Source organism: Staphylococcus coagulans (assembly GCF_022557135.1).
Taxonomy (GTDB): Bacteria; Bacillota; Bacilli; order Staphylococcales; family Staphylococcaceae; genus Staphylococcus; species Staphylococcus coagulans.
Genome location: NZ_CP092966.1, coordinates 1 through 115,343, shown reverse-complemented (window position 1 = coordinate 115,343; position 115,343 = coordinate 1). Strand labels below are relative to the sequence as shown.

Sequence of the window (115,343 nt, the reverse complement as noted above, 5' to 3'; positions counted from 1 at the left end):
AATGCCATGCATCTGCCATCTTTTCCGGATTTGTTTTACCTTGTGCTTTACGAACATGGTCCCCGTACTCTCTTTCACCAAAATCTGCCTCGTTATCTATATCTGTAAGTCCAAGATGGTCTGCCCAATATGCACCTGCCCCGCGAAAACCTCTTTTTTTAGCTTTATCAGGATGAGTTTCGATTTCTTTTAATACTTCTTTTTTTACAAGTGGATTACCTTTTTTATCCAAAGTGTAATCGCGCCCTTCAATTCCATATTGGCCTAACAATTTCCCTTCACGACTGGCTAAAAAGTCAGCTAATTTGACGACGTCTTCTGGGTGTTGCGTACTTTTAGGAATGGACCACCCTCCGTAACCCGACTTATACGGTAAATTCATTTGATAAGGTCCTCTCACTGTATTCAAAGGCCCAAGTGGCACGTATTTCATATTTTGATTTTCAGCGACATAATTGTGTAAGTCAGAGACAATACCCCAAGATCCGTTAACAAGCCCTTCTTTCGCTTTGTTTTCAGGCATCGTATAAAATTCTTTTGTCATCAATCCTTGGTGCATTAGCGATTTAACATATTTGACACGTTGCATACCATAATGCGTATCAGCTTCATGTTTTACCTGCCCATGATCAAGTTGGAACTTTTCATCCGCTCCCCCTGTCCATACCAAATCACTATAAAAAGCTGTTCGATCACTACCACCCCAAGCCGTTGGACCAATAGGGGTAATAGCTTTACCGTTCTCATCTTTAAAATGATGTGCTTTGATTTTTTCTGCTAATGCTTTCATCTCTTCCGATGTTTTAATTGAACTTGGATCTATATGAAGTTGTTCTGCAATATCTTTACGTATGTAAGGACCTCCTACCAGCTTTCTGCCCGGATCTCCTGGTTTTCGATTAATATTCATGTGAACGAAATAAGTCCCGTTTAAATCTTTTGGAAACATAATATTTTCACGCGTATCTTTAGGCAAGTAATCTTTCTGTAAATATTTTTTATAAACTTTTGTATCTTTTAAAAGTGGTTTTAGATCTGTTAATTGACCTTGTTTCGCGGCTTTATTCAACACTTTCATCTCTGGACGCCCACTATTATCCAAATAGTAAACGATGAAATCTGGTAAGTCTCCAGAAGCCAGTCCAGAAGTTAAAGCTTCTGTCGCATCGTCACCTGATGCCGTTTGAAGTTCTAAAGTAATACCTGTCTTTTCTTTTAATTCTTTTGCAATGGCTTTATTCATTTCAGGAGATGCATCATTTTTGCTTTGAAAAACAAGCCCTGTAAGTTTACGATCTGCAATCCAAGTATCAGGTTTGTCCTTTGCATCTGCTTTTCGTTTTTCTTCATCTTGGTCCTTGCCACAAGCTGTTACAAATACAATGAGAAAGGTCAACAATACAATACTTATTTTTTTAATATGTTTCATCATTTTCTCCTTAATATAATGATGTATTTAATTTCTTATTGGCAAAACGATTTACAACTACTACGAGCAATAATCCTATCAAACCTTGTAACAAACCAATTGCAATCGAATAACTGAAATCTCCTTGTTGAATCCCTGTACGAATCACGAAAGTATCAAGGATCTCTGAGTATTTTGCATTACCGGGTGTTTTTAATAAGTAAATTTGATCAAACCCTGCTTTCAAAATATCTCCCAAAGATAAAATGAACAAAATGACAATTGTAGGGGATAACATTGGAAGTGTAATATGAATGATTTGTTGCCATTGATTTGCACCATCGATTTTGGCAGCTGCATATATTTCTGGATTAATCCCCATTATTGCAGCAAAGTAAATAATGGAGTCCCAACCGACATTTTTCCATAAGTAACTTGAAAACATAATCGTATGAAAATATTCAGGATTCATCATAAAATAAGTTGACCCGTCTCCTCCAAATTGCTGCATTAATTGATTAATCAAACCACTATCTGGAGCTAGTATTTTTTGAAAAATACCAACGACAACCACCCAAGATAAGAAATGAGGAATGTACATGATTCCTTGAAAAACCCCTCGAAAACGTCCTAATTGGGTCTGCGCAATTTCATTAAACATAATTGCCATAATGATCGGAAACGGTAGCGCTAATACGAGTTTCATTCCGCTAATCACTAATGTATTAATAATAATTTGATAACTTTGTCCATCAGAAAAGAAACGATTGAAATATTTAAGTCCTTCCCATTGTCCACCGAAAATTATCGTATCAAAACGAAATGATTTGAATGCTAAAATTAAACCCGCCATCGGAACATAGTTGAAGATAATAAAAAAAAGTAAACATGGTAATAACATAAAATATAGCCCTTTATGTTGCCAAAATCGACGTAATAAAGACGTTTGTGTAATAGCATCCTTTCTCTTTCCGGGGCGTAAAATCTTTTTCATAGTACTTACTCCAATCCATTGATCTTATTAAATAACAATTTCTTCAGAAGCGGTGTTTTGTTTCTGTAACAATACTTCACCCGTTTCACTATGAAAACAGTGACAATCTTTTCTTTGCATCCCTAGGTGAATGCATTGTCCTATCTCTACATCGGTTTGGTTATCTGCGGATATAACAATTTCTGTTTCTCCTTGCTTACAGTGGATACGTTTTGTTGCACCGATTAATTCTACTAATACTACTCGCCAATCTGGCATTTGAATCTCACTTTCCTTTAAGTCTTTTATATCTGAAGCAAAATGAATATACTCTGAACGCACCCCAAGATTGAAATGTTGCTGTGTCATTCCATTGAAAATATGTACAGACGCAATAAGGTGCTGATGAAAATACCAGCCCTGTTCATTTTGAACAACCGGTATGATATTCATAGCTGGATGACCTATAAAAGTGGCTACAAATTGATTTTTAGGGTAATGATAGATTGCTTCGGGTGTTCCCACTTGTTGAATCACACCTTCTTTTAGCAAAACAATTTTAGTTGCCATCGTCATCGCTTCAATCTGATCATGAGTGACATAAAGGGTAGTTGCTCCCATTTCTTTATGTAATTTGACAATTTCCGTGCGCATATGCGTTCGTAATTTAGCATCTAAATTAGAAAGCGGCTCATCCATCAGAAAAATTTTGGCATCGCGTACAATAGCTCGTCCAAGGGCTACACGTTGTCTCTGTCCACCAGAAAGTGCTTTCGGTTTTCTATCTAACAGGTGGGTGATTTCTAAAATATTTGCAGCCTCTCGAATACGTTGATCGTAATGTTTTTTCTTTACACCACGCATTTTCAAACCAAAAGCTAAATTATTATATACCGTCATATGTGGATATAGTGCATAGTTTTGAAACACCATGGCGATACCACGGTCTTTAGGCGGGACTTGGTTTAAACGTACGCCATCCACATAAATCTCACCCTGGCTCACCTCTTCCAACCCTGCAATCATGCGTAATGTCGTAGATTTCCCACAACCAGAAGGTCCGACAAGAACAACAAATTCTTGATCTTCAATTTCTAAGTTAAAATCTTTAACCGCATAATTATGGTCATCATAAATTTTGTTCAAATTTTTGAGTGTAATCATACCTTCACTCCCTTCAATAGGTTTTACAATTCAATTTTAGTTCTGATATGTTAAGTTAATATATTGTTTCAATAAAAAAAGATTAAAGTCCAAATTTTTGTTTATTATTTTTCAAAAGTTTTTCTCTTTAAACGTATCAAAACTACAGCAATATCATTGAAGTTCAAAGCAAAGATATTTCAAAAACTTTTACATTGAAATCATAAAATTCATATGTGCAACATAAAATAAAAGTGAGTAAAAATGATGGCATCAACTAAAAAACAAGTTGACATCCGTAGCAATTGTTTTACTTAAACGCATCAAAAGCGTGCGACAGAAACTGATTTAGTTTACCTTAAAGCTCAAACCCCTTAATCTTTCTCACATAAAAAAACTACTCACATTTAACCAATAATGTGAGTAGGCGATTCTAGTCGATTAAATTGTAATCATCACTATCAATCTTTGGGAAATTTTTAATGATACTCGATTCTTTGATATACTGTACGTCATAAATCATTGCCATACAATAAAGAAAAAGAATGAGCGTTCTTTCGTCAACTTGACCTGATAAATAATGTGTTTTTAACGATTCGTATAGATGTTTTTCTGAAGGTCTACACACTTTTTTGAAATAGCCCCACATATGGCTCAATGCATTGATAACAGACCCTTTCGTCGGCTCAATCGCCAAGGCTTGATCAATCAACGCTTTTACTTCGTCATAATTGCAGTCGCCTTTTAACGTGGTTCTAATACGGTTGTAACTATTTTGATGATGCCACATGACCTCATACTTATACGTTTTCCACAGCACTTCAATTTCATGTCGACGTGAAATGACAACCCCTCCTCATTTGTTCTTATCTCGTTTATCCTATTGTAGCGATTTCGTACTGATTGATACACTTTCACGCTTGTTTCAATCGATACGGTGACCTCTGTGGCTCAATTTTTATATAAAAAAAGCGTGAGGCAGAAATTCAATTTCTCTCATTTCCGCCTCACTGCTCTGTATATAGTGTGTAAATATGTCTTAATATTTTATATAAAACCGTTAAATATTCGCATTATTTATACTGTGTCTTAACTTCTGCAATCGCATCATCCATACTCATGTTTGATTTAATTGCGACACTTGCGATAAAACTACCTTCTACAATAGGTGCTTCAATTTTTTCAATTCGATGTGGACCTTCATACATTTCTAAAACTGTATCAAGGTTCATACCTGCTGAACCAATATCATAGAAACATAACGCATCATCTTTTAAATTGTTAATTGCTGAAAAAATACGATTAAAGTCTGTTCCTATTTCTTGATTTTCTAAGCCACCTACTGCGACGATGTTGACGCTGTTGTCTGTCATTTGGCCATTTAATTCTTTTACACCTTCTGCAATTTTGTAACTATGACTGACAATGACGATAGATGTCATAATGATTCGCCCCCTATAATTGCGTTTAAGATATAAACGCTACTTTGAGCGCCAGGATCAATGTAGCCTTTTGATGCTTCATTGAAATAAGAAGCGCGTCCTTTGGTTGCTATCATGTCTTTTGTTTCATTTGCATAAGATTGTAACTTTTCAAAATCAACGTTTTCGTTATTTTCTAATGCTTGTCTTGTGCGTTCAATGACATCATACATTGTTTTTTCATTTAATTTAACTTTACCACGTTGTTGGATGCCCTCAGCGAATGCAGTAATGACTTGTTTTAAATTTTCACTGTCCATTTCATCTTGCACTTCATTCGCCATTTTAATAAAACCAAATCCGTATAAAGGTCCAGACGCACCACCGATATTAGACATTAATGTCATTCCTGTAGATTTAAATAATGATTTCATGTCTTTATCATCGATTTTATCTTTTAAATGTTCAAAACCTCTTAGCATGTTCACGCCGTGATCACCATCACCGATCGCTCTATCTAAATCAGTTAATTCTTCTTCTTTTTCTTTAAACTGATCTGCTAAATCCAGTAATCTTACTTTCATTTCTTGCACATTCATTTAAGTCACCTCAAAAATTTAAAACAATGATTATTCGCTTAAAAGTATCGACTTGCTGTAGGTGCAACTAAAGCTTCACCTAAATCTTCACTATATGGAACAATTGTAATTGAGAAGCCTTGCATATCTAAAGAAGTCATGTAATCGCCTACGAACCATTGTTTAACGTCAAAGTTGTGGTCTTTCAATTGTGCATCTAAATATTTAGCCACAATATTCAATTCTGATAACGGTGTACCACCCATACCATTGACCATTACAATGATATCTTTCTCTTTGACTTCTTTTAGTAATGTATCTAATAATCGTTCAATAATAATATCTATCGGTTGAACTGCTTCTCGATGTAATCCTTTTTCACCATGAATACCAATACCGATTTCCATTTCTTGATCGTCGATATCAAAGCTGTATTTACCAGTTGTTGGTACCATAGGTGAAGTTAAAGCCATACCAATACTTTTAATTTTCGGAATGACTGTTTCAACTTTTGCTTTAATGTCAGCTAACGAAAAACCATTTTCAGCTAAATAACCTGCATATTTATGAACCCAAACTGTACCAGCGACACCACGGCGTTTTTCTGTGTCAGAGACCGCAACATCATCACGAATAATGACACTTTCAACTTGAATGTCTTCCATTTGTGCCATTTCTTGAGCCATTTCAAAGTTCATTACGTCGCCAGCATAGTTTTTGATGATGAGTAAAACACCATCTCCTGTGTCTACGGCTTTAATGGCATCAAGAATTTTATCTGGTGTTGGAGAAGTAAAGATTTCACCGCAAACTGCAGCGTCTAACATTCCTCGTGCAACAAAGCCTGCATGTGCAGGTTCGTGACCACTACCACCGCCAGATACGAGGGCCACACCTGATTGCTTTTTATCTTTTCTCACAACAACCGTATCTGATATTAATTCCACCTCCGGATTCGTTGTGATAAGTCCATCTAGCATATCAGCTAAGATTTGGTTTTTGTCTTTGATTAATTTTTTCATACTCAAATTACTCCTTTGAATAGAAATGACTTCTAGACAGTTCATCGACTGTTAAAATGGCATCTGCAATTTCATCTGCTGTAATTTTATCGCTAAGGTTAGCAAATGTATCATCTGGTGACAATGCACGTTCACCTACACTTACTAAATCTTCATAGCTTTTATCGTCGATGTGAAGGCCTTCTAAAGTTGTTGGCATGTTAATGCTACTTAGGAATCTTTGATATTTTAAGAATTTTTCTGTTGGTGCATTTTCTAATACTAATTGGACTAAAATACCATATGCGACTTTTTCACCATGTGTTAAGTGATGGATGTTACCTTGAAGCGCCGTAAAACCGTTATGGATCGCGTGTGCCGCAGCAAGACCCCCATTTTCAAAACCTAAACCTGAAAGTAAAGTGTTCGCTTCAATCACTGCATCAACTTGAGGTGATACAACATGTTTTTCAACCGCTGTATATGCACTGAGGCCATATTCAAAAATAGTTTCTTCACATTTTTGAGCAATTGCTAAGCTTGCCAATGAAGGGCGACCATGAAACATATTCTTACCTTGACGACGTAATGTAGATTCAACTTCTAACAATGTCGCTAAACCATCACTCATCCCTGAAGCAAATAGTCTTACTGGGGCTTGTGCAACAATTTCAGAGTCGACCATAACTGTGTCAGGGTTTTTTGGATAAAATTGGTAACCGCTGAACACACCGTCTTCTCTGTAGATAACTGAAACGGCAGCAGTAGGTGCATCCATTGAAGCTGTTGAAGCGAAGTCAATGACACTTGCTTTTAATGCGTAACCTACAGCTTTACCTGTATCTAATGCTTTACCGCCACCTAAACCGATGACAACGTCAACACCTGATTTTTTATAAGATTCGACAATACGATTAATTTCATCTTCTGAAGATTCACCTTTGAATACTTCATAATCATATTTCACATTTTTGTTGTTGGAAAAACTTTGCTCAATTTGATTTTTCGTAATATCCCAAACAAGACTATCTGAAATAATCAATGCGTGTGTACCTAAACGTTGTGTCTCTTCAGCAATTGAATTAATAACGCCTTTCCCTTGTACATATCTTCCTGGTGATTGAAAAATTAATTTTGACATACGAATCCCTCCAAAATAGTTATAATTAATAATCTGATTTGAAACCAAATTATCACTAACAACAGATAGAATGAGTGTGAATGGAATCATACCCCTTTTTTTCGCCCTAATATGTTTACCCGTTTTTTCGTAAGAATACATTAATTTTTTAATTTAATTGTTAACATTTTGTTAACGAATCACAAGATATTGGTGTTTATTATTTAAAATGTACTTTACATAAACAGTTCAAAATAAAGATTTTCTTTTTTTGAATAAACGCGCACTAACTTTAGCTTTCAAGGGCAAATAATACAGACGAAAAAATAATTCTCATCATTAATTTGCTTTCAAAATAACATTATCTATTATATGAAAGCGTTTTAAATCGAATAACAAGTATATTATCTCACTTTAATAATAAATTTCACTACCATTTATTGACAAATTTCAAAACTTTTTAAAAAATATAACATGATTAAGATAAATATATATTTTATAATATGGGGAAAGGGCTTGGTTCCGCTATATTGTCGGAAACAAACTCTTATATTAATACGTGGCAAACAAAAATTGATTCTGTTCCACTTCATATAAAACTGCTTGATTGTCTAATTTGAAAAATATTTATTAATCAAGTTTTTCTAAAAACTCACTGAAATGTTTTAAATCCGTTAACTGAAAATTACATTTTTCGCTATTATGACAAATATAATTGCCTCTTGCCGTGTAACGTCCGTCACTAGAACTATGTGTCTTTTTCATAAATAGAGACACGTTGGACTCGGTATTACAAATCGAACAAAATACTTGTTGTTTTAATTGTGTTAATCCGATGTTAATCTAAAGTAAAATTAATTAAGAATTTATATTATAATAAAAACAAAATCTAATATTTGATAAGATGTTTACACATAGGAAATGGTAAGGGAAGTGCAAAAATGGACGGACAATTTTTACAAATTGAGAAGAGATTTCGAACAGAAATTGAAGGATTACGTTTTATTGCTGCATTATTAGTGGCAATTTATCATATCTGGTTAGGCAGAGTGTCAGGCGGTGTCGATGTATTTTTTATTATTTCAGGTTACTTAATCACTGCATCGATCATTTCTAAAATCAACAAACAAGGTTACCTTTCTTTTTCCAAGTATTTCGGTGGATTACTGAAGAGATTACTTCCTAACGTACTTGTTATCTTAACTGTTGTTGCTATCGCTACCTTTTGGATTATTCCAAGTTCAATCCACGGTAAAACGATAAAAGAATTAATCGCATCATTGTTTTATTATCAAAACTTACAGCTTGGATTTTCACATACGGACTACTTAAATTCCGAACAAGCGAAAACACCTTTAGAACATTTTTGGGCAATGTCTATTCAAGGTCAATTTTATGTTATATGGTTTATATTATTTTCATTTATCGTTTTATTATGGAAGAAGCTTAAAACGATACATATTCACACAACAATCAACATCATACTTATTATCCTTTTTTTAGGTTCACTCACATTTTCTATATTTCAAACGAGTACAAATCAACAGTTTGCTTATTTTAATCCAGTCGCACGTGTTTGGCAATTTGCATTAGGGGGTTTAGTCTACCTTAACCTTTTCAAAATAAAAATTCCTGTCATGTTCTCGAATATACTGGGTTGGATAGGTTTAGTGGGCTTAATACTCACCGGTATCATTTTTGATGTCTCAACGATGTTTCCTGGTTATGTTGCATTGTGGCCAATGACATGTGCAATACTCATCTTATTATCTGGCAATGATCCATCACATTTTGGGGTTGAAGCTTTATTAAGTCGCCCAATCCTCATGAAGCTAGGTGGCATTTCTTTCGGAATTTATTTATGGCATTGGGTGTTATTATCGTTTTATAAATATACCATTGATACACATATTTCTACCCTTATCGGTATAGGTATCATTTTATTAAGTATAGCACTGAGTATTATCACAACAAATTTAGTTGAAAAGCCTATACGACATAGTTTCGGTAAGCCTGTGTTTATGAGGTTAGGTGCTTTTTTTACTGTTGTATTATGCTTGATTGGAACCCTTGGATTTAACTACAAATTGAATAATCCTACTTATGTAAAAGACGTTCCACCAAATCATGCTTTTCCAGGTGCAACAGCCAAAGCAGATTACCAAAATAAAAAGAACATCTTGCCTCGTATTAAATATATTACTAATGATAAATCTGATGCTTATGATGATGGAGGCATGATTTACCAAGGTGCAAAGGTCAAACCATTAACATATGGTCAAAAAGACGGTTATCAATATCATATATTGCTTGTCGGCGGTTCCCATTCGAGTCATTGGCTGGGAGCACTTCAACAAATTGCTGAAAAAGATAAAATCAAAATCACGCACCTTTGCAAAGCGAATGCTCGTTTTACAATGGGTGAACAAGATGCATTGTCCCAAAAATGGATGGAAAACACGAAAGACTACATAAAAAAACATAAAGATGACTATGATTTAGTATTTACTACAGCTGATGTCGGAAATGACGAAGAAACCGATGTCCCACAAGGCTTCATTGATGCATTTCGTTATTTAGAATCACTTGATTTACCTGTCTTTGCAGTACGTGATACACCAAGATTAGATATCAATGCAATCGAAGCTTATGAAAAAAATAAAAATGTGACCATTGATGTTTCTAAACAACTTCCGGACAAAAACTTTCAACCAATGGAAGATACAGGTGCAAAAGTCTATGATTATAACAATTATATTGCGCCTAATCACACTTTCAAGCCTGTAAGAGGAAATATATTTGTTTTCTTTGACTCCAGTCATATGACGAATACATTTTCAAGAACGCTCGGCCCAGTTATTAAAGATGACCTTATGCGTGAACTTCAAAGTGCTTAGTATTTTTTCAGAACAGAAGCCTTACCTTAACTGTAAAAAATCATGGGAACGGTACATCATCATATTCATGCAATGCTTAGACACGCTTGCCTAGACGCCTCGTCTCAACTCACCAACGCTTGATTGTACGCTTACACATTTGAAGTGTTGGGGTATTTTCGACTTCGGCTGATTTCACTGCCTTCTCGCTTAAATTGACAATTATGAGACTAAGCCTATGTCGCTTGAGTAGTTGATAGTCATTGAATACGATATCAATCCCATTTTTATAAATGATTAAAAGTCATAGTCACTGATTTTTTTACCGATTTTCAGGCGATTTCAAACTATATCACAATGGATTAAGGTGGTAGACTTCAATGTCCTGTCTCCTTATTTTAATAAGTTATAAACCAATGTCCGTTCCCCATAATTGATGGGATAATAATAAAGCTCTATGTTACAGTATAATGTTTTACATTCTAAATTTTTTATTCGTGTCCTTCGCCTTTATTTCCAATTAATGCACCGCTTCATTTCCTTTGAAATAACAAATATAATAATAAAGGGACAATAATAAAATCAGGTACTCATCTTATCACTCTCAACCCAAAGAGATGTGTTTATCCTTAATATGGAGGCTTCATTTTGGCAGAAATTTTGAATACTTTTTATCACAATTATCAATACAAAGGAAAAATGGAGAGAACCTTAGTTCACAAAAATTCGGAATGGCACGAAACGTTTCAATGCATTTTTACGTCAAAAGATTCTATATTATTTCAACAAAGGAATGTCGCCTTACATGACTATCCTGGGCTGATCGACGTCACTGTCGGTGGCCATATCAAATGTGATGAGAAGATGTCAGATGGTATTCGAGAAATAAAAGAAGAGATGGGATTAGATATTTCTTTTGAAAGACTTCGGTTTTTATGTACACTTCCCGAAAGTCTTGAAGGGCTCTTCACCGATAAAGAATTCATCCATATTTACACGGTAGAAATCACGGATGATGAAATCGACGCGATTGCGTTTCAAGATGATGAGGTACAATCATTATACCGAATTAATAAAGATGAATTTAGCAAATTTTCGAAAGGTCAAATTGAGACGATCAATGGCGTCTCACTGGATAATCAAACATCTCGATTTTTCACTCAATCTGACTTTCTCCCATACTCTTCAGCATATTTCACTTGTGTCTCGGCTTTAATTGAACGTAATTTGTAATAAGATTAAAGGAAACTAGAAATCAAAACATAAGAATAGATAAAAAGAGGGGCAGCGATCGTATAGATTGCTGTCCCTCTTTTTATGTTGCTAAATATCATACATTATATTCCGTTACTTGGTCCTATATTTTTAAATTGCTGCATGACATAATCCCTACTTTTTTTATGATCTACAATTACTTCGGGATAGTCTTTACCAATTTCAATGTGATGATTTTCTTTTAATTGCGCTTTGTATCGCGTTGGATGGTGAAGATATTGAGGACGTACATCATCGAAAACCTCTAATTCGGACTTTATAAAATAACCATTCGGGTCAAAACGTTCACTTTGACGTATGGGATTAAACATTCTGAAATAAGGCACGGCGTCTGTACCCGTTGACGCTGACCATTGCCAACCGTGTACATTCGAAGCATTATCATAGTCTAAGAGATATTGTCTAAAGTATGCTTCACCCCAAGTCCAATCAATAAATAAATGTTTCGTTAAAAATTGAGAAACAACCATTCTCAAACGATTGTGCATCAGGCCTGTACGGTTGAGCTTCTTCATTGCAGCGTCTACAATCGGATAGCCCGTTTGTCCACTTTTCCACGATTCAAAGTGAGATGGATTGTTCGACCACTGCATCCCTCGATATTTTTCAGAAAAAGATTGAGTCGCCGTTTGTGGATATTTTGTCATTAATACATAATAAAATTCACGAAACATCACTTCTCTTATAAACGCTTCGTAATTAATCTCATCACTATCATAACCCGCTAATAAATCATTCATAACCTCACGAATATCGAGTAAGCCATACGCTAAAAATCGACTTAAACCACTTACATAATCTTGTGAAATGTCATCTGTGCGCCTTTTATAATCAGATATATCTGTATTTAAAAATGTTGCCCAATCTTGACGTGCGCTTTTTTCCATATCTTCACTATCATTTATCTGCAAATGCGCCTGATTTGTGCCTTTTTCTGCAATTTTGGCGACCTGCTTGTATGCATCCGCTTTATAATGCCTATGTACTAAATTTTTACGATTCGCTTTATAAAAACTCGTAAACACTTTATACGGTTGCTGTTGCTGATTCAACGTTTGTGAGGGTTGAAAATAGTGATTAACACGTTGCCCGATAACTTTAACTTGATGATTCTCAAAAGCACGTTTCATATGAGGATAGTCATAAATCGATTGATGATAGCTCATGATATCTTGTGGCATTAATACATGAGATAACGCTAAATCATCGACGAGCACACCTAATTGGTCATAGTTAAGCATGTGGGGGTATATCTCATGTTGATTTAAAGTATGTACAAAACCTTTAACCACTTTTTCATAATCATCACGCTTCACATTTGCTGCATCAGATAAATCTTCTATCGTTAAAATTAAATAAAGCTGATCTATCTCATTTTGATGCTGAATCACATATTCAAATAATGGATTGTGTTGCATTCTAAAAACTCTGTTAAGTATCACACCTAGACGCATACAAAGCCCCCTTTATTGTTGTGAATACGACATATACTTTCCTGCTGATTCATCTTTAAAAACATTTCCTGGGAAAAGGTCCAACTCAGGCATCGCTTTCAGATTAACCATCTTTGTCAAAGATTAATCTTGTATATCGTATCATAAATCCTCTCTATTCTCAGACAGACAATCCCTGTAAGGCAACCCATCCTGTTCGGTCATCTCAGCACAATTTCTTATTGCCGTTACCATCATGCTATTAAAAATTTTCACCATCAAAAAAGAGTAGAACAACGAAATCACATCGATTTCAGTTGTTCTACTCCCTAATCGTTTAATGACACGCTTTATGTCGTAACTCAATTATGCAAGTTTCCCACTGTTTTGTTATAACGCTTTGTCTTATTAGTCATTTGCATTTTTAAAAAATTCTCTATATGTCGGATTAGGATATTTATAGAAACCTTCACCTGTTAAAGCCCTAATTTTCCTACGTCCATATAATTTTTAAGAAATCAGCTCTAAAAATAGCCACAAATATAATAATTAAAGGCAAAAAAGAGGAAGCGATATCTTATCGATACTTCTCCCTCTTCTGTTTTTATTAAATTATCTTAAAATATGTTTCTTACTGTATCGATCTACTTATAACTCATATTGTTAAGCAAATATATCTCTTCATCTGTAGAAAGTCTAAATTTATGATAGCGTTTTGGCTTCTTTAATTTCTTCTGCCATTTTATCACTGTATCCGAAGAACCAAGTTAGTATGAACCCAACCGAAAATGAGACAATAAGTACTAAAATATATAAAGGCAATTGTCCGATGTCTTTAATGAACAACAACATGCCCGGGAGTACTGTAATTGCCATTCCAGAAGCTTTGAGATGGAATAATGATGCCAAGAATCCGCCAGCAGCACCTCCAACTAATCCACAAACAAACGGTTTAAAATATCTTAAATTCACACCGAATATCGCAGGTTCTGTAATACCTAAGAAAGCTGAAAACGCTGAAGGTAAAGCTAAAGCTTTCAATTTCTTTTGACGTGTTTTAAGTCCCACTGCAACTGTTGCAGCACCTTGTGCAGTCATCGCTGCTGAAATAATCGGATTAAATTCATTATATTTGAATTCTTCTAACAATTGAATTTCCATAAAGTTAAAGATATGATGCACACCCGTTACAACAATAATTTGTTGGAAGAAACCTATAAGCAATCCAGCAATTCCAAACGGTAAGTCGAGAACCCATTTCGTACCTGCTAAAATAACTGTTTCTAATCCATGGAACACAGGCCCGATAGCAAAAAGACCTAATGTAATCATAACGAGCAATGTTAAGAAAGGCGTAACGATTAAGTCGATAGCATCTGGTATGCGTTTACGTAAAAACTTCTCAAATTTTGCGCCAATTAGACCAACAAAAAATGCCGGTAGTACAGAGCCTTGATACCCTACAACAGGAATGAGACCAAAAAATTTAAGCGGTGCCGCGGAACCTTCACCAACTGCATAAGCATTCGGTAACGCTGGGTTTACAAGCATGAGCCCTAATACGATACCGAGTACGGGACTGCCGCCAAACACTTTAAAAGCACTCCATGCGACCAGTGCCGGTAAAAATGCAAAAGCTGTATCTGTTAATACTTGTGTAAACAGAATAAAATTCGGCGAGATATCTTTAGGTGTCATCCCCATCCAAGATAAGATTTGCTCATTGACGAGCACACCACGCAATCCCATAAATAAGCCTGTCGCCACAAGCACAGGGATGATTGGAACAAATACATCTCCGAAAGTTCTAATCGCCCGTTGGAACATATTGCCTTGTTGACCGCCCTCTTGCTTCACTTCACTAGCTGAATGGCCTTCTATCCCCAAGCTTTCAACCGCATGATAAATTTTATTTACCGTCCCTGTACCAAAGATCACTTGGTATTGTCCTGAGTTATAGAAAGCCCCTTTCACTTTATCTGTTTGCTCAATTTTGTCTTGATTGATTTTTTCTTTGTCATGAAGTACGATGCGTAGTCGTGTCGCACAATGTGCAATCGACTTGATATTTTCTTGCCCTCCAACAGCCTCTATGACTTGTCTTGCAATTTGTTTATCTGACATGGCCATGATACAACGCCTCCTAGATTTTTATTTATAATTCCATGAATTCGTTAACTTCTGCGAGCGTAGGTAGACTTCCGATAGCGCCTTCCTTTGTCGTTGATAATGAAGCGACAGCATTACTAAATGTCAACATGGACTGTGCGTTTTGTTGAATATAGTCAAATGACTGATTATGGGCTTGCCCTGTCAATAACTGATAAATGATTGCGCCGATAAATGCATCTCCTGCACCCGTCGTATCTTGTACTTTCGATTTATATCCTTCATGTTGGGCAATCTTGCCTTGTTGCGTATAAATGGATGCGCCCTTTGCTCCTTCTGTATAAATGATGACTTGCGTATTCCCTTTAAATAATTGTTGAATCGATGCTTCATCCTTACTTCCTATTAAATAAACCAGTTCTTCGTCTGCGATTTTAACGATATGAGCTTTTGGCATAAAGGCTAAGACTGTCTTTTTCAATTCATCGACAGAAGGCCATAGAGGAAATCTTAAATTCGGGTCAAAAATAATCGTGCCATTGGCTTTTTCCATTTGTTCAATCGCTTCGATATGCGCTTTTTTCATTGGCGAAGGGATAAGATCAACAGAACAAAAATGAAGAATATCATCTGATTTAAAATTCAACTTAAGTGATGACGACTCAAGCAACATATCAGCTGATGGTTTACGATAAAATGCAAAATCACGCTCTCCTGACGCTGTTAAACTTACAAATGCGAGCCCTGTATTCGCTTCATCTGTTCGACTGATTGAAGTTGTATCTACACCTTGCTTTTGTAGTGTTTCTTCAATTAAGTCTCCGAATGCATCTTGACCTAATTGCGTAATCAGCGCCGATTCCCCTCCAAGTCGCGCAACACAACTGGCTACATTTGCAGGTGCCCCGCCCACTTGAGGCTCAAATCCTTTCACATCTTTCAGTTCAACGTCTCGTGTTTGTGGAATAAAATCAATAAGTGCTTCTCCAATTGCATATAATTTTGCCATTATTGCCCTTCTTTCAAATCATATTTTGTAATATCAAGCGTCACATGGCCACCTTCAGAATGGATACGTATCCCATCTGATGAGACTTTCGGGAAAATTCTAGACGTCATTACCGCCTGGCCATCATTAAGAAAAATTTCTACACTCGATGTATCGACATAAATTTGTAAACGATAAAGTGCATCCGACAATGTAACTGAACGGGTTGTACCGTCAACCTGACCTGGTAATTGTCCACTCAATGTTCGATCAAGCGTAAAACGTTGCATATCGGATTCATACGATAACCGCGTATATTCTTCTTCTGATTGCCTAATATCCATATAGAACCCTTTTGATGCATTTTCTAAAACATCAATATTTAACTCATAGTGTGTTCCAGTAAATTGTTGTAACATTAAAGATTGATCTGATATATCAAAAGTAGCTTGTAATTTCGACTGTCTTAATTGTTGAAGCGCTTTAATCGGCTGCTGAATGAGACGATGATTTTGCACAGACAAGACTCTTGGGATTGTTAAGCAATGCGCCCAGTCATCTTGATCTGTCGGGTATGTCGTATCGGGTAATCCCATCCAACCGATTAAAATTCTTTCATCATCCGCACCTATCATCGTTTGAGGTGCATAAAAATCAAATCCATGGTCTAATTCATTAAAGTCATCATGCGTCAATTCAAGTGTGTCAAAATTTAAAGTTCCCATTACATAACCGGATTGATAAATATTTCGAAAGCGATCGCCGTGTTGTGCTACACCTTGTGGACAAAATAGAACGATGTCATGCCCGTCTATATTGAAATAATCTGGACACTCCCACATATAACCGAACGATGGATATTTTGTCTTTAACTCACCTTTTTGATGCCAATTGTTGAAGTCCTGAGACGCATAAACGACAATCGCACCTGTCATATTTTCACGTTGTGCACCGATAACGATGTAATAACTTTTACGCTTATCGTCATACCAAACTTTTGGGTCTCTAAAGTGTTCTGTATACCCTGTTGGTGGTCCTTCTATCATAGCTTGCTTATCAACGGCTTCTTGTCCCTTTAACGTGGAGACCACTTGATATGGAACTCTTGTCCATGATTGCGTTCTATGATTGCCTGTATAAACCAACCTCACTTCATTATCCACAATTACGGCTGATCCGCTGTATGCGCCATGTGAATCATACACGGTATCAGGTTTCACAGCAGGACCAATTTGTGTAAAATTCACTAAATCAGGGGATGTCACATGATACCAGTACTTCATTCCATGAACCGCACCAAAAGGATGCCACTGGTAAAAAATGTGGTATAGCCCTTCATGATAGACAAGCCCATTGGGATCATTTAATAAACCTGAAATAGGTTGAATATGAAAAGATTGGCGCCACTTCGCATGTTTGACCTTCTCTGTCAGTCGTTCCATCTCTTCAGTTGGCACATCTTCCAATGTTCTATACTTTAATGCTCTCGTCCACTCCATCTCTTCCCTCCTTTTTGGAACCGGTACCAAAATATCTCAAAAAAAAGTAAAATGCTTTACACTGCGAATTTTACTTTTTATAACGAGAAATGTCAACGCTTTCTTTTTCATCAATATAGAAATCCATGCGCTGAACTAATGGTACTTCTTCACCTTCTAACAATTTCATCATAGACAATGCTGCAATACGACCTGTCTCTTCGTAAGGAAAAACAATCGTTGTAATCATAGGTGTAACAATCGATGTTGTTTCATAACCACCGAATCCAGAAATTGACAATGACTTAGGCACATCCAGTTTTAGATCTAGTGCAGCTTTTAACACACCTAATGCGATATTGTCTGTCGCACAAATCACCGCTTCATATTCATGAATCACTGATTTTGCCAACGTCTGTGCATCGCTCAATTTAAACGACGTTGTATGAATATCTGCCTGTTGATCCGACTCTGCTAGCCCATCTAAGACACCCCGACGTCTATGAATCCCAACCGCTTTATCCGATGCATCCACACCAAAGTAGGCAATACGTTTAAAATGACCCGTCCCAAAGTAACGCCCTATCAACCGGCCTGCTTCATAATCATTTTGGACAATCGAAGGAATCCCCTCATAAGACTGCCCCACTAATATTACTGGCACATTAACCGTATGAATCGCCTTCACATGTGCATCTGTAAGTGTCGTAGCAAATAAAATAATGCCATCCACCTTGTTTTTCGCAAGTGTGTATATCGCATTAATCTCAAGTTGTTGATCCAAATCGGTATTGACGATCATGGTTTGATATTTTTTAGTTCTCAAATACGTCTCAATCCCGTACAATGTTTGGTTCGAAGCATAAGAACTCAAACGAGGTACAATCACGCCCATCATCTGTGTACGCTTTGCCTTTAAACTTTGTGCAAATTGATTCGGACTATACCCCGTCTCCTTCACAACACGCTCAATCTTCTGACGCGTCTTTTCACTAATTGAACCACCATTTAAATATCGAGACACCGTACTCTTCGACACCTGCGCAAGTCTTGCGATATCACTAATATTCATCACGTTCACCTCAATGTCTATCATAGCATAAGTGGTGATAGTCACAATAAGATTATAAAGGTTTACTACACTAGTTTTACTGATGTAGTATGGTCTATTTGTATCTAAGCAATAATATTTAAAGTAAGTACAATCGCGTTTATTTTAATCTAGAATGATAGCAATATAAAATTTAAGTTAAAACAGCAAATTTAATCAAATAGTCCTGTTTGATTCATACTCAAAAATTTACAATACTTTTTATACAGTTCTTTATACATAAAGCTGGAAAAACTAGTATCATTTTTATCGCCTGCGTGAAATAAAATTAAAATTTCTTCATTAGTCAAACACCCTTTATGCTTTTCAATAAATTTGTTTACTAAGTTTGAGCTAATGCTAACTGTTAATAAATCTTCCAAAGAATCTAAAATTAAATTATTTGACACGCAAAAGCTATATTTAAGCTGAAATGGTCCCAAAGAAAAATCTTTATTTGTACTGTAACTATGAAAATATTTTACCAATAAATATTCTACTAATTTCAATGTATTCGAACCTCTATGCATATTTTCTACACAATAAATATAACTTAAGCAAGCAAAATTTTCCTCATAATTTATTTTTAAGTATTTCATCACGTCTTTATTTTTTTCAAATATACCTACGATTTTATTTGAATAAAATTCAATCATCTTTAGAAATCCTATCCCTTGAAATATTTATTGCCTTAATTTAATGGAACTAACTAATTCGCTTTATATGAATAATTAGTCATCTTCTTGTCTATTATTACTATGACTTTCATTGTAATCATTGATAGTTATTTTCATTTTCTTTTCAAATTTTACAGGATTTATAAAAAGGCTTAATGGGAGTGACAAGAAGTATAATATTATTGCGGTTTTTTGCTCTTTCCATACTTTTTCCAAATTTATGTCATCAAATAGTATAACTAAAACAATCATAGTAGTTATAGATATAACAAATGACACAAAAACAAAACCAGCATATATAATATTTAAATACTTTCTCATACTATAATTGGGCAATGTATCTTTATTTCTATAAGCTGGATAAACTATTAAAATTGAACCTAATAACGTACTTAGCATACAAACAGTACACACTATTTCTGTTTTGTAAAAATTATTTATAACTAGAAAAACAATTAAATTGTAACTTATGATTAACAAAATCCTAATTAATATGTTCTTTGATTCTATACCTACTACAAAAAATTCTGATAAAGAAAAATACTCTTCTGGTGTTAAATTTTTTTGAATATCAAAAATAAACACTAAAAAGTAGGCGAAGAGAATCACCAAAAAACCAACTATCATATTATTTAAAACTATATCAAATTTCATGTTTGTCTCCCTTATGCTTGTCTATTTATTCTTCTACAGTACGATTCTAAAAGTCAGTTATGTTGTACTTTCTAATCCTCATTAAAGACTTTAATAAATTCTTACGTAGTAGAAAGCGTTGCTAAACAAGCACTTGCTATTATCACACGTTTTTCCTAATACTTTGTATAAGTTCTTAAATGATTCATTAATTATTCCACAAATCAGAACACACGTTCCCGGACAACACTACTTTACTTTATCGTATATTTACTTTAATGTAAACATACTTTGCACTACATATTGAAGTGCACTTAATTAAAAGGTCTAGCTAAAAACTCAATCATAAATTAACTTATTTCTATATAAATTCCTAAAGCCTATGCCCATGTGTAAAGATAAGTGAGATACATAATTAGAATTTCGCTCTTATAGAATTTACTGAAACGTAAAGCAAAAATAAAAACAAATATTCTAGTACAAAATCACTCCAAGCCATCATAGATTTAAGTTGCTGATAAGACCCCATCTTCCATATGGAAAACTTTATCGCAATATGTCGTAAGCCGTTCGTCATGCGTCACGACAATGCATGTTTTATTTTTTTCTTGTGTCTGCTCTTTTAAAATTTTCATCACTTCCATAGCGTTTTGCGTATCGAGAGAGGCTGTTGGTTCATCGGCTAATATAATTGAGGGCTTCGTATACAACGCTTTGGCTATTGCGACACGCTGTTTTTGACCTCCAGATATTTCACTAGGCAATTGATTTTCAATGTCTTCAAGGTTTAATTGAGCCATCAATTGTTGATATTCTTGCGTGCTTAACACGTCTTTTTTCTGTTTCTTTAATAATTGAAATTGTTGCTTCACTGTTAAAAATGGCACAAGATTTGTCGCTTGCAAAATGAAACCAATCTCCTGCATCCGTGTATGCGCCAAGGCTTTTTGAGACATCCCTGAGACTTCCTTACCATTAATAAGAATCTCTCCAGAAGAGGGCGTTTGGAGTGCGCCTGCCATCGTTAAAAATGTGCTTTTCCCAGAGCCTGAGGGTCCAACAATCGCAATAAGTTCATTTTGTTCGAACTTAAGAGATGTCGGTTTGACAGCTTCTATTTTTTTATTACCATCTTGAAAGTATTTCGTCACATTTTTGAATTCTAACATTTCCTACACACTCCTTTAGCCAATAGCTTTTAGTGGATCCACTTTTCTAATCGTAAAGATTGAAAATAAACTTCCTAATAACGATACAATGATAAGCACAACACCGTATATCAGTAGTGTGACCATATTAAATTTTATAGGCACAACACTTGGTAGGAATGCACTTGTGATTAAAGTTAAAATAAGCCCTATCACTGTTCCAATCACTGCAATAATCAAGGTTTGTGATAATACCACTTTGGCTAAGTAACCATTTGTAAATCCTTGTGCCTTTAAAACACCGAACAAGTTTGTTTTTTGTAAAGTGATGACATATAAAAATATACCTATTACAGTTGCTGAAATCATAAATAAAAATGAAATCATAAAGTTTAACGTCAAATTCTGAGCTGTATAGCCGGGTAAGTTTTTAATAAAATCATCAATCCCAATCGCTTCTAAATGCGCATTTAAATCTTTTTGATGCCAGTTTTGATCACGCACTACAACTGCATTAACTTTAGATTCATCTAAAGTCGGATTAATCTTCTGTATCGTTTTTTGATTAGAAAATAGCACTGGAGAAGCATTATATTTCGCACTCTCACTAAATCCCACTATTTTTAACTTCTCGTCAGATTTTGAAAGTGATAATTGATCGCCTACTTTAAATCCTTTTTCTTTTAAAGTTTGATCAGCAACGACTTCATCATTAGATTTAAACTTTTTACCCTCAATGATTTTGGGTATTAAAAAAGAATTTTCAGCCACACCAAACAACAACGCACTTTCTTTATGACTACCATTTGAAATAATGACACCTGACTGTTTTAAGGTTGCTTGTTGTTTGTACGTTTCTGGAATATCCTTTTTATTATACACAGATTGTTCCACAGTTTGGTTTGCATCTTTATTTAAAATAATCGCATCTGCATGCCACTTATCGATACCTTCTCTATTCATATTCATTAAGCCACTCGCTAAACCTGACAGTAAAAAAAGCAAATAACTAATCATCATTAACACACCAATAATCAAGCTGAATTTCAGCTTATTTCGTTTAATTTCATTCCATGCCAGAAACATAAGTGCCCCCCTTTCGATTCGTACCAGCCTATGTATTTTAAGTACATGAAGGAAATGGCTTAAAATCATTTGTATCAAATTATACCCTTCAACATTGAAAAATATCTATATGTACCTTTTTCATTAAAAGAAAACACTGCATTAGGGATTCCTAGTCTTTCAAATAGATTCTGTTTTGACTATAAAGAAAGCCCTAAGACGATTGTTAAAAATCATCTTAGAGCTATTATTTTTCCATCTTTAACAATGACTATGGAGACTAATTTGTGATTTTCAGAATAATATCTTTATTTTTTGAGACATCAATCTGGTCACGAATTTGAGACTTAATTTGATTGCGCCTGGCTTGCTTTAAGATACTGCTCGAAGCGTTATTAGGTTGATACTGGTCCCAATATTCTAATTCTGCATATAGTTCACGACATGTTTTCATCATATAACCACCTTTAAATTAATATACAATAAAATAGCTCTTCAAATTAAGAAGAGCTTTACACATCTTCTCATCTTTCAGTATTAGATACTGTTGGAATTAGCACATCGCATTTTAGCTGTTGCTGGAGTTTCTAAGGGCCAAATCCCTCCACTCACTCTTAATAAGAGAACTATTTTATTAACCTTATTATAACATAAAACAATTTGAACATCGGCGTTTAAAAATCTACAAATTTAATATAGATTGAAAAATAAGTAGTAAATCTAAATAATTAGAATTGTACCTAGTTATTTGACACATTCATTTTGTATATATTTACGCTCTATGGTAATATCATTATGCGTAAAAATGCGAGATACTAATAAAGAAGAAGGTTTAAATATATTATGAAGGAAAATTTTTGGCGTGAATTGCCACGGCCATTTTTTATTTTGGCACCTATGGAGGATGTGACGGATATCGTCTTTCGTCACGTTGTGAGTGAAGCAGCAAGACCTGATGTATTTTTTACTGAATTTACGAATACCGCAAGTTTTTGTCACCCAGAGGGCATCCACAGCGTTCGTGGTCGCTTAACTTTTAGCGAAGATGAACAGCCAATGGTCGCACATATTTGGGGTGATCAACCTGAACAATTCCGCGAAATGAGTATCGGCTTAGCTGAAATGGGTTTTAAAGGTATTGATTTAAATATGGGCTGTCCTGTAGCAAACGTTGCTCAAAAAGGGAAGGGCTCTGGACTTATTCTAAGACCTCAAGTTGCTGCTGAAATTATTCAAGCCACTAAAGCAGGTGGGCTACCGGTAAGTGTTAAAACACGCCTAGGCTATTACGAAATAGATGAGTGGAAAGATTGGTTAAAGCATGTTTTGAAACAAGACATCGCAAATTTATCCATCCACCTTCGTACACGTAAAGAGATGAGTAAGGTTGATGCCCATTGGGAATTAATTGAAGCCATTAAGAACTTACGTGATGAGATTGCGCCAGATACATTATTAACGATTAACGGCGATATTCCAGATCGACAAACCGGGCTTGAACTTGTCGAAAAATATGGTGTCGATGGCATTATGATTGGTAGAGGCGTATTCCATAATCCCTTTGCTTTTGAAAAAGAGTCCCGTGAACACACTAGTAAAGAGCTATTAGATTTATTGAGATTACATTTATCATTATTTCAAAAATATAATAAAGATGAAGACCGCCAATTTAAAAGTTTACGTAGATTCTTTAAAATATACGTGCGTGATATTAAAGGGGCGAGTCAACTTCGCCATCAATTGATGAATACTGAATCTATCGCTGAAGCACGCGAATTACTCGATGCATTCGAAGCACAAATGGAAAATCGTACGCTAACTTAATCATTGTAATTATTAAAACTGAAGTTTAGACATAACCTTAAGCTTAAATAAAGAATCGACAAAGTAAAACCACATTTACTTCGTCGATTTTTTGTATTATTAAGAAAATAATAGCTCCACACACGCTCATGAAAACACAATGCTCCCCAGATGCTTTAATAGATTAATAACAACTAAAAAAGTGGTAAACAGAGAGGTAATAGCAATCAAATTATAGAGGTTAGGATAACTTCTCTCATTATCCCAACGAGAAATGAGTTGGCTTGGTACATAGATCTTTTCTAGAATACCTAATCTAATAGCATACATCCTCTTATAACAGCTTCTTTATAATCAAAAAACCATTTAAGAGTACTTCAGTATCTAATGATTTTGCAATATATATTAAAAAAAGCTATGCAAAATTTGTAGATCTTATTTAACAGGTATTTTATGTTTCCATAATTGAAATAAAAGATTTCTAGAGATAAAAATTTATATCATTAAGTACTTTCCTCATCAGAATACTATAAACCAATAATAAAAAACATCTAAATCAAATCTCAATGAAGCATAACAAATATGTATTATTTGAAGAAAGCGGGAGGTAATTATATTCTTTTCTATTACATATTTCTAAGTAGTTGCTTTACTTTTCAAAATGTCACAAAAATCAATAATGCCTACACAACTGCTCATTCTATAGAAAACGCTTACAACGTATAATTTCCTTAATAATAACGAGGTGATTATATGGCAAAACAAGTAAGCACTAAAGAAAAGTATTCCTTTGGTTTTGGCGCATTTGGGAAAGATATGGTCGTTGGTTTTGTAGGTATGTATTTAATGTTTTACTTCACTGATGTATTAGGTGTCAGTGCTGCGTTCGTAGGAACTTTATTTTTCATTGCACGTATTTGGGATGCAATTAATGACCCGATTATGGGTATGATTATTGATAATACACGTTCAAGATGGGGAAAATTCCGTCCCTGGATTTTAGCAGGAACGCTTGTAAACTCCATTTTTTTCATTTTGTTATTCACAGACTTTGATTTAAGTCAAACAAGCCTATATATTTATGTCTCTTTAATTTATATTCTTTGGGGGATGTCTTACACAATGATGGACGTGCCTTACTGGTCATGGTTACCTAACTTAACGAATGACCCAGTAGAACGTGAAGAAGTTTCAATTGTCCCACGTGTGTTCGCAAGTACAGCAAACTTAATTAACGGAACATTTGGATTAACTTTCATTTATTTCTTAGGCACTTGGTTTGGTAAACAAGAAGGTGATCAATCAATTGGATTCTTCACATATGTCTTAATCATTACATTGATTTTTATCCTCACGATTTCATTTACAGTTAAAAATGTTAAAGAAGCACCGACAAATACAGGGGAAGGCATTAAAGTAAGATTTAAAGACATTTGGCGTATCTTATTTACTAACAAAGAACTGCTTGCCTATATCGGAACAATCCTATGTTTCTACTTAGGCGCACAGTTTCTGGCAACAACGCTACTTTATTACTTTAACTATGTTGTTGGTTCTAAAAGTCTCTTTGCTTTATTTAATGCTTTAGGTTTTATGGAAATGGTTGGCTTGATTATTTTCCCTAGAGTTGCAAAATGGATTACTCGCGAAAAAGTGTATCCTTTAGCGACAGGGTTAGCTGTTGTTGGGTTAGCGATTCTCTTCATCTTCGGATTCATAGCACCGACTTCAATTTACCCTGTGATTGTCGGCACAGCAGCCATTAAATTAGGTTTCGGCTTGATTACCGGGGTAATTACCGTTTCTATCGCTGATGTCATTGACTATAGTGAAGTGAAATTCGGACAACGTAATGAAAGTATTATTACTTCCACACAAACTTTTTTAGTTAAAACCGCAATGGCACTATCAGGATTAGTCATTGGATGGAGTTTATCTCTGTTTCATTATGCTCCTAATATTGAACAAACAGAATTTACTAAAAATGGGATACGTTTCTTAATGATGGGGATGCCTGTGATTTTCATCTTGATCAGCTACTTTATCTACAAATGGGGCTATAAACTTAAAGGGGCATTCTTGAAAGATATTGTTCAGACACTTGAAAACCGTAAAAATAGAGAAAAGAGCGTGTAATCAATGAGCATTTACATTAATCAAGATCTTTTGCAATTTCATTTAACTAACGGACAAATTAGCTATATTTTCTATATTGGTCCTACACATCAACCTGTACAATTATATACGGGCCCCCATATTGAAGATGCCGATTACACTTTTTTAGAACATCAACAATCACGGCCTGTCTCAAACTACATGATTGAAAACGATACGACATTTTCTCATGAACATACACTTATGGAATATCCATCTTTTGGTTCAACAGACTTCCGAAGTCCTGCTTTTGAAGTCCGTCATCCAGATGGTAGTCATATTACAAACTTAGAATATGAACACTACGAAGTACGTCATCAAGCACCAGTACTCAAAGACTTACCACACGTACGTCAAAGCCAACAAAACGTCGAGACATTAATCATTTATTTAATCGATCCTGTGAGTCAATTACGAGTCAAACTATATTACAGTCTCTTTGACGATATGAATAGTATTGCGAGACATACTGAATTTGAAAATACAGGTGTAAACACGCTGACCCTCACACGTGCTCTAAGCATGAATTTAGATTTGATGTCAGATAGTTTTTCACTCGTACATTTAAGTGGTGCATGGGGTCGTGAGCGTCACGTCACTCAACAGTCGCTGTCGCCTGGGACATTTGAAATTCAATCATTACGTGGACATTCGAGTCATCTACATCATCCTTTTTTCGCTTTAGCGCAACCAAATACAACGGAAGATAGCGGATTAGTATACGGAATGTCTTTTGCTTATAGCGGTAACTTCTTAGGCCATGTGGAAGTGGATAATTTTAATAAAACACGTGCATCCATCGGTATTCATCCTGAATATTTCTCATGGCAATTAACACCTGGGACCCAGTTCACAACACCACAGGCTTATCTCGCTATTGGCTTAGCAGGCTTTAACGATATGAGCCAACAATTCCATCGACTAGTACACACTTATCTCATTGCACCTCAATGGCGAAACCAACCACGCCCTATATTGATTAATAATTGGGAAGCCACCTACTACGACTTTACTGAAGACAAGCTGGTAGCGATTGCTGAAAAAGCGAAAGAACTCGGTATTGAAATGTTTGTCTTAGATGATGGCTGGTTTGGTTCGCGTAATAATGACCAAGAAGGTTTAGGTGACTTCTTCATAAATAAGACGAAATTGCCGAAAGGACTCCAACATTTGAATCAACGGATTAACGATTTAGGTCTGGATTTTGGTTTGTGGATGGAACCTGAGATGGTTAATAAGCAAAGCAAACTCTATGCTACCCATCCTGAATGGGTTATACAAACGCCAAATCGCACAATGTCACATGGTCGTTATCAATTTGTATTAGACTATACAAATCCAGATGTCATTGATTATATTTATCATGAAATTTCAAATATTCTTGACCATACTAATATTAAGTATATTAAATGGGATATGAACCGTTCAATGACAGAAGTTTTCTCATCACGATGGCCGACTGAACAGCAAGGAGAAATCTATCATCGCTATATTTTAGGTCTTTATGACTTATTACATCGTATAACGACACGTTTTCCTAATATATTAATTGAATCGTGTGCTAGTGGTGGTGGCCGATTTGATCTTGGTATGCTGTATTACACGCCACAAATTTGGACCAGTGACAACACAGACGCCTATCAACGGCAATGGATTCAATATGGCACATCATACTTATATCCAACAAGTACAATGGGAACACATGTCTCAAAATCACCGAACGAGCAAGAGCATCGTTTAATGCCACTTACAACACGTACCAATGTTTCTTATTTCGGCACATTCGGTTATGAGTTAGATTTAACAACATTAGACCAAACGACTCTTGAAACCATGAAGCAACAAGTCGCATTTATGAAAACACATCGAAACTTACTACAATTCGGTAAATTCTTTAGATTATTAAACCCAAGTCATAATGAATTTACCGCATGGATGGTTATAGACCACAACCGTAACCATGCTATTGTAGGTATTTACAAGCATTTAAATAAGGTTAACAATGGGCGTCATCGTGTCGTCTTAAAAGGTTTGGATCCTTCCGCACATTATCACATCCCAGAGCTTGATCTCACAATGGCAGGCAATGCGTTAATGGCCATTGGCATCGACATTCCCGACACAAGTAATGGCGAATTGCGAAACGGCGAAGCAAAAACCCATGACTTTGATTCGTGGCTATATACGCTTGAACGTGTTTAAATTACTTTTGCTTTAAACGATAAGTGGAAGGTGTGTCCCCTGTGATTTGCCTAAATGCTTTATAAAAACTATTGTAACTTTCGTATCCAATTTGATGCGCGATTTCGCTATAAGAATAATCTGTAATGACCAGCAATTCGCGTGCTCTTGTGATACGGAAGTTATTAATATATTCTTTTAGCGTAATACCCAGTTCTTGATGAAATATTCGACTTAAATAACTTCTGTTGACGAATAAAGCTTCCGCCATTTCTGAGATTGTAAAAGGATGATTATAGTTATTTTCAATGTACTGCAATGATTCATGGATATATCTACTATATTCTGGAGCAGTTTGAGGCTTTGAAATAGACAAACGACTTAAAAGGATTTCATTTAAAAAGTCGAATAATACGCTTTGAAATAAAAAGTGGGCTGAAATACTTGTCGTTTGATTATCGAGTACTTTCAAAACAATTTCTTGACAGCGATTGTGCTTTTTAAAATTAATAATTGGAAACGTCACAGAAATCCCCATTTGTTGAATCGCCTCATCACTACTAACACCAGTAAAACCTATCCAAATATAATGCCATGGATCTGCTTCATCTGCCCAATAGACAGAAGACTTATCTGGAAATATTACAAAACTCTGATTGGCAGAAAGTTTATAAACTTGGCCATTGAATTCATAATATCCTGTTCCAGAAATGATATAATGAATAATATAGTTTGGGCGAACTGCTGGACCAAAACGATAGCCCGCCTTACAATATTCTTCTCCCGCAAACAAAAAATGCATATCTTTAAACAAATGCGTTCTCTCACTCGATACAACCCGATACTTTTCCATAGCCGCCCCCAAATATAATAAATTGTTCCATTTCTACCTTACCTGCATTAGTTGCATTCACTGGCATACCAACAAACTGAGCACCCGAATTATAATAGACTTATATTTTTATTTAGTTTTCTTAATTATATTATTTTACAACACTTATGTGTACCAAAAATTTTAAAATCATCACAAATCGAATGAGATTTAGGAAAGTATAACAAAAAGCGGAGTCGAAAATTCATCATATTTAACTAAAGACGTAAAACAAACAGAAAATAGCCATACGCCTAAGCTAGTATTAGGACGTATGGCTAAATGATTAATTTCAGAGTATCAGCTATGAAACGATAGACATTCTGTTAAGTTGAGTAAAAGCATAAATGTATGAATACAATAACAATGCTTTTACAGATTTATTTGGCTTTATTAAACTTTGATTTTCTGCGGAATAGTAATACAGAGCCTATGACTGTCAATAAAATTGCCAATGTCGGCGTATTTTTATGTGCTTCTCCAGTGCTTGGTAACACTTTTACAGATTTAGAAACCGCATTTTTATGCAGAGATGTCGACACATTAATCACTGGTGCATTGATTGGGTGCTCTTCAATTTTCTCTTGCTCGCGTTCAATCTGTCCACCTTTTCTTTCTGGTGCCTTGCCACCCACCCTATCAATGACTTGATGCTCTTCTATCTCTTCTTGGTTACCTTCATTTCGACCACTTTCTCCTTCTGGCGTTGTGTCCGCTATGATGTCGATAATTTGGTGCTCTTCTACCTCTTCTTGGCTGCCCTCATTTTCGCCACTTTCTCCTTCTGGCGTTGTGTCTTCAATGATATCGATGCTTTGACGCTCTTCTATCTCTTCTTGGCTGCCCTCATTTTCGCCACTTTCTCCTTCTGGCGTTGTGTCTTCAATGATATCGATGCTTTGACGCTCTTCTATCTCTTCTTGGCTGCCTTCATTTTGGCCACTTTCCCCTTCTGGCGTTGTGTCCGCTATAATGTCGGTAATCTGATTCTCTTCTATCTCTTCTTCGCTACCTTCATTTTGGCCACTTTCTCCTTCTGGTGTTGTGTCTTCAATAATGTCGATAATTTGGTGCTCTTCTACCTCTTCTTGGTTGCCTTCGTTTTGACCACTTTCTCCTTCTGGTGTTGTGTCTTCAATGATGTCGATAATTTGGTGCTCTTCTATCTCTTCTTGATTACCTCCATTTTGACCACTTTCTCCCTCTAGCGTTGTGTCCGCTATGATGTCGATCACTTGATGCTCTTCTACTTCTTCTTGGTTGCCTTCGTTTTGACCTCTTTCTCCCTCTGGTGTTGTGTCCTCTATGATGTCGGTAATCTGATTCTCTTCTATCTCTTCTTCGCTACCTTCATTTTGACCACTTTCTTCTTCTGTCATCGTATCCTCAGTATTTTCAATCAAATTATGTTCTTCCGTAACCTCAATATCATTATTCTCTGTAATCTCTTCTTGTGGGCCTTTGTTCTCACCATTTTCCTCATCAAGCGCTGTATCCTCAGTATTCTCTATCAGATTGCTTTCTTCAATAACTTCTACATTATTATTTTCTGTAATCTCTTCTTGAGGTCCCTTGTTCTCACCATTTTCTTCATCAAGCGCTGTATCCCAACTTATATCAATTACATTGCTATCCTCAGTCGTCTCAACTAAATTATTGTAAACTTCAGGAATCGGATCAGATTGCACAGGCGGTACTGGTCTGAGCTCTCCACTTCCACTCGCATTATTATCATAAAGCTTAACCCCATTTGTTTTTTCAAAGCTGAATGGATAATACCAATTATATCCTTGTACATATGTTCGATATAATAATTCTTGTGCTTTAGAGTCATAATTTCCTTCATAATAGATAGCATACTTTTGTCCATTATTTACATCAAGATTCAACGAGTAACCCCCATTATGGTAATTTATTGAACCTTTATCTAAATTTACAACTTCCCACATATTAGGTTCTATATAAATGCTTGCTGGTGGATTACCGTGTCCCTTGTACTTATAAATTGTCACTTTAGGATTTGTTGGTACTTTTAGAGACCCACTTACTACATTGCCACTTACAGAAACAATACCTCTCCAACTGAGGTGTCCGTATGGGTTTATATAAGCGATTTGTTTAAATTTGCCTTCTTTTGTATTCAATTCTGAAATACGGCCATCAACATAATCACTATTATCATAATGAATATAAATATCTGAGCTAGTTGTCTTAGTCCCTATTGTAGATGTTATTAATTGTTTACCGCTGTTTTTAATATTTTCAGGGTTTGTAAAGTAACTAATAGATAAATCAGCTGTTAAATTCTGCTTTCCTTTAACATAATCTTTAAAAGTATATATTATAGTACGATCATCTTCTAACACTTTACCTTCAGCAATAATTCCCTCTTTACCCTCAACGTCTCTATCCACAATATTCGGTGCACCTCTTTCAACAGAAATACCGTGTGTGTTCACATTGTCAGATAGTTGTATTTTAAAGGTATCACCTGATTTTACATTTTCAGGAAATTTCAATTTATAATTTAGTCTTCCTCCTTGACCATGATGTGGATGAATATTATTCCCATTTTTGAAACCTGTAATTTCACCATTGTCTACAATGACTTCTTTAGAGACATCTCTAGTTGCTTCTTTATTTACTTTTTTTGCTCGTACATCTTGTTCGATATTAGTGGCAGATTGTATCGCTCTAGATAATTCCTTTTTGGGTGCCACATCTACTACTTTATTTCTTAGTTGCTGTGTCGTTTTTGATGAATTTTCTTCTTTTTTCACTACTTCTTGTCGTTGTGTATCAGTAACTATATCTGATTCTACTGATGATGATTTTGTCATTTGCTGCTCATTTTCTACTCCCTCAGTCTTTATTACCTCTTCAGACTTGAGACTATGATTTTCAAGCGCTTTGGATTCACTCGTTTGATTTCCATTATTCGTTGCTTCTTTATATGTTTGTTGAGTCGCTTGTGGATTTTGTGCATTGAACTCAACTTTATTCTCTCCCAAATTATTGAATGATGCTTCGCTCGCTTGCGCTTCATTATCTCCCATAAAGCCATATATCAATCCTCCAATAACAATGGAAGCTGTTCCAACAGAAAATTTTCTAATTGCATGTTTTTCTCTTTTATTTTCATACATTATAAATAACATCCCTTCTTATACCTCAATAAAATATAATACAAACACAAAAAACTGTCTACAATTAAATTTTATAAAATCTATTAAAAAGCATTTTAATCAAATACTGATATAATTATGCGAAAAAACGTTAAAAAACAAGTATTCATATAATAATACTATTATTATTCCTCAGACTATGAACTAGATATTAATATTAAAAATATTGAAAACATGATTATTATGATAAATAGCAATATTTATCAAAAACAATATTTCATTTCATTACAATGTTGAGGAGTGATAAAGCATGGATGAGGAAAGCATTCATAAAATTATTCAGCTTGTTGAAGAAAACCTTCTTGAGAACTATAGTCTAGATGATTACGTACAGATGACGGGTTATTCTGAATTTCATTTGATGCGAATTTTTAAGAAAGCGAAAGGTTACACATTCTACAATTATATTTTAAATAGACGCATTGCTCATGCATCACATTATCTACTCTATACAGATATGAGTATCATCAATAACGTCTTTATGCTTAATTTTCATTCTCAAGAGGCGTTCTTTAGAAGCTTTAAAGCAGTTTATGGTTTACCACCAGGAAAATATCGCAAATTAATGAGTGGGATTTCACAAATTAGTGAGGAGGAAGTAGATATGACAATAGGAGATATTAAAGGCTGGATTATTTCAGGAACAGCACCTCAAATGTATGAAGTAAAGCTTGATTCGAGAGAATACCATAGTGACAAGTAATCTCCATCAATTCATGAAGCATCTTCGTATAATGAGAATTCATTCGGGACATTGATGCAAAGTATCTCTTCTCAGGACTATAAAGGCAAGCGCATGAAATTCTCAGCATTCGTTAAGGGAAAAACTGTAGATATATGTGGTGTTTGGGCAAGGGTTAACGATGCGACCAACAATGTTCTACAGTTCGATAATATGATGGAACGCGCGATTATCGGTACGAATGACTGGAACTATTACTCTGTTGTACTGGATGTCAATGAAATGGCAGAATCACTTCACTTTGGCGTGTTGGTCATCGGTAAAGGCAAGGTTTGGATTGATCAATTTAAGATTGAAGAAGTAAATCTATCTGTTCCGAGTACCGATATAATAAATAAACAACAGAAATTACCTGCTAAGCCAATAAACTTGAACTCTGAAGATGATAGCAGTGCGTAAAACTACTTTGTTAAAGATTGTAAAATTCTTTATCGCAGTCCTATACTTTCTCCTAATAGCCAGATTTATCTATTGTATAGGACATTTTTTCTTTGATTATGACTTGTCATGGTTTAGTATTCCCAATATCCCTTATGGTACAACGGTAGTTAATATCATTCTTATAGTAACGGTCGTAACACTGGAAGAGATAGAAGAACATATGGAAAGAAAGTAAAAGCAGCAGATGATGTCATCTGTTGCTTTTGTTATAGAGGTATAATGTTTTTGATTAAAATACTTCATTTATTAACCTCTAGATTTTACTTATCAGACATATTTTGATATCCACCATTACACCGGACACATAAAGTGAAAAATTGAGTGGAAGTGTTTTTTATGATTGGTAAAATATTAAATGAAGATTTTAAAAAGGTGTTGAATGAATGTTTATCAGGTGTTCCTTTATAATAATTCAAATAAAAATATGCTGATTAATACTAGAATTAAAAAGATCGCTGCAAAACCTATAACTGTTACTGTCTGTTCAATAAAGTATTTTGTGTTGTTTCTGTGAACTTTAGTTCTTTTCTCTCCATTTTCCATATAATCTAAGATTTCTTTATACGTTTGAACATCATATTTTTTCTTCAGTCGCTCAATCTTTAAAGAGAAATAAAACGAAATTATCCATAAAATAGCTGGAACTAGCAAGCCAAACCATCCATCACTAAATTTTAAAGCTGCCCCTAGTGCAATAGCACTTAATACTGTAAACAATATCATTGATTTTGCATACTTATCCATATTACTAAGATTTATTGCATTCTTCATTTTTAAAACATCTCCTTTAACAAGTTCATCTAAAGAAACGTTAAACAAGGAAGTAAGCGCAATCAAATTATGGAGGTCAGGATAACTTCTCTCATTCTCCCAATTAGAAATGGTTTGGCTTGATACATAAATCTTTTCTGCTAATTCTACTTGAGATAGTTTATTTTCTTTTCTGTAATATCTAATCTGATTGCCTACATCCACATATAACAGCTCCTTTATAATCAACATAACCTGTTAAAGCATTTCACACCATCTAATGTCTTTATAATATAGTAAAAAAGAGATATGTAAGTATTTATAGCTCTTATTTCCCAGGAAATTTATGCTTATTTAATGATTATTCCTCCAATTTTTTTATTCTTTTTATTAATATTATTTATCGACACTTAGGTCCTCAAAATATTTTAGTTGTCATTTTCTTTCTCTTGAAGCAGTAGGGTTTAGCTTCTCTTCCCATGATGGATATACTCTCATAGCCATCTTTCCTTTACTATTTTCGTACCTCAAAATATTTTTATCTATTAAAATTTGCTTAGAGAATTTAAACATCCCTGCCTTTTCATCCTCCAATATTATAATTGGGAATATTTATTTCCACATTTGCTAACTCAGAATTCCAAATGGTTCAATTTATCCCTATTGTTGCTATTCCACAAGTATTCTTCTCGGGTATCTTCCCACTAGAAAATATGCCCTCTTGCTTAAGTAATATTAGTTATCTATTCCCACTGCGCTATACTGGTGATGCTTTAACTAACATTATGATTAAGGGCCAAGGATGGTCTAACATTTGGTTCGACGTCCTTATACTTTTTGCTTTCATCATTTTATTTATTGCTTTAAATATTATTGGACTTAAACGATATCGCAAAGTTTAACACATTAATAATTATGGTGAATTGAAAAAAGCTTGTTAAATTGATGATATTTTACAAATTTCATCAGTAACAAGCTTTTACTATATTCAAAACTTATAAAACATAGATTTAAATTATGACTCTATACAAAAAATACTCAAAATCAAAGACAAAACAGTTTAAGAATTTTCTCATTTTTTCATTATAAATTTCCTAAAATTAACAGGAAATACAAAGTTTACATTAAAAGTAGTATCAGTTTTTGCATTCATTAAGGATGAAACTTCAAGAAGCTATAGTTTCTGAACTAAAAGAGCTACATATTTATTATTAGCCCTCCGATTATATTATACTAATTGTTTATTATTTCTATAGTAGCCTTCATGTTGATCTTGTTTATTTTCCCTTAGGATATATGTTGAAATGTGAACAATAATCATAAAATCTGCAAGATAAGAAAACATTATGCTACCAATTATAAACCAAGATAATACAATATTTATTTCTATTATATATGTAATTACTAGCATTAATAAGCAAAATAAAGGTGGTAGAAAAAAAAGAAATATCCATCTTTTGGGGACAATTTTAAGAAACCTTTTTAAAAGATATTTATGTGTATATACAACTTCAAAAATATACTCTTTGAGATTTTTATCAAAATATAATTTTTCTTCTCTATTGTAGTATTTAATATTATCATTTCTACTAAAAAATACTTTAGAAATTGAATTATTAAATTCAAACCCTTTTGATTCCAAAATATTTGTACCATACATTAAAAGTCTATAACAAGGTTCATTACCTTTTTTAATTAAGTAAAACTTGTTTCTTAAAAAAATTACAATTTTGGCAAATGCTATTGGAATGACGATACCCATCACATAACTTAACGTTATTGTAAAGTATGTAACATAAGAGATGTATTTAGCAGACTCATATTTGTTTTGAATTAGATGAAGTAATGAATGGTTAAACACACTAAATACAAGATAAATCATAAAAAAGAAAAGAAAATAGGAGAGTGCATCTTCAAAGACATCTGAATTCCTATCGGTTTTTAACTTATAATATCCACTTATAAATATGCGTAAAATTATACCTGAAATTACGCTAGTTACACTACCCTTAAACAAAACATCTAATAAATAAGATATCTCCATTAATAATAATCCCCTTTTTACATTTTATTTAATATCTATAGTAAAATCTATGACGGCTTAGCTATATAGTTCTCTATATTCCTTTATTTTTCCAATAACTAATAAATTAGTGGCTAATCCTTGTTTTACGAGTCCATGTTCTTCATCGTTTAACTTCATGTTATATCCTGCTATCACTACTTCTTCTTTATAATGATTAACACCTTTCATAGCCTGTTCAGGATTATTATTAATCAACACCTTTACTTCAGTCATCTCATTTTCATCCTTAAAAACGGGTATATATGAAATATGTTTTTCCCACAACAAACCATTACTATCTAAGCCATTTAACTTCATTAAAAACGATGAAAGCTGTATTTTAATTGAGTCTTTGATATAGTAATCAAAAACATTACTAAGTTTACTGTCAAGCTTAAAGACATTCAATGTCGAATGATTGGGGTACACTACCATTCCTCGTGTTTCATCAACATACCTTGCTGAATCCCTGTATAATATCGTCGAATGACACTTAACATTAATCTTTAATCTTGAACCCCTACCATTCGTCTGTATAAAACAAAAATTAGGTGGTTGATTATTCTTATCTTCTTCCTCATGTAATACCTCGATTGTGTATTCAGGATGTAAAAGATAATACCAAGACGTACCATCATAATCAGAATTAATTAATTTCCAGTTCTCTATATCATCAATATATTTTCTAACTCTTTCTATTGGATCAGGCAATATTCCCAACCTAATTTTCATTAACTGCTCTACTTCAGTAATTGTAGCAGCGCTATTGTGTGGAGTATTACTGTCTTGATTCCTCGTATATATGTTGCGCTTCCTTAAGAATATATTCTTTTGTCCATTAGGTTTAATATCATCTGCTAACGTATATGGTACATGCCTGGATTGCGGAATAACTATTACATCAACCTCTTTTCCTTCCAAATGTATTGTACGAAGTTTGATATCAGGCGCGCCATAACCTTCCCATCGTTTGTCTCTCACCAAATTATTTATCTGTTGCTGATTCCTTCTAAAACTATCATCATTAAACCCAACCACGTTTCCATTATCATCTACGCCAATAATGAGATAAGCTTCTCTATTTTCAAGATTATTAGCAAGACAAATAATATCATGTAGTAATTTGTGATTATTTTCTTTTGAATGATGTTCTTGTTTATAATCCCAATAGTTACCTTCATATTTCAACTCGATTAAATCAGCTATAGTTTGAGTTAATAACTTATTATCCATATCAATCACCGCCAAAATTTGATAATTATATCAATTATTTTAATTTTTATTATCTCACAGTCAGGCTTGTTTGATACGATTATTTTATAAAAATAATTGAGAAAACTTAGTCATCAATCAAAACCACCCGTGTGAACGGGTGGTTTGTTCTTAGGCTGAAAGCCTCTGTTACTGACTAGCCCTTATAAGGGTTCTATTTTTTCCTCAACTTTTTATTCTCTTCCCCTGTATATGGATCTATGTATTCCATCATTGTGAGTTGCTCTGCTACGATATCTTCTTGTAATTGATTTCGAATATATTCTTCTATTACCTTTTTATTTCTTCCAACCGTATCTACATAGAAACCTTTACACCAAAATTTTCTATTTCCATATCTATATTTCAAATGTGCATGTCTATCAAAAATCATTAAACTGCTCTTCCCTTTTAAATATCCTACAAATTGAGAAACACTTAGTTTTGGTGGGATACTCACTAGCATATGTATATGATCTTTACATGCTTCGGCTTCTATTATTTCTACACCTTTTCTTTCACATAGTTGTCTCAAAATTAAACCTATATCTCTTTTTAATTTTCCGTATATTATTTGTCTTCTATATTTAGGTGCAAAAACTATGTGATACTTACAATTCCATTTTGTATGTGCTAAACTATTTGTGTCGTTAGACATTTTGGCATCTCCTCATGCAATTAATATTGGTTGGCTGACCAAATATTATTCTAGCATGTTGAGGTGCCTATTTTAATACAACGGTAGAACCTTTCCGGAACCATACGCATAGCGCATGGTTTACTTTTATTCAAAAAAAGAGTGGAACAAAGAAATCAAATCGATTTCTGTTCCACTCTGTTAAAATCAAGTTTATTTTTACTTGAATTGCACTTCATGACTATAAATCTTTATTAGAAAAGATAATGTATTTAATCACTAGTGAAATGTTTAAATATGAGTGGTTACATTTAAAAAGTGGAAATAGATCTAATAATAAAAATCTATTACATAGTAGATAGAAATCAAGTTCAACTAGATAATGATGTTTATCAAATTAGCAATTTTGAAGAATATATTGTACGAAGACCGCATATTATGTACGTACACTTTGTTAAACACAACAAATAAAACAACATTTTCAAACCGCTATTAACATATACAACTAAATATATTGTACAATATATTTAGCTATATAAAATAACTTTATAAACAGGGGGAAATAATGGAATCATTATTAAAAGCTGATGATAAAAAACTAAATGAATACCTACTTTTATCTAATGGGAAATTTATTATACCTTATACTCAACGGCCTTATGAATGGAGTTTATCTCAAGTAGAAAGATTATTCGGAGATATAATTGCTATTTATGAAGGAAAAAAAGAACAACATATATTAAATTTTATCACCATATATTTAGAAGATGACCATCAAAATATCTTTGACGGTCAGCAAAGAACCGTAACATTATTAATTTTCATTTGTGTGATAATACATAAATTAAAAGATTTAGGAAAATCTAAATTGGCTGATCAATTAAAAGAAGAATTTATAAAAAAAGAAGATTGGCGTTCAAACTCGGCAAATAATTCAAAAATTATTTTTGGAAAAAAAGAAACAAATGATTTTTTCGAAAATTATATTATTGAAAACAACAAAGATTATAATTATACTATAACTGATAATGAAAAAGGATTAAAAAAGAATTATGATAGCTTAAGATCTTTGATAGATAGTTACTATATTCAAAACCAATTACAGGTGGAGGATTTATTAGGAATAGTTGAAGCAATGACTGAAAAAATGTATGTTATTATACTTGAAACCCCAAATGAAGATATTGCTAATCAAATGTTTGAAACATTAAATAATACAGGTAAAAAATTAGTAGACTTTTACGTACTAAAAAATAAATGTATTAAAATCACATCTGAAAATACTACGGCTAAATATTGGGAGGCAATAGAAGCTAACACTGATTTACTTAATAAAAATCAATTTTTAACTCAATTTGTTTCTCTTTACAATGGAAAGACAAGTAGTCAAAAATCTTTTGAAACACTTGAGAAGAAAGGCTTATTAAAAGACCCAGAGCACGTTGAAAATTTACTTTATAATATGCAAAATATTTCTAAATATTTTTTAGAATTACATGAACCTAATCAACGCAAAAGAAATGAAGATAATGAAAAAGATCTTAAAAAATTTAATAAGCTAGTTGAAGGTTTAAAAATAGTTGGTGCTATACAATATAGACCTATTATACTTGCTATGAACTTCAAAAATTACCCATTAGCTGATATAAACAAAGTTTTAAAGATATGTTTAACCATACAAATAAGAAATATTTTTTTTGCAAAACAAAAAGCAAACACGCTTGAAAGTTTCTATCCTGACTTAGCAAAAAAAATTTTCAATTCAAATAACTCTATTTTAGAAACTATTATTATAGACCTTAATAGTAAAATCATAAATGATGAAGAAACACTAGTAGCAATTAAGAATAGAAAAATTAAAAAAAATGAAAATAAGATTATCCGATATATATTAAGAGATATTTATGACCATGAAAATGATAGAGAAATTACTATTAATAACGACACACAATTTGTTAATTTAGAACATATTTTACCTCAAAATCCTAAAGACGGTAGTAGTTGGCTAACAATATTTGCTGATGATTTAAATGAATATATTTATAAACTAGGAAACCTCACTTTAATTTTAGGAAAGAGAAATTCAGATTTAGGTAACAAAGAATTCAATGAAAAACGCATACAATTAAAAGAGAGTAAGATCAGTCAAAATACTGCTATCTCTAAAAACAACAGTTGGACAAGACTTGAGATAGACAATAGAACTGAAGAATTAGCTAAAATGATCCTCGAACTATGGCCTATTTTGAACGCTTAACAATCAGTATTCAAGGATATCATCATCTCTTACTAAGAATAACTGTTATTGAGTTATATTGAGATTGACAATTCATTACTTTTATGAATTTTGCACTTTAAGTTTTTGTATTAAAATACAAAATTTCTAACTGCTATTGATATCAGAGGAATGGTATAATAACTCACATCATATTATTGTGTGTAGGTGTAATTAAAGTCGAAAAAAGGGACCTATACTAAACGAACTCTAACTAAAGACAGCTCCTAGATAATTTAGAGTATCTGAAAATGAAACAAATGATATTACAACTGGATGAAGTTGTAGATTTTAATATTAGGAACAATGGTTCTATTATCGATTCACTGATTAAGCTGACAAACTATGAAGTGGATATAAGAGAAAAAAATATGATTCAATCTATGGTTAAAGTGGCGGGGTTCCCATTTCAAAAAGAGCTTAGCAGTTTTGATTTTGAGTTTCAACCGAGTATTAATCCACAGAAAATCAGGGATTTTATGTCTTTAAGATTTATAGAAAACAAAGAAAACATCGTTTTTCTAGGTCCTAGGGGGGTGGGTAAAACCCACCTCGCAACCGCCTTAGGTATAGCTGCTGCTAAAAAAGAAATAGCACCTACTTTATAAAATGTCAGCAGTTGATTGAGAATTTACGTAAGGCTCACAATGAAGGGAGTGTTGAAACTAGGCTTAAACATTATAGTAAATACAAGCTTTTTATTATTGATGAAATCGGATATTTACCGATTGATGTTGAAGACGCAAAGTTGTTTTTTCAAGTTATTGATCGTCGATATGAAAAGAAAAGCACTATACTTACCACGAATATTAATTTTAAAGCATGGGATGCGGTATTCCAAGATACTAAAAAAGCGAACGAAATTTTAGACCGCGTATTGCATCATGCCTCAATCGTCTCTATCGTTGGAAAGTCTTATAGATTAAAAAATCATTTCCCTTCAGAAAAAAGAATAAAACTGTACATTCTTATTCAAGCAAAATTGTACATATTTATCTTGTCGTTTATACTCTTTCCTTATAAAGTTAATAAAAACTTATATATTATTAAGTGTTTTGTTTAATCATTGCGTGAATCTTTATTTTAAATATAAAATATTTACATATTGTTTATTGTATTAATTTTATTACTAAAAAGAACTTAATACTTTATATACTTCGTTTTTTAATTCTTCTTTTTCGAGAAACGGTGACATAATAATAGGGTAATTTTTATTAAGTTCAAATATTACCCTCCTACCATAACGTTGATCTCCTCCTAAATCAGTATTATGTTTAATTCTTGATTTCATTTTGTGTGAAAGATTTTCTTCATCAATAATACTAAAGAACTTTATTATGAATTGTGAATTTCTAAATATTGGATACTTAATAATATAATTAAATAAATCTAAATTTTCATAAAACAACCTTGCATACTTTTGCTCTTCAAAGTTATTCATTAAACCTGCATCATCAATATATTCTGCCGCTAGTACGCACTTATAAATATAGTTCTCCCAGTTAAACTTTTTTAATACAATATTATTAAATTTTTCAATAGATTCTCCAACTTGGGGATATTTTTTTAAAATGTAATCTCTTTTTTCAACTAGTAGATATGAATGCCAAAACGTACCGTTCAAATGAATGTCTCTATCTGTATGAATTATATAATCTTTTAAGATTTTTACTGCTTCTACAAATTCATCCACTTGAGACTTCATTATATAAATGGGAAAATTGGGTATGGGATCAATAATTTTATATTCTTTAGAAAAATAATCTTTATTATAATTTATTTTTCCACTCAAAAAATCTTCATATATAATTTCATTATTTTTATAACATTTATTTAATAAATTAATTTTCATAGTTATTTATCCTTTCAATAGAATTTACGTATTTTTCAATCATTTTATTTGAAATTTTATCAATTATACTGTCAATACTTTCATAATCTATTTCTTTAATCCCTTTATTTAACATTAAACTTAATAGCTTGCTATCTAAATTATTCATTTGGTGCTCACTTAATGATTCTAATTCAATGAACTCCTCTCTTTCAAAATTGTTATTTACAATAAAAGCATAAAGTGCTCGACTTAACCCTACGTATAAATACATATTTATCAAGTTACCAGAGCTATCATTGCTAATTGCGTATTTATGATCATTAAATTTTAATATTATAGAATCTTCGTTTAATTCTACTTCAAATGCACTTTGATATTCTGGCTTAATTGATCGTTTAAATAATTCTAATGAACTATATTCAGAACCTTGATATTTAACTAAATTGGAATAACCTAATAATACATTTTTGGATAATATTATTTTATCTTTGTATTTGTCATAAAAAGGTGTTAATTCATCACAATTTGTCATTGTTATTTCTTCAAGTGATTGAATATGTAATTGGATAGTTGTTCTGTTAAATAATGAAATTTTACTTTTCGGAATAATAATTTTAGTTTGGTTTGCTTCTAATTTTTTAAAATAATTGTCTTGGGCACGGGCAATAAAAACTATAATAGCTTTACCTTCATTGATTAAACTTTTTATAAATTTATTTTCGATTTTATATATAATGTAAAAAATATAATTCTTTCCATCATCATATAAATCACTGATATCAAAATCAAATGAAGAATCGATATACCCATTATTACTATTAGTTAAGACTGGATACGGAAATGCAACGTCTTTATTATATATCATAATTCCACTTCCAATTCATACATAAATTTTAAATTATTTTGTAGTTTTTCATTAGTATGTAGTTCCAAATCAATAATTCCACCTTTAATATCTAACTCGTAAATTGTGTCTTCTAAAACTAGACATTTTTTTGCTTTGTTCCTATCTATTATCTTTCGATAGTATTTTTCTATATGAAATTTTTCATCTAAAGTATATCCACTACCATCTATTATTTTAAATTTTAAATTACATTTTAAGATTGATGTATCTAATCCTGCTTCTTTAATTTTAATATTTAAAAGTTCCTTTTTATTAAAGCGTATTCTTTCTACAGCATTAAAAGGGGTAATGATAGTTTCAACAGTCGAGTCAGCTGCACTTTTTATTTTCCTAGGCTTTCTTTTACTACCATTACCTTTTTTATTTTTATTTCTAACTTTTGCACCTACTTTATCCCTGCGCTCCTTCTTTTCTTTTACTTTGCGCAATTCACCGCCTTTATTCAACTTTACTTTTTCTGTATTATTTTGTAGATCTTTTTTGAACGAAGCAATAGTTTCAAAAAACAGATCATCTGTGTTGATAGCTCCATCAGTTGAGTAATTTACATTAGTTGCTTCATCAATAATTTTTTTTAGCTCCAAATGCAAGTTATTAATAAATTTTTTTGCATTTTCCTTTTCTTGTTTATCTCGAATATCATTTCCAGATATATCTGTATGAGATTCATTCTCTAATGATTTTAAGTAACTATCTTCTTTGTTTCCACCTATTAAAACAGCATTAAATGATTTTCTAACTCGATTTTTAACTTTTAAATCTGTTATTTTCATCCCAATTGTTCTCAAGATTGCAACTCTTCCTGTATATATTTCTTCATTATAATTAAAATACAGCTTGAATTTAAAATTTTCTAAATTATTAGAGACTATAATCTCTCTTGGTTCATAGTTTAGATATGTATCAATATATAAAGGGGTAAATACTTTTTTCATTTCTTCTACTTTTGTTTCGTAATATCGAGGATCCTGCACTATATCTTTTATAGTTTCACTGTTAATTAGCAATTTTACATTATCTTCATCATTTATTTCAATAACAATACTATTATTTATGATTGCTAAAAAGAAGTTATCACATATGGCCTTAGTAATTTTCCTTACGTCAAAAAATTCATATCTTATATAAGGGATAATTATTTTTAATCCGCGTGTATCTTTTTTAAAGATATGATGATTATTTCTGTTTTCAAACGGTATTAAATCTCTATTTTCATTTATATCAGAATAATATCCAGTTGCTCTAAAACATTTTTCATTTAATTTATGTTCAATTAAATGTACTGTACCACCAATATGCTGATTCTTTTCAGAATCACAGTTGGCAAAATACATTAAATTAATATCTGAAGCTGCATTATTTGCTATTTTACCTATACCATGAGAACCGCCTCTACTATTTTCAGTAGCATTATTTTCATCTATTGCGTGTACTCCTTTCTTATATGCATAGATTCCGAAGGTATCTTTGTTAGAAAAATTTTGTCCATTTTTTGCACCTGTCAATCCTTTAGTATTGCTATCTTCAATAGTTAATATAGCTACTTCTTCAACTTCATCTTGTTCTTGCATATATGTTATAGTTTCTTTTGTATAGTCATTGCCGCCTTGTAAGGCATTAATATGTTCAAAGATTTCATCTATTCCTGGTAAATGAGATTTATTTATCTTATCTAAATTAATTTTAATTTTTACCGGCTGACTAAAATCACTGTATAATCTAGCATCTAAGGAATTTTGAATGTTCTCTTTAATCGTGCCTTCAATTCCATTGCCATAAAATTTCTCTAGTGATTTATCGAATACAGCCTCCTCTATATCATCTATAACTCTGAATTGAAAATTTTCATTAAGCATTTTTATCTCCCTCTAATTACAAAATTTAGTCTTATTAATAAAACCTATACGAAAATTAATTTAATTATTCTAAGATTATATTCAATATAAATCAGATAAAACAAGCGAAGTATAAACACAATCTATAAAAATTTTAATACTAACTGTTTTAATCTTAACTATTCCTGCAATTATATTTATGATCACTTAGTTAAAAGTCATTTCCAATAATGATCAAAATGGTCTTTACCGCCTATATCATCAAATATATATTTTACTTTTTCCATGAGCTGTCTTTCATCTTTTCCGTTTAAATCTACTTCTAAATCATCTATTGAGTGGGAATTTACATTAAATAATTTTCTTGCCTCAATATCGTCAAGATATGCACCTTTAATATTATTAAATTTTAGATATGTTTCAAAGATTCGTCGTAAAGGGTTTAACATCATTTCCGGTTTTCTACGTATGTATAACCATTTAACTTCAGACCATAAAGCATCATAGCTAGTTTTTAAGTCATCTTCTTCATTATTTATAAAATTGAATTGTGTTTTAACACCGTTCTTAAACAAATGAATCGTAGTTTTATCATATGTTTCTTTTTTATGCCCATTCCACCATAAATACCTAGCATTTAAATAAAAATGTACATTATGAGTTAAAATAAATATTTGTCTATCACCTATATTCTTGAGTAATTCTTGAATTTTAGCAATAATTAAATATTGTACTGTATCATCATTGCTATTCATTGGATCATCAAAGATTATTACAGTATCATTACTTGCTTTCAATTTAATATTTTCTAAGTTATACATAAACCAAAGGAATGCTACTATATTTTTTTCTCCTGTACTCAACGTTTCTATATCTCTAAGCTCTTCATCATACCCTTTAATACTATACTGTCCTTTTTGTCCATCTTCATTTACATTAATTAATGTAAATGATTGATTTCCTAGCCTTTTTAATAATTTGTTAATATTTTCAGCTGCTTTACTTTCATCAACTGTTTTAGATAGCAAACTTTTTAACTTTTCTTTCTCAACCGATAGTTCTTCTTGTTTATTATCAAATATAGTTTTAATTTTTTCTTTGTGAAATTTAATTTTTTCTAGTTCTGATTCGATTTCATAATAATTATTTTCTTTAAGTTCTATTGAAACTTCATTCAATTTAAGTTTCGCTCGTGCTTCTTTTTTTATTTCTTCCAAATTATTGTGAAATATTATATTTTCATTAACTAAATCATTGATTTCTAATACTATTTCACTAAATCCAGATGGCGGATTAATTGTCAGTTTTTTTAAAGGTAAAAAAATATTTTCTTTCTTTTCCGCAAGTGCATTAAGTATTGAATCAAAAAATATATTATAATCCTCTTTATATTTCATTATTTTTGTATTAACTTCATTAATTTTACTGTGAAAATTAGTATAAAATTTATTTATTTCTAATTCTTTTAATTTTTTTATTTCTGTTTTTCTGTTATTAATTATAGTTACTTCATCATCTATCTTTTTTTCTAAATTTTTCATTTCATCATTAAAATAACTATTTAAATCATCCAATCGTGATTTGTTAACTATTGAACCACAAAAAGCACAATAATCTCCTTCTGCATGCAAATGTAATCCCTTTTTTACCCAATTCATTTTATCACTTGATTGAAAGTTTAAAACTACTGATTTTGTAACGCTTATTGTAATAATTTGATTTACAGATTCTAAAACATCTCTACCATCAATTTCATTTAAATTCACTTTTTTTATAACATCAATAGTACTTTGTTTTTCATTATTTCTTTGTTCTAACACTTCATCATCACTTAAAGAATCAGCATATTTGATATCTCTTTTAAAATCATTTTTATTGTATTTTATCCCCGTCCATTCAGGGTGATTGTTTTTTATTCTACTAGCTGCCCTTCTATAAAAATCATCAATTTTATGTTCTAACTCGCCAAGTTTATTTTTGGCTATATTTAATTGAGAAAAAGTATTGCTATTCAATTCATCTGAATTGATTAAGTCTTCAGTTAATTTATTAACTACTTTATTTTGAATATCAATTTGAGCTTGTAATTTTGCATTTTCGCTTCCTAAAGATATAGCATTTAACTTCCCATTTTCTGCAATAACACTATGAAATCCTTGGAACACAAATACATTATGACTGTCAGAGTATTGATTTATAATTTCTTCTGTAATTGAACTTTTTCCAGTACCATTTTTACCATAAATAAAATTTTTTCTCTTGAAGCCCGACATTTTTTTATTATCAAACCTATCTATTGGAAGTGAAATTTCGAAAATCATATTATTCCCCTCTTTATATTTTTTTAATTATATAGCCTATCACTTATGATACGCTTCTCCCCGCATTATTTTAAATGCTCGATATACTTGCTCTAACAAGATGACGCGTATCATTTGATGAGGAAATGTCATTTTACTGAATGACAATGCGAAGTTGCTTCGGTTTAAGACGTCTTGATGTAAGCCATTAGATCCCCCTATCACAAAGGTAAAGTCACTCGCACCTTGCGTCATACGTTGATTTAATGTTGTGGATAAGGCTTCAGAGCTAACCATCTCACCTTCGATTTCCAATGTGATGACTGTAGATTGGGGTTTGATTTTACTTAAAATACGTTGGCCCTCTTTTTGTTTCACTTGTTCGACTTCTTTATCGCTCATCGTTTCAGGTGCTTTTTCATCTGGAACTTCAATCATTTCTAATTTTGTGTATGCCCCTAGTCTTTTGCTGTACTCTGCAATAGCTTGCTTCCAGTATTTCTCTTTCAGTTTTCCAACTGCGACAACAGTAATTTTCATTTTGACCTCCATTGTGAATAAACGTAAAGTTATCCACAAGTTATTCAGTTATTCACATGTTTATACCCATTATAACGTTTTTTGCATAAAGTTTGTACACAGTATTTTAGAAATTGCATCCTTTTATTGTGTATAAACCTGTTGATATGTGGATAACTTTGTTAGTAACTACGTTATTAACATGTGAATTGTGTGTAAGTCATATACTTTGTGCACACATTTGGGGATAAGTGCGCCACATTTTGCACTTTTATTCACTTCCGCAGATGCTCTTTCCTATTCCTATTATTTCATCCCTTATCTCATCGCTTTACATGATATTTACCCTTTAAAACGCTTTGTATAAAGATAACATTTTAAATTTTCACCGAATTTTTCTGGTCTCAAATAGATTTGCCACTATCACTCAATACTACTCTACTTCTTTTTCATACCAATGTCTTATATAAAAAGAGATTGAAACACTAAAATGTCTCAATCTCTTTTTTTCTTCATACTTATAATTCTCAAGCTAAAAATGCTCTCTATTCAATATAACTACGTCCATAATTATCCATTTGGATCTTAAACAATTACTGCTCTCTCGTTGCATTCATTTTCAATTCATATTCAACACCCTCAAAACGACTGAGTACATATGGATCATGAGAGATGACTATCATTTGTAAACCTTCTATATTTTGTAGCATATCGAGCATCAAATCTTCATTCATTACATCTAAATTCGTAGTAGCTTCATCTAATATCAACACTTCAGGCTCAACGATGAGTGCCTTCGCAATCCATAAGCGTTGAAATTGACCGCCACTTAATGTTTGGACCCGTTGTTGAAGCATTGATTGCGGGAGTATACATTGCTTAAGGACATCGTCTATTTTTTGACTGTATGTCGCCTTATCAAATTTAAAATTTTTCAATGGGGCTTTCAAAACGGCTTCGACTGTTTTGTGATTGTCTAACGTGTCTCTTTCATATTGTGGGACATACTGCACGCGCTTCATCCAGTCTTTTGGTTTAAAGTCACGACAGCGCTGATCATTCCACCAGACTTCCCCAGAATAATCTTGATCGAGCCCTGCGATAATACGTGCGAACGTCGATTTCCCGCTTCCACTTTCACCTTTAATGCGTAAATGTGTGGTAGGCATTGTGATGTCAATATGGTCCAAAATAGTACGCCCATCTATTTTTTTAGTAAGATTTTTAATACGTAACATAGGCATTTCTCCGATTGGCTGCTTCAATAAGTTGTTGGGTGTAAGGATGCTTCGGTCGTGACAATATTTGTGTTACAGGGCCTGACTCTATCATTTCCCCTGATTTCATGACACTGACATGCGTGGCGTAACGCCGTACGAGGTTAAAGTCATGTGTGACAAAGAGCACAGTGAGGTCACGCTGACGGATGACTTCCATTAAGTGATGCATGAATTTTTGACTGTTCTCTTGATCCAGTGCACTTGTGGGTTCATCTAAGATTAAGCAGTCGGGTTGTCTAACCAATGCCATGATAAATGCGATACGTTGTGTCATGCCCCCACTTAATTCAAAAGGATACCTTTTTAACAACTGTTCAGGTTGTGATAGACCTAATTGTGTCATCATTTGATGAATCTCACTTTGTTGGTCTTTGCGTGATGGTCGCTTCGATTTTGTCGCGTATAATGCATTAAAATGCTTTTGTAACGTCACATTTTGAAACATATTACTTTGGACATCTTGAAAAACAGCATCGACTTGAGCTAAGTCTACAGCGATGGTACCTTTCTGCTCGAGTTGTGGCGCATTCATTTGTAAAATCGCACGTGTCAGCAAAGTCTTCCCGCTTCCACTTTCTCCTATGATGCAGTGAAATGCACCTTTTGTGACTGTCAAAGCAATATCTTTTAATAAGATGCGATCTTGATGCGTTATTGTAAATTGATCCACGCTAATTATTTCATCGTTTGAACGTACTTTTTGTTGAGTAACTGGCATATTAACGCATAACCTCCTAATAAAAGACCTGGATAGAAAAACAGCCACGGCGCTGTATTGAAGTAGCTCTTGCCGTCGAATAAAATGGTGCCCAGTTCAGGCGTAGGGGGTTTAAGTCCTAATCCTAAAAAGGCAAGTCCTGAGATGCTTAACATCATTTTTCCAAAATCTGCAGTGACTAGCGCAAAAATATTTCGTATCATGTGTGGCATAATATGCGTCATTGTCGTTTGAAATTTTGAATAACCACTCAACACCGCAAATTGTACGAAAGGTCGTTTCTGTAAATCACGGGCTAAATTTCTGAAATAGCGTAAGTAACGACCGACCCATCCGATTGTAAGTGCAAAAACAAGTCCAAAGACTGAATCACTTAAAAAGCTAAGGACAGCGAGTGCGATAATAAATGATGGAATCGCGAGTAACATATCCGCTATAAACATGAATGCTTTATCTACCCAACGTCCTAGCATCGCTGACGTAAGTCCCATAATCAAGCCAATCGTCACACTAAGGTAGACCACACAAGCCGTTAAACTTAATGTTACGCCACTTCCTATGATGAGACGGACTAGAAAATCTCTGCCACGTTGATCTGTTCCCAGTAGATTTGAAAAGTTCGGGCTTTGAAGTTGAGGATGTCCTTCATTTGGTTGAAACCATACATATAAGATTAAACTGATAAGGAACAGTCCAATACTACCCCATATGAGCCATTGTTGATGCTGCTTATTCATTGGCTTCTTCCTTTCCTAACTTCTTACCACGCTTCATACGTACACGCGGTTCGCTTTTCAAAATCATCATATCTCCCACGTAATTGACCAGCATGATACTGAAAATAACTATGATGATAATCCCTTGTATTAGCGGGTAATCACGTTGATTAATAGCGTTGATTAGTAGCTTTCCTAAACCCGACATACTAAAAATCACTTCCAAAATAACTGCTTTTCCAAATAAATGAATGATACTATTCACAGAAATGGTTAATAACGGCGCAAAAACAGCTTTTATTTGAACATAAAGACGATCTTGTAATCGGTAATGACGTAACTGTGCTAACCGGTATGCCTCTAACGTTGTTGTACTTTCGATTAAATGTGCTGTCATTAACAAGATATGACAACCTTCAATTAATACGATGACAGCAATCGGCAAGATGAAGTGTTGCCACGTCTGACTGCCTACAAAAGGAACAAGATGCCATTTCACGCCAAAATAATATACAAATAAAATGGCGAGCCAATATTCTGGCATCGATGTGATGACTTGTGCGAAACCACGAATAAAACTTGCGATACGTGTATGCGCTTGGAGGCCTACAAAATAGCCTATCGCATAACCGAGTGGCAATAAAATACACGCAGATATGATGATGAGCTTCAACGTCGGTACAATCGCTTGAATCATCAATCCCATAACACTTTCGTTCGTGATAAAACTGTAGCCTATATTTCCTGTCAAAGCATGGCCTAGCCAATCGAAATAGCGAAATAATAGATTGCCACTTAAACCTAAATGGTGTTCGGCTGCTTCAATATTCGCTTGCGTGATATGTGTGTATCCATGTCTTTGCAAATACAATAAGGCTGGGTTACCCGCTGTATGCTCAACGAGACAAAAGATAATAAATGAACTCACAATCACATACACAAAAAGTCTCATCGTACGTTGGATCACTTTATTGTTTCACTTTCAATTTTTCATAATCAATCGGTGCATCTGTTAATCCTGAGAATTTGAAGTTTTCGATGCGATCACTTGTGACAAATGTTTCATTCGGATAAGCAATTGGCACACCATAGTAACCTTTGTTGAAGTGTTTAAATATTTCATTAAAGGCTTGTTGTTGATCACCTTTAGATAGCTCTTTCGGAAACGCTTCTAATTGTTTAGATAGTGTCGGATCATTTGCGAGTACACCTGGTTGGTTATCTGCATTTTTAAAGACAGAATTCATAAACTGATACGGCATTAAAGCATCTGAATAAGTTCGATAGAAAATCATATCGTAATCTTTTTTCGTCCATAGAGTATCGTAATAAGATTGTGTATCTAACGTTTTAATTTGAACTTTGATGCCTGCTTTCTTTAAATCTGATTGAACTTGTTCTGCTTTATCTTTCCAATTTGGAAATTCTGCAGTTTGAGTAACAAGATTAAATTGTAACGGTTTGCCCTCTTTTTCAAAAATACCATCTTTATTTTGCTCATAGCCTTCTGATTTCAGCGCTTTTTTCGCAGCTTTGACATCAAAAATGTGCTTTTCTTGGTTATTTTCATTGATGAACTGCACGTCTTTTTGGAAAATCCCTTTCATTTCTTTATCCGATAAGTGCTTCGTATCAATGCTTTCACTGATGGCTTGACGTATTGCTTTATTTTTTAGAACCTCTTGTTTCGGATTAAATGCCATAAAGTGACTCACAGTGCTTGGCGCATCTTCCACGTGTAAGTCTTTTTGATCTTGGTGTGACTTAATTTGTTGTTCTGTTAGCATTCCAAGTGCACCTCCTGTTACGTCAATGGAGCCACTTTGTACGGCAGCATTTCTAGAATCGCCGTCTTCAATCGTTTGGAAGTTCAAATGATATTTAACTGGGTGATCATTGTTAAAATGCGGGTTCGGTTTCATAGAAGTTTGTTCTTTACCTGTTTTATCTACCATTAATGCGCCTGTACCTATTGCCTTTTTAAACTTTCCTTTTGTTTTTTCTCCTTCAACTGCATGTGGACTCATGATTCGGAGTGGTCTAACTTGTGTTAATTCATTCAAAACTTGATTAGACGGTGTTTTCAAATGAATTGAAACTGTGTGTTGATCATCAACAGTCACCTTGTCTAGTTGTTTTAAAGTTTCGACCGTTGTTTCTGGGTTCATTGCTTTCGCACGTTCAATGGAAAATTTAACCGCTTCAGCATTCAAAGGCGAACCATCAGAAAATTTCACGTCTTTTTTAAGATGGAATGTATAAACTTTCCCTTCACTGTCTACTGACCATTTTTCAGCAAGTTTAGGTTTAACACCGCTCTTTTTATCATATTGAACTAATGGTTCATACACTGCACTATACACAGGCATTGCTGCATCATAGCTTTGTGCATCTAATTGATTCGCTTTTGCTTCTGTAGGTAAGGATACAAAGATCGCTTCTTGTTTTTTATCATCATTTCCGCACGCTGTGAGCATGAGTGACGTTGTCGCAACTGCTGCGACGAATATTCTTTTTTTCATATTTAAGCCCCCGCTTTCAATGTCGCTTTAATTAAAAATGACTCTTCATAAATATTACGTAAATAATCATTTGGTGTGAGATAGAAGTCTTCATAATGCGTAATATCAATTTCTGCAGGGACTTTTTCTTTCATCACCGACACGTTAAAGCCCGCTTGCACAAAACTATCAACGACATATTTTAAAGTATGGTCTTGTGAAGGTGTTGCGCCGTATTTATTAATAGTTTCTGCCATATATTCGCGACTCGGATTATTTGTCACATCTGAAAAAGTCGCATAATAGACCCCATTCGGCTCCAATACCGCTTTAATCGCTTCAGCGTGCGCATACACATCTTCAATTAAATATAAAACTGATGTACTTAACACTGTGTGAAATCTTTGTTTTACGTCTGCCGGTGTGTCTGTTAAATAAAATTGTAATGGCCGGTTGCCTGCCATCTCTTTCGCTTTTTCTAACGATACTTTAGCTAAATCGATGCCTACACCTTGTTGAAAGGGAATCGTATCATAAAGTAAACGTAGTAAACCGCCTTGATTACAACCAAAATCTAAAACCTTTTTATCCTTAATATCTGCTTGATCTATTTGTGAAATTGTGCGATACCATGCCGCTTCATGATCACGTGCCATATCGTCATCTGTCTCGTTCCCTTTTTGCCACCAAACATCATAATTATCTTTCATAGTAGACTCCTTTACATGTAAATCATAATTGTTACGATTTACAATTGTACTATAGGAAGTTACTGAAAACAATATTCAATTACTGACAAATTGAGGCTTAAAATTTTCAATCTGTAAACGACATAAAAAAACACATGAACCTCAAGACTTTTACTTGAAAATCATGTGCTACTGTCTATCATTAATTTCATTATAATGTATATATCGGTGTAGGTATCGCTTTATCCGTGTCACATAACTTCACTTCATTTTGAGTATCAATGTCATGTTCTTGCAAGATTTGTCCGACACTCATGCGTGCCAAATCTTTCATATTGTTATCCTGTGATAAATGGGATAAATAAATCCGCTTCGTTTGACCTGTGATGACATCTTTCATTGCGTGAGCTGCGTCTTCATTTGACACATGGCCCATATCGCTTAAAATTCGTTGTTTCGTCTTCCACGGATAACGACACATTCTTAACATATCGACGTCGTGATTACTTTCAAATATAAAGGCATCACTACCACGAATCATACCTTTCATGCGATCAGAGACATAACCTGTATCCGTAATCATCGTTAACTTCTTATAGTTATTATGAAAAATATAAAACTGTGGATCAATCGCATCGTGTGAAACGTTGAATGATTCTATATCAAAACCTGCAATAGACTTCGTTTCATACGGATTAAATACAAATTTCTGGTCTAGCGGGATTTTAGAATCCTTTTTATCAATACATGTCCATGTTTTTTCATTGGCATAAATTGGAATACCGAACTTACGTGCAATGACGCCGAGACCTTTAATATGGTCGCTATGCTCGTGTGTCACGAGAATGCCACTTAAATCTGAAATTTTCCGGTCGATTTGATCGAAAAGTGCTTCCATCTTTTTCCCTGTTAGTCCGACATCGACCAACAAGCTGCCTTGTTCACTTTCTACATATGTCGCATTGCCGGTACTACCGCTTGCGAGTACACTCATTCGTATCAAGTGACCACCCTTTCTATTGTTCTATAATTTGTGGATTCGAGGATACAGCTTCTACATAATATGTATGCACCCCGTTTTTATCTTTAACTTTAATTTCCCAGTTAGCTTGTAAAACTTGAATATTTGTCTCTTTTACAACAGTGTAATAGCCGAGACGGATACTTTCGACTTCTTCACCATGTTTTAAATATTGATTATAATAAAGTGCTTCCAATGCTTCTCTTGCACGTATGACTTTTTTAGGCTCATTATTGGTCCCCTTAGACGGAAGGATGTCTTCCATCGTGGACTGTTCATATGATTTTGTACTGTCACCTTTCACCTCAAAAGTCAACTCTGCACGATTATTATTCATAATCGGAAAGCCTCTATACGTTTGTTCGTATTTAATTTGACCGTCATTTGTTTCATGGTACTGGTACTCATTACCTTTATAGATTTTATCATCTATATAAGGTTTTAAATGAGAAATCGGATCAACTTTGACGTCTACACGTTCATCCATTTCTTTAGATAAAGTATGGCCATGATTACTGACCTTAGCTTTATTGTTATCTTCTGCTTCTTCTTTAAAGTCTTTTGAACGTGCTGTAACCAATTGCATTTTGACATGACTCACATCAGGTATACTTTTTGGCAGTTTAATATTTTCTCGTTCAAAGTTGACCGCATTATCGTGTTCGGCATCGCTAATTTTAGATTTATTCACTTTATCTTGATAAACAAAAATTAAACACACATTGACGAGGAGAAAGACAAGTATGAACAACGTTTTAGTGCGTTTCCAGTTCATGTTTCCACCAACTCCCCATCTTTGTATTCATACCATTTATGATTATATTTAATATACCACGTTGGCGTAAACTCACTGCCTTCTTGAATTTCAATTCGATTTTGAGGTCCGCGAATGGCACTCATTTTATAGCCGACTACCATTTGTTCCACTTTCGTCAAATCAATATTGCCCTTACTTGCTAATGTAGAACGTACATCTTCCGCATCCGGCATCGATTTCGGTTCTTCACCATTATCAATGGTCACATTTGTTTTTAAGAGACCTCGACTATATTCGTATAATCCACGCTCACCCCAAAGTACACGAATTTCATTCAATTGGTTTGGATAAAATATCGGTCGTCCATTGAGAAACATTTGATACATAATTTCCCCTTGCTTGCTATTTGCACTAAACAAGCGGAAATCATCTGTAAAGCCCCCATGCTTATTAATAAAGTCAAATGCACGTGGCAAGCTAATATTCATATCGCGTGTACTATGCTCATCTTCGGACAGATTCGTATAGTCATACGTTTCTTTATCCGCATTGTAATTCACAACCCCTGTATTGTTATTGTACGTTGTGTTACCACTATTTGTTGTACGTACAATCGGCGTATCATCAAAGAGAATCGAGTTTAAATCTTCTACATTAATATGATTAAAAATCGTACGATATGATTTCAAATCTTTCGGTGCTTTTAAAGCGTATAAATACGTTGCTTTATTGACTGTACTTCGATTCGTCACGATATCCGAATACGGTTCTAATTCATCACGCATATGATCAATTCGCTGCTGGATTACTTTTGTATCAAGATTCGTTTCTAATTTAATGGCACGCTGATGGTTCGGTTGCATCGCATACAAAACGACATGCTGATGATCATCAATATCTAATATTAAACGATTAAATTTAAAATTCGCCGGTACTTTTGCTGGCATCTCAACGACTTCGTTTAGATACATGGATAGCGGTATGTCTGCCGGGAAGTCTAACACGACAAAATGATGGCTCAAATCTTTCAATAACACGACTTGATCATTTTGAATATCTTCAACTTCAATAATACGATGTTTTTGGAATAGAGACATCATCTCATTAACATCTTTATTTGCAGGCATCCCTTTCAAATGATCATGGTCCACATGTACGAGCTGTAAAGGCGTGATGACCTGATTAAATTGCTTGTCATATCGCGTACCAATCGCTTTCGGTGTATCTTTTGTTTGTGGGTTGTCAACGTTCGTTAAATCTGGCGAAAAGTTCCAAATCATGACTGTAAGTACTACACTGGAAAGAACGAGTAACACTAATATGATAGATTTAATCAGTTCTCTAGTTCGCATCCCAATCACCATCTTCTATTGTTTCACATGGAAGTGTGATAAAAATCGATGTGCCTTGTCCTTCAACACTATTGGCCCATATACGACCGTGGTGGGCTTCGACAATCTCTTTAGAAATCGCTAATCCGAGACCTGTACCACCCATTTTTCGTGTTCTTGCTTTATCTACGCGGAAGAAACGATCAAAGATTTTATCGACTTTATTGATCGGAATCCCGATACCATTATCTTTGATCCGAATTGTTAAACGGTTATGCACCGTGTTTTGTTTCACGTGGAACTCTACACGTTTTTCACCACGAGAATATTTCATCGCATTCGTAATCACGTTATCAAACACTTGTGTCATCTTATCTGGATCAATTTCCGTAAAAATGGTTTCTCTTGGAATATCACGGACAAAAGTGGTATCTTTCGCAGCCATTTCATGTCGATTAATAATTTTATTGATAAACATATTAAAATCGACAATCTCTTTCGTAATAGGCTCAGTTTCATTATCCATTTTAGAAAGATGCAGTAAATCGTTCACTAATCGAATCATCCGCTCTGTTTCTTCACGTGTGACTGATAAAAATTGAGGTGCAATCGATTCATCTCGCCATGCGCCTTCTTCTAGGGCCTCGATGTAACTATTCATTGAAGTCAATGGTGTACGTAATTCGTGCGATACATTGGCCACAAATTCACGTCGTTCACGCTCAATTTGTTGTTGTTCTGTAACGTCATGTAACACAGCGATATAACCTGTCACAAAGCCAGTTGCTTGAACAATGGTACTAAAATTAACGCGAACGATGATACCTTCTTCTTCATTAATGTCTAATAAGAAACTATCATTGTTTTCGTTTAATTCTTCAAGTGTAAATTCTTCACTTAAATCAATGACATCAAAAATAAAATGTCCCGAGACTTCCTCTTTAGACTTACCCAACATTTTAAGTGCCATATCATTAATAATACGTACGCGCCCACGTCTATCTGTGGCGATGACACCATCACTCATATGTGTGATAACAGAATCTAAGCGTCGTTTCTCACTCTCTGTATTCGCTTGTGCCTCTTGCACACGTTTCGACAAGTTATTAAAAGCAAGTGCAAGTTCACCAATTTCGTCATTACCGTATATTTTCACACGCTGCGTATAGTTCCCTTTTGACATTTCAACCGTTTGATTACGCATATCTGTAATGGGTTTAGTAATCGTACGTGCAATAAAGAAACCTAAAATGACGGTAATAATTAAAGAAATCCCTGTACCGACGATAAAAATTTGGTTGATATCATTTAATTGATCATAAACTTGGTTAATATTAGATTCAATATAAATATCACCAATTAAACCATCGTTCGTACTTACAGGCATGTTTTTAATCCATACCCGTTGCTTACCTTCACCATAATCTTTTAAAACGGTGTCAGAGTTCTCTTGACCTAATGACAAGGCCTTTTGAATTGAACTCTCATTTGCTTTTTGATTAATAATTGTACGGTTTGACTGTTTCGATGTCGCAATAATAATTTGATCTTTATCAATGAAACGAATTTCTATCATTTCATTGCGATTTGCATATTCGTTTAATAAATTTTGAATATCTTTTTGAATATTTCCGGACTCGTTGTCATCCGCATATATTTTTTCAATACCGAGCTCAATTTGTTTTGCATTTTGAGATATATTCGTTTTAAACGACTCTGTCATTTCTTTTTCGAGACTGTTTGTAAAATATAGCCCAATAATTTGCATACCAATAATAATCAATAGGACATAGACAATAACAAGTTTCGTGTGAAGGGATTGAAATTGTTTTAACCACTTCATATTGTGCGTCCTCTAATCATGTTGTTGCAAGAAATATCCTACTCCACGACGTGTCACGATATAGTCTGGATGTGAAGGATCATCTTCAATTTTTTCGCGTAATCGACGAATTGTAACGTCAACCGTGCGCACATCACCAAAATAGTCATAACCCCAAACCGTTTGAAGTAAATGTTCACGCGTCATGACTTGTCCCATATGTTTAGATAAATAATGAAAAAGCTCAAATTCACGGTGTGTTAAATCAATGTCCTCACCGCGTTTTTTAATAGAATATGCATCTGGATAAATCACAATATCTTTAATTGTAATTTCATTTGTTTGCATATGATTTTCTTGGCTCGGTTGGGCATAATGGCGACGTAAATTGGCTTTTACACGTGCAATCAATTCGCGTGTACTAAATGGTTTAGTCACATAATCGTCTGCACCCAATTCAAGACCAAGCACTTTATCGATTTCTGAATCTTTCGCAGTCAACATGATGATTGGCATATCAAATTTTTTGCGGACTTCACGACACACTTCCATACCGTCTTGTCCTGGTAACATAATATCCAATAAAACAATGTCCGGCTCTTTTTCATAAATCAAATCCACCGCATCGTTACCATCATAAGCAACAAAAACGTCATATCCCTCTTTTTTGAGGTTGAATTCTAATATATCTGCAATTGGCTTCTCATCATCGACTACGACCACTTTTCTTGCCATAAAACATGACCCCATTTCTTAAAATTGCAATGATTATTCGTTACAAACTGGCATAATCCTATACCTTATAATGTATCATTAAAGTCTTGTGAATTCTATCTATTTAACTATTCGCTTCTATAAAACGAATGCGGATGACAACGACCTGCATTTAAATGTACAAAAAAGCAGTGTCTCAGCCTCTTTTGAGACTACTTCACTGCCTGAGCATAATGAACTTCTATATTAAATAAAATGAATTAAGATTAATAAAACAATGACGATGCCACAAAAGATACCAACTTTTTTCTGTATACGCATGACAGAGAGTGTCATCAATAATAAGCCAACGATATTCAATAAGAATACCACATGATTTTTGTATTGTGCCACATCCAATAATGCTAATATACCCATTATAATCACGATGGCTAAGCCACTGATAAATAAAATTTTCTCAGTAGGTTGAACTTCCTTTTTAAACACAGCAATCGTCCTCCTCATTTCTATACACTTTTATAGTAAAAAACACGTCACTCACATTATAAAAGTTCTCATTTTTGATATATATTTATGAAAAAAAGCCATTGTCGTTCACTTTCATGAACTTCAATGACTTTCGTTTGAGCTAAAACTATTGTTTTAGGCTGATTTAGCGGTCCCGACGGGAATCGAACCCGCGATCTCCTGCGTGACAGGCAGGCGTGTTAAACCGCTCCACTACGGGACCATATTTCATGGTGACTCCTACGGGACTCGAACCCGTGTTACCGCCGTGAAAGGGCGGTGTCTTAACCGCTTGACCAAGGAGCCTTTCTTAAACACAAGATTGATTATAGCATCAGGAAATCAAGTTGACAAGATTTTTTTGAATTTTTTTTGTATAATTTTTCATATAATGTTTAAAAGGGGGCAACATATGGAAAAACAAGTAAAATCAGCCGTTCCATACACGAAAGAAAAACCAAAAAAGCAACTTCAATTTTTTAAAAAGTTTTTCTTTATGACATTGGGTGCAGTATTAATGGGCGTCGCACTTGAACTTTTTCTCGTTCCAAACCATTTGCTTGATGGGGGAATTGTAGGGATTTCAATTATCCTTTCTCATTTATTAGGACTCAAGTTAGGGATATTCATTTTTATACTGAATTTACCTTTCTTCTTTTTAGGTTATAAACAAATAGGGAAAACTTTTGCGATTTCAACTTTATATGCGATTTCTGTTTTATCTATTGTCACTATCGTTTTGCATCCGATCGATCCTGTCATACATGATAAATTTTTAGTAACAATTTTTGGAGGAGCTGTATTAGGTATCGGTGTCGGTATTGTCTTAAGGTATGGGGGATCCCTCGACGGTACAGAAATTTTATCGATTTTAGTTCATTCGAAAATACCATTTTCAGTTGGAGAAATCGTAATGTTTATTAATTTCTTCATATTTGGTATTGCAGGCTTTGTTTTTACGTGGGAGAGTGCTTTATTCAGTGTTGTAGCTTATTTTATCGCTTCTAAAATGATTGATACTGTCTTACTTGGTTTTGACGAATCGAAATCAATATGGATTATTAGCGATGCTTATAAGGAAATAGGAGAAGCTATTAACTCCCGTCTCGGTCGTGGCGTCACATATTTAAAAGGAGAGGGCGCTTATACGGGAGAAGATAAGCGTGTCATCTTCTGTGTCATTACACGATTAGAAGAAGCAAAATTAAAAGATATTGTCATGGCCATTGATGAAACCGCATTCTTATCTATAGGTAATGTTTCTGAAGTTCGTGGCGGTAATCATCGTAAACGTGATATTCATTAATGTTAATGGTAAAGGAGGTTAACGATGAAGAAAAAGAAATCACAAATCTCTTTTGGATTACAAACACGTCAAAATAGCCGTTCACTCATTTATAAAGCATTGTACCAACTCAATGATGTCGTACTAGGCGTTATCTTTTTAATAGGAAGTTTTCTCTTCTTTTCTGATTCAACTGTCTTTGAGGGTACCGTTTTATTTGTAATTGGGAGTATTCAAATGATTATTCGTCCTTTGATTGCGATGGTTCACGATTTACATATGGCAATCATCGAGAAACGAGAAGGAGATTAGTCGAATCGCAATGATTATCATCAATGTCATCATTATTTTAGTTTTATTTCTATTAATTGGTTATATATCTGGGACATACAAAGACGACTGGCTCTTTGTGAAGGCATGTGGTGTCAGTCTTGTCCTTATGATCACAGCTTTATTATCACTTGCGATAGCGGGCGGTCTTGTTTATATCTTATTCGCTTTTCTATTACATGAAAAAGGGAGTATATTTAATATATTAGTTATTTCTATTTTGGCTGGTGGTTTTTTACAGTTTTTCTTTGTTCGTTATATGATGCGATTGAATGCCTATAACGAAACGTTAATTGAAATTTTAGAGTATTTTATTCAATGGACCACCATACTCTTTACACTTTATCAATTTATTATTACATCCAAAGGGACGATGGCTTTTATTAGTACCTTAAAGATCAACACACATTCTCTGAATATCACATTATTAAATATCGTTATCTTACCTGTCCTTCTCATCAGTTGGATCGGGATTGCGATGACGAAAGTTTATATTAAAGATCATTATAAAGATGAATAAACAAAAAGCGACAAGCAGTGGCCCCTCTAAAGACCATCGCTTGTCGCTTTTATAATTGATTTTTATAGACTATTTTATAAGGAGGCAGTCTTACCGGAGTGTCGCCGATAGACTTACCGAAGTCTAAATACTTACCATAATTTTTCAACGATATTCGTTTGATTACGGTCAGGACCTACAGAGAAGATAGAAATATGGACGTTACATAATTCTGAAATACGCTCTAAGTAACGACGTGCATTTTGTGGTAATTCGTCTAAACTACGTACACCTGTAATATCTTCAGTCCAACCTGGTAATGTTTCAAAGATAGGTTTACAACGTTTTAAGTCGTTTAAGTTTGCTGGGTATTCTGTAATCTCTTTTCCATCTAATTCATAAGCTGTACAGATTTTAACCTCTTCTAAGCCAGTTAAGACGTCGATAGAGTTAATTGATAAATCTGTAATCCCACTTACACGACGAGAGTGACGTAATACAACGGAGTCAAACCAACCTACACGGCGTGGACGACCTGTTGTTGTCCCATATTCACGACCGATTTCACGAATATGGTGTCCTTGTTCATCAAATAATTCTGTTGGGAATGGACCATCACCTACACGTGAAGTGTATGCTTTACAAACGCCGACTACTTTTGATACATTTGTTGGTCCTACACCAGCACCAACTGTCACGTTACCCGCTACAGGGTTACTTGATGTTACAAAAGGATATGTTCCGTGATCGATGTCTAACATCACCCCTTGCGCACCTTCAAAAAGCACGCGCTCATCAGCTACAAATGCATCGTCTAATACTTTCGCAGTGTCTGTCACATAAGGTGCAAGACGTTGACCTGCTTGATAGTATGTCTCAAAGATTTCATCAAATGATGGTGCAGATTGACGAAACATGCCTTGAAAATAATCATTTTTATATTCTAAATTTTCTTTTAAACGTTGTTCGAAAACTTCTCTATCTAATAAATCTGCAACGCGAATTCCAATTCTTTGTGCTTTATCTACGTATGCTGGGCCAATACCTTTCTTAGTCGTACCGATTTTATTATCACCACGACGCGCTTCTTCAAGCTCATCTTGCTTAATGTGATAAGGTAGGATGACGTGTGCGCGGTTTGAGATGCGTAAATTATCTGTTGAAATACCTCTTTCATTTAAACCGTCTAATTCTTTTAATAAAGCAACAGGATCAACTACTACACCGTTACCAATCACTGCAAGTTTATCTTTATAAAAGATACCAGATGGTACTAAATGTAATTTGTATGTTTCACCATCAAATTTAATGGTATGTCCTGCATTGTTACCGCCTGAAAAACGTGTAATAACATCTGCTTGTTCCGCTAAAAAGTCTGTAATTTTACCTTTTCCTTCGTCTCCCCACTGTGTCCCAACAACTACGATTGATGACATAAGAGCACCTCCAAGTTTTCTCAATTAACCAAAGAGTATTCTACCAGTATCACAGTATGATTGCAAATCAAAAAACGAACATTATCGTGTCATTCAGATAATGACATCTAGCATATGATATAAAGTAATGTGAATCCTAGAACCACGCGTAATAGAAGCATTGAATGCCATTTCATACAATTTCTAAAATCCTAACTTACGATAAATATAAGTAAAGAAACCAAACTAAAAACCGTACTTTAAAAACAAAAAATCGTTTTTCGTACGGTTTTTAAGCTAAATATTTTTTATCCCATCTCTGCGTGGGCGTAATCAATATCCGTAAATTTATTGTATTGTTTCATGAAATGCAATTTGACTGTTCCAGTGGGGCCGTTACGTTGTTTTGCAATGATGATTTCGATTTCTCCATTCTCATCATTCGTTTGCGGTTCAAAACCACCATCATCGTCATCATCATCTCCGTCGCCACGATTATAATAATCATCACGGTATAAGAATGCGACAATGTCCGCATCTTGCTCAATTGACCCTGATTCACGTATATCACTCATCATTGGTCGCTTATCTTGACGTTGTTCTACACCACGTGAAAGCTGACTCAACGCAATCACAGGACACTCTAACTCACGTGCAATCGCTTTAAGCATTCGAGAAATCTCAGAAACTTCTTGTTGACGGTTATCTGACGAACGAGAACCGCTGCCTTGTATTAATTGTAAATAATCGATTACAATCATATCCAAACCGTGCTCTTGTTTAAGACGGCGGCATTTCGAACGAATATCTGTAATACGAATCCCTGGCGTATCATCGATAAAAATTTTAGTTCGTGACAATTTACCTACTGCCACAGTAAATCGATTCCAGTCTTCTTCAGTCATTGTCCCTGTACGCAAACGATTGGAATCGACATTACCAGAACTACAAATCATACGTGTCGCAAGTTGGTCTGCACCCATTTCAAGCGAGAAAATGCCCACTGTATATTGGTCTTCATGTGTCGCGACTTTTTGCGCAATATTTAAAGCGAAGGCAGTCTTACCTACAGAAGGCCGGGCTGCGAGAATAATTAAATCATTTCGGTTGAATCCTGCCGTCATTTGGTCTAAATCGCGATATCCTGTAGGAATCCCAGGTGTTTGACCACTATTCTGATCGAGCTGTTCCGCATTGTCATAAACTTGTCCCAACACGTCACGAATATCTTTGAAGCCATCACTTTCACGTGTAGAAGAGAGCTCTAGAATACGACGTTCAGCATCGTTTAAGACGGTATCTAAATCTAATTCATCGTTATAGCCATCATTCGCAATACTATCTGCTGTATGAATCAACTTACGTTTAATCGCATTTTTAAAAACGACATCCGTATAATATTGAATATTACGCGTTGTCGGTACATTGGTTGTAATTTCAGCGAGATATTGTGGTCCACCCGCTTCATTCACGACACCTTCTTGTGTTAGTCGATCAAGGACAGTCACAATATCTATATCTTGTCCATCTTCGTTTAAACCCATCATGGCACGGAAAATGTGTTGATGTGCGCCACGGTAAAAAGATTCTGGCAACAACACTTCTTGTGTCGATGACATCAATTCTGGATCTAAAAAGATTGCACCTAAGACAGACTGCTCTGCCTCATGACTGTGTGGCATTCGATTGTGTTCAAACATTTCATCCATGCCGAGGACCTCCTCATATTTGTTACATATCTTAACATATTCTATTATAAACCTTACATTCCGGCAATGGTTGTCCGTTATATGCCGTGATAAAGATATATGATATAAAAAAGCTGGTGACTCTGTCGTCCCAGCTTTTTCTATGCTTATTGCTCTACAGTGTGTACACGAATTGTACCTTCCACTTCTTTATGAAGTTTAACTGGCACATTTGTATATCCTAACGCGTGAATACCTTGAGGTAGATCCATTTTTCGTTTATCTAATTTAATATCATGTTGCGCTTTAAGTGCTTCAGCAATTTGTTTCGTACTGATAGAACCGAATAATTTGCCACCTTCACCTGATTTCGCTTTAACTTCGACTTCAAGTTCACTTAATTTTTCTTTTAAAGCTTTCGCATCTTCAAGTTCTTGTTGCTTGTCTTTTTCGATACGTTTATTCTTTTGATCTAATTGTTTAAGGTTTCCAGGTGTTGCTTCTACTGCATAGCCATTTTTAATTAAGAAGTTGTTCGCGTAACCAACTGGCACCTCTTTAACTTCTCCTTGCTTACCTTTACCTTTAACATCTTGTGTGAAAATTACTTTCATGATTCGTCACTCCTATCCATTTGTTCGTTGATCACATGTTGTAATTTTTCAATGGCTTCCTCTACAGTCACACCTTCAAGTTGTGTTGCTGCATTGGTTAAATGACCACCGCCACCGAGTGCTTCCATCGTCAATTGAACATTGAATTCACCAAGTGAGCGCGCTGACATACCAATTAAGTTTTCCTCGCGTCTTGCTACAACATAGGATGCTTCTACTCCATCTAAACTTAACAGTTCATCCGCTGCCTGTGCAACTGTAACTGGATGATAAATTTTTTGATCCGAGCCATGTGCAATCGCAATGCCATTTTCTTGTAGTTTCACAGTACGAATCAACTCTGAACGATTGATATACGTTTCTATGTCATCTTTTAAGAAATGTTGCGTTAATATCGTGTCTGCACCGTGCGCCCGTAAATAGCTCGCAGCATCGAAAGTACGTGACCCTGTACGCAATGTAAAGTTACGTGTATCGACAATAATACCTGCATACATCACTGTGGATTCGAGTCGCGTCAAACGCTGTTCTGTCGGTTGATACTCGAGTAACTCTGTAACAAGTTCTGCTGTCGAACTTGCGTAAGGTTCCATATAAATAAGTAAAGGATTGGAAATAAAGCTTTCACCACGACGATGGTGGTCAATTACGACTTTACGATTAGCTTTATTTAAAATATTTTCATCAATCACCATCTCTGGTTTATGCGTATCTACGATGACTAAAGTCGTTCTAGACGTCATCATATTCCACGCATCATCAGATGTGATAAAACGTTCTTTTAATTCTGGTTTTTCATCAATTTCATCCATCACACGGCGAAGTGTTGGATCGATGTCGGAATCATTTAACACAATATAGGCATCAAGATTATTCATCATTGCAAAGCGTGTCACACCGATTGCTGCACCGATGGCATCTAAGTCCGGGCGCTTATGACCCATTACAATCACTTTGTCGCCTTCTAATAATATATCTTTTAATGCGTGAGAAATGACGCGCGCTCTTACACGTGTCCGTTTTTCCATCGGGTCAGTCTTACCGCCATAGAAACGAACATTCCCGTTCATATTTTTAATCGCAACTTGATCTCCACCACGACCTAAAGCCAAATCTAGACCAGATTGTGACAATTCTCCAAGGTCAATTAAATTTTCAGAGCCTTCCCCAATACCAATACTGAGTGTCAATTGTGCGCGATAACCCACACTTTTTTCACGAAGCTGGCTCAAAATATCAAATTTCGTATCTTCAATGTCTCGTAAAATACGACGATTCATATAGGCAATAAATTGATCGGAACTGTATCTTTTGAAAAAGACATCGTGTTCCTGTGCCCATCGACTAATCACACGAGTGACCATAGAGTTGATTTCTGAACGTTGTGTATCATTCATATTTTGCGTTAACTCATCATAGTTATCCAAAAACAACGTTGCAATAATTGGCTGTTGATCATCGTAAGCTTGTTGTATTTCAGCTTCTTCAGTTGAATCCAAGAAATACAAAATCCCTTCATCTTCTGAATACTTCACGCGATAATGGTATGCGCCATCTTGCATCTCTATCTCTTTTGCTTTTTCAAGCTGTTTTAAAATATTAGGATAGATTTCATTAATGGGATCCGAAATCACATTGCGATCAAAACGTTCGGTCATAAAAGGGTTGACCCATTCTATCCGATCATTTTCATCCAATACGATTAACCCCATAGGCATCGTTTTGGCAGCTCTATCACTTGCGAGCGACACCTTTCCACTCAAATCATCTAAATAACGATCAAAGCGGCGATACAGCCGTCTAAAAATGAACAAACTGACGATGAGCATCACAAAAACAATGATAGCAGCTATAAAAGCCAAAAAGCGATTAAAGAAAAAGGACACACCTACAATAATCAATGCTGTCATCGTAATTACAAGGAACGGAACAATCAGTGCTTTCTTCATTGAATGACGGTTCATCTTGTTTGTCACCTCTTATCGTTTTTAATCATACTTTTTAAATTTAAACCAAGATCTAATAAACCAATCAAACGTGTCATTGGATAAAAAATAATACCTAACACAATAAAGATGACAGACACAGCAACTGGCATTCGTTTTATTGTCGTAAAGTAATGTATAAAACTTAAACCTTGAATGACTAATAAGAAACCTAATACAATTTGAAAATTAATACCGATACTATTGATTGTTGTGGCAGGTTCTGTTGTCACACTGACCAACAACGCAATGGCGTAAATAATAAATAAAGAACGTTTCATTTGCCATAAATATAATGGACGAAAAACAGGCGTTGCAATTTTAAATTTACGTAAGATTGGAAAGATAATCATCAACGTAACGATCAAATAAATTGCAATCGTAACAACAATCATAGCTGGCAATTGAACTGCCAACTGATGTACAGAGTTATTTAAAACCTCTCTTGCCTGTTGATCTAAATTTTGCATCTCAATCATTTGATTAACGATTTTTTGATAAGGTTCTAATAACACTTGTGCATAAGGTAATTGTTTTAAACCTTGCAAAATCATGATAGCTCCGATTGTAATGATGCTCGTCACAAGTGTTGCGACATACAAAATATGTTCTTTTGAGGCACGTTGTTTAAGCAATTGTGCAATCACTGCACTCAATGCTAATAGAATGATCATAAAGGTCATTACAAACAAGTCACCTGTTAATGTTGAGACTAATATCGTAATTAAAGTAGCCAATCCAAAAGAATGGATGGAACGGTACCATAATATGATTCCTGGTAAGGTTGCAAAACATGCGATAATCACGACTGACCATGGCATAAAATGCAATACTAAAGCCACCGCTAATAAGGCTATTGTGCCGATTAGGGTTTCTTTAGGCTTAATTTTAGAAAACAAAGACGCCACTTCCAAACTAATTTATTCTATAACTTCTATTTTACAAGCTTTGTAATATGAATACAATTTGTGTTGATGAGATGACAAAGCTTTACATCCCCCTCAAACGCAAAGAAAAGCTATATTTTAGCTATTATCCCTAAAATACAGCTTATTGTCTAGTATTTCTAGTTTACGCAATTATAACAAATAGATAACATTATCGTCTAAAGTTAGCGTCGAAAGCGCGAAACTTTTAAGAAATGATATAAATAGGGCGCCCAGTCATTAAAATTAAGCAAAAAGCCATCATGACCAACATTATCAGGCACAAAAAAATGACGATGGTATTTAAAGTGCTTACCAAGTGCAGCAACTTGATCATCGGGGTACAACAAATCATCGGTAAAACCAAGTGTCAGCACTTTTGTATTCAATGATTGATACTCCTTGTCCACATTTTCTCTTCCTCTATAAATATCATGGCTATCCAAGACGTCGAGCAATGTTAAATAACACTGTAAGTCAAATTGTTCTTTAAATTTATCACCTTGATATTTTTGATATGTGACAACTTCGTCAGGAGTAAAACGGGCTTCATAACTTTTAGATGAACGATACGTCAAGAAACCGAGTTGACGCGCAATACTTAACCCTTCTTTACCTGCTAAATGGATGGCTTGTCTCGCAATTTCATTAAATGCACGGCTATACGAAGATGTCTTTGCAGTCGCCGCAAGAATCACTGCTTTTTCCACTTCAAATTTATGACGATAGAGGAGCTCTAGTGCTTGCATACCGCCTAAAGAACCGCCTATGAGTACATTGATCTTACGGAAACCTAAAGCTTCAATTCCTTTTTCAAGCGCACGGGCAATATCGCGCATTGTAAGGTGCTGAGGAAAATTTTGATCTGTAACACGTGAGCTAGAACCGAATGGACTACCAATAACATTAAAAGTAAGAAACTGATAATCATGAAGCGGCATGTAACCACCGTCAATAATCTCACGCCACCACCCTGGATTTTCCTCTGTTCCGTATGTTAAATGATTGCCTGTCAACGCATGACAAACAAGTACTAAAGGTTGACCTGGGTAGCCTACATATTCATATTGAAGCTTTAAATTTTCAATTTTTTCTCCAGATTCAGTCGTAAAAGCGCCTAACTCTAATGTGTCAACTCGATAATTCATCATTTTAGTATGCCCTCCCTCTAAAATTCAAAAAAAGGTTGTATTTCCGCAATAACGGTAATACAACCTTTGTAAGCCTATCTAGTTAACTTATCATCCGCAATGGTTGGTTGTAGCACCGTACTTATCAATAAGTGGTTGCTGAAGCGTCACAGGGCCAAATCCCTCAGCTTCTCTTAATAAGTATAATTTTGTTTTTTATCATACCTCATTCATTATCGACATGCAAACGATTATTAGAATAATCCGGCTATTCTTAATAATGCGACACTTATCATGCCTACAATAACTGTTATTGTTAAACTTCTGAGCCAAAAAGCACTAATGACAGTGGGAATAAGGGCTAAGGCAAAGTTCCAGTTTAATGTATAACCCATCACACCTTTATGTTGCTGGATTAAACCATCCATGACTAAAGCTGTGAAAAGTGTGATTGGAATGAAAGTGAGCCATTTTAAAACTTTATCAGAAAGCTGTACACGAGAAATCATCAAAAGTGGTGTAATACGTAAAAGTAAAGTGACAATTCCCGAACCTATAATCGCCAATAAGATATAAAGCGTCATCGGTCAATCACCATCCCTATTGCCGCAGTGATCGTAGACGCGAATAAAATTGCTAAATAGGAAGACATGACCATACTTAGCGATAGCATCATAACAATGACAATAAGCATCAATAACAAATAAGTACGCATCTTTGACTTGGTGATACCTTCAAATTGTGCAATCGTTAAAAATACAAACATCGCTATAATGGCATAATCTAAACCAAATGCATCTGGATTTTTAAAAAAGTTTCCAAGTAACGCCCCTAAAATAGAGACAAAAATCCAAAATAAGTAGGCTGTTAAATTTAGTCCATACATCCAATTGCGCGTTATGGTAAGATCTTTTGAATGAGGCGTAATGGCCACAGCAAAAGTCTCATCAGTGAGTAGCGCGCCTACCCCCACTCTATGAAGTAAGCTTTCCTGCTTAAAATTATTTGCTAATGTCATACTCAATAGGAACATGCGACTATTTACGATTAACGTTGTCAGTACAATAATCCAAACTGGTGTATGAACAACCATTAAAGCGACAATAATAAACTGAGCAGCTCCGGCATAAACAAGCATCGATAACATTACGATTTCGAGTAAACCAAAACCAGAAGCAACACCGACCACACCAAAGGAAAATCCTATCCCTGCATAGCCTAACAAAGTTGGAATACATTCTTGTACGCCTTGCTTAAAAGTTGTATGCGACACCATGACACATCCCTTCTAAAAAAATTAATCTTATTATAATACAAGATTATCAAATTCTCTATTAGGTTAGTCTAACGTCATAGTGTCCGAAGTCTAACGATTGTATTAAAAAGGCTTAACAAAGGTGCTTAAAAAAATAAAATTTTCAGACTTTTTAACTGTTGTAAAAGTAGTTATAATATCATTTTATCTATTTACATGCTCAAAAATAGAGCGAGACAGAAACCATTTTGATTTCGTTGTCCCGCTCTAGCAAATATAAAGACGTATATCTTAAACGCTAACTCTAATTTTATATCATTAATAAAACGATAATCTTAATTATTCTTCTACAACTGTTTCAAGGTTAAGTTCGATTTTAACATTTTTACCTATAAAGACACCGCCTGTTTCTAAAGGTGCATTATAAGTAAGGCCGTAGTCTTCGCGGTTAAGTTCACCTTTTAACGTAAACCCAGCATTTGTATCGCCACTTAGAGGGTTTTTACCTGAACCATTGACATAAAGCTCAAATTCCTCATTTTGAGTATGGCCTTTAAACGTCACTTCAACTTGTGCTTTGTAGTGATCTCCCGCTGGCTCAATCGTTTTTGTTGTAAACTTAATTTCTGGGTATTGTTTTGCATCAAAAAAGTCTTCGCTTTGCAAATGGTCATCTCGATCTCTTACATACGTATCGATAGAGTTCACTTGAATTGTTCCTTTTGCTTGTAAAGATGTCGGCTCGTCTAAATCGCCTTCAATCTCAAATTGATAGTCATGAAATTGACCTTTCAATGTATTAACCATCATATGTTGAATTGCAAATCCCACGTGACTATGTGCTGGATCAACTTTAAAATGTGCCATTAAAATACCTCCTTAAAAAATACGCATCTCTAGAATATTTACCCTAAAGATGCGTATTCAATCATGTTATATTTACTTTGGCTCAATCACAGTTTGACCGCCCATGAATGGCACTAACGCTTCTGGTACAGTAATCGTACCGTCTTCATTTTGGTAGTTTTCAACAATAGCCGCAAATGTACGACCTACTGCTAGACCAGAACCGTTCAATGTATGAACATATTCAGGTTTTGCATCTTTATCACGTTTAAAACGGATATTAGCACGACGCGCTTGGAAGTCTGTACAGTTTGAACAAGAGCTAATTTCTTTGTAGTCGTTGTAACTTGGTAGCCAAACCTCTAAATCATATGTTTTACTAGCACCAAAACCAATATCTCCTGTACATAAAATGACACGACGATAAGGTAATTGAAGCGCTTCAAGAATCGCTTCAGCATTAGTCGTCATTTCTTCCAAAGCATTCCATGAGTCTTCTGGCTTTTCAATTCTAACCATCTCTACTTTATTGAACTGATGCAAACGAATGAGTCCACGAGTGTCACGTCCGGCAGAACCCGCTTCACTTCTAAAACATGCAGATTGGCCTGTGAATTTTTCAGGTAAGACACCCGGCTGGATAATTTCATCTCTATAATAATTTGTCAATGGCACTTCTGCTGTTGGAATCGTATAAAGACCTTCTTTTTCTACTTTAAATAAATCTTCTTCAAATTTTGGTAATTGTCCTGTACCATACATCGCTTTAGCATTTACAAGTTGAGGTACCATCATTTCTGAATAACCATGTTGTGTCGTATGCATCGTAATCATAAAGTTCATTAAAGCACGTTCTAATTTTGCGCCATCATTTGTTAAATAGACAAAGCGTGCGCCTGATACGCGTGCTGCACGGTCAAAGTCAGCCATTTTTAAAGTTTCTACAAGATCCCAATGGGGTTTCGCTTCAAAGTTAAATTCACGTGGTGTGCCCCATTTTTTCAACTCAACATTTTCACTGTCATCTTTACCTTCAGGGACATCATCATGAATTAGGTTAGGAATGCGAGAAAGTTTGTCTTTTAAAGTATCGTCAACTTCTTTAAGTTGTGCATCAATCGCTTTAATTTTCTCCCCTACTTCACGTTGTGCTTTAATCGCATCATCTGCATTTTCTTTGCTTCGTTTTTTTTCTGCGATTTGTTGTGATGCTTTATTACGCTCTGCTTTTAAATCTTCTGTTTGTTGAATCAAGTCACGACGTTGCTGATCTAATGTCAAAACCTCTTCCACAACAGCAGGATCCATACCTCTTAAAGCAATTTTCTCTTTCACTTTTTCCTTCTCACTTCTAAATAATTTAATGTCTAACATATGCCAACTTCCTTTCACAAGTTTTTTAAAATTTAAGATGAGGAAACATCACGAAAATAAAAAAACCACATCCCCAACACAAGGGACGTGGTTTTGACGCGTTGCCACCCTATTTAACAGACACCATCATATGGTCTGCACTCTTACAAAAGTTAACGGTTTGACCCGAATTGTTTACATACGTGGATAGATTTCATATAGTGCTGTACATTTGTTTTCACCAACCACAAACTCTCTTATTCCATTCCTATATTACTTATTCCACAAACAATGTACTCTATTAATTTACATTTAATATATCAAAGAAAATTTTGAATAGCAAGCTTAATTCTGATATGCCACATTTTGTAAATAATTTGCTACATTTTCAATATCTCGATGGAATTGACGATCTTCCTTGATTGAAGGGACAATTTTTCGTAAAGCCGTAAACTTTTCATGTGTTTTAGGTGATAATTGAGACACATTTTTAAATTCTACGGCTTGAAGCGCAATAATTGCTTCAATTGCGATAACACGACGTACATTTTCTAATATTTGATAACCATGGCGTGAGGCGATCGTTCCCATGGATACATGGTCTTCTTGGTTAGCCGAAGATGGGATAGAATCGACACTCGCTGGATGGGCTAATGTTTTATTCTCTGATACTAGGCTGGCTGCAGCATACTGCATAATCATTGCGCCACTTTGTAGACCTGGCTCAGGACTTAAGAAAGGGGGGAGCCCACCGTTCAATTGTGGATTAACTAATCGTTCAAGACGTCTTTCAGATACATTACCGAGTTCGCTTGTTCCAATTTTTAAAAAGTCGAGTGCAAATGCGACAGGTTGACCGTGAAAGTTACCCCCAGAAATCACGCGGGTTTCATCATTTTCATCAAAGATGAGCGGATTATCATTCGCTGCATTCATTTCAAATTCTAATTTTTCACGTACGTAATTGAAGACTTGAAAGCTGGCCCCATGAATTTGAGGAATACAACGTAATGTATAAGGATCTTGGACACGAATTTCCCCTTGGCGTGTAGTCAATTGGGAGCCTTCCAACCAGTCTAACATCCGTCCTGCTACCGCGACTTGCTCTTCGAAATTACGCACTCTATGTACCGCTTCATGATAAGCATCTGTAATACCATTCAAAGCTTGATGTGTTAAAGCAGCTACCCATTCTGCTTGATAAGCAAGACTCTCTGTCTCAATGAATGTAATCACACCTTGTGCAGTCATAGCTTGTGTTCCATTTATCAATGCTAAGCCTTCTTTAGCTTGAAGTGCCAAAGGATTGCGGTCAAGACGTTTTAAGACATCCGAGCTGTCTAAAACCTCACCTTGGTATTCGACTTTGCCTTCTCCGATTAAAGCTAAAGCGAGATGAGACAATGGCGCTAAATCACCCGATGCGCCTAAAGAACCTTGTTGCGGAATCACTGGAATGATTCGATTATTAATAAAAAAGACAAGCTGATCAACTAGGTCAGTTGTGACACCAGAATGACCTTTCAATAAAGTATTAAGACGTAAGACCATCATCACTAAAGCGACACGTTGCGCAAAAGGTTGACCGATCCCACAAGCATGTGAACGAATCAGATTGACTTGTAATTCATTATATTTTTGTTGATCAATTAATACGTCACTGAATAACCCAAAGCCTGTCGTAATCCCGTACACTGTTTCCTTATTTTCAATAATGCGCTCCACAATCGCACGGCTTCTTTTGACACGCTCACGTGCCTCTTCACTAATTTCAATTTGATCCCCAGTAGCTAGAAATTGGCGAATCACTTCAATTGTGAGTTGATCCCCATTTAGACGTAAAGTCATCATTATCCACCCCTATCATATATTAGCCTTTGATGCGCATCGGACATCTTTTTGCTCGTCTACTCACTTTTGATGCTGTCCCATCCCCATCACACTTAATAATCAGTATAGGATTCTTAAATCGCTTAAACAATAGTTTTCATAATATTCGTAACATGGTATTAAATTAATCTTTTAACGTGTTAAACAAATAAGAAGAGACTTAATTATTCTCTTTTAGTACAAGGTCGAACCGAAGACGAAATTCATTTGAGTGAAAGCGATATATTAATTCTATTCAGCATTTTGAGCTCAAAATGATAAAAATATCTAAAGGCTAACCGCATGACATCAGCCTTTCCTATTGCCGGTAAGCATGACCGCATTCTAGAAGCTTTGAATTGGTATTGACGAAAGGACAAACCAGGTATAATATATCTTGTTGTAATAATGGAATTTCCAGATAGGAGGGTCACAAACGTGAAAACATTGTCAGCTGTCAGCATACCTAAACGTAAGCGTGACACGCATAAAGGAGACTACGGTCGTATACTCTTAATTGGTGGCAATGCCAATCTTGGTGGTGCGATTATGATTGCAGCACGTGCGTGTGTTTACAGTGGTGGTGGATTAATTACAGTCGCAACTCATCCAACAAATCATGTTGCACTTCATTCGCGCTGTCCAGAGGCGATGGTCATAGATATTAATGATACGAAAAAACTGACAAAGATGATTGAAGTTTCAGATTGTATTTTAATTGGTCCAGGTTTGGGTCTTGATTTTAAAGGCAATAATGCGATGACATTCCTTTTACAAAATATTCAACCCCACCATACGCTCATTGTGGATGGCGATGCGATATCAATTGTAAGTAAATTAAAACCTGAAATTCCAGCTTGCAATGTCATCTACACACCACATCAGAAAGAGTGGGAGCGTTTGAGTGGCATTCCAATAGAAGAACAAACTTATGAACGAAATCGAGAAGCCGTCGATCGTCTTGGGGGCACAGTTGTCCTAAAGAAACATGGAACAGAAATTTTCTTTAAAGACGAAGAATATCAATTACAAATTGGCAACCCTGCGATGGCGACAGGCGGAATGGGGGATACCCTTGCTGGAATGATAACAAGCTTTGTAGGTCAATTTGACAATCTTGTTGATGCAATTACCAGTGCCACATACACACATAGTTATATAGGAGAAAAACTTTCTCAGGAGATGTATGTTGTACCCCCTTCAAGAATGATTGACGAAATTCCTTATGCAATGAAACAATTGGAAGATTAAAATATCATTCTTCGTTAATGCATGAAGCGGTCGAAATCCTTTGATGCTGTTTTCATGACTCTGTTCAATTAAAAAAGAAGCGGCGGTGATTCCCAATAGAATCATCGTCGCTTCTTAATTTATCTCATTTTATTCATCTTCATTTTCAATATCTTCATTAACACGATCCATAAAATCTTGTCTTAACGTTTCTCGTTCTTCTGTGTCGTTGTCGCTCACTTCAGGCGCTTCTGTATGAATTGTAGCACCAGGTACATCGTCTTCAATAACAGTCTCTGTCTCTGATTCTAGTTCATCATTTTCCGCTTCAAGATTTTCTGGTTCTTTTTTCACTTTAGCCACTGTAGATACAAACTGTTCATCATCTAGGCGAATTAAACGTACACCTTGAGCCATACGTCCATTCACTGAAATATCGCTCACTTCCATACGAATAATCACACCTTGGTTTGTAACAACCATTAAATCTTCATCACCTTCAACCGTTGCAATACATACGAGTTGACCGTTTCGCTCTGTCAATTTGGCCGTTTTAACACCCATACCACCACGGTTAGACAAACGGTACTCTTCAATAGAGGTACGTTTACCGTAACCTTTTTCAGTGACTACTAAAATCTCATCATGACTTTCCTCATTCGTAACGCCTAAGCCAATAACCTCGTCACCATCGCGAAGCTTAATCCCTTTGACGCCCGCTGCGATACGACTCATGGAACGTACATCTGTTTCTTTAAAGCGGATAAGAGAAGCATCAGCTGTACCAATAAGAATATGTTTTTCGCCATCAGTTAAACGTACAGCTACTAACTCATCATCATCTCTAAATTTAATCGCAATCTTACCATTACGGTTGATACGGTTAAAGTTACTCAATGCAGAACGTTTAATCAAACCTTTTTTTGTTACAAATACAAGGAAGTCTTCTTCAGACTCTAAATCTTTAACAGCTATCATTGTGCTGATATTTTCGTCACTTTCAAGTTCTATCGCATTCACAATAGGAATACCTTTAGACTGACGTGAGAGTTCTGGCACTTCATAACCTTTGAGTTTGTAGACCCGACCTTTATTCGTAAAGAACAAGATATGGTCGTGCGTACTCGTTGTAACCAACTGACTCACAAAATCATCTTCTAACGTATTCATACCTTGTACACCACGACCACCACGATTTTGTGAGCGATATGTTGATGCCGGTAAACGTTTGATATAGTTATTGTGACTCAATGTAATAACGATTTGTTCTTCTGGAATAAGATCTTCATCTTCAAGTTGATCTATACCGCCAAGTTGAATTTCAGTACGTCTGTCATCACCATATTTTTCTTTAATTTCGGTAAGCTCTTCACGAACAAGTGCTAATAACTTTTCTTCATCTGCTAAGATTGCTTCTAATTCTTCAATATAAGCAAGAAGTTCGTTATATTCGTTTTCAATTTTATCTCGTTCTAAGCCTGTCAGACGTCTTAAACGCATATCAAGAATTGCTTGGGCTTGACGTTCAGAAAGTTCAAAACGTGATTGCAAGCTTTCCATTGCCACCTTATCTGTTTCAGATTCTCGAATAATTGTAATAATCTCATCGATATGATCTAGTGCAATTCTTAAACCTTCTAGTATATGCGCACGGTCTTTTGCTTTACGTAAGTTATAAGCTGTGCGACGACGAACTACTTCTTTTTGGTGCTCTAAATAGTGATACAACGCTTGTTTCAAATTAATTAATTTCGGTCTACCGTTAACGAGCGCAATCATATTGACACCAAATGAAGTTTGAAGGGGCGTTTGTTTATACAAGTTGTTCAATATCACACTTGCATTCGCATCTTTACGAATATCAATAACGATACGAACCCCTGTACGTAAACTCGTTTCATCACGTAAATCTGTAATGCCTTCAATTTTTTTATCGCGTACTAATTCAGCAATTTTTTCAATCATACGTGCTTTATTGACTTGGAATGGAATTTCCGTCACAACGATACGTTCACGGCCTCCACCACGTGATTCAATTTCAGCTTTAGCTCTCATAATAATAGAGCCACGGCCTGTTTCATACGCACGTCGAATACCACTTTTGCCTAGAATTAAGCCTGCCGTTGGGAAGTCTGGGCCTTGAATATTTTCCATTAATTCATTAATGGTAATGTCTGGATTATGACTTAAACTTAGGACACCATCAATGACTTCGCGCATATTGTGTGGTGGGATATTCGTTGCCATACCTACCGCAATCCCTGAAGCCCCGTTAACCAGTAAATTTGGGAAACGTGACGGTAACACACTTGGTTCGCGTTCATTTCCGTCATAGTTATCAATAAAATCAATCGTATCTTTATTAATATCACGTAACAGTTCTAAGGCAAGTTTTGTCATACGCGCTTCAGTGTAACGCATTGCTGCTGCGCCGTCACCATCCATAGAACCAAAGTTACCTTGTCCATCTACAAGTGGATAACGATAGCTGAAATCCTGTGCCATACGGACCATTGCTTCATAAATAGAAGAGTCCCCATGTGGATGATATTTACCCATTACATCCCCTACGATACGGGCAGATTTTTTATACGGTTTGTCTGGCGTCATACCTTGCTCATTGAGGCCGTATAAAATACGACGATGTACAGGTTTTAAACCATCTCTGACATCTGGCAAAGCACGAGACACAATAACACTCATGGCATAATCCAAAAACGATTCTCGCATCTCTTTGCTGATATTACGTTCATTAATTCTTGATTCAGGTGTTTCAGCCATCAAGATATCCTCCTTCTCATTTTCCAATTCTCATTCTAGAAATCTAGGTTGGCATATACGGCATTATCTTCAATGAACTGACGACGATTTTCGACGACATCGCCCATCAACATTTCAAATGTCTGATCCGCTTCGATTGCATCATCTAAAGTCACTTGAAGCATTGCACGGTTTTCAGGATTCATTGTTGTTTCCCATAGTTGGTCTGCATTCATTTCCCCTAAACCTTTATAACGTGCAATTGACCATTTTGGCGTTGGATTAAGTCTTTCTTTTAATTTATCCAATTCACGGTCATTAAAGACATAATATTTTTGTTTCCCCTGTGTTAACTTGTACAATGGTGGTTGTGCGATATAAACATAACCAGCTTCAATAAGTGGGCGCATAAAACGATAAAAGAACGTCAATAAAAGCGTCCGAATATGTGCACCGTCGACATCCGCATCAGTCATAATGACAATCTTATGGTAACGGGCTTTTGAAATATCGAACTCTCCGCCGATACCTGTTCCAAATGCAGTGACCATTTGACGAATTTCGTTGTTATTCAAAATCTTATCTAAACGTGCTTTTTCAACGTTTAAAATTTTCCCTCTTAAAGGTAATATTGCTTGCGTACGTGAGTCTCGACCTGATTTTGTAGACCCCCCGGCAGAGTCACCCTCTACTAAGAAAATCTCACTTTCAGATGGATCTTTACTTGAGCAGTCTGCTAACTTACCTGGCAAGCTTGAAATATCAAGCGCAGACTTACGACGTGTGACTTCACGCGCTTTTTTCGCAGCGATACGTGCACGAGAAGCCATAATCCCTTTTTCGATGATAATTCGTCCAATTTGTGGATGCTCGTATAAGAAACGTTCAAAAAGCTCTGAGAATACGCGATCAACAATTTGACGAACCTCAGAGTTGCCTAATTTTGTTTTTGTTTGTCCTTCAAACTGAGGGTCTCCATGCTTGATGGAAACGATAGCAGTTAAACCTTCTCGCGTATCTTCACCTGACAAGCGTTCTTTCTCATCTTTGATTAACTTATTTTGAGATCCATAATTATTTAACACTCTCGTTAACGCACGTTTAAAGCCATCTTCATGCGTCCCACCTTCATATGTGTGGATATTATTTGCGTAAGTCAGTAAATTTGTCGCAAAACCACTGTTATATTGAATAGCGATTTCGACTTCAATGTCATCGCGTGTCTCATGAACATAAATAGGTTCTTCATGTAATGGCTCTTTATTCTCGTTTATAAGCTCGACATACGACTTTATTCCACCTTCATAGTGGTAACTATCCTCACGAATTTCTTCTTCGTCACGCTCGTCTCTGAGCGTAATACGGATACCTTTATTTAAAAAGGCTAATTCACGAATACGTTTTTGCAAAGTTTCATAGTTATACACTGTCGTTTCTTGGAATATCGTTTCATCTGCCTTAAAACGAATAACCGTTCCTGTTTGATCTGTATCACCAATTTGTTTCAAATCAAATGCAGGTACACCCATGTGGTAGGCTTGATGGTGAATACGTCCATTTCTATGAACGTAAACTTCTAACGTCTCACTTAATGCATTTACAACAGATGAACCTACACCGTGTAAACCACCTGAAACTTTATAGCCACCGCCGCCAAATTTCCCACCAGCGTGTAATACAGTTAAAATAACTTCTACAGCAGGACGTCCCATTTTTTCTTGAATATCGACAGGAATACCGCGTCCATTATCTGTAACTTTAATCCAATTGTCTTTTTCGATGATCACTTCAATATCATCCGCATATCCTGCAAGTGCTTCATCAATACTGTTATCGACAATTTCCCAAACAAGATGATGTAGACCACGTTCTGAAGTAGAACCAATATACATACCTGGTCGCTTACGTACCGCTTCAAGTCCTTCTAAAACTTGAATCTGACTCGCACCATAATTTTCCGAGTTGTTCACATCAGCCAATGCTTCCCACCTTCACTTTCTTCCTACTGCTTAATATTTCCTTGTGCAATTTGATATATCTTCGCGTTTTTCATAATTTCATGATCAATACCATCTACCGAAGTGGTTGTCACAAATGTTTGAACTTTATGCTGAATTGTACTTAAAAGATGCGTTTGACGTGCATCATCTAGTTCACTTAAAACGTCATCAAGTAATAAAATGGGGTATTCCCCCACTTCTTGATTCATTAATTCAATTTCTGCTAACTTAATCGAAAGCGCCGTTGTCCGTTGTTGACCTTGAGAGCCATAAATTTGTGCGTCCATGCCATTCACTTGAAAAGCTAAATCATCACGGTGTGGTCCATGTAAACTCACACCGCGCTCGATTTCACGATTCAGTTGACTTTGAAGGTCTTCAAATACTTTTTGAATTAAGACTGCCTCTGTTTGCGAGGTGTCTTCCATTTTGATACTAGGTAAATATTTTAATGTCAAAGCTTCGCGACCATTCGTAATACCTGAATGAATGGGCTCTGCTAAAGTTTCTAGCTCTGCAATAAATTGTGCTCGCCGTTGTGTTACTTTCACTGCATATTCAGCAAATTGCTGATTCAGTACTTCTAACATCGTCGTATCTTTCGTCTGTTTCATTTGCAACTGTTTTAAATAGTGATTGCGTTGTTTCAAAATACGTTGATATTGCGATAAATCATTTAAATATAAGTTTGAAATTTGCCCAAGTTCCATATCGATAAAACGTCTTCTCACTTGTGGTGCACCTTTGACAATATTTAAGTCTTCAGGCGCAAAAAGGACCACATTCAAATGGCCTATATACTGCGTCAAACGACTTTGCTCTAAATGATTGACTTTTACCTTTTTACCTTTTTTCGTGATAAACATTGTGAGCGGCATCGTACCGTGGCGAAAACTGAGCTCACCCTCTATTTTAGCATACTCAGTATTAAAACGAATTAATTCCCTATCATTCGTTGTACGATGACTCTTCGCCAAGGCTAAGGTGTAAATAGATTCCAACAGATTGGTTTTTCCTTGTGCATTTTCACCAATTAAAATATTGACTTCAGGATGACATTGAAGCAATATCTCTTCGTAATTTCGATAGTTTTCTAATTGGAGTGTTTTAAGTTTCATTGCTCACCGAATTTGATGATATATGAACCTACTTCAGGAATTTCTATACGGTCCCCGTCATGTAACTTTTTGCCACGACGCGATTCATGCTCGCCATTCAAGAAAACATCATATTCACTTAAAAACCACTTCGCTTGTCCTCCTGATTCAATGATGCCTTCATAGTTTAAAAATTGTCCTAAAGTGAGTTCACCATCAACAATTACTTCCTCAGCCAATTTAATCACTCCATTCATATTTGCTCACCTATATATTATACCGTTTTATCGCAAAAATTTCATGTACAGAAGGCAATTTTCGAGTAAAAGTTTCATGTGGAACAAATGATGAATGACCAATCATGCGTTAGGACTTTTGATCCTTAATCACTTGATCAACTTTAGATTTAATCGTGTCAAAATCCTTAGTATCTTCTATTGGTTCACCGTTGATATACAACGATGGCACTTGTGGCACTTTATACTTTTTAGCTAAGTGATTATCGTTTTGCGCTTTTTTAGCGATTTCTCCATTTTTGTCTCGATATGCCGAAGTAATCTTTTCTAATTGTTTAGGTGACAAGTCTAATTTTTTTAGTTGTTGTTGAATAAAATTATCTGTTAACCAATGTTTTGTAGTCACGTCATCTTTATTCGACGGTTGACCTTGATATAAAAGTTTGTGAAACGCCCAATATTGGTTCGGTGCATACTGATTTACTGCTAATGCAGCTTTTGCACTTAATTCAGACTCTTCTCCATGTATTAAGACGTTAACGTAGCGAAATTGTACTTTTTGCGTATCAATATATTCTTTTTGCAGTTGTGGCTTAATGTTACGTTCAAATGCACCACAATAAGGGCATTTAAAATCACCATATTCCACAATTACAATTTTATTCTCTTTTGCGCCTTGATGTGGTTGTGATTGGGTGTCTGTCACCATTTCTTTTTCATTTTGACGCGCTGTATTAGGGGCTGAATCATGTGTACTCATTCTAATAATGATTGCTATTACAATTGCGAGTACCACTATAATTGTTAAAATTAAAGGCCATTTACTTTTCATATTCCAATCCTCCATCACATTATCTTTTAATTATACTAAAATCAGGCTGCTTTGAATATTACACGCGCGAACGATTCAAATGACTTTATTTTTTACTAACTTTACGTATGGAAACTGAGCTGTTAAGTCACACAAAAAACGCAGTTGGTTAAGTCCAACTGCGTTTTGTATCATAGGCTTTTTAAATTATTTAGTAAGTACGTATCGGTAAAATTAATTGTGTAACGGTGTCATCATCTTTTGGTTTTAAAATAAAAGGTTTCATCGTACCGAAAAATTCGACTTCAACTTCGTCATTATCGATCGCTTTTAAAGCATCCATCATGTATTTTGAGTTAAAAGAGATTTTTAAGTTACCACCTTCAACCTCGTTTGCAGTAACTTCTTCCTTCACTGTCCCAATTTCAGGTGATGTAGATGAAAGTTCCACTTGCTCATCGCCTGCACTTAATTTAATGACATTGTTGCCACCTTCTCTTGCTAATAGAGAAGCACGGTCAATGGCATGATAAAAATCAGAATTATCTAATGCTAATTTGATTTCGTAGTTTTCTGGGAACAAGCGCGATGTATCAGGATAGTGTCCCTCTAGTAAGCGTGAAATAAAGTTTACGTTACCGACACGAAACAATACTTGATTTGATGCAAAGAAAATATCAATATGCTCTTCGCTCTCTGTCATAATTTTATTTAATTCTGCTAAAGCTTTACCTGGAATAATGACATTTTTATCACCAATTTCTTCGTCTTCAAGTTTCAACTTTCTTACAGCCAAGCGGTGTGAATCAGTCGCCGTGCATATTAATTCATTTTCTTGTATAAGCCAGTTTACACCTGTAAGGACTGGACGTGTTTCTGAGGTGGACACTGCAAAATTAGTTTGTGCAATCACGTTTTTCAATACTTTGACTGGTAATTGCAATGCATCTTCACTAGATACTTGTGGCAATAATGGGTATTGATCAGGGTCTAATCCACTTAAATTGAACTCTGAATGACCTGATGTAATCAATGTTTGGAATTGTTCGTTTGTAGAAAGCTTAACTTCTCGACCTGGTAATTTCTTAATAATGTCAACGAAGAAACGCCCTGGCAATACAACAGAACCTGGCTCTGTCACATTAACAATTTCTTCTCCATCAACTTGACTCGGGATTGTAATTTCAATTGATATCTCTGAATCTGATCCAGTTAAGACAATACCTTCGTTTTTGGCATCAATTTTAATACCTGTCAATATTGGTAATGTCGTTCTTGGTGAAATGGCTTTTAATGTATCGTTTAATTGAGTGATAAAATAATCTCTTTGGATAGAAAACTCCATCATTCTATAAACTCCTTTCAGTCGTTTATAATAGTTATAGTTATTATTTAAAGTCGTAATCATAGTCATAGGGGCTGTGGATTAGTGGATAACTCATAAAATTGATTGATATCAAAGGTTATTCACATGTGGATAAGTTGTGTATGATGTGTACAACTTTTGCCCACTATCCACAAATCAACTTCTGATCTCTTTTTCAATACCTTCTATTTCTTGTCGTAATGTAGGGTCATTTTCGATATCTTTTTTTATTTTATCATGCGCATGAATGACTGTCGTATGATCGCGTCCTCCAAATTCCTCTCCAATTTTTGGTAGAGAAAAATCAGTTAGCTCTCGCGATAAGTACATCGCGATTTGTCTTGGATAGGCAATTGATTTTGTACGTTTCTTTGCTACAAAGTCTTCAATACGTACGCCGTAATACTCACCAACAACTTTTTGAATATCTTGAATCGTAATTTTTTTAGATTTTGTAACTTGAATAATATCCTTTAAAGCATCAGAGGTTAATTCGGTCGTAATCGGTTTACCTTGTAATTTTGAATATGCGAGTACACGGGTTAAAGCCCCTTCAAGTTCACGAATATTCGTTTGAATTTGATTTGCGATATAAGTTAAAGATTCGATAGGAATATCTAAATTTTCTTCTTCTGTTTTCTTTTGTAAAATGGCCATCCGTGTCTCAAAATCTGGTGGTGTAATATCAACGATTAACCCCCATTGGAATCGGGATTTTAGACGTTCTTCTAAAGTAGAAATTTCTTTCGGTGGACGATCACTGGAGATGACAATTTGCTTTTTGTTTTGATGCAAGTCATTAAAAGTATGGAAAAATTCTTCCTGTGTCTGTTCTTTCTTTTGAATAAATTGAATATCATCAATTAATAAAACATCGATATTACGGTACTTTTCACGAAATGACTCTGTATCATTGTTACGAATGGATTGAATAAACTCATTTGTAAATTTTTCGCTTGATGTGTAAAGTACTTTCGCATCAGGATTATTTTCCAGGACATAATGACCAATCGCATGCATAAGATGCGTTTTTCCTAAACCTACACCACCATAAATGAAAAGCGGGTTATAGGCATTTGCCGGTGATTCCGCAACAGCAAGGCTCGCAGCATGCGGGAAGCGGTTGCCGGGGCCGATGACAAATGTTTCAAATGTATTGTTTGTGTTAAATTGCTCTCCTGACACGACAGGTTCAACATGCGAATGATGCTCTGAGTTTTTAGAGGATGACGCGATATTGAGCTCTGCTAAATCTTCTTCAGTAATAAAGTTGATGTTCTCAATATCGTGTCCCGTTACAGCTTCTAAAAATTGTTTGACGAGATCTGTATAATTGGTCGTTAGCCAATTTGCAATAAATGGCTGTGCAGCAATAACGACAGCTTCTTTATTAGATAGAGCATGTAATGTTGTGTCTTTGAGCCAAGTGTCATATGAAACATTAGTAACATTTTCTTTGCATAAGTTGAGAACATTATCCCAAATTTCTTGTTCTGACATTTTTTAACTCCATCTTCCTAAGTAAAAATTTTGTTATACACAATATCCCCATAATTTAATTAAGATAATCACAGGGTGTTAATAATTATCCACAAGTTAATCACAAACTGTGGACGAACAACATAAAACGTTACATTATTCACAACTCTTTTAAGCTATATACATAATATAAAACCTATGTACTATAAGGGTTTAAACCACTTATCCACACAATTATACTTTTTCACAACCATTACTGTCAAACGGCTGTGAATATGTTGTTATCTTTTTGTGTAACTTGTGAATAATAAATTGTTATCCACAGTTTATTTATTTTGCCCTGTGTATAAGTGGACAACTTTTTTAGGTCTGCTGTATCTAATTATGAAAAAACACACTTGATTTACTGTTGTGATTTTGTTATATTTTAGTAGTTGCTTGAAATGTAGACATTTCATTTTATTTAAGAACATCAATTTGAACACATAAAAATGAAATTAACTTATCTATAATGATGAATATTAGATAATTGAATGATTGAGATGGAGGTGTTTTGCATGGTAAAACGTACTTATCAACCAAATAAACGTAAACATAGTAAAGTTCATGGTTTCAGAAAACGCATGAGCACTAAAAACGGCCGTAAAGTATTGGCACGTCGTCGTCGTAAAGGTCGTAAAGTTTTATCAGCATAAGATCACTGACTCATTCAGTGATCTTTTTTTTGCGAACAAGCCTGTTTGCCTTAGGTATTCAGAAGAAAGACGAGTGATATTTAATGGAAAAAGCATACCGTATTAAAAAAAATGCTGATTTTCAGTCCATCTATCGTAAAGGTAAATCTGTAGCGAATCGCCAGTTTGTTGTGTATACGTATGAACAGCAACAAGCAGCGCACTTTAGGTTAGGTATTAGCGTATCTAAAAAATTGGGTAATGCCGTGACACGCAACCGTATTAAAAGAAGTATTCGAGAATGCTTCAAAGTGCATAAAACAGATATGTTACCAGTCGATATGATTGTGATTGCACGATTTCCTGCCAAAGCGATGTCTACACAAGAAATTCAGAAAAGTTTAGAGCATGTACTCAAAATTGCAAAGGTCTTTAACAAGCGAATAAAGTAATTTTTAGACTTCGGTTTGTATGACTTCAGACAAACCGAAGTCTAACTTATAATATGAGAACCCTTGGTATAAAGGCTTTTCTATTAGGTTAAGTCTTAGCATTTAGACTTAAGACTTAATGCTCTTCTATTTATATAAAGAATGCGTGATAGGTATTACACGTAGGAGATAATAAAAGAAAATAAAACATGGCATTCGCAATTTTGAATGAAACATTTTACAATATTATAATGATATATTTTGACAAAAGGAGGTACGTCAATTGTGGAACAATTAGACACGATTACAAGTATATCAACACCAATGGGCGAGGGCGCGATAGGAATTGTACGTTTATCTGGTTTAGATGCGGTTGAAATTGCAGATAAGCTTTATAAAGGAAGAAAACAATTAAAAGATGTACCTACGCATACAATTAACTATGGACATATCATTGATCCTGAAACGCAAGAAGTTGTTGAAGAAGTGATGGTTTCGGTATTGCGTGCACCACGCACATTTACACGTGAAGACATCGTAGAGATTAACTGTCATGGTGGCATTTTGACAATTAATCGTGTGTTAGAATTAACAATGACTTACGGTGCAAGAATGGCAGAGCCTGGTGAATATACAAAGCGTGCCTTCTTAAATGGAAGAATTGACTTATCACAAGCTGAAGCAGTGATGGATTTTATACGTTCTAAAACTGACCGTGCTTCGAAAGTCGCAATGAACCAAATTGAAGGGCGATTAAGTGAATTGATTAAAAAGCAACGTCAATCCATTTTGGAAGTTCTAGCTCAAGTAGAGGTTAACATTGATTATCCAGAATATGATGACGTAGAAGAAGCTACTTCAGAGTTACTGTTAGAACGCGCGCAAGAAATCAAAAATGAGATTCAAAAATTATTAGATACAGGTGTTCAAGGTAAAATTATGCGTGAAGGTTTATCAACTGTCATTGTAGGTAAGCCTAATGTAGGTAAATCATCCATGTTAAATAACTTGATTCAAGATAATAAAGCAATTGTGACAGAAGTTGCTGGAACAACGCGTGACGTTCTAGAAGAATATGTCAATGTACGAGGCGTACCGCTCAGACTTGTAGATACAGCAGGTATACGCGAAACAGAAGATATCGTTGAACGAATAGGGGTAGAGCGTTCTCGTAAAGCATTGAGTGAAGCAGATCTTATTTTATTTGTATTAAACAATAATGAGCCTTTAACGGCAGAAGACCGAAAACTCTATGAAGTTGTAAAAACGAGCGATGCAATTGTGATTATTAATAAGACAGACTTGACGCCACGATTAGACCGTGACGAAGTGAAAGCGATGGTGGGCTCAATGCCCGTTATTGAAACGTCAATGCTCGAACAACAAGGGATTGATGAGCTTGAAATTCAAATACGTGATTTGTTTTTTGGTGGAGAGGTTCAAAGTCAAGATATGACTTATGTTTCAAACTCACGCCATATTTCATTACTGAAACAAGCGAAAAAGGCGATTCAAGATGCGATAGATGCAGCTGAAATGGGGATTCCTATGGATATGATTCAAATCGATTTAACACGGACATGGGAACTTTTAGGTGAAATTATTGGTGAATCTGCAAGTGAGGAATTGATTGATCAATTATTTAGTCAATTCTGTCTCGGAAAATAATAAATGGAGGTTAATAAAATGGTGAAATCATTTGATGTTATTGTCGTAGGGGCTGGACATTCTGGTATTGAAGCCGGTCTTGCATCTGCGAGACGTGGTGCGCATACACTCATGTTGACAATCAATTTAGATAATATTGCCTTTATGCCATGTAATCCTTCAGTTGGTGGACCGGCAAAAGGAATTGTTGTACGTGAAATCGACGCTTTAGGTGGCCAAATGGCGAAAACAATTGATAAAACGCATATTCAAATGCGTATGCTTAATACAGGAAAAGGGCCTGCAGTACGTGCATTACGTGCGCAAGCCGATAAAGTTATGTATCAACAAGAAATGAAACGTGTACTTGAAGATGAAGACAATCTAGAAGTGATGCAAGGCATGGTGGATGAACTTATCATCGAAGAGGGCGTTGTTAAAGGTGTGCGTACTAATATTGGTACAGAATACCGTGCTAAAGCCGTTATTTTAACAACAGGTACTTTCTTACGTGGTGAGATTATTCTCGGTAATTTGAAATATTCTAGTGGTCCAAACCATCAATTACCTTCGATTACGCTTGCAGATCACTTAAGAGAACTTGGCTTTGATGTTGTTCGTTTTAAAACGGGTACACCACCGCGTGTGAATGCGAAAACAATAGATTATAGTAAAACTGAAATTCAACCAGGTGATGACGTCGGTCGTGCTTTCAGTTATGAAACAACGGAATATATTTTAGACCAACTTCCTTGTTGGCTGACTTATACAAATGGTGAAACGCACAAAGTCATCGATGACAATCTTCATTTATCTGCGATGTATTCCGGAATGATTAAAGGTACAGGTCCACGTTATTGTCCATCAATTGAAGATAAATTTGTTCGTTTTAATGATAAACCGAGACATCAATTGTTCCTTGAACCAGAAGGCCGTCATACAAATGAAGTATATGTTCAAGGTTTATCAACAAGTATGCCTGAAGCAGTCCAACGTCAAATGCTTGCGACTATTCCTGGTTTAGAAAAGGCAGATATGATGCGCGCAGGTTATGCGATTGAATATGATGCATTAGTACCAACACAACTTTGGCCAACTTTGGAAACTAAAATGATCAAAAACCTCTACACAGCAGGTCAGATTAATGGGACATCAGGTTATGAAGAAGCGGCTGGTCAAGGCTTAATGGCAGGTATCAATGCAGCTGCCCGTGTATTAGGTCAAGAAGAAACAATATTACAACGTTCAGATGCTTATATCGGTGTTTTAATTGACGACTTAGTGACAAAAGGTACAAATGAGCCATATCGATTACTCACTTCTCGTGCAGAGTATCGTTTATTACTACGTCACGATAATGCAGATTTACGTCTTACAGATATTGGCCATCAAATTGGTTTAATCTCAGAAGAGCGTTATGCGCGTTTCAATGAAAAACGTCAACAAATTAGTGATGAAATGAAAAGATTATCTCAAATCCGCATTAAGCCAAGTGAACGCGTACAACAAATCATTGAGCGAGAAGGGGGCTCACGCCTTAAAGATGGAATTCTAGCCAATGAATTGTTACGTCGACCTGAAATGACTTATGCAACAATAATTGAAATTTTAGAAGAGACACATCAATTACCATCAGATGTTGAAGAACAAGTCGAAATTCAAACAAAATATGAAGGTTATATCAATAAATCATTACAACAAGTAGATAAAGTGAAAAGAATGGAACAAAAGAAAATTCCAGAAGATCTCGATTACAGTAAAATCGATAGCTTAGCGACTGAAGCACGTGAAAAATTGGCTCAAGTTAAACCACTTAACATCGCACAAGCCTCACGTATTTCAGGTGTTAACCCAGCAGATATTTCAATATTGTTAGTCTACTTAGAACAAGGTAAAATTCAAAGGGTGAAATAAATGAGTGTAGAATGGTTAGCAACACAATTAGGTGCACACGGATTGACATTATCTGATAAACAGAAGCAACAATTTGAAAAATATTATGAAATGCTTGTAGAATGGAATGAGAAAATTAATTTAACGAGTATTACAGAGGAACATGAAGTGTATCTTAAGCATTTTTATGATTCTGTAACACCTAGTTTTTACCATGATTTTAATCAACCTTTAAGTTTGTGTGATGTAGGTGCGGGTGCAGGGTTTCCAAGTATTCCTTTAAAAATTATGTTTCCAGAAATTCACGTTACAATTGTTGACTCGTTAAATAAGCGGATTCAATTTTTAAATCAATTGGCAGATGCGTTAGAGCTTGAAGGTGTCCGATTTGTGCATGATCGCGCTGAAACATTTGGAAAGCAGGAAGACTACCGGGCGTCTTTTGATATCGTAACAGCACGTGCTGTTGCGAGAATGTCTGTATTAAGTGAATTGTGTATACCACTCGTGAAAAAGCAAGGTCTCTTTTTAGCTTTAAAATCATCAAAAGGACAAGAAGAACTTGATGAAGCGCGCTTTGCAGTAGGTGTCTTAGGTGGCAAAATTCGCCAAATCGATACATTTACGCTTCCAGAAGATGCAGGTGAGCGTCAAATTATTACAATTGAAAAGCGGAGTCAAACACCTAAGAAATACCCAAGAAAACCCGGAACACCCAATAAAACACCACTTGTAGAATAACAAAAATGTATTTTGGAATATTAAGGGGAGCGAATAAAAATGAAGAAACCCTTTTCTAAGTTGTTTGGATTAAAAAATAAAGACGACTTACTAGATGCCAATGAAGCGGAAAATCAAGGTGTCGAATCAATTAAAATTGAGCGAATTGTTCCGAATCGTTATCAACCACGTCAAAAGTTTGATACTGCACGGATTGAAGAATTAGCTGAATCTATCAACGCTCATGGCTTGTTACAACCTATTGTAGTAAGACCGATTGAAGAAAATATGTACGAAATCATTGCAGGTGAACGTCGTTTTCGTGCGTTACAAATGAATCATATGACTGAGGCAGAGGTTTTAATCCGTCATTTAGATGATGAAGAAACAGCTGTCGTAGCATTGATAGAAAATATTCAACGTGAGAATTTATCAGCGATTGAAGAAGCAGAGGCTTATAAAAAACTGTTGGCGTTTGAAGGTATTACACAAGCTGAACTCGCTAAAAGTGTCGGAAAAAGCCAAAGTTTCATTGCGAATAAATTGCGCCTATTGAAATTAACGCCTGTCGTGTTAGAAGCAGTACGGGAACATCAAATTACTGAGCGTCACGCGCGAGCGCTAGTAGGACAAACACCTGAACGACAAGAAGAAATGTTGCATATCATTTTAACTGAACAATTAAATGTCAAACAAACAGAAGATCGGTTGAAAATGCCTGCTGAAAAAGATAATGAAGGAGAGAAAGTCGTTGCGACCCCTCCTGAATTTATCCAAGATGTTTCAGCCGCACGTGATATTATTGCGGATAGCTTGTTGGAAGTCAGTGCGAATGGTATCAAATATGAACAACGTGAAAAAGAGCATGATGATTACGTTGAAATTCAAATTCGTCTTTATCGAAAATAATCATTTTTAATGCATGAAACCATTTTATTTTAAATAGCAAAATCTTAAAAACTGTGTAAGTGATAAATCGTCACTTATGCAGTTTTTTTACGCTTAAGGATGTATGAAAAACAAGAGACGCATCATAGTCTTATTTGCTTTTTTATTAGTAGGGGCTTCAATTTATTTGATGACGAGCTTTGACATGCTTACCCGAAGAGAAGTTTATTATGGAAAGTTCGTTCAAAACAATCAACCTACCAGCCTTTATTCACATGACAATCGATATCAAATGAAGCTGAATAAAAAACGAGATAAACTCCAAGAAGGTAATAGGGTTAAGGTTACATTGACTGATCAAAAAGGTGTCATTGTGGATGTAAAAGCTATAGATAAAACACAAATTCCAAAAAACGTATTACAAAAAATAGAGAGAAGTCAATAAGGAAAAGGGAAAGGTGTTTTTTACATAATAATTAAGAATCACGTATCAAAACTAAACTTTGAGAGAAGAAGATCTTGATGTCTTGTTCTCTCAAAGTTTTACGGCGAAAGAGCATTCTAAAATACAAAGTAAAGTATTGTTGAGAGTTTCAATATAAAAGGGTATATTTATTTGGCTGTTAGTGAATAGTAACCTCTTAGTTTTTGATTGTTACAGAGTCAGTGAAGTTCACAATTTATTAAGCATTAATGAAAAGGTTATGTTGCTTTTCTTTAAGTGATTTGAAATCAAATATTAGTTCTTTATTACAATGACTTTTACACTTTTAAAAATAGTCTATAAGAAGTAACAATAATCAAATTGAATTTTTAGGTTCTTTTGCAAAGTTAAGTTTATAGTATAATTTAATTGAAAAAGGGGTCTTCTGTATGAACTATTTCAGATATAAACAATCAAGGGTATTGAATGTATTTATGGACTATATAAAAAGAACTGTAGGTCTCTTCAGATCTACGGATTTTCGCCATGCCACGAAATTAGTTATATGTTAGCGAGTTAAGCGAATGCTGACATGATAAAAAAGGAAATTAGATATTTTTTTCTTACTTTGCAACAGAACCAAAGAATAGCTATTATTCCAAAAACTAAAGACGAAATTAAATTCTTTCTTATTCTATGAAGTTGTTCTCTCATTACTTCATTTCTTTTACTTTTCATAACCATACGCCCTCTATTGTTATTTTTTAAAATTAGATCTTTATCATTACTATTTTTCTTAAAATGCACTAGATACTAACCAATAAGCTATACAGTTAGTTTACATAATTTCGTATTATGAGTAGTGCTTTTGTATATGCTTTAATCAAGAATAATATAATTAAAGATTTAAACTAACACATACAAAAAACAAAATTAACATAACTTTAAAAAATAAATCGTTTTATAACATTGATATTTCTGTAAAAAAACAATAGAATAAAGATATAGTTTACATAAAAAGAAGATTCAAAAGTTATGAAAAAATATTTATTAATCATATTATTATTACCTTTATTAATTTCGTGTAGCAATAATCATCACAATAAAAAAGTAACTGTTGTTGAGTATGGAGATTATAAATGTCCTTATTGTAAGGATTTTGATACTAAAGTAATGCCTAAATTAGAAAAAGAATACATAGACAAAGAAAAAGTTAGTTATTCATTTGTTAATTTATCATTTTTAGGTAAGGACTCAATAATAGGATCTAGAGCTAGTCATGCTGTTAAAAATATTGCACCTAAACATTACTTAGAATTTCACCATAAAATTTACAAAGAACTACCAAACAATGAAAAAAAATGGATTACTTATAAAAAAGTCGACAATATTATTGACCAACTTTCAATAAAGAAAAAAGAGAAAGAAAAAATCAAAAAAAATTATAAGTAAAAAAACAGCAAAGCTTATAAAGATGCAATTAAAGATAAAAAAATAGCGGAAAAAGAAAAAGTTGAAATGACTCCAACAGTAGCAATAAATGGCAAAATGGTAGAATCCTTTGGATAAGAATGATTTATTTAAGAAACTCAATAATGAGTTAAAGGAATAGGTGAGAAATAATGAAAATACTAATATATGGATTTAATACACTAAACTATATCGTTTTACTATTATTAATCCTTTTAAACCTACATAATTTACAACAAATAGGATTAAATATTTGTGAATATTTTCTCTTATCTAGTATTGGTATATTGATAATCTCACTAATTATATATTTCTTTAAAAAGAAAGAAATATTTTTAGTGAGTATTTTTATAAACTTTTTTAATATAGCGATTATATTCCCTATATTATTAGTATTATTATTTTAAGGAGGATTTTTATGAAGAAATGTTTTTCAATTGTATTGATTAGTGTTTTTTTTTATTAGCATTGTTTTTAGTGTCCCTGTTCACGCTCAAGAAAACTCCAATGGAAGTGAAAATCAAGAATTCACACCAGAAGAAAAGCAACAACTTGAAAAAGATAAAAAAGAAGCACAATTTTATGATTCTTACTTAAAACAAGATAGTGAAGGTAATTTTATAGCAGATAAAAATAAAATGAATGACGATAATTTAAATAAAAATCAACAAGATAATATAATTGAATATAGTAAAGCCAAATCAGAATTAAAGCCTGACGGATTCTCAACTTATAAAAAGGAAAAGAAAAAGAAAAAAATGTGGTACGGTCATTATTGTGGTAAAGGAGATATCGGTGGTAAACCTATCGATGCTTTAGATAGTGCCTGTAAAAAACATGATAGTTGCTATGCAAAACATGGCTGGGGCGCTTGTGCATGTGACGCTCCATTTATAAGAGCAACTAATAAAATTATTAAAAATAAAAAATATAGTGCAAATATGAGAAAGAAAGCTAAACAGGCTAGACTTGTCTTTGCTGGTGGTTACTTTATATCTTGTGCTCCTGGTGCAAATTAATAGAGATTATTAATTATAATTGAACTTGGATTTGTCACATCTTTTGAATTATTTTATGTGTATATATAATGTTTTTATAGTGGCTAGTAATTAGCCACTATTTTTTCGTTAGAAAAAATCTTAAAAGCGATTATTAATAAAGTAATACTAAATATAAACAATTCTATGTACCAAACTACTGGGTATTTTAAAGAAAAAGCAGTCATGTCATTTATAAATCCAGAAAATCCTCACTGATAACACTTCCAAAAACAATGATCATTAAAAGATATTTATTTTCTTTTTAGTTTCATTAATGCTGATATTATGATTCAATGTGTACCGATATTAATTTGGCTTATAAAGTATTTAAAATCGTCTTTTTCTTCAAAGAAATTTATTAATTCTGTTTTTATCAATATTGGTATTTGCTACTTGATTAAGTTCGTTTAAATTATACATATATTTAATATACTTAAACGAATTAAATTGCAATATCAAAATCAAATATTGATATTTGTTCTGGTTTCTTTTCTAAAATGATTATCTTTTTAACTTCACAAATTTCTTTCTGCTTTTGAGTTGTTATCTACAACCCGAATGTCTCACCTGTTTCATATGGAACATTCATGAAATCACAAAACCAATTTACATATTCCTTAATCATAATAAACGCCTCCTATTGATTTATAGGCATTTATAAATTATTCTGTAAGTGTGGTTTTTTTATAAATGCTTTATATTAGTCGTAGGTTCTGCCAAGAATACCTACGGCTTTTATTTTTAAAATAGTTTGTAACAAGTTACAAGTTATTTGTTACAAAAAAACAAGTAACACGTAACTGCCTATTGGGTACTTGCTATTATTTACCAATACCATATTTCTCTATATATTCTTTTACAGCTGCATCTACTAAATTTCTAATGTTTGTATCATTCATCACAGCATGTATTTTTAAAAGTTTATGATATTCTGAATTGATTTTGACTGGTGTTGATTTTTGTTTCATGAAACTTGCATTATCATAAGGAGTCTTTTCTTTTATTATTTTAATGTCATTATTAAATTTACCTAAATTACTCATTATTACCATCGCTTAATAAATCTTTTGCTCTAACTATTGTTTTCTGCAATACCTTGTCATACCATCTCATTTGTATCTTGTTGTTTGAAATATTTGTAGTTATGCTAGAGGTACTCCAAGCTAATACTCTCTTATCCCAATTAATAATATTGTCATAAACAAGATTACCGTACACTTTTTTGAACTTACTTAGATAATTCATATCTATATTATTCTGAGCTAAATAAGGTATTATGCCAATTACATCTAAATTTTTATTGTATTCTCTTATAGTTGATAGATAAGTCATGTAAGGTAATACTTGTTCATAACAATCTTCATCGGTTTTAACTGGTACAATCGCAAAATCTGATGCCATCAAACAATTATTTGTATAAAAAGAAGTTGTTGGTATAGAATCCATAAGTATCAAATCATATTTCTTATCTAAATTTTCTGTAAGCTTTGTTATCGAATTATTAAGCGAGCCTTGTTTTAATGCGTCCATAAATGTTTTGTTAGATTCTTGTATAATGCCTAAGTCTTTTATTAGTTTTTTAGGTTCTGTTGCAAAGTTAAGTTTATAGCATAATTTAATTGAAAAAGGGTCTTCTGTATGAACTATTTCAGATATAAACAATTCGATAAGGATGTTATTACTATAGGCATTGGCTACTCCCTAAGATACTCATTGAGTTATCGTGATATATCTGGAATATTAAGAGAACGAGGTGTGAACATTCATCATTCAACCGTATATCGCTGGGTACAAGAATATGCACATATTTTATATCAAATTTGGAAGAGAAAACATAAAAAAGCGTATTATAGTGACGTATTGATGAGACATATATCAAAATTAAAGGGCAGTGGTATTATCTGTATTGCGCAATTGATGCAGATGGACATACATTAGATATTTTTTTCTAACTTTGCAACAGAACCGAAAATTAGCACGGTAAGTGTTAATTTTAACTAGAATTCAAATGAAAAACACCACAAAAATCATTTCAAAAGGTTTTTGTGGTGTTTTACTTGAAAGCTGAAACCCTATGTCCCAGCCCCGTTATAGATATATAGTTTACTTTACTTTCTTTATAGTGTTGCTTTTGCGGCTTCAACTGTTTCGCGTGTTAATTCATGACTGTTCACCCAAAACTCAGTTACCTCTGCACCACGATCTTTAAAGATTGAGCGAACGTGCTCACTTTCCGAGATAGGTACGATAGGGTCATTTTTACCCATTGAAAGGTAGACTGACTTACCACTTAAATCGATATCTTTTGGTACTTCTAAAGGATAGAGTGGTGCAAATAATAGGCCTTTTTTATATGGCATCGCTTCATTCAACATTAAACTAATCGCAATGTTAGAACCGTTAGAAAAACCAACGAGAATCACTTCATTGAGATCAAATTGATAACGCTGAGCAGCTTCTTGTAAGAACTCGTGTAATTCTGTCGTTCTAAATTTTAAGTCTTCTACGTCATATTGACCTTCACCGTGACGTTTGAAGAAACGGTTCATCCCATTTTCTGAAATGTTACCACGTACACCTAAAGCATTGTACGTTGGATCAAGTAATTCGGCAATTGGGAGTAAATCATGTTCATCGCCGCCTGTCCCATGCAGTAGGACAAAAGTTGGTTTTGATAAATCACCTTGTTTAAAAATATGTTCCATATCCATTCACCTCTTTATCATTATCGGGGTCTTTTAATTGTAAAAATTTCACCTAATCGTGCATAATCATCGCCTGCAAGTCGACTTACAGGTTTAAGATTTTCAACGTCAATATAGCCCTTATCAACGTCGAATAGTTGTTCATCTATTGATACTTTTTGAATTTCTAACAGTAATAAATCATTTGCGGTTTCAGTTTCTGATTGAATTTCAATATGCTGATAAAGTTTTACTTCAAAACGTATAGCACTTTCATTCAAACTTGGAACAGAAACGTATTCGGAATCAGTCGTCGTAAATTGCGTGAGATCTAACTCGCTTTCATTAGCAGACAATGGTGCAGCGGTTTGATTCGCATCTGAAACATTATTCTCAGTCACAACATGAATGACTGCTTCTTGTGAATTTATTATATTTCTCGCTGTATCTTTCATGACACCTTCTTTGCGTGATACAGAAATTGAGAGTATCGCAGGTTCCGAAGATACAATATTAAAGAAACTGAAAGGTGCAACATTAACAAGCCCTTCCTCAGACTGACTTGTGACCAATGCGATAGGGCGTGGTACGACAGAGCCTATTAAAAATTTATACATTTGCTTTTTGGATAGTTCAGAAGCGCGAAACGTGTACATTATTGACCCTCCAGTCTACATACAATTAATTTTATGAGCGTGTTGTATCAAATTCACGAATTTCTGATTCAATATAATCTCTTTGATTTTCTAAAAATGGTGGAAGTGAGAGTGATTCACCAAGTGTTTCATAAGGTTCATCTCCAGCGAATCCTGGTCCGTCTGTTGAAAGTTCAATTAAAACATGACCGATACGTGTGTAAAGTGCTTTAAAGTAGAAACGGTCAACGATACCAGAGCTACCTACACCTAATTGGTTATATTTTTCAAACCAAGAATTAAGTGCATCATCGTCTTCAACACGGAAAGAAACGTGGTGAACTTGACCGTAACCTGGTCGACTTTGAACGCCTTCATCTTTACGTAGGATAACTTGACCTCCATTACCGCCTTTACCTACTTCTAATAGTGTGACGTTTTCTTCTTCAATAATAGGCTTCATATCATAGAGTTCCATCAATGTTTGTTTGAATTCATCGTAGTAGCTTACTGTAATTTCAATTGGGCCTAAACCATAGATTGCTTTATCTTGTGGGACAGGGCCATTTTTCCAAGGAACACCTGGTTCAACACCTGTATTGTTTTCATCAGAAATCAATTGATATTTTTGACCGTCTTCTTCTTCAAAACGCAAGATCTTTTTATCAAATAGTGTGTCGATGTCGTCGTGTTTTACTCCAAACTCATCAAAGCGTTGTTGATAATATTCAAGCGCTGCATCATTTGGCACACGGAAAGCAGTACGACTGATAGAATTTGTGCCTGATGCACCTTTTGGATTATTTGGAAAATCAAAGAAAGTCATATCTGTTCCTGCGTGACCTTCATCATCTGCAAAGAATGTGTGGTAAGTGTAAATGTCATCTTGATTAACTGTTTTTTTAACAAGTCTCATACCAAGTACGTCAGTAAAAAAGTGATAATTGCGTTCTACATCATTTGTCATTGCAGTTACGTGGTGGATCCCTTTAAGTGGATATTGTGTCATAAGAAAAACTCCTTTATTCATTAATAATTATCTCTAATTCGAACTAAATTTGTGTGAAAGAAAAGTACACGTAAACAACTTAGTTGTCGGTTGGTGTACTCAATGTTTTTAAAGTCTGCTGTAAAGTATTTAACTCTTCCGTTGTTAGTTCTGAAAAGGCTGCCTCAATTGCTTTAGCGTGTTGTGGAAAAATTTGAGTCATGAGTGCTTGCCCTTTATCCGTTAAGGCTGCATAGCTTACACGTCTGTCTTTTTCGCATTGTCTTCGCTGTAATAGTCCTTTTTCCTCTAGTTTTTGCACAACATAAGTTGTACTACTACTTGCAATTAAAATGCGTTCTTGGATTCGTTGAATGCTGTGTTCGCCCTTATTGTACAAAAGCTCAAGTACGGCAAATTCGGTAATATTTAACCCATAAGATTTCACATCATTGCGTATGATTTTATCAATCATGTCATTTGCACGTTTGAGTCCAATAAGTGTTTTAAGCGCAATGTCCGTTCGTTGCAATTGACAACCCCCCCTTTATTTCGAATTCGAGATAATTATAACTTGTAAATTTGGCAAAGTAAAGAATTAAGTTTAATTTTTATACCTCCATCTAACATACAACGGCTCAATATTGATTTGATGCGGTTTATATCTTTACAAGTTATAAAAAGTGATTCCTTTTAAAAGGAGAGTACGCTATATATATTGCCGGTTTTCACATTATAAAACTTTTTAATCGAAACCATTGATGAAACGAATAAATAAAAAACAAATCATCGGCGTAGCATACTGCCTTTAAAAACGTCTATATGACATTTCAGTATGTGAGCGCGCGATGATTTGTTGAGATGCATTAAGCTTCGATAGCAAATTCACTATCAAGTTCAAATTGAATGTCTTTACCTAACATAACGCCACCAGTTTCTAGTGTTTGGTTAAAGCTAATACCGTATTTTTCTCGGTTGATCGTACCTCTTACAACAAAACCAGTGACTTGGCCACCAGTCATTGGATTTGCGCTCACACCGTTGTGTGTAAAATCAAACGTTTCTTCATGTGTTTGACCTGCAATTGTAAGATGACCTGTAATTTGGTTTTCAGTGATTTGAGTAGATTCAAATTTGATTTCTGGATATGTTTCGCTATCAAAGAAATCTTTTGTTTTTAAGTGTTGGTCACGATCCGCATTACCTGTGTCAACAGAGTCTACTTTAATTGTTGCTACTGCTGATAATGAAGAAGCATCTTCTACATCACCAGTTAATTGAATATCGTAGTCTTTAAAAGTACCTCTAATTTTAGAAACCATTAAATGTTTAATTGAAAAACCAAAAGTACTGTGTACAGTATCAAGATTAAATTGTGTCATTATAAATGACCTCCCTTAATTTTTGTTGTAGTTATTTTCTTTTTCTAAGTATAAAAAATATACCATTAATAAAAATTAATAGCAAGGATGAAAGTTTGAATCGTATTTTTTAATATGAAATCAAGCAATAATTGTTTAACTATGCATGTTTATATTGCTATCCTATAATAATTTTAATTTAAAGTGACGGTTTCATGATGGATGAGTAACGTCAGACATTTGAAATATGGTAAAGTAAGGATAGTAGAAAAATGAATAGTTTCTATGATTAAAAGGTTGTAGACCTATGAGAGTGAAATTTTTCATATTTCACCTCATGAAAGCGCGGATAAAAGAATAAATATGAGACAGCGAGACTGGGTGGGGGATGACTCACATCTTGTGCAATCTTACTCATTTTTGGCGAGCATAATCATGCGTTTTAATAGCTATTGCGCGCAATTATTAGTGTTTTGTTATTAATTCTTAATTAAAGTTTTGTTTTTGTACAAAAACAATGAATGTGAAGATAATGTTAGGAGATGAAATTGATGATAGTAGAAGAAATTCAAGGTAACATTGCACAACTTTCTCAAGATGAAAAAAATATACACATTGAGAAGGTTTATTTAGAAAACTCAGACCTTGTGAAACGAATTCAAAGGGTAACTTCAGATCATGGCACTGAAATTGGCATTCGTTTAAGTCAGCCAATTGATCTTCAGTATGGTGATATTTTATATCGTGATGATCAAAATATGATTATTATCGATGTCAATTCAGAAGATATTATAGCAATCCGTCCACGTACAATTAAAGAAATGGGAGAAATTGCGCATCAATTAGGAAATCGCCATTTACCGGCTCAGTTTACGGATGAGAATGAGATGCTTGTCCAGTATGATTACCTCGTAGAAGATTTATTGAAAGAACAAGGTATTCCGTATCAACGAGAAGATCGTAAAGTCAATCAGGCCTTTAAACATACAGGACATTCACATGACTAACTTAGCGAAATTGAAGTTGTTCCAATTTTGTGATTCACAATTTCCAACAGGCGCTTTTAGCCATTCTTTTGGGCTAGAAACTTATATTCAACGTGGGGCTATTTATGATGGCATGACTTTTCGGAAATGGTTGGAAGTGTTTTTAACAGAACAACTCACGTATACAGATGGCTTGGCGATGCGTTTGGTTTATGAAGCGATTGAATCGAATACCCCAGAGGTCATTGAACGGTTCGATCAACTGTTGTTTGTGCAAAATATTCCTCGAGAAACGAGAAATGGAACGAAACAAATGGGGAAACGCATGATTCAACTTGCGCATACGCTTTACGATGATGAATGGTTGGATTGGTACTATGAACGTGCGAATGCATATGCGCTTCATACCCATCCAGCTGTTGTTTTTACATTGTTGGGTCATCATTTAAAGATACCAATTGAGGAAATTATTGATTATTATTACTATCAAAATATTTCCAGTTTAACGCAAAATGCGGTTCGTGCCATACCACTTGGACAAACAGAAGGGCAGAAAATTGTAGCGCAAATGATTCCTTTTATTGCACGGACACGGGAAGCTGTAATGCGATTAGATGAAAAAGATTTTGGTATTACAGCACCGGGTATTGAAATGAATCAGCTTGAGCATGAACATGTGGATGTACGTATATTTATTTCATAGGAGGAATAGAAATGAAACCGATAAAAATTGGTGTAGGGGGTCCTGTAGGGGCCGGTAAAACCCAACTTATTGAAAAAATTGTTAAACGTCTCGCATTAGAGAAAAGCATTGGCGTTATTACAAATGATATTTATACAAAAGAGGACCAAAAAATCCTAGTCAATACAGGCGTACTTCCTGAAGATCGTATTATTGGTGTGGAAACTGGGGGTTGTCCGCATACAGCTATTCGGGAAGATGCTTCTATGAATTTCGCAGCAATCGATGAATTGATGGAAAGACATTCTGATATTGAACTTATATTTATTGAATCAGGTGGCGACAATTTAGCAGCGACTTTTAGTCCGGAACTGGTTGATTTTTCGATTTATATTATTGATGTGGCACAAGGTGAAAAAATCCCACGTAAAGGTGGGCAAGGCATGATTAAATCGGATTATTTTGTCATTAATAAAACAGATTTAGCACCCTATGTAGGAGCTTCTTTAGAACGTATGGCTGAAGATACTAAAAAATTCCGTAAAAATCGTCCATTCGCATTTACAAATTTAAAAACGGATGAAGGTTTAGACCAAGTGATGGATTGGATTAAAAAAGATATCTTCTTTGAAGGGCTAGCGTAATGGCCATTTCAAAATGGACGGGTGAACTCGACCTTACCTTTAAACATGATGGGACCCGTACCGTTAACGGGAAGACATATTATCAGGGCGGTTTGAAAGTATTACGTCCGACGTATTTAAATGGAAGCCCACACCCGACAATGTTTTTAATCAACTTAGGTGGCGGTTTTGTAGACGGAGATCGGTATCGTACTGCGATACACTTTGAGCCTCGTGCCCATGCCGTGCTTACAACACAAGGTGCTACGATTGTGTTCAAGACTTTGGAAGATAAGGTGGAACAATATCAAACGTTTCACTTAGAAGATGAATCATTTATGGAATATATTAGTGATCCGATTATTGGATATACGCATGCAAAATTTTATCAACATAATCGGTTTCATCTGAGTTCCACTGCATCAATGTTTTATACTGATATTTTGACACCGGGCTACGATCAAGAGGGAAAACCATTTAATTATCATTATTTACAATTATTAAATGAAATCTATGTAGATGATCAGTTAGTCGTTTATGACCATTTAAAGTTAGATACACAAAAAAATAAAGTGACGGATATGGGTTATATGGAGGGATTTACACACATGGCGGCCTGCTTTTATATGAGCCCGCATGTAAATCAAAAAGTGGTTGAAGCGGTTCAAGAAGTCGTGCGACCTTTTATGCGTGAAGATTGTCGTGTTGGCGTCACTTTATTGCCTACAAGCGGCCTAACATTTCGTATCTTAGCGCATTCAACAGGGACGATACAAGAAGTGATTAATGCTGTGCACCAATTTGTCATGACAACTTATCATGAAGAAGATGCACAATTTTTAAGAAAATATTAAAAAAACTGTCTCTCAGAAATTGAAGCTGAGAGACAGTTTTTTAATAGAGATGATAACGTAAAAACTCTTTATTCATTCGGAACGATAGCAAAACTTCTTACAGGAAAGCCAGGGGCCTCATCTGGTTTAGGACAAATATTATAAATGACAGCACCACGACTAGGGACTTGGTCTAAGTGAGCCAACAATTCAATCTGGTAACGGTCTTGCCCAAGGACATATCTTTCACCGACAATATCTCCATTTTTTGCGATATCGATAGATGCATCGGTATCAAATGTTTCATGACCAATGGCAGCGACATGACGTTCTTCTATTAGGAAAGTTAGCGCATCTAATGACCAACCCGGTAAATGTTGCTGTCCGTTTGCATCTTTATTTTCAAAAGAGGTGTGATCCGGCCAGCGTTTGGACCAATCACTTCGAAAAGCGACAAATGTATTCGGTTCAATCTTGCCGTGTGTCTCTTCCCATGATGCAATGTGTGCCCGTGTTAAACGGAAATCTGCATCTTTTGCGACGGCTTCTGAGAAATCGAGTACAATGAGTGCTAAAACCAATTCTTGTAATTGTAATTCATGTAAATAACGCTGATTTTCAACAAAATGAATAGGTGCGTCGATGTGTGTGCCATATTGTGTGACAAATGACCATTGTTGAACGAAAAAGCCATCTTGTTCTACTGTAAAGGGTGTTTCAACTTGTGCACCTTCAAATGCGCTAAAATGTGGGGACTTTGCATTGAAAGTATGTGTTAAATCGACCCATTTTGCTTCTTTAAGTGCGTTGAGTTGTTCCCAAAGTGGATATGTCATGCTATCAGACCTCCTTTATTAACTCCTTATGCTGACGTTTGTGGGGATTCAATATGATCTTGACGTAATTTTTTAGCGCTATTAACGAGTACGCTTAATGCTGCTTTTACTTCATCTTCTTTACGTGTTTTGAGACCGCAGTCTGGATTTACCCAGAATAATGAACGATCGATTTCTTTTAATGCGCGGTGAATCGCTGTTGTAATTTCTTCTTCAGTAGGGATACGAGGGCTATGAATGTCGTATACACCTAAACCAATACCTAAATCATAGTTAATATCTTCAAAATCTTTAATCAAATCACCGTGACTTCTTGATGTTTCAATTGAAATCACATCTGCATCTAGGTCATGAATCGCATGGATAATCTGTCCGAATTGCGAATAACACATATGCGTATGAATTTGCGTCTCATCTGCAACGGAAGAGGTCGCGAGTTTGAAACTATGGACCGCTTTCTCTAAATAAGCAGCATGGAATTCTTGACGTAAAGGTAAGCCTTCGCGCAATGCAGGTTCATCCACTTGAATGACTTGAATACCGGCTTTTTCCAACGCTAAAACTTCTTCATTAATTGCGAGTGCAATTTGATCTTGAACCGTTGCACGCGGGATATCTACACGTTCAAATGACCAGTTTAAGATGGTTACTGGACCAGTAAGCATTCCTTTTACAGGTTTGTCTGTTAAACTTTGCGCATAAACCGTTTCTTTAACAGTTAATGGTGCAGTCCATTTTACATCACCGTAAATGATAGGTGGTTTAACGGCACGAGAGCCATAAGATTGAACCCATCCGAAACGTGTCACAAGGAAGCCTTGTAATTTTTCACCAAAGAATTCAACCATGTCATTTCGTTCAAATTCACCATGTACAAAAACGTCTAAACCAATTTCTTCTTGAATTTCAATCCAACGTTTAATCTCATTATTTAAAAATGTATCGTAAGCTTCATCTGTAATACGTTTATTTTTCCAGTCTGCACGCTGTTTTCGAACTTCAGGTGATTGTGGAAATGACCCGATTGTTGTTGTTGGTAAATCAGGTAAGTTTAAGCGACGTTGTTGTAATACTTTTCGCTCAGAAAAAGCAGAAGCACGTTGAGAACGGACGCTTTCAAAATCATAGTCAAGGTTTTTGAAGTCTTGGCTTTGGAAACGTGTATATTGCGCATGTAATTTATCATATTGTTCTGTTTGGTTATTGTTAATTGCATTTTTTAAAGCTGCTAATTCTTCTAATTTTTCAGTCGCAAAGCTTAATCCATCGCGTACAGTTTCATCTAATGTCTCGTCGTCTAGTGATACAGGAACGAGTAGTAGGGAAGAAGATGGGTTAATGTACAAGTCGTCGGAATATTGAGATAATTTTTCGATGAGTGCTTTCTTAGCTTCCACATCTGCAGCCCATACATTTCGTCCATCAATGACACCTGCAAATAAAGTTTTTGAGGAATCAAGATCGCCATTTTCAATTTGTCGAAGGTTATGCCCGTGATCATGTACGAAATCAAGACCAATCCCTTTTACAGGTAAATCGCTTAAAAACTTAACATTGGCACGTTCGAAATAAGTTTGGATAATGAGCTTTTGCGCCACTTCAGCATCTGCAAATGCTTGATAAGCTTCTTGAGTAATCGCTTCAAGTTCAGTGCTTTTATCAGTGACTAATATAGGTTCATCCACTTGAATCAACTCTGCGCCAGCTTGAATGAGTGATTCAAAAACTTCGATATAAAGCGGTAATAAAGTACGAACTTTGTCTTCGAACGATTGATTGCCACCTTTCGAAAGTGCGACGAAAGTAATCGGTCCGACAATAACAGGATGCGCATTAATGTGTAGCGATTTTGCGTAATTAAAGCGTTCAAGTAATGTATTTTTACCTACTTTAGGAGAGACATTGTCCCATTCAGGTACGATATAGTGATAGTTCGTGTTAAACCATTTAATTAATGCACTTGCGACATTCTCTTTGTTCCCACGAGCAATGTCAAAAAGGAGATCGTCATTCACTTCACGGCCTTGAAAACGTTCAGGAATGATATTAAAGAGTAACGAAGTATCTAAGATATGATCATAAAGTGAAAAGTCACCGACAGGCACACTATCTAGACCATAATGCTTTTGTAGTAATAAGTTTTCACGATGTAAATTTTGTAATTGGCTATCTAATTCTTCTTTAGTGATTTTTTTATTCCAGTAGCTTTCAATCGCCTTTTTCCATTCACGTTTACGTCCAAGTCTTGGGAATCCTAAGTTTGTTGTTTTAATTGTCATAATATCGCCTCCTGATGGGTTTGTGTAATTGATTTTGAATAAGCTGCAAGTTCTAGTGAATAGTCCACACGTTCAAAAGGTGTGATTAAATAGAGACCATTAAAATATGTGTGAACTGTATCAATGATTGACTTGCAAAGTGAAATGCTAAGTTGGTAGGTTGCTTCTTTGTCACTTGCTACTGCTTTAAATTGCTCGAGTATCTCTTCTGACATTTTGATACCAGGCACCTCATTATGTAGAAATAAAGCATTATTGTAACTTGTAATCGGCATGACACCTATAAAAATAGGGACATTGAGGTGCTTTGTTGCTTCATAAATTTCAATAATTTTTTCTTTTGAAAATACAGGTTGTGTAATAAAGTAACTCATTCCGCTTTCGATTTTCGTTTCCATTTTGCGTACAGCGGCTTTAATGTTTCTGACGTGTGGGTCGAAACCACCAGCGATGTTGAATTGTGTCGTTGTTTTCAGCGCATCACCATCCGTATTGATTCCTTTATTAAATTTGAGTGCGAGTTCAGTCAGACCTTTTGAGTTCACATCGTAAACATTGGTCGCACCAGGTAAATGACCAATTTTAGAAGGGTCGCCCGTAATCGCAAGAATCTCATGAATGCCTAAAAGCGACAATCCGAGTAGATGGGATTGCAAGCCAATGAGGTTACGATCCCGACATGTAATATGAACGAGGGGTTCAATATCAAATCGTTGCTTAATCAAACTTGCTGCTGCAATATTTGAAATACGCACTGTCGCAAGGGAGTTGTCTGCTAAAGTGACTGCATCAATATTCGCTTCATCTAAAGCTTTGACATTGTTAAAAAATTTCGTTGTATCTAGGTGTTTAGGCGTATCGAGCTCAACAATGATTGTTGGTTTTTGCCGAACCCGATCAGCTAAATTAAGTTGATGTTGATTTTGGGTTAACGTCTCTCTTTTTTTATCAATAGGGATAACCTTTTTATTTTGTATCGGTTTAAGTCCTTTTACCGCAGATTTGATGTGCCGTATATGTTCTGGTGTCGTACCACAACAGCCTCCAATTAAGCGGACACCTTCTTGGATCAGTTGTTGCGCCGTATCACCAAAATATTGGGCATTATCACTATATTTAAACGTATGCTGATCCAAATCGAGTAAACTCGCATTCGGGTAACAGGAGAGATACGCTTTGTCCGGTAGTGCAATATGACTAAACGAGTGTTTCATATGGTGTGGCCCATGATGGCAGTTCAAGCCGACAACATTTGCGCCAGCAGCAACGATTTGCTGTAACGCGTCATTAATTTCAGTACCATCTCTTAAGTAATTCGTATTGGAAGCTGTGAGTTGGGCAATGATTGGAATATCGTAATTTTGACGGGTTTGAGTAATGACTCTAATTAATTCAGTTAAATCATAATAGGTTTCAAACAACAGACCATCTACACCCGATTCGATAAGTGTATCGACTTGAATTTCCGTATGGTATTGAATGGCTGACAAGGATAATTCACCTTGCTTTACACCTCTAAAACCACCTACAGTACCTAAAATAAACGTGTCAGGACGGGCAGCCCGTTTCGCAATGGCTACTGCTGCTTGATGAATGGCCTTTACTTTATGTTCGAGTCCAAAAGGTTGCAACTTTTCGAAATTGGCACCATACGTATTCGTTTGAATGACATCTGCACCAGCTTCGATGTAAGAACGATGAATATGCTCGACCTTTTCAGGGTGCGTCAGATTATATGCTTCTGGACAGGTATCTAAGCCTTCAGAGTAAAGAATCGTTCCCATTGCACCATCAGCCACTAGAACGTTGTTTTGTAGCGCTTTTAACAACCGACTCATCATATCCCTCCTTTAATGCGTCATCTAAATCCGCGATTAATTCTTCAACATTTTCTATCCCGACACTTAATCGGAATAAACCGAATGTAATCCCTCGTGCTTCACGAATATCCTCTGGAATGCTCGCATGTGACATGGTGTTCGGGTGAGAAAGAATCGTTTCAACGCCACCTAAACTTAACGACACAAGTGGAATCGTGAGTTTTTCAGCAAATTGTTGCGCATAGGACTCATCTTTTAAGCGAAATCCGAGAACGGCACCGCCACTATGGGCTTGTTGCAGATGAACGGTGCTATTTCCTGGGTAATAGACGTACGCAATGGCTGGATGTTGTTCTAAAAAGCGACAGACTTCTTTAGCATTTTTAACTGATTGTTGAAAACGAACATCCAACGTTTTAATGTGCTGGGTCAGCGTCCAACTGTCGTATACAGATAAACCACTACCTGTGCCGTTTTGAATTAAATAAAGTGCGTCGGCAATTGCTTTATCATTGGTAATGACGGCACCAGCGATAACATCACTATGTCCACCTAAAAACTTCGTAGCGCTATGAATGACAATGTCAGCACCGAGATCTAAAGGATTCTGTCCAAGAGGCGTCATAAATGTATTATCAACAGCAACTGTAATGCCATATTCTTTAGCAAGTTGCGCCACTTGTCTAATATCAGTAATTTTAAATAAAGGATTAGAAGGCGTTTCAACATAAATCAATCGTGTTGAAGGACGAATCGCTTTACGAATCTCGTTAATATCTTCAGCATTGACCGTAGTAAATGAAATATTAAAACGAGACAAGATGCTTTCAGTTAATCGAAATGTCCCACCATAGACGTCATCAGGTAAAATTACATGATCACCTGCTTGCAATGTTAGGAAAACAGCTGTAATCGCTGCGATACCAGAGTTAAAAGCATATCCAAAATGACCATTTTCTAACTGAGCTAATTTTGTTTCAAGTAGCTCACGATTAGGATTGCCACTTCTGGCGTAATCATATTCGTAAGGGCCACCTAACTCTTGTTGATGATAAGTAGAAGAGTAATAAAGTGGGATATTGGCGCTTTTATATTTGTGGCCTCTGTTCGTATCATGGATTAATTCAGTTTGTTTCGTGCGCTTCATAAAGAACACCCTCCTTAGATTTCTCAAGTGCTTGGATTAAATCATTTTCAATATCTTCGTAAGCTTCAATACCAATGGATAAACGTATTAAATGTTGATCAATGCCGCGTTTATCTTTTTCATCATCTGGCATATCGACATGGGTTTGTGTATAAGGAAAAGTGATAAATGTTTCAGTTCCACCTAAACTTTCTGCAAAACGGCAAACTTGGATATGTTGTAACAACGCAGCCACTTGATAATTAGGCGCAAGGCGTAAACTTAACATCCCTGTTCGCCCGCTGTACAACACTTCGGCAATCCCTTCCAATTGTTGACATCGCTCTGCGAGACGTTGCGCATTCTGTTGTGCACGTTCCACGCGTAAATGTAATGTCTTCAGTCCACGTTGCAACAAATAACTATCAATAGGTGCTAGGGTAGCGCCAATCATATTATGTAGTTGCGTAAATTGTTCAGCTAGAACAGGATCTTTAACAGTGACGACACCTGCTAGTACATCGTTATGACCTCCGATATACTTCGTCGCAGAATGTAAGACGATGTCAGCCCCATCTTCTAGTGGCGTGGACAAATAAGGTGTAAGAAAAGTATTGTCGATAATCGTTAATAAACGATGTTGTTGTGCCAACTGGTAATAAGGCGACAAGTCAATCTCAATCATCAACGGATTGGAAATGGGTTCGATAAACAATGCTTTCGTATGCGGTGTGATCGCTGCTTTAACTTCTTCAACATTTTCAAAATTTACATATTTAAAGCGAATGTCATATTGTGTTTCGTAAAATTCAAATAAGCGAAATGTGCCGCCATACAAATCAAATGACACGAGTATTTCGTCGTGAGGTTTAAAAAGATTACAGACAAGTTGGATACTTGCCATCCCGCTTGAAGTCGCAAATGAGGCAATGCCACCTTCAATTTTGGCAAAGGCGTCTTCAAAAGCTTGTCGTGTTGGGTTTTTCGTGCGTGTGTAATCATAGCCCGTTGAATGACCTAGACCAGCGTGTTGATAAGCAGTCGAAAGGTAAATCGGGTTAGCAATCGCGCCGGTGTGATCTGTAGTAAGTGCAATTTGTGCCAATGTGGTCTCTTTCATCGTTGATAACCTCCTCAAACAAAATAAAAAAGCTTTCATCCTAATATCCGAATTTTTAATCGAATAAAAAGGACGAAAGCTAAGTTCGTGGTACCACCTTAATTTGTTAATTTATCGCTAAAGTAACCTCTCACAGTACGCTAAATTGCTTTATGCGCGATTTAGATCTATACAGTGAAGGAAGAGTATAGTTAATATTTTCCAGTACGCATAATAACAAAATGTTAATACTGTATCGCTATAACGGGCGAACCCGGTGATACCTCATATTGGCATCAACACTCCAAGGCCATTTTCAAATTTGCTTTCAATGCCTTTTCTCAGCGAAACAAGGCTCTCTGTGATTGCAGTGTAAATTTTACTTTCCTTTTTACAGTGTCTCGAATATTGTACTGTTTCTTTGTAAAAATCACTTTACATGAATCAAAAAAGGATGTCAACATATTTTTCAGAAAATTATGATTAGATAAAATTTTGGCACATCCTGAAAATAATGTAAAGGCTTGTGTCTCAACTATGCAACCAGTAAAATAGAATGGTAAAAAAATTTGTGGGAGCAGGTGATGCACGTGACCCATCAAAATGAAACATCAAAGCGTACTTCGCAACATGTCGAAATGATAGCGATACATGATTTGAGACCGAACCCTTACCAACCCCGTAAGACCTTTGATGCTGAAAAGCTCACTGAACTTGCGCAATCCATTACACAGCACGGTATTCTACAACCAATTATCGTAACCCATGCGATTCAAGGTTATTACATTGTGGCCGGGGAAAGACGGTATCGTGCAAGTCTTGAAGCGGGTTTAACCGAAATACCTGTCGTCATTAAAAAGTTTTCAGATGCAGAAATGCGTGAACTCGCAATTATTGAAAATTTACAACGTGAAGATTTAAATGCATTAGAAGAGGCTGAGAGTTATCAGCAATTAATGGCAGAATTACATTTAACACAACAGGAAGTGGCGCAAAGACTAGGAAAATCACGACCGTATATCGCGAATATGTTGAGGCTACTTAAATTACCTGTTAAGATTAGAACTTTGATACGTGAAGGTACACTTTCATCTGGTCATGGTCGGACACTATTAGCACTTAAAGATGTTAAAAAGATGGAAAAATATGCAAATTTAGCCGTCCGGGAGTCTTGGAGTGTACGCTATTTGGAACAAGTGGTCGCCGAATTATTAGGAACAAGTAAAAAGCGTGAAGAACCGCAACAGAAAGCCATTAAAAAGCCTGCCATGATACGTCAACACGAGCAGCAATTGCAGGAACAATATGGGACTTCAGTTGAGATTGCCACGAAGAAAAATGTTGGTGAGATTACATTTACATTTCATTCAGAAAGTGATTATCGGAGATTGATTCAACAATTGAAGAAAATGTAAAATCTGTGCCTTTGAAATCAATTGTGTAGCCAATACGGGAAAGTGTTTATAGAGAAAGGGAGTCGTTATGAATCAATTTAAAGCAGTCATAGAAAGTATGGTTCAGCCATTATTAGAGCCTGAAACATACTCGAATTTACTTACAAAATTAATTATTATTGCCATTTATGTCATTGTTGCTTTTGTTGTCGTGCGTATTTTAAATAAAGTCATCGAACAATTTTTTAAAGTAAATAATCGAGCGATGACGAAATCGAATCGTGCGAGTCGTGTCAAAAGGTCCAAGACATTGATTACATTAGTACAAAATGCTGTCGGATATCTCGTTTGGTTTATTACGTTGACAACAGTGCTCAGTAAATTTGGTATTAGTGTTGAAAGTATTTTAGCCGGAGCGGGTGTTGTCGGTCTCGCTATTGGTTTCGGTGCACAAACACTTGTTAAAGATGTGATTACAGGATTCTTTATTATTTTTGAAAATCAATTCGATGTGGGTGATTATGTCAGCATTAAAAATAATGGTTCCCCGATTGCAGAGGGGACAGTGAAAGCAATCGGCTTACGTTCTACACGCATACTGTCATATACAGGAGAGCTATCAATTATTCCAAATGGTACGATGAGTGAAGTCACCAACTTTTCAGTCACAAATGGAGTCTCAGTGATTGATATCCCAGTATCGATTAATGAAAAAATTGATGATGTTGAAAAGAAAATGAACATATTCTTAAAGTCTATTCCGAAAAAGTATGACATCTTTATTGAGCCACCAGAAGTCTTAGGGGTGGATAATTTTAATAGCTATGAAGTAAGAATTCGTGTGGCTGGAGAGACGCTTCCAGGTGAAAGTTTTTCAGGTTCACGTATTCTTCGACGAGAGCTCAAAGAATTTTTACAAGCTGAAGGGATTGAAGCACCAATGCCGACCCTTGTCCAACTTTATAAAGATCAACAAAACGCGGAATCATAGAGGTGAAAATGTGTGTCATCAAATTACGAATTAAATGATATAGTAGAGATGAAGAAGCAACATGCTTGTGGTGCAAATCGGTTTAAGATTATTCGAATGGGCGCAGATATTCGTATCAAATGTGAGCAATGTCATCGAAGCATTATGCTACCCCGCCAAACTTTTAATAAGAAACTAAAAAAAATACTCGTCAAAGCGAGTTCAAATGAGAAGGAGAATGAATAATGGCCTTAACAGCTGGTATCGTGGGCTTACCTAACGTCGGGAAGTCAACACTTTTTAATGCAATAACTAAAGCAGGTGCACTTGCTGCAAACTATCCTTTCGCTACGATTGATCCTAACGTGGGTATCGTAGAAGTGCCGGATACACGATTAAATGAATTAGAAAAAATAGTTAATCCTAAGAAAACAGTACCGACGACTTTTGAATTTACAGATATTGCCGGGATTGTAAAAGGAGCGTCAAAAGGGGAAGGTTTAGGTAATAAATTTTTATCTCATATTCGAGAAGTCGACGCGATTTGCCAAGTTGTACGCGCTTTTGATGATGAAAACGTGACACACGTAGCAGGACGTGTGAATCCTATTGAAGATATTGAAGTTATCAATATGGAGTTAGTATTAGCTGACTTAGAATCTGTTGAGAAACGCCTGCCACGTTTAGAAAAAATGGCGAAACAAAAGGATAAAACGGCAGTGAATGAAGTGCGTATTTTATCTCAAATTAAAGAAACACTTGAAAACGGTAAACCTGTGCGTAGTATTGATTTCAATGAAGAAGATCAAAAATACGTCAACCAAGCACAACTTTTAACATCTAAATCGATGTTATATATTGCTAACGTAGGTGAAGATGAGGTCAATGACGCTGAAAATGATAAAGTAAAAGCCATTCGTGAATATGCAGCGAGTGAAGATTCAGAAGTCATTGTCATCAGTGCTAAAATCGAAGAAGAAATTGCGACTTTAGATGATGAAGATAAAGCGATGTTCTTGGAAGAATTAGGTATCGAAGAACCTGGCTTAAACCGTTTAATTCGTAAAACATATGATTTATTAGGACTTGCGACTTATTTTACAGCTGGCGTACAAGAAGTGCGTGCATGGACATTTAAAGAAGGAATGACTGCGCCACAATGTGCGGGTATTATTCACACTGACTTTGAGCGTGGCTTTATTCGTGCCGAAGTAACAAGTTACGAGGACTATGTTGCCAACGATGGTGAGCAAGGTGCTAAAGAAGCAGGTAAAATGCGCTTAGAAGGTAAAGACTATATTATGCAAGATGGCGATGTCGTCCATTTTAGATTTAACGTATAAGTTTGTCCTTAAATAAGATAAATCGAATGTGTATAGAATAAAAACAAATGACACAACCTTTCATATTTCATCGAATGGAAGCGCTGTGTCATTTTTATTTA

General features: G+C 35.0%; 100 protein-coding genes, 2 tRNA genes, 6 pseudogenes, 2 riboswitches and 2 other annotated features (1 of these 112 running past the window's edge). Of the genes and pseudogenes, 33 read left to right on the top strand and 75 right to left on the bottom strand.

The window, feature by feature from the left end; translation table 11 throughout:
• From KM149_RS00540 to KM149_RS00500, 9 genes and pseudogenes are all read right to left on the bottom strand, one after another.
• A protein-coding gene (locus tag KM149_RS00540) for an extracellular solute-binding protein (RefSeq protein WP_165545362.1) crosses the window boundary here: on the bottom strand, window positions 1-1,429 show its 5' portion. It extends 263 nt beyond the left edge of the window; 1,429 of the gene's 1,692 nt are visible here — the first part of the coding sequence; it begins with the start codon at window positions 1,427-1,429; its stop codon lies off the left edge, out of view.
• Between the two features lie 10 nt (window positions 1,430-1,439).
• Entirely contained in the window at window positions 1,440-2,402 is a 963-nt protein-coding gene (locus tag KM149_RS00535; protein ID WP_165545363.1) for an ABC transporter permease, read from the bottom strand.
• Between the two features lie 27 nt (window positions 2,403-2,429).
• Window positions 2,430-3,545 (bottom strand): ABC transporter ATP-binding protein, encoded by a 1,116-nt coding sequence (locus tag KM149_RS00530; protein ID WP_216342069.1) that lies wholly within the window; start codon window positions 3,543-3,545, stop codon window positions 2,430-2,432.
• 412 nt (window positions 3,546-3,957) lie between these two features.
• Window positions 3,958-4,314 carry a DUF1722 domain-containing protein gene (locus KM149_RS00525; RefSeq protein ID WP_207554623.1) on the bottom strand — a complete coding sequence of 119 codons (357 nt, stop codon included), beginning with the start codon at window positions 4,312-4,314 and terminating at the stop codon, window positions 3,958-3,960.
• Window positions 4,315-4,597: 283 nt separating this feature from the next.
• On the bottom strand, window positions 4,598-4,966 hold the full coding sequence (dhaM, locus tag KM149_RS00520) for a dihydroxyacetone kinase phosphoryl donor subunit DhaM (RefSeq protein ID WP_016425786.1): 369 nt from the start codon (window positions 4,964-4,966) through the stop codon (window positions 4,598-4,600).
• Window positions 4,963-5,544, bottom strand: coding sequence for a dihydroxyacetone kinase subunit DhaL (gene dhaL, locus KM149_RS00515; RefSeq protein ID WP_060829163.1), 582 nt, complete (start codon window positions 5,542-5,544; stop codon window positions 4,963-4,965). The genes dhaM and dhaL overlap by 4 nt, the downstream gene beginning before the upstream one ends.
• A gap of 38 nt (window positions 5,545-5,582) precedes the next feature.
• Complete coding sequence (gene dhaK / locus KM149_RS00510; RefSeq protein ID WP_214970646.1) at window positions 5,583-6,545, bottom strand: dihydroxyacetone kinase subunit DhaK; 963 nt, start codon at window positions 6,543-6,545, stop codon at window positions 5,583-5,585.
• A 7-nt stretch (window positions 6,546-6,552) separates the two neighbouring features.
• Window positions 6,553-7,665 carry a glycerol dehydrogenase gene (locus KM149_RS00505; RefSeq protein ID WP_182280830.1) on the bottom strand — a complete coding sequence of 371 codons (1,113 nt, stop codon included), beginning with the start codon at window positions 7,663-7,665 and terminating at the stop codon, window positions 6,553-6,555.
• A gap of 609 nt (window positions 7,666-8,274) precedes the next feature.
• Window positions 8,275-8,451: pseudogene (locus KM149_RS00500) on the bottom strand (elongation factor G-binding protein); the annotation flags it as partial.
• A gap of 134 nt (window positions 8,452-8,585) precedes the next feature.
• Here KM149_RS00500 and KM149_RS00495 point away from each other — a divergent pair.
• A complete protein-coding gene (locus KM149_RS00495) occupies window positions 8,586-10,541 on the top strand; it encodes an acyltransferase family protein (protein WP_214970649.1) in 1,956 nt (651 codons plus the stop codon).
• Between the two features lie 627 nt (window positions 10,542-11,168).
• Window positions 11,169-11,753: an NUDIX hydrolase gene (locus tag KM149_RS00490; RefSeq protein ID WP_214970652.1), complete on the top strand. Its 585-nt coding sequence runs from the start codon at window positions 11,169-11,171 to the stop codon at window positions 11,751-11,753.
• Between the two features lie 104 nt (window positions 11,754-11,857).
• Here KM149_RS00490 and KM149_RS00485 read toward each other — a convergent pair whose 3' ends face one another.
• From KM149_RS00485 to KM149_RS00440, 10 genes are all read right to left on the bottom strand, one after another.
• Window positions 11,858-13,249 (bottom strand): cryptochrome/photolyase family protein, encoded by a 1,392-nt coding sequence (locus KM149_RS00485; RefSeq protein WP_214970662.1) that lies wholly within the window; start codon window positions 13,247-13,249, stop codon window positions 11,858-11,860.
• A gap of 681 nt (window positions 13,250-13,930) precedes the next feature.
• On the bottom strand, window positions 13,931-15,358 hold the full coding sequence (locus KM149_RS00480) for a sucrose-specific PTS transporter subunit IIBC (protein WP_214970664.1): 1,428 nt from the start codon (window positions 15,356-15,358) through the stop codon (window positions 13,931-13,933).
• A 25-nt stretch (window positions 15,359-15,383) separates the two neighbouring features.
• Window positions 15,384-16,346, bottom strand: coding sequence for a carbohydrate kinase family protein (locus KM149_RS00475; protein ID WP_241415430.1), 963 nt, complete (start codon window positions 16,344-16,346; stop codon window positions 15,384-15,386).
• Window positions 16,346-17,824 (bottom strand): glycoside hydrolase family 32 protein, encoded by a 1,479-nt coding sequence (locus tag KM149_RS00470; protein ID WP_182362005.1) that lies wholly within the window; start codon window positions 17,822-17,824, stop codon window positions 16,346-16,348. The genes KM149_RS00475 and KM149_RS00470 overlap by 1 nt, the downstream gene beginning before the upstream one ends.
• Before the next feature lie 70 nt (window positions 17,825-17,894).
• Window positions 17,895-18,875 carry a LacI family DNA-binding transcriptional regulator gene (locus KM149_RS00465; RefSeq protein WP_182317990.1) on the bottom strand — a complete coding sequence of 327 codons (981 nt, stop codon included), beginning with the start codon at window positions 18,873-18,875 and terminating at the stop codon, window positions 17,895-17,897.
• A gap of 191 nt (window positions 18,876-19,066) precedes the next feature.
• A complete protein-coding gene (locus KM149_RS00460) occupies window positions 19,067-19,549 on the bottom strand; it encodes a hypothetical protein (RefSeq protein ID WP_214970670.1) in 483 nt (160 codons plus the stop codon).
• Window positions 19,550-19,624: 75 nt separating this feature from the next.
• The gene (locus KM149_RS00455) at window positions 19,625-20,224 is read right to left on the bottom strand and encodes a hypothetical protein (protein WP_060829154.1); all 600 of its coding nucleotides are present in this window, start codon (window positions 20,222-20,224) and stop codon (window positions 19,625-19,627) included.
• 485 nt (window positions 20,225-20,709) lie between these two features.
• On the bottom strand, window positions 20,710-21,372 hold the full coding sequence (locus KM149_RS00450) for an ABC transporter ATP-binding protein (protein ID WP_214970673.1): 663 nt from the start codon (window positions 21,370-21,372) through the stop codon (window positions 20,710-20,712).
• Window positions 21,373-21,387: 15 nt separating this feature from the next.
• Entirely contained in the window at window positions 21,388-22,437 is a 1,050-nt protein-coding gene (locus KM149_RS00445; protein ID WP_214970676.1) for an ABC transporter permease, read from the bottom strand.
• Window positions 22,438-22,696: 259 nt separating this feature from the next.
• Window positions 22,697-22,870 (bottom strand): hypothetical protein, encoded by a 174-nt coding sequence (locus tag KM149_RS00440; RefSeq protein ID WP_214970678.1) that lies wholly within the window; start codon window positions 22,868-22,870, stop codon window positions 22,697-22,699.
• Between the two features lie 67 nt (window positions 22,871-22,937).
• A riboswitch (SAM riboswitch) is annotated at window positions 22,938-23,040 on the bottom strand.
• 219 nt (window positions 23,041-23,259) lie between these two features.
• Between KM149_RS00440 and KM149_RS00435 the strand changes: the two genes are divergently transcribed.
• The 3 genes from KM149_RS00435 (at window position 23,260) to KM149_RS00425 (ending at window position 28,575) form a co-directional block, all read left to right on the top strand.
• Window positions 23,260-24,240, top strand: coding sequence for a tRNA dihydrouridine synthase (locus KM149_RS00435; protein ID WP_182280836.1), 981 nt, complete (start codon window positions 23,260-23,262; stop codon window positions 24,238-24,240).
• A 732-nt stretch (window positions 24,241-24,972) separates the two neighbouring features.
• Window positions 24,973-26,355, top strand: a complete 1,383-nt coding sequence (gene melB / locus KM149_RS00430; RefSeq protein ID WP_214970681.1) for a melibiose:sodium transporter MelB — start codon at window positions 24,973-24,975, stop codon at window positions 26,353-26,355.
• A gap of 3 nt (window positions 26,356-26,358) precedes the next feature.
• A complete protein-coding gene (locus KM149_RS00425; protein ID WP_241415429.1) occupies window positions 26,359-28,575 on the top strand; it encodes an alpha-galactosidase in 2,217 nt (738 codons plus the stop codon).
• Window position 28,576: 1 nt separating this feature from the next.
• Here the strand turns inward: KM149_RS00425 and KM149_RS00420 are convergent, their stop codons facing one another.
• Together KM149_RS00420 and KM149_RS00415 are read right to left on the bottom strand one after the other, a co-directional pair.
• Window positions 28,577-29,407: an AraC family transcriptional regulator gene (locus KM149_RS00420; RefSeq protein ID WP_182280838.1), complete on the bottom strand. Its 831-nt coding sequence runs from the start codon at window positions 29,405-29,407 to the stop codon at window positions 28,577-28,579.
• 398 nt (window positions 29,408-29,805) lie between these two features.
• Entirely contained in the window at window positions 29,806-32,571 is a 2,766-nt protein-coding gene (locus tag KM149_RS00415) for an Ig-like domain-containing protein (protein ID WP_214970687.1), read from the bottom strand.
• Window positions 32,572-32,860: 289 nt separating this feature from the next.
• On the opposite strand from KM149_RS00415, the gene KM149_RS00410 reads away from it, so the two are divergent.
• Window positions 32,861-33,313 carry a helix-turn-helix domain-containing protein gene (locus KM149_RS00410; protein ID WP_214970690.1) on the top strand — a complete coding sequence of 151 codons (453 nt, stop codon included), beginning with the start codon at window positions 32,861-32,863 and terminating at the stop codon, window positions 33,311-33,313.
• A 192-nt stretch (window positions 33,314-33,505) separates the two neighbouring features.
• Window positions 33,506-33,751, top strand: a complete 246-nt coding sequence (locus KM149_RS00405; protein WP_214970693.1) for a hypothetical protein — start codon at window positions 33,506-33,508, stop codon at window positions 33,749-33,751.
• A gap of 444 nt (window positions 33,752-34,195) precedes the next feature.
• Here the strand turns inward: KM149_RS00405 and KM149_RS00400 are convergent, their stop codons facing one another.
• Window positions 34,196-34,768, bottom strand: coding sequence for a helix-turn-helix domain-containing protein (locus tag KM149_RS00400; RefSeq protein WP_214970696.1), 573 nt, complete (start codon window positions 34,766-34,768; stop codon window positions 34,196-34,198).
• Window positions 34,769-34,978: 210 nt separating this feature from the next.
• Complete coding sequence (locus KM149_RS00395) at window positions 34,979-35,116, bottom strand: MepB family protein (RefSeq protein WP_214970699.1); 138 nt, start codon at window positions 35,114-35,116, stop codon at window positions 34,979-34,981.
• 29 nt (window positions 35,117-35,145) lie between these two features.
• Between KM149_RS00395 and KM149_RS00390 the strand changes: the two are divergent.
• Window positions 35,146-35,445, top strand: a pseudogene (locus KM149_RS00390) (ABC transporter permease); the annotation flags it as partial.
• 326 nt (window positions 35,446-35,771) lie between these two features.
• Here KM149_RS00390 and KM149_RS00385 read toward each other — a convergent pair.
• The 3 genes from KM149_RS00385 to tnpA all read right to left on the bottom strand — a co-directional run bounded on the left by KM149_RS00385 (window position 35,772) and on the right by tnpA (window position 38,517).
• A complete protein-coding gene (locus KM149_RS00385) occupies window positions 35,772-36,587 on the bottom strand; it encodes a hypothetical protein (RefSeq protein ID WP_214970702.1) in 816 nt (271 codons plus the stop codon).
• A 57-nt stretch (window positions 36,588-36,644) separates the two neighbouring features.
• Window positions 36,645-37,841: an AlbA family DNA-binding domain-containing protein gene (locus tag KM149_RS00380; protein ID WP_214970704.1), complete on the bottom strand. Its 1,197-nt coding sequence runs from the start codon at window positions 37,839-37,841 to the stop codon at window positions 36,645-36,647.
• A 193-nt stretch (window positions 37,842-38,034) separates the two neighbouring features.
• A complete protein-coding gene (gene tnpA / locus KM149_RS00375) occupies window positions 38,035-38,517 on the bottom strand; it encodes an IS200/IS605 family transposase (protein WP_214970707.1) in 483 nt (160 codons plus the stop codon).
• Window positions 38,518-39,061: 544 nt separating this feature from the next.
• Between tnpA and KM149_RS00370 the strand changes: the two genes are divergently transcribed.
• Entirely contained in the window at window positions 39,062-40,753 is a 1,692-nt protein-coding gene (locus tag KM149_RS00370; RefSeq protein ID WP_215021757.1) for a DUF262 domain-containing protein, read from the top strand.
• A gap of 269 nt (window positions 40,754-41,022) precedes the next feature.
• Window positions 41,023-41,717 (top strand): annotated as a pseudogene (gene istB / locus KM149_RS00365) (IS21-like element helper ATPase IstB); the annotation flags it as partial.
• A 183-nt stretch (window positions 41,718-41,900) separates the two neighbouring features.
• On the opposite strand, the gene KM149_RS00360 reads toward istB, so the two are convergent.
• The 19 genes from KM149_RS00360 to KM149_RS00270 all read right to left on the bottom strand — a co-directional run bounded on the left by KM149_RS00360 (window position 41,901) and on the right by KM149_RS00270 (window position 60,528).
• Window positions 41,901-42,623, bottom strand: coding sequence for a hypothetical protein (locus tag KM149_RS00360; protein ID WP_214970710.1), 723 nt, complete (start codon window positions 42,621-42,623; stop codon window positions 41,901-41,903).
• The gene (locus KM149_RS00355; protein ID WP_214970713.1) at window positions 42,613-43,470 is read right to left on the bottom strand and encodes a hypothetical protein; all 858 of its coding nucleotides are present in this window, start codon (window positions 43,468-43,470) and stop codon (window positions 42,613-42,615) included. The genes KM149_RS00360 and KM149_RS00355 overlap by 11 nt, the downstream gene beginning before the upstream one ends.
• Window positions 43,467-45,368, bottom strand: coding sequence for a hypothetical protein (locus KM149_RS00350; RefSeq protein ID WP_214970716.1), 1,902 nt, complete (start codon window positions 45,366-45,368; stop codon window positions 43,467-43,469). The genes KM149_RS00355 and KM149_RS00350 overlap by 4 nt, the downstream gene beginning before the upstream one ends.
• Window positions 45,369-45,565: 197 nt before the next feature.
• Window positions 45,566-47,668, bottom strand: a complete 2,103-nt coding sequence (locus KM149_RS00345; protein ID WP_214970719.1) for an AAA family ATPase — start codon at window positions 47,666-47,668, stop codon at window positions 45,566-45,568.
• 39 nt (window positions 47,669-47,707) lie between these two features.
• Window positions 47,708-48,187 (bottom strand): 23S rRNA (pseudouridine(1915)-N(3))-methyltransferase RlmH, encoded by a 480-nt coding sequence (rlmH, locus tag KM149_RS00340; RefSeq protein WP_214970722.1) that lies wholly within the window; start codon window positions 48,185-48,187, stop codon window positions 47,708-47,710.
• Window positions 48,188-48,759: 572 nt separating this feature from the next.
• Complete coding sequence (locus KM149_RS00335; RefSeq protein WP_215021760.1) at window positions 48,760-49,404, bottom strand: ABC transporter ATP-binding protein; 645 nt, start codon at window positions 49,402-49,404, stop codon at window positions 48,760-48,762.
• Window positions 49,391-50,164 (bottom strand): ATP-binding cassette domain-containing protein, encoded by a 774-nt coding sequence (locus KM149_RS00330; RefSeq protein ID WP_214970727.1) that lies wholly within the window; start codon window positions 50,162-50,164, stop codon window positions 49,391-49,393. Before KM149_RS00330 ends, KM149_RS00335 begins: the two co-directional genes overlap by 14 nt.
• Entirely contained in the window at window positions 50,122-50,901 is a 780-nt protein-coding gene (locus KM149_RS00325) for an ABC transporter permease (RefSeq protein WP_214970730.1), read from the bottom strand. Before KM149_RS00325 ends, KM149_RS00330 begins: the two co-directional genes overlap by 43 nt.
• Entirely contained in the window at window positions 50,894-51,847 is a 954-nt protein-coding gene (locus KM149_RS00320) for an ABC transporter permease (protein ID WP_214970733.1), read from the bottom strand. The genes KM149_RS00325 and KM149_RS00320 overlap by 8 nt, the downstream gene beginning before the upstream one ends.
• Window position 51,848: 1 nt before the next feature.
• A complete protein-coding gene (locus KM149_RS00315) occupies window positions 51,849-53,402 on the bottom strand; it encodes an ABC transporter substrate-binding protein (RefSeq protein ID WP_241415428.1) in 1,554 nt (517 codons plus the stop codon).
• Window positions 53,403-53,404: 2 nt separating this feature from the next.
• Window positions 53,405-54,091 carry a class I SAM-dependent methyltransferase gene (locus KM149_RS00310; RefSeq protein ID WP_103356125.1) on the bottom strand — a complete coding sequence of 229 codons (687 nt, stop codon included), beginning with the start codon at window positions 54,089-54,091 and terminating at the stop codon, window positions 53,405-53,407.
• Window positions 54,092-54,281: 190 nt separating this feature from the next.
• Window positions 54,282-55,064: an MBL fold metallo-hydrolase gene (locus KM149_RS00305; protein WP_103356124.1), complete on the bottom strand. Its 783-nt coding sequence runs from the start codon at window positions 55,062-55,064 to the stop codon at window positions 54,282-54,284.
• Window positions 55,065-55,086: 22 nt separating this feature from the next.
• Window positions 55,087-55,866: a two-component system regulatory protein YycI gene (locus tag KM149_RS00300; protein WP_165545386.1), complete on the bottom strand. Its 780-nt coding sequence runs from the start codon at window positions 55,864-55,866 to the stop codon at window positions 55,087-55,089.
• Window positions 55,863-57,200 carry a YycH family regulatory protein gene (locus KM149_RS00295; RefSeq protein WP_241415427.1) on the bottom strand — a complete coding sequence of 446 codons (1,338 nt, stop codon included), beginning with the start codon at window positions 57,198-57,200 and terminating at the stop codon, window positions 55,863-55,865. The genes KM149_RS00300 and KM149_RS00295 overlap by 4 nt, the downstream gene beginning before the upstream one ends.
• Entirely contained in the window at window positions 57,190-59,022 is a 1,833-nt protein-coding gene (gene walK / locus KM149_RS00290; RefSeq protein WP_050329614.1) for a cell wall metabolism sensor histidine kinase WalK, read from the bottom strand. Before walK ends, KM149_RS00295 begins: the two co-directional genes overlap by 11 nt.
• 12 nt (window positions 59,023-59,034) lie before the next feature.
• Window positions 59,035-59,736 (bottom strand): response regulator YycF, encoded by a 702-nt coding sequence (gene yycF, locus KM149_RS00285; RefSeq protein WP_016425750.1) that lies wholly within the window; start codon window positions 59,734-59,736, stop codon window positions 59,035-59,037.
• A 225-nt stretch (window positions 59,737-59,961) separates the two neighbouring features.
• Entirely contained in the window at window positions 59,962-60,201 is a 240-nt protein-coding gene (locus tag KM149_RS00280) for a hypothetical protein (protein WP_103356121.1), read from the bottom strand.
• Window positions 60,202-60,371: 170 nt separating this feature from the next.
• Window positions 60,372-60,445: transfer RNA gene (locus tag KM149_RS00275), tRNA-Asp, on the bottom strand.
• An 8-nt stretch (window positions 60,446-60,453) separates the two neighbouring features.
• Window positions 60,454-60,528, bottom strand: a tRNA-Glu gene (locus KM149_RS00270).
• Window positions 60,529-60,634: 106 nt separating this feature from the next.
• Between KM149_RS00270 and KM149_RS00265 the strand changes: the two genes are divergently transcribed.
• The 3 genes from KM149_RS00265 to KM149_RS00255 are packed head-to-tail and all read left to right on the top strand — an operon-like array spanning window position 60,635 to window position 62,357.
• A complete protein-coding gene (locus tag KM149_RS00265; RefSeq protein WP_050344924.1) occupies window positions 60,635-61,528 on the top strand; it encodes a YitT family protein in 894 nt (297 codons plus the stop codon).
• 24 nt (window positions 61,529-61,552) lie between these two features.
• Window positions 61,553-61,819, top strand: a complete 267-nt coding sequence (locus tag KM149_RS00260) for a YrhK family protein (RefSeq protein WP_214970739.1) — start codon at window positions 61,553-61,555, stop codon at window positions 61,817-61,819.
• A 10-nt stretch (window positions 61,820-61,829) separates the two neighbouring features.
• Window positions 61,830-62,357 carry an SA1002 family membrane protein gene (locus KM149_RS00255; protein ID WP_214970742.1) on the top strand — a complete coding sequence of 176 codons (528 nt, stop codon included), beginning with the start codon at window positions 61,830-61,832 and terminating at the stop codon, window positions 62,355-62,357.
• 131 nt (window positions 62,358-62,488) lie between these two features.
• Here KM149_RS00255 and KM149_RS00250 read toward each other — a convergent pair whose 3' ends face one another.
• The 11 genes from KM149_RS00250 to hutH form a co-directional block, all read right to left on the bottom strand.
• Window positions 62,489-63,772 carry an adenylosuccinate synthase gene (locus KM149_RS00250; RefSeq protein ID WP_103356119.1) on the bottom strand — a complete coding sequence of 428 codons (1,284 nt, stop codon included), beginning with the start codon at window positions 63,770-63,772 and terminating at the stop codon, window positions 62,489-62,491.
• A gap of 287 nt (window positions 63,773-64,059) precedes the next feature.
• On the bottom strand, window positions 64,060-65,460 hold the full coding sequence (gene dnaB / locus KM149_RS00245) for a replicative DNA helicase (RefSeq protein ID WP_214970745.1): 1,401 nt from the start codon (window positions 65,458-65,460) through the stop codon (window positions 64,060-64,062).
• A 146-nt stretch (window positions 65,461-65,606) separates the two neighbouring features.
• Window positions 65,607-66,053: a 50S ribosomal protein L9 gene (rplI, locus tag KM149_RS00240; protein ID WP_050344919.1), complete on the bottom strand. Its 447-nt coding sequence runs from the start codon at window positions 66,051-66,053 to the stop codon at window positions 65,607-65,609.
• Window positions 66,050-68,017 carry a DHH family phosphoesterase gene (locus KM149_RS00235; RefSeq protein WP_165545391.1) on the bottom strand — a complete coding sequence of 656 codons (1,968 nt, stop codon included), beginning with the start codon at window positions 68,015-68,017 and terminating at the stop codon, window positions 66,050-66,052. Before KM149_RS00235 ends, rplI begins: the two co-directional genes overlap by 4 nt.
• 8 nt (window positions 68,018-68,025) lie before the next feature.
• Window positions 68,026-68,946 carry a DUF2232 domain-containing protein gene (locus KM149_RS00230; RefSeq protein WP_241415570.1) on the bottom strand — a complete coding sequence of 307 codons (921 nt, stop codon included), beginning with the start codon at window positions 68,944-68,946 and terminating at the stop codon, window positions 68,026-68,028.
• Window positions 68,947-69,149: 203 nt separating this feature from the next.
• The gene (gene metX / locus KM149_RS00225; protein WP_214970751.1) at window positions 69,150-70,115 is read right to left on the bottom strand and encodes a homoserine O-acetyltransferase MetX; all 966 of its coding nucleotides are present in this window, start codon (window positions 70,113-70,115) and stop codon (window positions 69,150-69,152) included.
• A gap of 84 nt (window positions 70,116-70,199) precedes the next feature.
• Window positions 70,200-70,298, bottom strand: a riboswitch (SAM riboswitch).
• A 50-nt stretch (window positions 70,299-70,348) separates the two neighbouring features.
• Window positions 70,349-70,678 (bottom strand): AzlD domain-containing protein, encoded by a 330-nt coding sequence (locus KM149_RS00220; RefSeq protein WP_060829127.1) that lies wholly within the window; start codon window positions 70,676-70,678, stop codon window positions 70,349-70,351.
• On the bottom strand, window positions 70,675-71,370 hold the full coding sequence (locus KM149_RS00215) for an AzlC family ABC transporter permease (protein ID WP_214970754.1): 696 nt from the start codon (window positions 71,368-71,370) through the stop codon (window positions 70,675-70,677). The genes KM149_RS00220 and KM149_RS00215 overlap by 4 nt, the downstream gene beginning before the upstream one ends.
• A 318-nt stretch (window positions 71,371-71,688) precedes the next feature.
• Window positions 71,689-72,216, bottom strand: coding sequence for a YceI family protein (locus KM149_RS00210; RefSeq protein ID WP_165545394.1), 528 nt, complete (start codon window positions 72,214-72,216; stop codon window positions 71,689-71,691).
• Window positions 72,217-72,288: 72 nt separating this feature from the next.
• The gene (serS, locus tag KM149_RS00205) at window positions 72,289-73,569 is read right to left on the bottom strand and encodes a serine--tRNA ligase (protein ID WP_050344913.1); all 1,281 of its coding nucleotides are present in this window, start codon (window positions 73,567-73,569) and stop codon (window positions 72,289-72,291) included.
• A gap of 78 nt (window positions 73,570-73,647) precedes the next feature.
• Window positions 73,648-73,847 (bottom strand) — a binding site (T-box leader).
• Between the two features lie 46 nt (window positions 73,848-73,893).
• The gene (gene hutH / locus KM149_RS00200; RefSeq protein WP_214970757.1) at window positions 73,894-75,396 is read right to left on the bottom strand and encodes a histidine ammonia-lyase; all 1,503 of its coding nucleotides are present in this window, start codon (window positions 75,394-75,396) and stop codon (window positions 73,894-73,896) included.
• Between the two features lie 429 nt (window positions 75,397-75,825).
• Between hutH and KM149_RS00195 the strand changes: the two genes are divergently transcribed.
• Entirely contained in the window at window positions 75,826-76,668 is an 843-nt protein-coding gene (locus KM149_RS00195) for an NAD(P)H-hydrate dehydratase (RefSeq protein WP_245393539.1), read from the top strand.
• A gap of 129 nt (window positions 76,669-76,797) precedes the next feature.
• On the opposite strand, the gene gyrA is transcribed toward KM149_RS00195, so the two are convergent.
• The 7 genes from gyrA to dnaA form a co-directional block, all read right to left on the bottom strand.
• A complete protein-coding gene (gene gyrA / locus KM149_RS00190) occupies window positions 76,798-79,428 on the bottom strand; it encodes a DNA gyrase subunit A (protein WP_215021763.1) in 2,631 nt (876 codons plus the stop codon).
• Window positions 79,429-79,463: 35 nt separating this feature from the next.
• The gene (gene gyrB / locus KM149_RS00185; protein ID WP_050344910.1) at window positions 79,464-81,386 is read right to left on the bottom strand and encodes a DNA topoisomerase (ATP-hydrolyzing) subunit B; all 1,923 of its coding nucleotides are present in this window, start codon (window positions 81,384-81,386) and stop codon (window positions 79,464-79,466) included.
• A gap of 23 nt (window positions 81,387-81,409) precedes the next feature.
• Entirely contained in the window at window positions 81,410-82,525 is a 1,116-nt protein-coding gene (gene recF / locus KM149_RS00180) for a DNA replication/repair protein RecF (RefSeq protein WP_060829121.1), read from the bottom strand.
• Complete coding sequence (gene yaaA / locus KM149_RS00175) at window positions 82,522-82,761, bottom strand: S4 domain-containing protein YaaA (RefSeq protein WP_016425730.1); 240 nt, start codon at window positions 82,759-82,761, stop codon at window positions 82,522-82,524. The genes recF and yaaA overlap by 4 nt, the downstream gene beginning before the upstream one ends.
• 109 nt (window positions 82,762-82,870) lie before the next feature.
• Window positions 82,871-83,572 (bottom strand): DsbA family protein, encoded by a 702-nt coding sequence (locus KM149_RS00170; RefSeq protein ID WP_050344908.1) that lies wholly within the window; start codon window positions 83,570-83,572, stop codon window positions 82,871-82,873.
• A gap of 190 nt (window positions 83,573-83,762) precedes the next feature.
• Window positions 83,763-84,899, bottom strand: a complete 1,137-nt coding sequence (gene dnaN, locus KM149_RS00165) for a DNA polymerase III subunit beta (RefSeq protein WP_214970767.1) — start codon at window positions 84,897-84,899, stop codon at window positions 83,763-83,765.
• Between the two features lie 174 nt (window positions 84,900-85,073).
• Complete coding sequence (gene dnaA, locus KM149_RS00160) at window positions 85,074-86,417, bottom strand: chromosomal replication initiator protein DnaA (protein WP_060829119.1); 1,344 nt, start codon at window positions 86,415-86,417, stop codon at window positions 85,074-85,076.
• A gap of 536 nt (window positions 86,418-86,953) precedes the next feature.
• Between dnaA and rpmH the strand changes: the two genes are divergently transcribed.
• The 10 genes and pseudogenes from rpmH (at window position 86,954) to KM149_RS00110 (ending at window position 95,562) form a co-directional block, all read left to right on the top strand.
• The gene (gene rpmH / locus KM149_RS00155; protein WP_000240855.1) at window positions 86,954-87,091 is read left to right on the top strand and encodes a 50S ribosomal protein L34; all 138 of its coding nucleotides are present in this window, start codon (window positions 86,954-86,956) and stop codon (window positions 87,089-87,091) included.
• Between the two features lie 83 nt (window positions 87,092-87,174).
• Window positions 87,175-87,522 (top strand): ribonuclease P protein component, encoded by a 348-nt coding sequence (rnpA, locus tag KM149_RS00150; protein WP_050346185.1) that lies wholly within the window; start codon window positions 87,175-87,177, stop codon window positions 87,520-87,522.
• 264 nt (window positions 87,523-87,786) lie between these two features.
• Window positions 87,787-89,169, top strand: coding sequence for a tRNA uridine-5-carboxymethylaminomethyl(34) synthesis GTPase MnmE (mnmE, locus tag KM149_RS00145; protein ID WP_214970770.1), 1,383 nt, complete (start codon window positions 87,787-87,789; stop codon window positions 89,167-89,169).
• Window positions 89,170-89,187: 18 nt separating this feature from the next.
• The gene (mnmG, locus tag KM149_RS00140; RefSeq protein ID WP_165545399.1) at window positions 89,188-91,062 is read left to right on the top strand and encodes a tRNA uridine-5-carboxymethylaminomethyl(34) synthesis enzyme MnmG; all 1,875 of its coding nucleotides are present in this window, start codon (window positions 89,188-89,190) and stop codon (window positions 91,060-91,062) included.
• Window positions 91,063-91,782 carry a 16S rRNA (guanine(527)-N(7))-methyltransferase RsmG gene (gene rsmG / locus KM149_RS00135; protein WP_060830480.1) on the top strand — a complete coding sequence of 240 codons (720 nt, stop codon included), beginning with the start codon at window positions 91,063-91,065 and terminating at the stop codon, window positions 91,780-91,782. It begins immediately after the preceding gene.
• A gap of 39 nt (window positions 91,783-91,821) precedes the next feature.
• The gene (locus tag KM149_RS00130) at window positions 91,822-92,670 is read left to right on the top strand and encodes a ParB/RepB/Spo0J family partition protein (protein WP_165545400.1); all 849 of its coding nucleotides are present in this window, start codon (window positions 91,822-91,824) and stop codon (window positions 92,668-92,670) included.
• A gap of 103 nt (window positions 92,671-92,773) precedes the next feature.
• A complete protein-coding gene (locus KM149_RS00125; protein WP_182280546.1) occupies window positions 92,774-93,094 on the top strand; it encodes a sulfurtransferase TusA family protein in 321 nt (106 codons plus the stop codon).
• A gap of 448 nt (window positions 93,095-93,542) precedes the next feature.
• A pseudogene (locus tag KM149_RS00120) lies at window positions 93,543-93,653 on the top strand (IS6 family transposase); the annotation flags it as partial.
• A gap of 455 nt (window positions 93,654-94,108) precedes the next feature.
• A pseudogene (locus tag KM149_RS00115) lies at window positions 94,109-94,685 on the top strand (DsbA family protein).
• 307 nt (window positions 94,686-94,992) lie between these two features.
• A complete protein-coding gene (locus tag KM149_RS00110) occupies window positions 94,993-95,562 on the top strand; it encodes a phospholipase A2 family protein (RefSeq protein WP_241415426.1) in 570 nt (189 codons plus the stop codon).
• A gap of 842 nt (window positions 95,563-96,404) precedes the next feature.
• Here the strand turns inward: KM149_RS00110 and KM149_RS00105 are convergent.
• Both KM149_RS00105 and KM149_RS00100 read right to left on the bottom strand, forming a co-directional pair.
• On the bottom strand, window positions 96,405-96,626 hold the full coding sequence (locus KM149_RS00105) for a hypothetical protein (RefSeq protein WP_060830475.1): 222 nt from the start codon (window positions 96,624-96,626) through the stop codon (window positions 96,405-96,407).
• Entirely contained in the window at window positions 96,619-97,113 is a 495-nt protein-coding gene (locus tag KM149_RS00100; protein ID WP_214970775.1) for a ParA family protein, read from the bottom strand. The genes KM149_RS00105 and KM149_RS00100 overlap by 8 nt, the downstream gene beginning before the upstream one ends.
• 108 nt (window positions 97,114-97,221) lie before the next feature.
• Between KM149_RS00100 and KM149_RS00095 the strand changes: the two are divergent.
• Window positions 97,222-97,529 (top strand): annotated as a pseudogene (locus tag KM149_RS00095) (IS6 family transposase); the annotation flags it as partial.
• A 171-nt stretch (window positions 97,530-97,700) separates the two neighbouring features.
• Here KM149_RS00095 and mhqD read toward each other — a convergent pair.
• From mhqD to KM149_RS00070, 5 genes are all read right to left on the bottom strand, one after another.
• The gene (gene mhqD, locus KM149_RS00090) at window positions 97,701-98,288 is read right to left on the bottom strand and encodes a methylhydroquinone degradation carboxylesterase MhqD (protein ID WP_050331904.1); all 588 of its coding nucleotides are present in this window, start codon (window positions 98,286-98,288) and stop codon (window positions 97,701-97,703) included.
• Between the two features lie 20 nt (window positions 98,289-98,308).
• The gene (locus tag KM149_RS00085) at window positions 98,309-98,923 is read right to left on the bottom strand and encodes a flavin reductase family protein (RefSeq protein WP_214970777.1); all 615 of its coding nucleotides are present in this window, start codon (window positions 98,921-98,923) and stop codon (window positions 98,309-98,311) included.
• 31 nt (window positions 98,924-98,954) lie between these two features.
• On the bottom strand, window positions 98,955-99,911 hold the full coding sequence (locus tag KM149_RS00080) for a ring-cleaving dioxygenase (protein ID WP_050346178.1): 957 nt from the start codon (window positions 99,909-99,911) through the stop codon (window positions 98,955-98,957).
• Between the two features lie 79 nt (window positions 99,912-99,990).
• On the bottom strand, window positions 99,991-100,422 hold the full coding sequence (locus tag KM149_RS00075) for a MarR family winged helix-turn-helix transcriptional regulator (RefSeq protein WP_050331901.1): 432 nt from the start codon (window positions 100,420-100,422) through the stop codon (window positions 99,991-99,993).
• Window positions 100,423-100,756: 334 nt separating this feature from the next.
• Window positions 100,757-101,272: a YceI family protein gene (locus KM149_RS00070; RefSeq protein WP_050331900.1), complete on the bottom strand. Its 516-nt coding sequence runs from the start codon at window positions 101,270-101,272 to the stop codon at window positions 100,757-100,759.
• Window positions 101,273-101,802: 530 nt separating this feature from the next.
• Between KM149_RS00070 and ureE the strand changes: the two genes are divergently transcribed.
• Genes ureE through KM149_RS00050 form a run of 4 tightly spaced genes read left to right on the top strand, consistent with a single transcriptional unit; the run spans window position 101,803 to window position 104,396 of the window.
• A complete protein-coding gene (gene ureE / locus KM149_RS00065) occupies window positions 101,803-102,258 on the top strand; it encodes an urease accessory protein UreE (RefSeq protein ID WP_214970780.1) in 456 nt (151 codons plus the stop codon).
• Entirely contained in the window at window positions 102,251-102,940 is a 690-nt protein-coding gene (locus tag KM149_RS00060) for an urease accessory protein UreF (protein ID WP_060830470.1), read from the top strand. Before ureE ends, KM149_RS00060 begins: the two co-directional genes overlap by 8 nt.
• A gap of 11 nt (window positions 102,941-102,951) precedes the next feature.
• A complete protein-coding gene (gene ureG, locus KM149_RS00055) occupies window positions 102,952-103,563 on the top strand; it encodes an urease accessory protein UreG (RefSeq protein ID WP_165545403.1) in 612 nt (203 codons plus the stop codon).
• Window positions 103,563-104,396, top strand: a complete 834-nt coding sequence (locus KM149_RS00050; RefSeq protein ID WP_214970783.1) for an urease accessory protein UreD — start codon at window positions 103,563-103,565, stop codon at window positions 104,394-104,396. Before ureG ends, KM149_RS00050 begins: the two co-directional genes overlap by 1 nt.
• A 68-nt stretch (window positions 104,397-104,464) precedes the next feature.
• On the opposite strand, the gene KM149_RS00045 is transcribed toward KM149_RS00050, so the two are convergent.
• From KM149_RS00045 to KM149_RS00025, 5 genes are read right to left on the bottom strand one after another with little or no spacing between them, the layout of a single operon-like run.
• Window positions 104,465-105,211 (bottom strand): cyclase family protein, encoded by a 747-nt coding sequence (locus KM149_RS00045; protein WP_214970786.1) that lies wholly within the window; start codon window positions 105,209-105,211, stop codon window positions 104,465-104,467.
• 26 nt (window positions 105,212-105,237) lie between these two features.
• Window positions 105,238-107,493, bottom strand: a complete 2,256-nt coding sequence (gene metE / locus KM149_RS00040; protein ID WP_214970820.1) for a 5-methyltetrahydropteroyltriglutamate--homocysteine S-methyltransferase — start codon at window positions 107,491-107,493, stop codon at window positions 105,238-105,240.
• On the bottom strand, window positions 107,487-109,328 hold the full coding sequence (locus KM149_RS00035; RefSeq protein ID WP_214970789.1) for a bifunctional homocysteine S-methyltransferase/methylenetetrahydrofolate reductase: 1,842 nt from the start codon (window positions 109,326-109,328) through the stop codon (window positions 107,487-107,489). Before KM149_RS00035 ends, metE begins: the two co-directional genes overlap by 7 nt.
• On the bottom strand, window positions 109,282-110,457 hold the full coding sequence (gene metC / locus KM149_RS00030) for a cystathionine beta-lyase MetC (RefSeq protein ID WP_214970792.1): 1,176 nt from the start codon (window positions 110,455-110,457) through the stop codon (window positions 109,282-109,284). Before metC ends, KM149_RS00035 begins: the two co-directional genes overlap by 47 nt.
• Window positions 110,435-111,556 (bottom strand): PLP-dependent transferase, encoded by a 1,122-nt coding sequence (locus KM149_RS00025; protein ID WP_214970794.1) that lies wholly within the window; start codon window positions 111,554-111,556, stop codon window positions 110,435-110,437. Before KM149_RS00025 ends, metC begins: the two co-directional genes overlap by 23 nt.
• 65 nt (window positions 111,557-111,621) lie before the next feature.
• Window positions 111,622-111,939, bottom strand: a binding site (T-box leader).
• Window positions 111,940-112,119: 180 nt separating this feature from the next.
• Between KM149_RS00025 and KM149_RS00020 the strand changes: the two genes are divergently transcribed.
• From KM149_RS00020 to ychF, 4 genes are all read left to right on the top strand, one after another.
• Window positions 112,120-112,950, top strand: a complete 831-nt coding sequence (locus tag KM149_RS00020) for a ParB/RepB/Spo0J family partition protein (protein ID WP_214970797.1) — start codon at window positions 112,120-112,122, stop codon at window positions 112,948-112,950.
• Window positions 112,951-113,017: 67 nt separating this feature from the next.
• Window positions 113,018-113,920, top strand: a complete 903-nt coding sequence (locus tag KM149_RS00015) for a mechanosensitive ion channel family protein (protein ID WP_103356089.1) — start codon at window positions 113,018-113,020, stop codon at window positions 113,918-113,920.
• Between the two features lie 12 nt (window positions 113,921-113,932).
• Window positions 113,933-114,145, top strand: a complete 213-nt coding sequence (locus KM149_RS00010) for a DUF951 domain-containing protein (protein WP_016425698.1) — start codon at window positions 113,933-113,935, stop codon at window positions 114,143-114,145.
• Window positions 114,145-115,242, top strand: coding sequence for a redox-regulated ATPase YchF (gene ychF / locus KM149_RS00005; RefSeq protein WP_214970810.1), 1,098 nt, complete (start codon window positions 114,145-114,147; stop codon window positions 115,240-115,242). Before KM149_RS00010 ends, ychF begins: the two co-directional genes overlap by 1 nt.
• Window positions 115,243-115,343: the final 101 nt, after the last annotated feature.

Bases quoted from the DNA above. Each gene is read 5' to 3' on its own strand.
- KM149_RS00050 (WP_214970783.1), top strand. From the start codon at position 103,563: ATGGCCATTTCAAAATGGACGGGTGAACTCGACCTTACCTTTAAACAT.
- KM149_RS00100 (WP_214970775.1), bottom strand. From the start codon at position 97,113: ATGGACGCATTAAAACAAGGCTCGCTTAATAATTCGATAACAAAGCTT.
- KM149_RS00265 (WP_050344924.1), top strand. From the start codon at position 60,635: ATGGAAAAACAAGTAAAATCAGCCGTTCCATACACGAAAGAAAAACCA.
- rlmH (WP_214970722.1), bottom strand. From the start codon at position 48,187: ATGAAAATTACTGTTGTCGCAGTTGGAAAACTGAAAGAGAAATACTGG.
- recF (WP_060829121.1), bottom strand. From the start codon at position 82,525: ATGAAACTTAAAACACTCCAATTAGAAAACTATCGAAATTACGAAGAG.
- ureE (WP_214970780.1), top strand. From the start codon at position 101,803: ATGATAGTAGAAGAAATTCAAGGTAACATTGCACAACTTTCTCAAGAT.
- KM149_RS00210 (WP_165545394.1), bottom strand. From the start codon at position 72,216: ATGGCACATTTTAAAGTTGATCCAGCACATAGTCACGTGGGATTTGCA.
- KM149_RS00235 (WP_165545391.1), bottom strand. From the start codon at position 68,017: ATGAACCGTCATTCAATGAAGAAAGCACTGATTGTTCCGTTCCTTGTA.
- yaaA (WP_016425730.1), bottom strand. From the start codon at position 82,761: ATGAATGGAGTGATTAAATTGGCTGAGGAAGTAATTGTTGATGGTGAA.
- KM149_RS00345 (WP_214970719.1), bottom strand. From the start codon at position 47,668: ATGATTTTCGAAATTTCACTTCCAATAGATAGGTTTGATAATAAAAAA.
- gyrA (WP_215021763.1), bottom strand. From the start codon at position 79,428: ATGGCTGAAACACCTGAATCAAGAATTAATGAACGTAATATCAGCAAA.
- KM149_RS00395 (WP_214970699.1), bottom strand. From the start codon at position 35,116: ATGTTTAAATTCTCTAAGCAAATTTTAATAGATAAAAATATTTTGAGG.
- KM149_RS00450 (WP_214970673.1), bottom strand. From the start codon at position 21,372: ATGTTAGAATTCAAAAATGTGACGAAATACTTTCAAGATGGTAATAAA.
- KM149_RS00455 (WP_060829154.1), bottom strand. From the start codon at position 20,224: ATGAAATTTGATATAGTTTTAAATAATATGATAGTTGGTTTTTTGGTG.
- KM149_RS00250 (WP_103356119.1), bottom strand. From the start codon at position 63,772: ATGTCATCAATCGTAGTTGTTGGGACACAGTGGGGAGACGAAGGAAAA.
- KM149_RS00170 (WP_050344908.1), bottom strand. From the start codon at position 83,572: ATGAAAAGTAAATGGCCTTTAATTTTAACAATTATAGTGGTACTCGCA.
- KM149_RS00195 (WP_245393539.1), top strand. From the start codon at position 75,826: ATGGAATTTCCAGATAGGAGGGTCACAAACGTGAAAACATTGTCAGCT.
- mhqD (WP_050331904.1), bottom strand. From the start codon at position 98,288: ATGGAACATATTTTTAAACAAGGTGATTTATCAAAACCAACTTTTGTC.
- rnpA (WP_050346185.1), top strand. From the start codon at position 87,175: ATGGAAAAAGCATACCGTATTAAAAAAAATGCTGATTTTCAGTCCATC.
- rplI (WP_050344919.1), bottom strand. From the start codon at position 66,053: ATGAAAGTAATTTTCACACAAGATGTTAAAGGTAAAGGTAAGCAAGGA.
- KM149_RS00405 (WP_214970693.1), top strand. From the start codon at position 33,506: ATGATGGAACGCGCGATTATCGGTACGAATGACTGGAACTATTACTCT.
- KM149_RS00255 (WP_214970742.1), top strand. From the start codon at position 61,830: ATGATTATCATCAATGTCATCATTATTTTAGTTTTATTTCTATTAATT.
- KM149_RS00360 (WP_214970710.1), bottom strand. From the start codon at position 42,623: ATGAAAATTAATTTATTAAATAAATGTTATAAAAATAATGAAATTATA.
- KM149_RS00445 (WP_214970676.1), bottom strand. From the start codon at position 22,437: ATGTTTCTGGCATGGAATGAAATTAAACGAAATAAGCTGAAATTCAGC.
- KM149_RS00420 (WP_182280838.1), bottom strand. From the start codon at position 29,407: ATGGAAAAGTATCGGGTTGTATCGAGTGAGAGAACGCATTTGTTTAAA.
- KM149_RS00330 (WP_214970727.1), bottom strand. From the start codon at position 50,164: ATGCCAGTTACTCAACAAAAAGTACGTTCAAACGATGAAATAATTAGC.
- KM149_RS00310 (WP_103356125.1), bottom strand. From the start codon at position 54,091: ATGAAAGATAATTATGATGTTTGGTGGCAAAAAGGGAACGAGACAGAT.
- KM149_RS00535 (WP_165545363.1), bottom strand. From the start codon at position 2,402: ATGAAAAAGATTTTACGCCCCGGAAAGAGAAAGGATGCTATTACACAA.
- KM149_RS00370 (WP_215021757.1), top strand. From the start codon at position 39,062: ATGGAATCATTATTAAAAGCTGATGATAAAAAACTAAATGAATACCTA.
- KM149_RS00465 (WP_182317990.1), bottom strand. From the start codon at position 18,875: ATGAATATTAGTGATATCGCAAGACTTGCGCAGGTGTCGAAGAGTACG.
- KM149_RS00315 (WP_241415428.1), bottom strand. From the start codon at position 53,402: ATGAAAAAAAGAATATTCGTCGCAGCAGTTGCGACAACGTCACTCATG.
- serS (WP_050344913.1), bottom strand. From the start codon at position 73,569: ATGTTAGACATTAAATTATTTAGAAGTGAGAAGGAAAAAGTGAAAGAG.
- KM149_RS00380 (WP_214970704.1), bottom strand. From the start codon at position 37,841: ATGGATAATAAGTTATTAACTCAAACTATAGCTGATTTAATCGAGTTG.
- ureG (WP_165545403.1), top strand. From the start codon at position 102,952: ATGAAACCGATAAAAATTGGTGTAGGGGGTCCTGTAGGGGCCGGTAAA.
- KM149_RS00485 (WP_214970662.1), bottom strand. From the start codon at position 13,249: ATGCGTCTAGGTGTGATACTTAACAGAGTTTTTAGAATGCAACACAAT.
- dhaM (WP_016425786.1), bottom strand. From the start codon at position 4,966: ATGACATCTATCGTCATTGTCAGTCATAGTTACAAAATTGCAGAAGGT.
- yycF (WP_016425750.1), bottom strand. From the start codon at position 59,736: ATGGCAAGAAAAGTGGTCGTAGTCGATGATGAGAAGCCAATTGCAGAT.
- dnaN (WP_214970767.1), bottom strand. From the start codon at position 84,899: ATGATGGAGTTTTCTATCCAAAGAGATTATTTTATCACTCAATTAAAC.
- rsmG (WP_060830480.1), top strand. From the start codon at position 91,063: ATGAGTGTAGAATGGTTAGCAACACAATTAGGTGCACACGGATTGACA.
- KM149_RS00505 (WP_182280830.1), bottom strand. From the start codon at position 7,665: ATGTCAAAATTAATTTTTCAATCACCAGGAAGATATGTACAAGGGAAA.
- KM149_RS00060 (WP_060830470.1), top strand. From the start codon at position 102,251: ATGACTAACTTAGCGAAATTGAAGTTGTTCCAATTTTGTGATTCACAA.
- metX (WP_214970751.1), bottom strand. From the start codon at position 70,115: ATGATGAATTATCGAGTTGACACATTAGAGTTAGGCGCTTTTACGACT.
- KM149_RS00025 (WP_214970794.1), bottom strand. From the start codon at position 111,556: ATGAAAGAGACCACATTGGCACAAATTGCACTTACTACAGATCACACC.
- KM149_RS00220 (WP_060829127.1), bottom strand. From the start codon at position 70,678: ATGACGCTTTATATCTTATTGGCGATTATAGGTTCGGGAATTGTCACT.
- KM149_RS00350 (WP_214970716.1), bottom strand. From the start codon at position 45,368: ATGCTTAATGAAAATTTTCAATTCAGAGTTATAGATGATATAGAGGAG.
- hutH (WP_214970757.1), bottom strand. From the start codon at position 75,396: ATGACTTTACGTCTAAATGGGGATCAACTCACAATTGAAGTGATTCGC.
- KM149_RS00425 (WP_241415429.1), top strand. From the start codon at position 26,359: ATGAGCATTTACATTAATCAAGATCTTTTGCAATTTCATTTAACTAAC.
- KM149_RS00415 (WP_214970687.1), bottom strand. From the start codon at position 32,571: ATGTATGAAAATAAAAGAGAAAAACATGCAATTAGAAAATTTTCTGTT.
- KM149_RS00020 (WP_214970797.1), top strand. From the start codon at position 112,120: ATGCACGTGACCCATCAAAATGAAACATCAAAGCGTACTTCGCAACAT.
- dhaL (WP_060829163.1), bottom strand. From the start codon at position 5,544: ATGAATGTGCAAGAAATGAAAGTAAGATTACTGGATTTAGCAGATCAG.
- KM149_RS00470 (WP_182362005.1), bottom strand. From the start codon at position 17,824: ATGGAGTGGACGAGAGCATTAAAGTATAGAACATTGGAAGATGTGCCA.
- KM149_RS00045 (WP_214970786.1), bottom strand. From the start codon at position 105,211: ATGACATATCCACTTTGGGAACAACTCAACGCACTTAAAGAAGCAAAA.
- KM149_RS00495 (WP_214970649.1), top strand. From the start codon at position 8,586: ATGGACGGACAATTTTTACAAATTGAGAAGAGATTTCGAACAGAAATT.
- KM149_RS00085 (WP_214970777.1), bottom strand. From the start codon at position 98,923: ATGTACACGTTTCGCGCTTCTGAACTATCCAAAAAGCAAATGTATAAA.
- KM149_RS00440 (WP_214970678.1), bottom strand. From the start codon at position 22,870: ATGAAAACATGTCGTGAACTATATGCAGAATTAGAATATTGGGACCAG.
- KM149_RS00525 (WP_207554623.1), bottom strand. From the start codon at position 4,314: ATGTGGCATCATCAAAATAGTTACAACCGTATTAGAACCACGTTAAAA.
- KM149_RS00435 (WP_182280836.1), top strand. From the start codon at position 23,260: ATGAAGGAAAATTTTTGGCGTGAATTGCCACGGCCATTTTTTATTTTG.
- metC (WP_214970792.1), bottom strand. From the start codon at position 110,457: ATGAAGCGCACGAAACAAACTGAATTAATCCATGATACGAACAGAGGC.
- KM149_RS00385 (WP_214970702.1), bottom strand. From the start codon at position 36,587: ATGGAGATATCTTATTTATTAGATGTTTTGTTTAAGGGTAGTGTAACT.
- KM149_RS00325 (WP_214970730.1), bottom strand. From the start codon at position 50,901: ATGAATAAGCAGCATCAACAATGGCTCATATGGGGTAGTATTGGACTG.
- KM149_RS00260 (WP_214970739.1), top strand. From the start codon at position 61,553: ATGAAGAAAAAGAAATCACAAATCTCTTTTGGATTACAAACACGTCAA.
- melB (WP_214970681.1), top strand. From the start codon at position 24,973: ATGGCAAAACAAGTAAGCACTAAAGAAAAGTATTCCTTTGGTTTTGGC.
- dnaA (WP_060829119.1), bottom strand. From the start codon at position 86,417: ATGTCAGAACAAGAAATTTGGGATAATGTTCTCAACTTATGCAAAGAA.
- tnpA (WP_214970707.1), bottom strand. From the start codon at position 38,517: ATGTCTAACGACACAAATAGTTTAGCACATACAAAATGGAATTGTAAG.
- rpmH (WP_000240855.1), top strand. From the start codon at position 86,954: ATGGTAAAACGTACTTATCAACCAAATAAACGTAAACATAGTAAAGTT.
- KM149_RS00480 (WP_214970664.1), bottom strand. From the start codon at position 15,358: ATGGCCATGTCAGATAAACAAATTGCAAGACAAGTCATAGAGGCTGTT.
- mnmG (WP_165545399.1), top strand. From the start codon at position 89,188: ATGGTGAAATCATTTGATGTTATTGTCGTAGGGGCTGGACATTCTGGT.
- KM149_RS00105 (WP_060830475.1), bottom strand. From the start codon at position 96,626: ATGAGTAATTTAGGTAAATTTAATAATGACATTAAAATAATAAAAGAA.
- KM149_RS00335 (WP_215021760.1), bottom strand. From the start codon at position 49,404: ATGTTACGTATTAAAAATCTTACTAAAAAAATAGATGGGCGTACTATT.
- KM149_RS00355 (WP_214970713.1), bottom strand. From the start codon at position 43,470: ATGATATATAATAAAGACGTTGCATTTCCGTATCCAGTCTTAACTAAT.
- KM149_RS00300 (WP_165545386.1), bottom strand. From the start codon at position 55,866: ATGAACTGGAAACGCACTAAAACGTTGTTCATACTTGTCTTTCTCCTC.
- KM149_RS00035 (WP_214970789.1), bottom strand. From the start codon at position 109,328: ATGAGTCGGTTGTTAAAAGCGCTACAAAACAACGTTCTAGTGGCTGAT.
- walK (WP_050329614.1), bottom strand. From the start codon at position 59,022: ATGAAGTGGTTAAAACAATTTCAATCCCTTCACACGAAACTTGTTATT.
- KM149_RS00305 (WP_103356124.1), bottom strand. From the start codon at position 55,064: ATGAGTGTACTCGCAAGCGGTAGTACCGGCAATGCGACATATGTAGAA.
- KM149_RS00125 (WP_182280546.1), top strand. From the start codon at position 92,774: ATGAAAAACAAGAGACGCATCATAGTCTTATTTGCTTTTTTATTAGTA.
- KM149_RS00215 (WP_214970754.1), bottom strand. From the start codon at position 71,370: ATGGTGTCGCATACAACTTTTAAGCAAGGCGTACAAGAATGTATTCCA.
- KM149_RS00410 (WP_214970690.1), top strand. From the start codon at position 32,861: ATGGATGAGGAAAGCATTCATAAAATTATTCAGCTTGTTGAAGAAAAC.
- KM149_RS00130 (WP_165545400.1), top strand. From the start codon at position 91,822: ATGAAGAAACCCTTTTCTAAGTTGTTTGGATTAAAAAATAAAGACGAC.
- KM149_RS00015 (WP_103356089.1), top strand. From the start codon at position 113,018: ATGAATCAATTTAAAGCAGTCATAGAAAGTATGGTTCAGCCATTATTA.
- dnaB (WP_214970745.1), bottom strand. From the start codon at position 65,460: ATGGATGAAATGTTTGAACACAATCGAATGCCACACAGTCATGAGGCA.
- KM149_RS00070 (WP_050331900.1), bottom strand. From the start codon at position 101,272: ATGACACAATTTAATCTTGATACTGTACACAGTACTTTTGGTTTTTCA.
- KM149_RS00530 (WP_216342069.1), bottom strand. From the start codon at position 3,545: ATGATTACACTCAAAAATTTGAACAAAATTTATGATGACCATAATTAT.
- ychF (WP_214970810.1), top strand. From the start codon at position 114,145: ATGGCCTTAACAGCTGGTATCGTGGGCTTACCTAACGTCGGGAAGTCA.
- dhaK (WP_214970646.1), bottom strand. From the start codon at position 6,545: ATGAAAAAATTAATCAAAGACAAAAACCAAATCTTAGCTGATATGCTA.
- KM149_RS00475 (WP_241415430.1), bottom strand. From the start codon at position 16,346: ATGGCAAAATTATATGCAATTGGAGAAGCACTTATTGATTTTATTCCA.
- KM149_RS00080 (WP_050346178.1), bottom strand. From the start codon at position 99,911: ATGACACAATATCCACTTAAAGGGATCCACCACGTAACTGCAATGACA.
- KM149_RS00460 (WP_214970670.1), bottom strand. From the start codon at position 19,549: ATGATTGAATTTTATTCAAATAAAATCGTAGGTATATTTGAAAAAAAT.
- KM149_RS00295 (WP_241415427.1), bottom strand. From the start codon at position 57,200: ATGCGAACTAGAGAACTGATTAAATCTATCATATTAGTGTTACTCGTT.